We start from the raw sequence: 107153 nt of genomic DNA on the forward strand, positions 1-107153 counted from the left end.
CGGTCGCCCTTCGCCGCCCGTACCAGCGCGAAATCGGTCCGGATCCCGCGCTCCAGCACGTACTCGGTGCCGTCGAACTCCCGCACCTCCTTCACAGGCGACGCGAGCGCGACCCCGCCGGAGCCGTCGTAGCGCCACGGCAGCCCGCCCTCGGCGACCTGCGTGCCCACCCCGGCCGGCGTGTAGAAGGCGGGAATGCCGGCCCCGCCGGCCCGCAGCCGCTCGGCCAGCGTGCCCTGCGGAATCAGCTCCACCTCCAGCTCACCGGCCAGATACTGCCGCGCGAACTCCTTGTTCGCCCCGATGTACGAGCCCGTCACCCGCGCGATCCGCCCCGCCGCCAGCAACACCGCAAGACCCGACTCCATCGCCCCGCAGTTGTTCGACACCACCGACAGACCGCGCACCCCCCGCTCGTACAACGCCTGGATCAGCACATTCGGCACACCGCTCAGCCCGAACCCGCCCACCGCCAACGACGCCCAGTCCGGCACGTCCGCCACCGCCTCCAGGGCCGAGGCAACCACCTTGTCCATTCGAGAAGCCTCATTTCTTCCTGGCGCCCTACCGAGTGAATTAATCAGGGCACTGAGTATTTCGGTGAGGAGTTCCTCACGCTGCCATCGCTGCCCTGCAGCGTCAAGACCCGAGAGAATGATGGCGGGCACGGCCGCAGACAGGGGGATGAGCGGCGGGTATCCTTCAGTGCACGAACTAATTTGCCAACCCATTCGACCACGGGAGCGCACATGGCCGCGGTGGACCTCACCACCCACCCCGGGCACCTGGCCCGGCGGCTCCAGCAGGCGCACTACCTGCTGTGGAACACGATGGTCTCGGAGGAGATCACCTCGCCGCAGTTCGCGGTCCTGAACGCGCTCGTCGCCGAGCCGGGGCTCGACCAGCGCACGGTGGGGGAACGGGTGGGCCTCGACCGGTCGACCGTGGCCGAGGTGATCAGCAGGCTCGGCCGCCGCGAGCTCCTGGACAAGGTGCGCGATCCGCAGGACGGCCGGCGCTTCCTGCTGCGCCTCACGGACGACGGGCTGCGCACCCACCGCAAGCTGACCGTGCGCACCGCGCGCATGAACCAGGTCTTCCTTGCCCCGCTCTCCGCCGAGGAGCAGACCCTGTTCTTCGATCTCATCCGCCGGGTCGCGGACGCCGCGGAGGGGCTCCGCAACCCCGCGGAGCCCCTCGTCGCACAGCCCTGACGCGTCGCACGGCACGGACGCTCAGGACGCGGCCCGCGCGAACACCACCCACACCTGGCCCTTCGCGAAGTTCACCGGTGTGCCGTCCGTGCCGGTGAACTCCGTGCCGTCGGTCGCCCCCTGCCGGTTCCAGGTGGCATCGAAGACCTTGCCGTTGCGCAGCACCTCGGCCTTCCCCGAGCCCACGGTCTCGGTGTACGGCGTGTTGTTGCCGAGCACGTCGTGGTACGCGGACTCGTGGATCTTCACGTACTGCACCACGACCGTCGCCGGGGCGATCCGCTTGCCGTCGCTGGTCTCGGCGGGGGTGCCATCCATGGAGACCAGCCAGCGGCTGCGGTCCGCGGACCAGGTGAAGGTGAAGCGGGCCGAGGGATAGCGCACGGTGCGCGTGGTCTCGGTCCGGCCACCCGAGGGGGCCGGACCGTAGTGGAAGCCGGTGGTCAGGGCCGCCGCGCCGGGCGGGTCCGGCAGCAGCCGGTCGGGACGGAGGTAGAGGTTGTGCGGCGCGGGCTTGTCGGTGCCGCGGTAGAAGGCGTCGGAGCCCTCGCCCGGTGTCTCGGGCGTCAGCGGCGCCTTGTCGATCAGCGGCAACAGCTTGCGCTGGGCGCCGGAGAAGGCGAGCGTCGGATCGTGGAACTGACGCAGCAGTTCCAGGTCGGACTCGCGTGCGCTGCGCACCGGCCCGACGGACTTCGGCAGCTTGGTGGCGTACACCGCCATCAGACGGCTCAGCCCGCCCTCGACCTGCTCCGCGTAGACGACGTCCGCCGCGTTCAGCCCGGTCTGCGGCCGGGCCGCGCCCACGTTGTCGATCTTCACCGCCAGCACCGGTCCGGTGCTGCGGGGGGTCTCCTGGCTCCTGGTCGGGGTGGGTGCCTGGTGGTTGCCGCGGCCGTCGTCGACCGGGCGGTGTGTCGTCGTACAACCCGCCGCCAGGACGGTCGTGATCGCGGCGGCCAGCGCGGCCGCCGTCAATGTGGCGCGTCGTGTGCGCGCCCTCTCACCCATGCCCACAGTTACCACCCAGTCTGTCCCATCGATTGTGCGCTTATATGCTCATCGATGGCCATACCAGATCAGTCCCGATCGCGCGCGCTGCATGAGCCCATCGGCTCAGCCGGAGGGCGGAGTGGGCCCCAGGATCTCAGCGAGATCGTAGGTGACCGGCTCCTCCAGTTGGTCGTACGTGCAGCTCTCGGGCGTACGGTCCGGGCGCCAGCGGCGGAAGCGGGCCGTGTGCCGGAAGCGGACCCCGTTCTCCATGTGGTCGTAAGCCACCTCGGCCACCCGCTCCGGCCTGAGCGGCACCCACGACAGGTCCTTCTTGCCCGACCAGCGGCTCGGCGCCCCGGGCAGCCGCGCCGACTCATGGGCCGCCTCGTCCGACCAGGCCGCCCACGGATGCCCGGACACGTCGTCCAGTCGCAGCGGCTCGAGCTCCTCGACGAGCTCGGCGCGCCGCTTCATCGCGAACGCGGCGGACACGCCGACGTGCTGGAGGGCGCCCTGGTCGTCGTAGAGCCCGAGCAGCAGCGAGCCCACCACCGGGCCGCTCTTGTGGAAGCGGTAGCCCGCGACGACGACGTCCGCCGTCCGCTCGTGCTTGATCTTGAACATGGCGCGCTCGTCCGGCAGATAGCGCAGCGTGGGCGGCTTGGCGATGACACCGTCCAGGCCGGCCCCTTCATACTGCTCGAACCACCGCTGGGCCACCTCGACATCGGTGGTCGCCGGTGCCAGGTGCACGGGTGCCGTCACCCCGGTCAGGGCCCCGGCGAGCAGGGCCCGCCGGTCCGTCAGCGGGACGTCCAGGAGCGACTCGTCGGCCAGCGCCAGCAGGTCGAAGGCGACGAAGGAGGCGGGGGTCTTCTCGGCCAGCATGCGGACCCGGGAGTCCGCCGGATGGATCCGCTCGGTCAGCGCGTCGAAGTCGAGCCGCCCCTCCCGGGCGATCACGATCTCGCCGTCCAGCACACAGCGCTCGGGCAGCCGTTCCTTCAGCGCCGCCACCAGCTCGGGGAAGTACCTGGTCAGGGGCTTTCCGGTACGGCTGCCGAGCTCGACCTCGGCGCCGTCGCGGAACACGATCGCCCGGAAGCCGTCCCACTTCGCCTCGTAGTGCATGTCCGGCGGGATCTTCACCACCGACTTGGCGAGCATCGGCTTCACGGGTGGCATCACCGGGAGATCCATGCTCCGATTCTGCTCGCAATCTCCGGGCGCCGCCCGGTGTGCACGGGATGCTGGCGGCACCTACGGTATCCGCATGGGTGCAGCGGTGGAACTGGAGGCGGGCGGCCGGACCGTGAGGCTGTCCAGCCCGGACAAGGTCTTCTTTCCGGAACGCGGTTTCACCAAGCTGGACCTCGCCCGGTACTACATCGCCGTCGGCCCCGGAATCCTGCGCGCCCTGCGCGACCGTCCGACCACCCTGGAGCGCTATCCGGACGGCGTGACCGGCGAGTCCTTCTTCCAGAAGCGGGCGCCCAAGAACATGCCCGACTGGATCCCCACCGCGCACATCACCTTCCCCAGCGGCCGCAGCGCGGACGAGATGTGCCCCACGGAGGAGGCGGCCGTGCTGTGGGCGGCGCAGTTCGGCACGCTCACCTTCCACCCCTGGCCGGTGCGCCGCACCGACGTCGACCGCCCCGACGAACTCCGCATCGACCTCGACCCGCAGCCCGGCACCGACTTCGCCGACGCCGTCCGCGCCGCCCACGAACTGCGCGCCGTCCTCGACGAATTCGGCGGACTGCGGGGCTTTCCCAAGACCTCCGGCGGCCGCGGACTGCACGTCTTCGTGCCCATCGAACCGCGCTGGACCTTCACCCAGGTACGGCGCGCCGCGATCGCCGTGGGCCGGGAGCTGGAGAGGCGGATGCCGGACCGGGTGACGATCAAGTGGTGGAAGGAGGAGCGCGGCGAGCGCATCTTCGTCGACTACAACCAGACCGCCCGGGACCGCACCATCGCCTCTGCGTACTCGGTACGGCCGCGCCCGCACGCCCCCGTCTCGGCGCCCCTGCGCTGGGACGAGGTGGACGACGTCCACCCCCAGGACTTCGACCTCGCGACGATGCCCGCGCGCTTCGCCGAACTCGGCGACGTCCACGCGGACATGGACGACCACGCCTTCTCCCTGGAGGCCCTGCTCGAACTCGCCCGCCGCGACGAGCACGACCACGGCCTCGGCGACCTGCCGTACCCGCCCGAGTACCCGAAGATGCCGGGCGAACCCAAGCGGGTACAGCCGAGCCGGGCGAAGAAGGAGACGTAGCGCGGGCCGCTCGCCCCGCTGGGTCCGAGGGAGCAGCATGGAGGTGAGCCACGAAGGGAGGCCCACCATGAAGACCTCAGGCTCGGACTACGACGCCGGCCTGTACTCGCACACCCCCTCCCAGGCGGAGGGCGAACGCGAGGAGCAGCCCGGGCGTACGACCATGGAGGAGCACCCGGACGTCCCCCGGACCGAACCGTCCCAGGCGGAGGGCGAACGGACGGACGACATCGGCCCCGCGTGACGGCCGAGAGAGGCGGAGCCCCGGCCCACTGAACGTCCGGACGGCGGTGGCGGGGCTGCTGGGGTTGTGGAGGCAGGCGCCGGCTGGCCGTGCCCGGTGCCTGCCTCCGGCAGCGGAACGGGGCATCGGGCGGCTGGCCCGAGCGGTCGTGGGGCCCTGCGAAAACGCTCTCACCGGCTGTTCGACCCGGGGTTATCCTGATCGGCAACCGCCGAGGAGGAGTCCCGAAGTGACCGAGACAGCGCCACGCCCCACGCTGGAGGCCGTGGCCGCGCGGGCCGGGGTGTCCCGGGCGACCGTGTCGCGGGTCGTGAACGGCGGGGACGGGGTCAGGGAAACCCTCGTCGAGCGTGTCCGGCAGGCCGTCGAGGAACTCGGTTACGTCCCCAACCAGGCGGCGCGCAGCCTGGTGACGAAGCGGCACGAGGCGGTTGCCGTCGTCATCGCCGAACCGGAGACCCGCGTCTTCACCGACCCCTTCTTCGCCCTCCAACTCCGGGGCATCAGCAAGGAGTTGACCGCGCACGACAACCAGCTCGTATTGCTCCTGACCGAAGGCCGTGCCGACCACGCGCGCGTGGCCCGCTATCTCGCCGGCGGCCACGTCGACGGCGCGCTCGTCTTCTCCCTGCACCTCGACGACCCGCTGCCCGGGCTCATCCAGGGCGCCGGTGTGCCCACGGTGTTCGGCGGCCGGCCGGACTGGAAGGACGGCACCCCGGTGTATGTGGACAGCGACAACCGGGGCGGCGCCCGCGAGGCCGTACGGCACCTCGTCTCCCTCGGCCGGACCCGGATCGCGCACATCACCGGCGCCCTCGACCAGACCTCCGCGGTGGACCGGCTCGACGGATACCGGGGCGTCATGGGGGACGTGGATCCACAGCTGATCGTGGAGAGCGACTTCACCCCGGCCGGCGGCGAACGGGCCATGCGGGAACTCCTCGACCGCTGCCCGGACGTGGACGCCGTGTTCGCCGCCAACGACCTCACCGCCGCCGGTGCCCTGGGCGTGCTGCGTGAAAGCGGGCGGCGGGTGCCCGAGGACGTCGCCGTGATCGGCTTCGACGACATGCTGCTCGTCGCGGAACGCAGCGACCCGCCCCTGACGACGGTCCGTCAGGACATAGAGGAGATGGGCCGGTTGATGGCCCGCCTGCTGCTGCGCGGCCTCGACCCCCGTGGCCGCGACGAGAACACCGAAGGCGCGCCGTCCAGCGTCATTCTGCCGACGACGCTGGTACGACGCGCATCCGCCTAGCCCCGCTCTTCCAGTCCGCCGCCGCTCACTCCTGCGGAGGCGCGCTCCTGATCACCGCGAAGCGGGCGCCGTACGGGTCGGCGAGCTTGGCGATGCGGCCCACACCGTCCATGGTCGTCGCGGGCATCCGGACCGTGCCGCCCAGTTCCTGTGCCTTGGCGACCACCGCGTCCGGGTCCTCCACCTCGAAGTACGGCAGCCAGTACGGACCGGCCGCCGCCTCCGTCGGGTCGATGGCCAGCGGGACGATGCCGCCGAACATGTCCTCGTCGCCGCCGTCGGCCGGATTGATCGAGGTGTAGGTGCCGCCGGGGAACGGCACGGCTGAGGTCTCCAGGCCGAGCGCGCTGTGGTAGAAGGCGGCGGCTGCCGCCTCGTCCGGTGTGTACAGCTCGATCCAGCACAGCGAACCCGGCTCGCCGGCCACGTCCACACCCTTGTTGCTGCCGGGCTGCCAGATCCCGAACGGCACGCCCGCCGGGTCGGCGAGGACCGCCATGTGGCCCTGGCCCATCACGTCCATGGGCTGGAACAGCACGCTGCCGTGCGCCTGCTCGGCGGCCTTGGCCGTGGCCTGCGCGTCCTCGCTCTGGAAGTACACGGTCCAGGCGGGCGGGCCCTGTTCGGCGGTGGTCTGCATACCACCGGCGACGGTCCGGCCGCCCAGCTGGAAGAAGCCGTAGCCACCGGCGTCGGGTCCCCCCGACTGGAACTGCCAGCCGAAGAGCGAGCCATAGAAGGAGATGGCGCCGTCGATGTCGGACGTGCCGACGTCGATCCAGTTCGGAGCGCCGTTGACGAAACGGGTGGTGAGCATTGTCGCCCTCCTCGGAAGGGTCCCGTTCTTTGCACCGCCGAGTCTGGCACCGCCCACTGACAATCGGTGTGCCAACGCCGCGGCCCGCCGGACCGAAATGCACGATCACCTTGGGTGACCAGCCGGATTCCCCTTGTTTTCGTTCGGCTTCCGCGCGCCGCCGTGCGCCGCGGCCCTCCGGAGGAGCATCATCGGGGCGGCCGGGGGCCATGGACACGCCGTTGACCGGACGTTGATCGAACGTTTTTCGCCGCTCGGCACGATCCTGGCCATGCACATCGAAACGATCACCTCGCCCGACCTCGCCTGGCAGGAGGGGGCGTTGTGCGCGCAGACCGGGGCGGACTTCTTCTTCCCCGAGCCCGGCAGCTCCGTACGCGATGCCAAACGGATCTGCGGCATGTGCCCCATCCGCTCCGCATGCCTGGAGTTCGCGCTCGACAACGACGAACGCTTCGGCGTCTGGGGCGGCCTGTCCGAGAAGGAGCGGCTGGAGCTCCGGCGCACCTCGCGCTGACGTCACCCGGTGCGCACATCCTTGCGACCGCGGCCGCGGTGTGCGGTTAGGATCCGGGGGCGCGTCCGGGCGTAGCGCAGAGGCAGGCGCATCGCCTGGCATGGCGACCACGCCGGTTCGAATCCGGTCGTCCGGATGCGCGTCGTACGGTCCCGTAGCGCAGAGGCAGGCGCGCCGCCTTCTCAGGGCGGTCACGCCGGTTCGAATCCGGCCGGGACCACGGCAGGGCGGACACGGGGCGGGACGGATGGGCGAGGCGATCACCGAGGCGGAACTGGCCGCCTTCCACCAGGTCGTGGGGAAGCTGCGGGAGCTGCCCTTCGACGATCCGCAGCGGCTGCGGGCAGAACAGGTCGCCGCGTCCTTCGCGCGCGACGGCCGGCTGCGCCGCCGCAAGGCGCGGGGCGCCGACATCTCGGCAGCCGACGCCGCCGCGATGGCCGCCACCGCCACCGGCGCCCTCGACCGGCGCGAGGACGCACCACTGGCCGTGCCCGGCGCCGGGGGCGTCTTCCACAAGCCGCGCACCTGCTATGTCTGCAAGTCGGCCTATCGCCAGGTCGACTCCTTCTATCACCGGCTCTGCCCGGACTGCGCCGCCGACAACACCGCCCGCCGCGCCCTGCGCACCGACCTCGGCGGGCGCCGCGCACTGCTCACCGGCGGCCGGGTGAAGATCGGTTTCCAGCTCGCGCTGATGATGCTCCGGGACGGCGCCGAACTCCTCGTCACCTCCCGCTTCCCGCACGACACCGTGCGCCGCTTCCGGGAGGCGCCCGGCAGCGCGGACTGGCTGGACCGGCTCACCGTCCTCGCCGTCGACCTGCGCGACCCGCGCCAGGTGCTGGGCCTGTGCGAGGAACTGCGGGACGAGGGACGGCCGTTGGACATCCTCGTCAACAACGCCGCCCAGACCGTGCGCCGGCCACCCGAGTCGTACGCGCTGCTCGCCGCCGGTGAGAGCGCCGCGCTGCCGCCGGGGGCGCGGCGGGCCCCCGGGTTCACGCCGCTGCGGGTGCTGACGGGCTCCGCCGCGGCCCTGCCGGCCGCGCTGCGGGAGGCCGACGAGGCCGGGCTGCTGCCCGACCCCTCCCCGGAGAACTCCTGGTCGGCCCGGCTCGGCGCGCTCGACCCGGCGGAGGTCCTGGAGACCCAGCTGGTCAACGCCCTCGCCCCGGCGCTCCTGTGCGACCGGCTGCTGCCGCTGCTGCTCGCCTCCCCGCACCCGCGCCGCTACGTCGTCAACGTGACCGCTGTCGAGGGCCGCTTCGCCGTCCGCAACAAGATGGCGGGCCATCCCCACACCAACATGGCCAAGGCCGCCCTCAACATGCTCACCCGCACCAGCGCCGCCGAACTCGCCGAGCGGGGCGTGCACATGTGCGCCGTCGACACCGGCTGGATCACCGACGAGAACCCGGCACCGAAGAAGGCCCGGATGGCGGGCGCCGGTTTCCGCACCCCGCTGGACATCGTGGACGGGGCGGCCCGGGTGTACGACCCGATCGTGCGCGGCGAAGCCGGGGACCCGGTGTCCGGGGTGTTCCTGAAGGACTACCGGGAGGCGGAGTGGTGAGCGAGGACCCGAGGGAAGATGCCGGCTTCGCGGGAGTGCCGTACGTCGCGCCGCGACCGCTCGCCGAACTCACCCCGCTCCTGGACTGGTTGCGCGCCGGACGCCCGGCAGGTCAGCGGCTGGACTTCGCCGCCGGAACCGCCCTGCCCGACGGCCGGCTCGACCTGTGCAAGCAGGGCGTCGGCGCGGAGGGCGCCGCACTGATCGCCGACGCCCTCGCTGAAGGGCCCTCCCCGGTACGGCACTTGCTGCTCGGCACCGACGCGCTCGGCGACGACGGTGCCGACGCCGTCTCCGAGGCGACCGGGGACGTCGAGACGCTGTACCTCGGCTGCAACGGGATCACCGCGGGCGGTGCCTGCCGGATCGCCGACAACCTGCGCGCCTCGCCGCAGGTCGTCACCGGCGTCTGGCTGAAACGCAACCCCCTCGGCAGCGGGGGCGGGCACGCGGCGGCCGAACTCATAGAGTCCGCACGGTCGTTGCGCACCCTCGACCTCGTCCAGACAGGACTCGACCCGGCGGGCGCCGCCGTCCTGGCCGACGCCCTGCTGGCCGCGGCGGCGGGCGGGCGCCGGATCGAGCGCCTCTTCGTCGGCGGCAACCCGCTCGGGGAGGCGGGCGCGCGGGCCCTCGCCGCCGTGCTCGCCGAGGGCACGGTCGACGAACTGTACGTGTCCGCGGCCCGGTTGGGCGACGCGGGCGCGCTCCGGCTCGCCGAAGCCCTGGAACGGGCGTCGTACGGCCGGCTCACCCGGCTGTCCGTCGCCAGCAACGCCATCGGACCGCGGGCCGCCGCCCGGCTGGTGACGGCGGCGACCGCGGCCGGGGTCACCCTGCTCGACCTCGGCCGGGTGCGGGCGGCTGCGGTCCTCGCGGCCGAGGACAACCGGCTCGACCTGGCCGCCGCCGACACCATCGGCGCGGCACTCGCGGGCACCGGGCACCGCCTCGCCCACCTCGTACTGACCCACACCGGGCTCCGCAGTCGCGAGGCCCACCGCCTCCTCGACCACGCGCACCGCGCCACCACGGCCACCCGCTTCCGGCTCGGCACCGGCATCGCCACCAGCGTCAAACGCCGCCTGGACACCCTCAGCGCACACGTTCCCGCACCCGCGCTCCCCGCCGACGTGGCGGCCGTACGCAGCGTGCACCGCACGGCACCAACCCCGCAGCCGGAGCCCTGACCGCACCGCTCAGCCGCGGCGCATCCCCGTGAACACCTCCGTCCAGAAACGCTGTTGTTTCTCCGACGCGCCCACCAGATACGTCGCCCGCAGCTTCGCCGGGAGCAGCGCCACCAGCCGGGCCACCACCGCCCGGTGCTTCTTCAGCTGGGACAGCTCCGCGTTGGCCAGGATCTGGTGGACCACATCGCTGTCGTCGCCGCCCTCCTCGGACCGCTCGGCCGCCCGGCGCAGCCGCGCCTCCCACGCGTCCACGTCCCGGGCCAGCTCGCGCAGCCCCGTCACCGGCCGGCCGCGCAGCCGGTCAAGCAGCGCCGTGAGCGGCACCGGCGCGTACTCGCCGTCGCCCAGGTAGACGGTGCCCATCTCCAGCGGCAGCCCACGCCGGTGCAGCTTGATGAGCCGCTCCAGGGTGCGCTTGGTGATCCAGGCGCGGCCGTCGTCGTCGATGTCGTGCTTCCACCACTCCAGGACCGTCTCGGCGTCCGAGCCGTACCGGGCGAGCAGCCACTCGTTGGCCGGGATGTCCTCCGGCGCCACCTCCAGCGAGGCCGTGAAGCGGGTGGCCTGCGCGATGTTGTTCCGGGACACCAGCAGCTTGCGGCCCAGGTGGTACGGCGGGTTCTGCACGGCTATCTGGGCGCGCAGGTTCTCGATCGGCCGACCCGCCAGGGACCACTCCTGGGTGACCTCCATCAGCTTGGCGAACGCCGCCCTGTCCTTCGGCCGGTTGTACTCGTCCCAGATGATCGCCTTCGGCTCCGGACCCGTGAAGTGCGCAGCGAGCAGATTGTCCAACGTGCCGTCCGGCGAGGGGATCGGCGCGCACAGGTCCTCGACGTTCGTCACCGGCAGGGAGAAGTACAGCGCCTCGCGGCCCAGGCCCTCGCGCAGGGTCTGCCGCACCAGCTCCGTCTTGCCGCAGCCCGGCGGGCCCTGCAACAGCACCGTCCAGCGGCCCCGCAGCGCCGCCCGCACGACCTGCCGTACCGGATCGGGGATCGTCGCCGGGTTGGGCACGCCCACCGCCTCGGCGATCCGGTCGAGGATCTCCGCCGTGCGGTTCTGCCCCGGGCGGCCGTCCGATCCTGGCTCCGCCAGCCGCAGCCGCTCGCCGTCCACCAGCGGCAGACCCCAGCGCAGCGGGAAGCCCTCCCGGGCGTTGGCCAGGACGTGGTCGAGCGTGCGTGGGGACAGCAGCTCGCGCAGCGCGGGGGAGAGCGACGCCCATACGGAGAACACCGGACGCAGGTCCCACGGGCGGTACTTGGCCGCCAGATGGCGCCGCCAGGACGTGTCGTTGGCGGTGATCCGGATCGTGACCATGCGGTCGAGCAGGGCGAGGTCGCCGCGCCGGGCGGACGTCTCGGACAGCGACTCGTTGTCGGTGAGGAAGACACCGACACAGCCCAATGCCCGCAGATCGTGCTCGCCCAGCGTCCAGTCGCAGGCGATCTGCATCAGCTGCGACTGGATCGTGTCGCCCGCCTGGAGCGAGTCGTCGATCAAGAGCACGAACGGCCGGCCCGGTTTGAGCTGGCTCATCACCAGCTGGCGCAGGACGAGTTCACCGGTGTCCGGGTCGCGCACCGGCGCGTTGACGAGCAGGTCGTCCGGGGTGAGGTTCGCCGCCGGGACATAAACCAGCGTGGTGTCCGGACGGGCGCGGGCGATGTGGGAGAAGAACGTCGCCGTCTTGCCGATGCCGTGCTCACCGAAGACCTGGCCCGTCTGCCCCATGTCGATCATCGCGTCGATGAACGACTCGAGCCGGGACGTCGTCGACTGCTGTGTGTCCGTGGTCATTTACCGCGATCCTGTGGTGACGCGATGGCAGTCCATCGCGGGGGTGTGCGTCTCGGGCCACTCGCTGCCGCCCTCGGTGATCAACCAGATCCATTTGTCAGGCTCGGCGGGTGTGATCGGCGGGGCGTACCCGTCCGTCAGGACGACGACAGCGTCCGGCTTCACGTCGAAACGGCGCCCGTTCACCTCCGTACGGCCCTCCACGTAGTCGGCGACCACCTGGAAGCTCGTGCCGCCCCCGCCGAACACCCTCTCGCCCGGTCGGAACGGCATCACCACCGCGTCGAACGACAGCCAGTGCGCCTCCACCCCGTCGATCCGGCCCACGAGTTCGGTCAGCCACCGGATCACGTGGTCCGGCATCGAACCCGACGTGTCGAAGGCGATGACCAGCACCTTGTCCCGCACCGGGCCGCGCCGCGCGAGCATCGGGTCCTGGCCCAGGGCCGCGAGCAGCGCGCCCCGCTTCTTCGGATACACCAACCGCTCACCGTCGCGCAGCTTCGAGCCGAGCACGTCGACCAGCCAGCGCTGCCACCAGTGGACCGTACGGGTGCGCGTGGTCTCGCCGCGCAGCACTCCCGCGCCCAGGTTCCCCCAGATCCGGGCGGCCCGCGCCGAGCCGTCCTCGGTACGGCCCATCAGGTCGAGCAGCTCACGCTCCGCGCCCGTGTGCCCTCGCCGGGCCGCCAGCAGGGAGTTGAGCAGCGCGGAGGACGTCACCGCGTCCACGGTCTCCTGGTCGGCGGGCACCGACCCGTCCACCAGATGCACGCACATCCGCCGCTCCGGGACGAGCGGGTGCCGCATGCGCTTCAGCTCGCCGTACACTCGCATGTCCGTCTCGGTGAACGTCTCGTACGGCACCGGCTCCAGGCCGTGCGCCATCAGGTCCTGGCGGTAGGCGTCGTACACCTTCCGTGGATCGACGCCCGTCGGACTGCCGTCCAGAAGGGGCAGTTCCTCGCGGCCGAGACGGACCAGGGCCACGTGATTGATGGAGACCTCCGCCGCCAGTTCGAAGACCGGGTCGTCGCGCAGCTCCGGCTCGGCGAACAGATGCCGGTGCACCAGGTGCCGCGCCTCGTGGAACAGCACGAACTTCACGCCGTCCAGGCCGAGTCCGACGAAAAAGTCCGGGTTGTAGAGCAGCAGACAGGAGCCGTCGCCAGAGGCCACCACGGCCGCCGTGTCTATCGCGGTCGTGGCGAGCTGGTGGTGGCATTTGGCGAACAGCCACGACGCGACCGCCGACTCGGTCAGCCCGAAGTCCAGCAGCGCGGCCTCCTTCAGCCGCCGCGCCTCCTCGACCACCGCCGCGTCCGCCGGGCGGTACCGCTCGAGCGCCCTGCGGTCGGCGAGGTCGACCACGGCAGGACGCCCCCGCCCCCGCTCTCCGTACGCCATGTGCCGCCCCCCGTACCGGATTTCCCCCTGGATCATTGGTACCAGGCCCCACTGACAACGGGCCAAGGCATTACGCTCGGCGGCAAGGGCGGGGTCGTAGCGCAGAGGCAGGCGCACCGGTCTCCAAAACCAGAACACGCTGGTTCGAATCCAGCCGCCCCGCCCCCCTCGCCTGCCGGTTCAGGCGATGGCGCCCGCGGTCACCACGAGTTCCGGGACGTTCCCGTGGAACGTCTCGACCAGCTGCGCCAGCACCGCCCACGCCTCCTCGCGCCCGCCCAAGTGGTCGTGGACCAGGGCGCGGAGGCAGTCGGCGGCCTCATGGACCCGGGCCGGGAACAGCACATGGCCCAGGGTCAGGACCTGCAGGACGTACGCGGCGGGGCCGTACTCCGAGGCGTACTCGGCGGGGCCCTCCAGCACGCCCGCCTGCCGCACCCGGTGGGTGAACTTGGGATGCGCGCCGAACTGGGCTCGTACCGTGGGCGGGCAGTCCGGGCGCACGGCCAGCGCCCAGCGGGCGTAGCCGGGCAGCGGGTGTTCGCGGTCCGCGTCGGCGACCGTCAGCCAGTCGGCGCGCGTGACGACCATGGACGCGGCCGCACGCGCCGGAGCCATGGCGGTGGCGGTGCGCAGGGCGCCGACCAGGCCGTGGCGGACGTAGTTCTCGGGGGGTTCGGGCTCCTCGGCCCACAGGGTCCTGTCCACCGCAACGGCCTCGGTGCGGCCGGGCCCGAACGGCACTCCGCGGGCGATGGCCCGCCCCAGGCCGGACTCGGACGGCAGCAGCCGCCACACCAGGGCGTTGAGGTTCGGGTCGTCCTCCTGCAGCATCCACAGCAGCACCGAGGAGGGCAGGTCGCCCGCCCATGTCCACGTCTGGCGCAGCAACCGGCGGGCGGCCTCGGGATGCTCGGGCCCGGGATGCCCGATCCGCGCCCGGACCCGCTCGGCGGTCTCCTCGTCGATCAGGCCGAGCAGGAAGCCGACGGCCCGTTCCGCCCTGGTGTGGTCACGCATGGCGGCATGATGCCCCAGCGCACTGACAGGGCGCACCGGGAAATCGATGCGCCCCGAGTGCCGCCGCTCAGGCTCCGGCGCGCGCCGCCATCCGGGCCTTGCGCGCGGCCAGCTTCTCGTCGAACTTGAGCGCCTCCGCGTCGAGTCCGCCCATGAACAGCCCGAGTTCCTCCTGCGCGCGGCGCCCCTCGGGGCCGAGCCCGTCGATCTCCATGATCTTCAGGAAGCGCAGCACGGGCTGGAGGACGTCGTCGTGGTGGATGCGCAGGTTGTAGACCTCGCCGATCGCCATCTGCGCCGCGGCCCGCTCGAAGCCGGGGATGCCGTGGCCGGGCATGCGGAAGTCGACGACGACGTCGCGCACGGCCTGCATGGTCGGGTCGGGGGCGATCTCGAAGGCCGCATTGAGGAGGTTGCGGTAGAAGACCATGTGGAGGTTCTCGTCGGTCGCGATGCGGGCCAGCATGCGGTCGCAGACCGGATCGCCGGACTGGTGCCCGGTGTTGCGGTGCGAGATCCGGGTCGCGAGCTCCTGGAAGGCGACGTAGGCGACCGAGTGCAGCATGGAGTGCCGGTTGTCGGACTCGAAGCCCTCGCTCATGTGGGCCATGCGGTACTGCTCCAGCTTGTCCGGGTCCACCGCGCGCGAGGCGAGCAGATAGTCGCGCATCACGATGCCGTGCCGGCCCTCCTCGGCCGTCCAGCGGTGCACCCAGGTGCCCCAGGCGCCGTCCCGGCCGAAGAGCGTGGCGATCTCGTGGTGGTAGCTGGGGAGGTTGTCCTCCGTCAGCAGGTTCACCACGAGGGCGACACGGCCGACCTCAGTGACCTTGGAGTGCTCCTTTTCCCAGGCCTCGCCGTCCTCGAAGAAGCCGGGGAAGTTACGGCCGTCGCTCCACGGGACGTACTCGTGCGGCATCCAGTCCTTGGCGACCTGCAGATGCCGGTTCAGCTCCTTCTCGACCACTTCCTCCAGCGCGTAGAGCAGCCGCGCGTCGGTCCACACGGACGGGCTGTCGAGTCGGGGGGAGGCGATCGTCACGGGAACTCCAGGGGGACGCCGAACAAAGGGAAATGAACAAGGGGCGTACCGGCGAGCGGTGCCGGAAACCTACGTGATCGTAGGCTACGAAACCGTAGGTTACGAGACCGTAGGTTAAGTGTCGTGTAAGGCCCGCTGCTCAGACGGCGTTCGCATGTCGAAACCGGACATGCGAACGGCCCCGGAACACGCAGGTCCAGGGCCGTCGGGCGAAAGGATCAACGGGTCAGACGTACAACTCCCGCAGCCGCACCGAGAGGCACGTCACACAGCCCTCGAGCTTCTCGAACTCACCGATGTCCACGGTGACTACCTCGTGGCCGAGGTCGGTGAGCAACTCCGCAGTCTTCGGCGCGCTGTCCGCCATCAGCAGCTTGCCGCCGCCGAGCAGCACCACGTGGGCGCCGGACTCCTCGGGCACCGACAGGAAACCCGGGAACAGCGACGGCCGGTCCACGTTCGGGATGTGCCCGAGCACGGTTCCGTCGGGCAGCGCGGTGACCGCCGACTTCAGGTGCAGCACCTTGCTCACCGGCACGGCCACCACCCGTGCGCCCAGCGGCTCGAATGCGGCCCGGACCTGCTGTACGCCATCCGCGTTGGTGCGTCCGCCCCGGCCGACGTAGATCGTGTCGCCGACCTTCAGGACGTCACCGCCGTCCAAGGTGCCCGGCTCCCAGATCCAGTTGACCGAGCAGCCGAGGCGGGCCACGACCTCCTCGACGCCGGCGGTCTCCTCGCGCCGGGACTCGGCGCCGGGCCGGGTGATCAGCGCGACGTTCTTGTACATCACCACCGTGTCCTCGACGAACACGGAGTCGGGGCAGTCGTCGGCCGCCTCCACCTCGATGGTCTCCCAGCCGTGTGTGCGCAACGCCTCGACGTAGACCTCCCACTGCTCGACGGCGAGGTCCACATCGACCTTCTCCCGCTGGATGTGCGTCACCAGGCCTTCGGCGAGGCGCGGGCTGGGGCGGCGGACGAGGGCCTTCTTGCTGGGCACAGCGGGTCTCCGTATCGGCGGGGCGTTCCGGCGCCCGAGTTGCGGCGCCGGTTCGCCATCATGCAGGGCGGGCCCGTGCCGGCAAAACCCTTCGTTGTCAGGCTGTGGCCCTCCTGAGATGCTCCGTCGCGCCTGCTAGGCGGGATCGGCGAGCTCTTCCGGTGTCGTTTCCCTGAGTTCGCCCTCCTCGAGGAGGAGCCAGCGGGTGATGTCGAGCGACTCCAGGAACGGCAGGTCGTGGCTCGCAACGATCAGTGCTCCCTCGTACGACTCCAGGGCCGTGGTCAGCTGGCGCACGCTGGCCATGTCGAGGTTGTTCGTCGGCTCGTCGAGCATGAGGAGCTGCGGTGCCGGCTCGGCCAGCATCAGCGCGGCCAGGGCGGCCCGGAAGCGTTCGCCGCCGGACAGGGTCGCCGCCTTCTGGTCGGCCCGGGCGCCCCGGAACAGGAAGCGGGCCAGCCGGGCCCGGATCCGGTTCTTGGTGGCGCCCGGCGCGAACCGGGCCACGTTCTCCGCCACGGTCCGTTCCCCGTCGAGGACGTCGAGGCGCTGCGGCAGGAAGCGCAGCGGGACATGCGCCCTCGCCTCGCCCGCCACCGGCGCCAGCTCCCCGGCGATCGTGCGCAGCAGCGTCGTCTTGCCCGCGCCGTTGCGCCCGATCAGCGCGATCCGCTCAGGGCCGCGCAGCTCGAGGACACCGTCGACGCGCGCTCCGTACGTCAGCTCCAGGTTCCGGAGCGTGAGGACGTCACGGCCCGGTGGGACGGCCGTGTAGGGCAGGTCGACGCGGATCTCGTCGTCGTCCCGTACGGCCTCCACCGCCTCGTCGAGCCGCTCCCTGGCCCCGGCGAGCCGCTCCTCGTGCATGATGCGGTGCTTGCCCGCGGACTCCTGCGCCGCCCGTTTGCGCGCCCCCATGACGATCTTCGGCTCGCGCTTCTGCTCGGCCATCTTCTGGCCGTACCGCTTACGGCGGGCCAGTTTGACCTGGGCATCGGCCAGTTCGCGCTTCTGCTTGCGCAGGTCGGCCTCGGCGACGCGCACCATGCGCTCGGCCGCCTCCTGTTCGCCGGCGAGTGCCTCCTCGTACGCGGAGAAGTTGCCCCCGTACCAGGTGACTTCCCCGGAGCGCAGATCGGCGATCTGGTCGACCAGCTCGAGCAGCTCGCGGTCGTGGCTGACCACGACCAGGACGCCCGACCAGGACGCGACGGCCGCGTACAGCCGCCGGCGCGCGTACAGGTCGAGATTGTTGGTGGGTTCGTCTAGCAGCAGTACGTCCGGGCGGCGCAGCAGCAGCGCGGCCAGCCGCAGCAGAACCGACTCGCCGCCCGACAGCTCGCCGACGGTGCGGTCCAGGTCGATGTGGCCGAGGCCGAGTTCGCCGAGGGTGGCGAGCGCGCGCTCCTCGACGTCCCAGTCGTCGCCGACCGTCTCGAAGTGCTCCTCGGACACGTCGCCCGCCTCGATGGCGTGCAGCGCGGCGCGCAGTGCGGCGATGCCGAGTGCCTCGTCGACGCGGAGCACGGTGTCGAGGGTGACGTTCTGCGGGAGATACCCGACCTCGCCCGTCACCCGGACGGTGCCGTCGGACGGGGTCAGCTCACCGGCGATCAGCTTCAGCAGCGTGGATTTTCCCGAGCCGTTGACGCCGACGAGTCCGGTGCGGCCGGGACCGAACGCGACGTCGAGGCCGTCGAGGACGGGGGTGCCGTCGGGCCAGGAGAAGGTGAGGGACGTACAGGTGAGGGAAGGGGACATGGGGGCCTCGCGGTTGCTGGGTGCGGAAGGGGGCAAACGCGTGTCGAGACACCGCGAGGCGGCAACCAGGAGGCGGTCGGGCCATGAAAAAAGGCCCAGTGCCAAGGGACGGCTCGGAGGCCGAGGTCGCACGCGACGGACACACCACACAGGTGTGACGCGGTGACTCAGGACCTCAGACGAGCAACGTCCTTCTCCGATCGACGGCAACAGAACCGCTGAACACGCTACGAAGGGCGCCGGAGGGCTGTCAACGCATTAACGGGCGATGCGGGCCGGGCACCTCGATGTCGGATTCCTGCCAGCTCCCGCCCCCGGACGGCTGGTTGAGTGAGTCGTATGACGCATCACAGCACCCTGCGGGACCGTGCCCTCGCCTTCCGCGCCCTGCACATCCCGGGGCGTCCGCTCGTCCTCGCGAACGCCTGGGACGCGCTGAGCGCGCGGCTCGCCGAGGACGCGGGAGGCGCCGCCGTGGCGACCACCAGCGCCGGCCTCGCCTGGGCGCTCGGCGCCCCGGACGGCGACCGGCTGGAGCGCGATGCCGCGCTGGACGCCGTCGCCCGGATCGCCGCCGCCGTGCGGGTCCCCGTCAGCGCCGACATCGAGAGCGGGTACGCGAAGGACCCGGCGGGCGTCGCCGACACCGTGCGCGCGGTGCTCGCGACCGGGGCGGTGGGCGTCAACATCGAGGACGCCTCGTACCAGGAGGGCACCGGGCCGCTGCGCCCGGTCGCCGAGCAGGCCGAGCGGATTGCCGCCGCGCGTGAGGCGGCCGACGCCGCCGGTGTGCCGCTCTTCGTCAACGCCAGAATCGACACCTTCCTGCGCGGCGCCGGGGGAGTGGACGCCACCCTGGAGCGGGCCGCCGCCTACCGGGCCGCGGGCGCCGACGGGATCTTCGCCCCGGGGGCCGTCGACCCGGAGACGGTGAAGGCGCTCGCCGACGGCATCGACGGTCCGCTCAACGTGATGGTGGGGCCGGGCGCGCCCGCGGTCGCCGAACTCGCCGCGCTCGGCGTTGCCAGGGTCAGCGCCGGCTCCGGCCTCGCCCAGGCCGCGTACGCCGTGGTCCGCCGAGCCGCGCGGGAGCTGCTGGACGGCGGGACGTACGACGCGCTCGCGGGCGGGCTCGACTACGGCGAGCTCAACTCGCTGCTGACGCCGGGGCGTTGAGTCAGGCGTCGCGCATCAGCTCGGCCAGGCGGTGGTCGAGGTCGCGCTGGAGATGCTCGAGACCGACGTCGACGAGGTCGTCGGTCGCCTTCAGGAACCGGCGTATCTCGCCCGTGCGGACATGCACGACGGCGGTGCCCTCGGGGGCGTGGAACTCCAGGACGGTGCGGTCGTAGCCGTACGGCCGCACCCGTACGTCGCCGTGCCCCTCGGGGCCGTGCAGACCGGCCGCGAGAAGCTCACGCGCGAAGGTCCAGCGCACCTCCACCCCTTCCAGGGTGGCCGGGGCGGGGAAGCTCATCTGGACGGCGAACGGATCGTGCCGGTCGTAGCGCAGCGTGGCGGGAATGCTCGGCATGCGCGGCGCGGCAGCGACGAGGCGGGCCTCTACGGGCTGCTCGATGACGGTGGACAACGCCTTGCTCCCTTGTGACGGCTGGACGAACTTCCGGGCGGATGGGTCCTCGCACAGGAGGAGACGACGGATCCGGCGTATCCGTGCACACGAATACCGAGTGACGTCGGTCACCGCAAGGCCCAACGGCGGGCCCCGGGCCCCCTGGACGGCCGCGGGGGAGTGGACTAGCTTCGCCCGCCATGAGGCGCTTGGGAAGCACGCGACGCAGGGGACGTACGAGCCGAGTAGTGGCCGCGGGGGTGGCGTGCGGGGCGGCGCTGGCCGCGCTGACGGTCGGCCCCGCCGAGGCCGGGACACCGGACCACCGCGGCCCGCACTGGGAACTCAAGGACAGCGGCACCCCCGAGGTGCGCTACCGCGGACTGGCCGCCGTCGACCGGCACACCGCCTGGCTGGCCGGCACCGCCGGCACCGTCCTGCGCACCACGGACGGCGGGGCGAGCTGGCGGAACGTCTCCCCGCCGGGCGCCGCCGACCTCCAGTTCCGGGACGTCGAGGCGTTCGACGCGCGCCGCGCGGTAGTGCTGGCCATAGGCGAGGGCGAGGCCTCCCGCGTGTATCGCACCGACGACGGCGGAGCGACCTGGACCGAGTCCTTCCGCAACACCGACGCGAAGGCCTTCTACGACTGCCTCGCCTTCTTCGACCCCCGCCACGGCCTCGCCATGAGCGACCCCGTGGACGGAAAGTTCCGCATCCTGTCCACCAGCGACGGCGGCCGGTCCTGGCGGGTGCTGCCGAACGAGGGCATGCCGGCCGCCCTGGACGGCGAGGCGGGCTTCGCGGCGAGCGGCCAGTGCCTGGTCACGTCCGGTCCGAAGGACGTCTGGCTGGCCACCGGCGGCGCCGCCCACGCGCGCGTGCTGCACTCGGCCGACCGCGGCCTGACCTGGACAGCGGCCGACACCCCGATCCCGGCCGGCGACCCGGCCCGCGGCGTCTTCGCCCTCGCCTTCCGCGACCGCGCCCACGGCCTCGCCGTCGGCGGCGACTACCGAGCCGACCAGCCCTCGCCGCAGTCCGCGGCCGTCACCCCCGACGGCGGCCGCACCTGGCGGCCCGCCGAGACGCCCCCGCCCGCCTACCGCTCCGGCGCCGCCTGGCTCCCGCACAGCCGCACCGGCGCGCTCGCCGTGGGCCCCACGGGCACCGACGTGACGACCGACGGCGGCCGCACCTGGCGCACGATCGACACCGGGTCGTACGACACCGTGGACTGCACCTCCGATCTGAGCTGCTGGGCGGCGGGGGAGAAGGGGCGCGTGGCCCGGCTGGAGAACTGAGGTAACACGCCGGAACCCCGGGTACTCGGACACCGCACGCGACACGGAAGGAAGTGAGCGGTGGTGCCACGGGGTTCCAGTTCCAAGCGGGAGCGTCAGTACGAGCACATTAGGGAGAGCGCGCTGGAGCGGGGCGAGAGCACGCGGCGCGCGGAGGAGATCGCCGCCCGGACGGTCAACAAGGAGCGCGCCCGCGCCGGCGAGTCGCAGGAGGCCAGTCGCACCTCGATCCAGGACATGTCGTCCGGCGAACGCGGCGGCCGGCGGTCGCACAGCGGTGCCCAGGGGCCGACCTACGACCAGCTGTACGAGGAGGCCAGGCAGCGGGGTATCCATGGCCGTTCGGACATGAACAAGGAGCAGTTGCGGCACGCGCTGGACGAGAAGAAGAGCTGACCCGCCGCCCGGGCCTCGCAACCGCCGTCCCGGCCCGTACTGTTGGCCCACCATGACGACCGTACGCGTCCCCGAGGGGCGGCCCGCGACCGAGGAGCAGGCCCGTGCCGTGCAGGACGAGCTGCGCGGGCGGTTGGTCCTGGACGAGGTCGGACCGCCGCCGGGGACGGGCCGGGTGACGGGGGTCGACGTCGCCTACGACGACGCGCGCGACCTCGTCGCGGCGGCGGCCGTCGTGCTGGACGCGGCTTCCCTGGAGGTCGTCGCCGAGGCGACCGCCATCGGCCGGGTCTCCTTCCCGTACGTGCCCGGACTACTGGCCTTCCGCGAGATCCCCACCGTGCTCGCGGCCCTCGACGCGCTGCCCTGCCCGCCCGGCCTGGTCGTCTGCGACGGCTACGGCCTGGCGCACCCGCGCCGCTTCGGACTCGCCAGCCACCTGGGCGTCCTCACCGGCCTGCCCACGATCGGCGTCGCCAAGAACCCGTTCACGTTCGGGTACGACGACCCGGGCCCGGGGCGCGGCAGCGTCTCCCCGCTGCTTGCGGGCGCCGAGGAGGTCGGCCGCGCCCTGCGCACCCGGGACGCCGTCAAACCGGTCTTCGTGTCCGTCGGCCACCGGGTGAGCCTGGACAACGCCTGCGCGCACACGCTCGCGCTCACCCCGCGCTACCGGCTCCCGGAGACGACGCGCAGGGCGGACGCGTTGTGCCGCCAGGCGCTTCGGGAGGCCTCCGAGTAGGCCTCTGAGTACGTCGTCTGAGTACCCGTACGGATGTCAGTGTGCGGCCCGCCCGGAAGGCTGGGCCGCATGACGACGCACCGTTCCCCGAAGTCCGCCCGCCCTGTCCACCCCGCCCAGCCCGTCGAGCGCGCCGTGACGGCGTCACTGATCGTCGCCGTGCTGGCGGGGATCGCCTGGATAGGCGGGATGCTCTACGCCGTGACCACGGGCCTCTAGAAACACCGTTCGGGCTTCTAGAACGCGGCCGCCACCCGGAACGTGATCCCCGCCCGGCGCAGCCGCTCCGTGAGCGCGTCGCCCATCGCCACCGCCGTCGTGACCTGGCCGGCGGTCGGCGGCAGGTCGTCGAAGGCCAGGGACAGGGCCGCCTCGGCGAACATCTTCGCCGTCTCGTCGTAGCCGGGATCGCCGCCGGAGACCTCTGTGAACACGCGCCGGCCGCCGCCCTCGCCGACGAAGCGGACCGAGAACCAGCTCTTCGCGCGCTTCTGCTCACTGGGTCCGTCGCCGGGCTTGAGCCGGTCGGACAGCCAGCTGCGAGCGGGCGGCAGCTGGGCCGCGGCGGCGATCGCACCCACGGCCGCGATCCCGCCCAGCGCGACGGGCAGCCGGCGCACCGCCGCGTAGTGCCGGTAGCGGAAGTCGGGGCCGTACCGCCCCAGGGCCTTCGCCGAGCGGCGCACGATCTGCGGGTCGATGGTCGGCAGGGGCAGCGCCCAGGCACCCACCTCCTTGGCGAACCGCGGCGCACCCGTCGGCGCGCTCGCCCGGCGCGTCACCAGCCGGGGCTCGTGACGGCCGCGGTCACGTGCGGCCGCCGCCATCTGCCGCGCGCGGGCGAACTGGTTGAGAGCCGAGGCGAGGGTGCCGCCCGAGAACGTCGCGTCGACGCTCACATAGCCGTCCACGGTCAGCGGTACGCCCTTCGGCAGCTGCTGGACGGTGAAGTACGCCCCGAGGTCGTGCGGGACCGAGTCGAAACCGCAGGCGTGCAGCAGCCGGGCGCCGGTCTCACGCGCGCGTGCCTCATGACGGACGTACATCAGGTCCACGAACTCGGGCTCACCCGTGAGGTCGAGATAGTCGGTCCCCGTGTCCGCGCAGGCGGCGACGAGTTCCTCGCCGTAGCGGATGTACGGCCCGACGGTCGAGGCCACCACGCGCGCGTGCTCGGCGAGTGCGCGCAGGGTGGCGGGTTCGGCCACGTCGGCCCGCAGCACCCCGATCCCGGCGCCGCCCGGCAGCCGCTCGCGCAGCGCCTCGAGTCTGCCCTCGTCGCGGCCGGCGATCGCCCAGCGCAGGTCCTCGGGCGCGTGCGTGGCGAGGTACTGCGCGGTGAGTGTGCCGACGAAGCCCGTGGCTCCGAAGAGGACGATGTCGTAGGGGCGATCCGCCCTGTTCAGCCTGCTCATGACACCCCTTGATCCCGCGGCGCGCGCCGCTGTCCGTGGCTGAGGCTAGCGTGGGGAGGCAGAGGCCCGACGACCAGCCCACAAGGCGGCGGGGCCCAGCTCCGGGTAAGTTGGCTAAGCGCTTGCTCGCCAGGCCTTGTGCCCGGTGGAACACGTTCTTAGCATCAGTGGTGTTACAGCAGTAGTGTCACATCAACTGGGGGCGGCATGACGACGGCAGGGACGCCGAAGCCGGGACACGGCCCGCTCACGGGCGTGCGCGTGGTCGAGCTGGCCGGTATCGGGCCCGGCCCGTTCGCCGCCATGCTCCTGGCCGACCTGGGCGCCGACGTCGTCCGCGTGGACCGGCCGGGCGGCCAGGGACTGGCGATCGACCCGGCGTACGACATCACCAACCGCAACAAGCGCTCCGTGGTCGTCGACCTCAAGGCCGCCGGTGGCCCGGCCCGCGTCCTCGACCTGGCCGAACGCGCCGACATCCTGATCGAGGGCTACCGCCCAGGCGTCGCCGAGCGCCTCGGCGTAGGCCCCGAGGACTGCCATGCCCGCAACCCCCGGCTCGTCTTCGGCCGGATGACCGGCTGGGGCCAGGACGGCCCCCTCGCCCAGCGCGCCGGCCACGACGTCGCGTACATCGCCGTCACCGGCACCCTCGGCATGATCGGCAACCCCGGCGAGCCCCCGGCCGTCCCCGCCAACCTGGTCGGCGACTACGCGGGCGGCTCCCTCTATCTGGTCGTCGGCGTCCTCGCCGCGCTCACCCATGCACGCGTGACCGGCACCGGACAGGTCGTCGACGCCGCCATCGTGGACGGCACCGCCCACCTCTCCTCGATGATCCACGGCATGCTCGCCGCCGGCGGCTGGCAGGACCGGCGCGGCGCCAACCTCCTGGACGGCGGCTGCCCCTACTACGGGACGTACGGGACGGCCGACGGGCAGTACATGGCCGTCGGCGCCCTGGAGCGGCAGTTCTACGAGGAGTTCCTGCGCCTGCTCGACCTGGACGACCTCGCCGGGGCCCACCGGGACTGGACCCGCTGGGGCGAGCTGCGCGAGCGGGTCGCCGCCCGCTTCAAGTCGCGCACCCGCGACGAGTGGACGGCCCTCTTCGAGGGCTCCGACGCGTGCGTGGCCCCTGTCCTGACCCTGCGCGAGGCCCCGCACCACCCGCACCTCGCGGCCCGCGGCACCTTCACCGACCACGGCGGCATCACCCAGCCCGCCCCGGCACCGAGGTTCTCCGCCACCCCGGCCGCCGTCCGCACCGGCCCCGCCCTGCCCGGCGCCGCCACCGAGGAGGTGGCCCACGACTGGGACGTACCCCGGCTGCTCGCCGAGGACGAAGACCCCCGAAAGGACGGCAATCCATGAAGCCCGCTCCGTCCCCGGGGTATCCATGCTGAACGCCGGCCCCCGCACCCGGGCCCTCCGCTGAGAAAACCCTCGTTGAAAGGCCTCCCAGTGAGCACCGAAGCGTACGTGTACGACGCGATCCGCACCCCGCGCGGCCGCGGCAAGGCGAACGGCGCCCTGCACGGCACGAAGCCCATCGACCTGGTCGTCGGACTCATCCACGAGATCCGCGACCGCTTCCCCGGCCTCGACCCGGCCGCGATCGACGACATCGTGCTCGGCGTCGTCGGCCCGGTCGGCGACCAGGGCTCCGACATCGCCCGCATCGCCGCGATCGCCGCCGGCCTGCCCGACACGGTCGCCGGCGTCCAGGAGAACCGCTTCTGTGCCTCCGGCCTGGAAGCGGTCAACCAGGCCGCCGCCCGGGTCCGTTCCGGCTGGGAGGACCTGATCCTCGCCGGTGGCGTCGAGTCCATGTCCCGGGTGCCGATGGCCTCGGACGGCGGCGCCTGGTTCAACGACCCGATGACCAACCTCGCCACGAACTTCGTGCCGCAGGGCATCGGCGCCGACCTCATCGCCACCATCGGGGGCTTCTCCCGCCGGGACGTCGACGAGTACGCGGCGCTCTCGCAGGAGCGCGCGGCGGGCGCCGCGAAGGACGGCCGCTTCGAGCGCTCCGTCGTCCCGGTCACAGACCGCAGCGGCCTCGTCGTCCTCGACCACGACGAGCACCCGCGCCCCGGCACCACCGCCGACTCCCTCGCCAAGCTCAAGCCCTCCTTCGCCGACATCGGCGAGCTGGGCGGCTTCGACGCCGTCGCGCTGCAGAAGTACCACTGGGTGGAGAAGATCGACCACGTCCACCACGCGGGCAACTCCTCCGGCATCGTGGACGGCGCCTCGCTGGTCGCCATCGGCTCGAAGGAGGTCGGCGAGCGCCACGGACTCACCCCGCGCGCGCGGATCGTCTCCGCCGCCGTCTCCGGCTCCGAGCCCACCATCATGCTCACCGGACCCGCACCGGCCAGCCGCAAGGCGCTCGCCAAGGCCGGGCTGACCATCGACGACATGGACCTCGTCGAGATCAACGAGGCGTTCGCGGCCGTCGTGCTGCGCTTCGCCAGGGACATGGGCCTGTCCCTGGACAAGATCAACGTCAACGGCGGTGCGATCGCGCTGGGCCACCCGCTCGGCGCGACCGGCGCCATGATCCTCGGCACGCTCGTCGACGAACTGGAGCGCCAGGACAAGCGCTACGGCCTCGCGACCCTCTGCGTCGGCGGCGGCATGGGCGTCGCCACCATCGTCGAGCGCATCTGAACTCCCCGCGGAATCACGACACTTCAACGGAGACGACTGTCATGACCGAGAGCACCACCATCCGCTGGGAGCAGGACGACACCGGTGTTGTCACCCTCGTCCTCGACGATCCCAACCAGTCCGCGAACACCATGAACCAGGCGTTCCGCGACTCCCTCACGGTGATCACCGACCGCCTGGAGGCCGAGAAGGACAGCATCCGGGGCGTCATCTTCACCTCCGCCAAGAAGACCTTCTTCGCGGGCGGCGACCTGCGCGACCTGATCCGGGTCACGCCCGAGACCGCACAGGACTTGTTGGACGGCGGCCTCGCCATCAAGCGCAACCTGCGCCGCATCGAGACCCTGGGCAAGCCGGTCGTCGCCGCGATCAACGGCGCCGCCCTGGGCGGCGGTTACGAACTCGCCCTCGCCTGCCACCACCGCGTCGCGCTCGACACCTCCGGCACCAAGATCGGCTGCCCCGAGGTCACGCTCGGCCTGCTCCCCGGCGGCGGCGGGGTCGTCCGTACCGTACGCCTGCTGGGCATCGCCGACGCCCTGCTGAAGGTCCTCCTCCAGGGCACCCAGTACAACGCGCGGCGCGCCCAGGAGAACGGCCTCGTCCACGAAGTGGCCGAGACGCCTGAGGAACTGCTGGCCAAGGCCCGCGCCTTCATCGACGCCAACCCCGAGTCGCAGCAGCCCTGGGACAAGCCGGGCTACCGCATCCCGGGCGGCACCCCGGCCAACCCCAAGTTCGCGGCCAACCTGCCGGCCTTCCCGGCCAACCTGCGCAAGCAGACGAACGGCGCGCCCTACCCGGCGCCCCGCAACATCCTCGCCGCCGCCGTCGAGGGTTCCCAGGTCGACTTCGAGACCGCCCAGGTCATCGAGGCCCGCTACTTCGTCGAGCTGGCCGCCGGCCAGACCTCGAAGAACATGATCCAGGCGTTCTTCTTCGACCTCCAGGCCGTCAACTCCGGCGCCAACCGTCCGCAGGGCATCGAGCCCCGCAAGGTCCGCAAGGTCGCCGTCCTCGGCGCCGGCATGATGGGCGCGGGCATCGCCTACTCGTGCGCCCGCGCGGGCATCGACGTCGTCCTCAAGGACGTCTCCCCGGAGGCCGCCCTCAAGGGCAAGGCCTACTCCGAGAAGCTGTGCGCCAAGGCCGTCTCCCGGGGCCGTACCACCCAGGAGAAGGCGGGCGCGCTGCTCGCCCGCATCACGCCCACCGCCGAGGCGGCCGCCCTCGCGGGCTGTGACGCGGTCATCGAGGCCGTCTTCGAGGACCCGGCGCTCAAGCACAAGGTGTTCCAGGAGATCGAGCACGTCGTCGACGCCGACGCCCTGCTGTGCTCCAACACCTCCACCCTCCCGATCACCGTCCTCGCCGAAGGCGTCGAGCGGCAGGCCGACTTCATCGGACTCCACTTCTTCTCGCCCGTCGACAAGATGCCCCTCGTCGAGATCATCAAGGGCGAGCGCACCGGCGACGAGGCCCTCGCCCGCGCCTTCGACCTGGTCCGACAGATCAACAAGACGCCGATCGTCGTCAACGACTCGCGCGGCTTCTTCACCTCGCGCGTCATCGGCCACTTCATCAACGAGGGCGTCGCCATGGTCGGCGAGGGCATCGAGCCCGCCTCCGTCGAGCAGGCGGCCGCCCAGGCGGGCTACCCGGCCAAGGTGCTGTCCCTCATGGACGAGCTGACCCTCACCCTCCCGCGCAAGATCCGCAACGAGTCGAAGCGGGCCGTCGAGGAGGCGGGCGGCACCTGGCCCGCGCACCCCGCCGAGGCCGTCATCGACCGCATGGTCGACGAGTTCGGGCGCACGGGCCGCAGCGGCGGCGCGGGCTTCTACGAGTACGGCGAGGACGGCAAGCGCGCCGGGCTGTGGCCGGGCCTGCGCGAGCACTTCACGAAGCCGGGCTACGAGATCCCGTTCGAGGACATGCAGGAGCGCATGCTCTTCTCCGAGGCGCTGGACACCGTCAAGCTCCTCGAAGAGGGCGTGCTGACGTCCGTCGCCGACGCCAACATCGGCTCGATCTTCGGCATCGGCTTCCCGGGCTGGACCGGCGGTGTGCTGCAGTACATCAACGGTTACGACGGTGGCCTGCCGGGCTTCGTGGCACGCGCGCGTGAGCTCGCCGAGCGCTACGGCGACCGCTTCACCCCGCCCGCCCTGCTGGTCGAGAAGGCGGAGAAGGGCGAGACCTTCACCGACGGCCGCTGACAGGCCGCAGCCGAGTGGCTCACCCCCCTTCCGGGGTGAGCCACTCCTGCAGTTCCTCCCGCAGCGACCGCTGGAAGGTCGTCAGCAGGGCCTGCACCACCAGCGGATGCATGTGCGCGGACAGCGACTTCACATCCCGCGCGTCACGTTCGGCGACCGCGTCACGCAGCAGCGCCGACAGCTCCCGGGCCGCCGCCCGCGAGTGCTCGATCAGGGCGGTGCGGGCCGCCAGGATCGTCTCCTGGGAGAACGGCACGTCGAGCAGTTCGACACCGAGCCGCAGCAGCCCGACGTCGACCCGGAACGCGTCGCCGGCCCGCTCGACCACGTTCATCGCGGCGAGCCGGTCCAGGTCCTCCGCGTCCAGCGGCCGACCCGAGCGCCGCTCCAGCTCAGCGTGCGAAAGCGTCTCCGTGGTGTCCGGGGCCCACGAGGACACCACGGCCCGGTGCACCGCGAGATCCCGCGCGCTCAGGTCCGGCGGCAGTTGCCGCAGATACCGCTCGATCGCGGCCAGCGTCATGCCCTGGTGCTGCAACTCCTCGATCAACGCGAGACGCGCCAGATGCTCACGTCCGTAGTGGCCCACCCGGCGCGCACCGATCACCGGCGGCGGCAGCAGACCCTTGGTGCCGTAGAAGCGGACCGTACGGACGGTCACGCCCGCACGCGCGGCCAGCTCATCGATGGTGAGGGCCTGCTCCGTCGGCTCCTCGGTCTCGGTCGTCATGTGCAGCAGTATCGCTGTCACACCAGTGCTGTGAAACCTCCGAGCTGCGCGGACTCGGTCCGGGACCCGCGTGTCCTGCTCGCCCTGCTGCTGCCCGGCTCGGTCTACTCGGCCGACCAGAGCCCGTTCGTGACCGTCCTGTCGAAGATCGGCGTCTCCGGCGCCGGCGACGTGATGAACCTGGTCGTCCTCACAGCCGCCATGTCGTCCCTGAACTCCGGCCTCTACTCCACCGGCCGCATCCTGCGCTCCACGGCCATGGCGGGCTCGGCTCCGAAGTTCACGGCCCGCATGAACCGCAGCCAGGTGCCCTACGGCGGCATCCCGCTGACCTGCGCGGTGTGCGTGCTCGGTGTCGGCCTCAACTACCTGATGCCCAGCCAGGCCTTCGAGATCGTACTGAACGTCGCCTCCCTCGGCATCATCAGCACCTGGGTGATCATCATGGTCTGCCACCTGGTCTTCGTCCGGCGCGCCCGGGCGGGCCTGCTCACCCGGCCGTCCTTCCGCCTCAAGGGCAGCCCCGTCACGGAGATCGCCACGGTCGCGTTCCTGCTGGTCTGCCTCGGCATGATGTGGAACGACCCCGAGGTCGGCCGCAAGACGCTCCTGCTCATCCCGGTGATCGCCCTCCTGCTCGTCGCGGGCTGGTTCGGGTGCGCCGCCGGGTGTCGAAGGCCGCCGACCAGGAGCTGGGCGAGCTCACGAAGTAGCACGTCACGGCCACTGTCAGTGGCAGCGCCTACGGTGGCGCCATGTCGGAGATCGCGTATGTCCGGGGTGACGCCACCGTGCCGTTGGGCAAGGGCGTGAAGGTGATCGCGCATGTCTGCAACGACCTCGGGGGCTGGGGCAGGGGCTTCGTCCTCGCGCTGTCGCGGCGCTGGCCGCAGCCGGAGGCGGAGTACCGCGCCTGGCACCGTGACCGCGCGGTGGGCGACTTCGGCCTGGGCGCGGTCCAACTGGTCCAGGTAGAGCGGTATGTGTGGGTGGCCAACATGATCGGCCAGCGGGGGATCAGGACCGGCAGCAAGGGCGTCCCCGTCCGGTACGACGCGATCGACACGGCGCTCGGCCGGCTCTCCGACGAAGTGATCGAACTCGGTGCCGCCGTGCACATGCCCCGCATAGGCTGCGGTCTCGCGGGCGGAAAGTGGTCCCGGATCGAGCCGCTGATCACCGAGCGGCTGGTGCAGCGGGGCATCGCCGTGACGGTGTACGACCATGGAGAGGGCGGGGGATGAGCGGCGAGTTCGATGTCCTGGTGCTTGGGGGCGCCGGCGTGGACACCATCGTGTACGTGCCGGAGCTGCCCCTCCCGTACGCCGACAGCTACATGATCGACTCCGGAATCCGCACCCGCGCCGGCCAGACCGGCGACTTCGTCGCGCTGGGCCTCGCCGCCCTCGGCCTGCGCACCCACCACCTCGACCTGCTCGGCGACGATCCCGAGGGCGACATGGTCCGCGCCCTGCACCGGGAGCGCGGCATCGCGCTCACCGCACTCCCGCAGCCCGCCGGCACCAAGCGTGCCGTGAACCTGGTCGGCCCGGACGGACGACGGCTGTCCCTGTACGACACGAGCCGCGCCCATGCCGACGACCGCTTCCCGGAGCCGGTCGTCCGGGCCCTGGCGGCGTCGAGCAGGCACGCGCACGTGGCCATCACCCACCCCTGCGCCCACGCCCTGCCCGCCCTGCGCGCGTCTGGCGTGACCGTCTCCACAGACCTGCACGACTGGGACGGCGAGAACCCCTACCACGAGCCGTTCGCCCACGCCGCGGACATCGTCTTCCTGTCGGCGACGGCCCTGACCGACCCCGAGCGGACCATGCACCGTATCGCCGAGCGGGGCACGGCACAGATCGTCGTCGCCACGGCCGGCGCCCAGGGCGCCCATCTGCTCGCCGACGGCCGGCTGACCCGCATACCGGCCGTCGTCCCGCCCGCGCCCGTGGTGGACTCCAACGGCGCGGGCGACGCGTTCGCCGCCGCCTTCCTCTTCGGCCACCTCACCGGCGAGCCGCCCCGGCGGTCCGCCCTGTACGGGGCGCTGGCCGGGGCATACGCCTGCACGGTGCCGTCGACGCAGACGGCGGGGATAGGCCGGGACGAACTCCTGGACCGCGCCGCCGCATTGGCCCCCGCCACGCGGTGAGGGGCCAAGGACGCAGCCTCGGCCCCGTGTCCCGGACCGTCAGTGCCGGTGCAGGTCGTGCGTGGCCTCGATCTTCTTCCACGACTTCGGCTGCACCGGAGCCGTCGCCGCCTTGGCGATCGCCGCCGTGCGGGCCGCAGGCGCCGCGGGCTTGACCGGCTGGAACAGCCACGTGTCGAACAGTGCGGCCAGCGGCTTTCCGGACACCTGCTCGGCGTACCGCGGGAAGTCGGCGACCGACGCGTTGCCGTACGCGTGCTCCTTCGGCCAGCCCTTCAAGATGGCGAAGAACGCGTCGTCGCCGATCTCGTTGCGCAGCGCCTGCAGGGCCAGCGCGCCCCGGTCGTAGACGGCGGCGTCGAACTGGTCGTCCGGACCCGGGTCACCTGGCTTGACGGTCCAGAACGGGTCGTCGGCCGGGTGCGAGGCGTACACGTAGTCCGCCAGCTCCTGGGCCGTGCCTTCGCCCTCGTGCTCGGACCACAGCCACTGCGCGTACGACGCGAAGCCCTCGTTGAGCCAGATGTCCTTCCAACCCTTCACCGACACGGAGTCGCCGTACCACTGGTGGGCGAGCTCGTGCACGACGACCGAGGTGTTGGAGCCCCGCGAGAACTGCCGCGGGCTGTAGAACACCCGGGTCTGCGTCTCCAGCGCGTACCCCGTGGTGGTGTTGGGCACGTACCCGCCCGCCGAGCTGAAGGGGTACGGCCCGAAGTACCCGCTCAGCCAGTCGACGAGCTCCCCGGTCCGCTCCACGCTCGCCCGCGCCGCCCCGTCGTTGTCGCCGAGGTCCTTGCTGTAGGCGTTGACGACCGGAACACCGCCGTCGGAGACACCGGTGGTGATGTCGAACTTCCCGACCGCGAGCGTGGTGAGATACGTGGCCTGCGGCTTGTTCTCACGCCAGTTCCAGCGGGTCCAGCCCAGCCGTGAACTCGTCGACTGGAGCGTGCCGTTGGAGATGACCTGGGTGTCGTCCGGCACCGCCACCGACACATCGTAGGTGGCCTTGTCCAGCGGGTGGTCGTTGCTCGGGTACCACCACCAGGCCGCCTCGGGCTCGTCCGCCGCGACCGCGCCGTCCGGCGTGCGGTGCCAGGTCGAGAAGCCGTACGCGCTCTTCGTCGACGGCACCCCGCTGTAGCGCACGACCACCGTGATCGACGTGCCCTTGGCCAGCGGCTTCTTCGGGGTGACCACCAACTCGTGGTCACCGGACGTGCTGAACGCGGCCTTGGCGCCGTTGACCCGGACCTCGCTCACGTCCAGCAGGAAGTCCAGGTCGAAGCCGGACAGGTCCTGCGTGGTCTTCGCCAGGATCGTGGTCGTCCCCTCCAACTCGTCCGTCGCGGGCTGGTACTGCAGCCGGACGTCGTAGTGGGAGACGTCGTACCCGCCGTTGCCGTAGTACGGGTAGTAGGGGTCGCCGATGCCCGGTGTGCCGGGGGAGTAGCTTGCGGCCGACGCCGGGATCGTCAGCAGGAGAGAGGCCGCCGCCAGTGCGCCCGGCGCAAGGATTCTGCGGTGCACGAGAACTCCAAGTCGTAGAGCCGAGAAGTCGGTTCGGAGCCTATTCAGACCCTGTGGGCTCTGACGTGTCCACGGCCGCCGCTGTCACACGATCGCCATTCGGCCGACATGAGCGAACCCGGCCCAGGGGTTCGGAACTGCTGCCGCGTGACGGAACCCGAGCGAGTTCTGGCGACCATGAGTGAGCGTTACTGCTGCGGTTCATTGCGAGGGCGGGTGTCCCCATGGGGCGAACGGGAGTTTGTGTGCCGAACGCGTGACCTTTCTCGTGGTCGGCTCGTTGCGGGTGGTGACGGATGACCGGGGCGGGGATCGGGGGCGGGGACCGTGGGCGGGTTGCGGGAGTTGGCGGAACCCTTTGTGGTGCCCGGCCCTGCGGGGGTGGCGATCAGGGCCCGGCTGCGGGTGTCGGACACGGACGCGGCGGCGCTGCGGGAGGTCGGGGCGTTTGTGGGTGGGCTGGCCGCCGGTGACCTCGCACGGAGGTGCGGGCAGCGGCTGGGCACGATGCCGGGTCGTGGGCGGTGCGCAAGCGGGAGCTGACCGGTCTCTCGTCGGCGCGGTGGGCGGGCAGTGTCACGAAGGCCACGCATGATCAGTGGGCGCTGGCCCGGCGCGGTCAGACGGCGGAGCTGGCCTGGCTGCGCGGGCAGATCACGCAGATCGAGGCGCGGCTGGCCCGCCCGCTGGGCGCGAAGGCGGACAAGCGGGCCGGGTTGCCGCGGGGGTACGGGTCGCGGGCGCAGTGGCATGCCAAGTCCCGGCGCCTGCACGCTCTGCGGGATCGGCTGGTGCGGCTGGAGGCGGACTGGTCGGTGGGCCGGGTGCACGTGGTGCGCGGCGGCAAACAGCTCGCCCGCCTGCGCCACCACCTCGACCAGGCCGGGCTGGACGTGAGCGGCTGGCGCCGGCGGTGGGAGGCGGCGCGGATGTTCCTGTCGGCGGACGGGGAGTCCGGCAAACGCTTCGGGAACGAGACCATCCGCATCACCGACACCGGACACATCCTGATCAGACTTCCCGCCGCCCTCGCCCACCTGGCCAACGCCCCGCACGGCCGCTACCGGCTCGACGCGACCGTCCGCTTCGCGCACCGGGGCGGGGAATGGTGCGACCGGATCACCGCGAACCGGGCGGTGGCCTACCGCATCCACCACGACCCGGTACGCGGCCGCTGGTATGTGACCGCGTCCTGGCAGCGCAGCCCCGCCCCCGTGCTGCCGCTGGAGACGGCCCTGGCCCGGGGTGTGGTCGCGGTCGACATGAACGACGACCACCTCGCCGCCTGGCAGTTGGATGTGCACGGCAACCCGGTCGGCGAGCCCCGGCGGTTCTTCTACGACCTGTCCGGCACCACCGCGCACCGGGATGCGCAGATCCGGCACGCCCTGACCCGGCTGCTGCATTACACCCGTGTCACCGGCGCGGCGGCGATCGCCATCGAGGACCTCGACTTCACCGCCGGCACGTCCCGCGAACGGTACGGCCGCAACAAGCGTTTCCGCCGGCTCCTCTCCCGCTTCCCCACCGCCCGGCTGAAGGCACGGCTGACGGCGATGGCCGCCGAGCAGGACATCGCGGTCGTCGCGGTCGATCCGGCGTACACCTCCCGGTGGGGCGCCCAGCACTGGCAGCAGCCCCTGACCAGCCAGACTCGCAAGGTTTCCCGGCACGATGCAGCCTGCATCGCGATCGGGCGACGCGCCCTCGGGCACCCGATCCGGCGACGGACGGCACCGCCCCCGCACGACCAGAGCGATCGTGCGGGGCATCGGACCGTCCAGGCCGGACCGGACACCCGCAGGCGCGAGGGAACCCGCCACCCCGTCACGGACCGTGCACACGATGCACGCGCCCGGACAGGGACACCCGAAAGAACGCGGGCGACCAGCGCATCCACAACCGTTCGGGATGCGCGCAGTACCAGGATGTGGGTCCAGGACTCACTCCTGCGCACTGATTAGGAACGGTGCTTACCGGCCACTGCGGACCCTCATGTGCCCTCTTCTGCACGGGAGTTGACCGGGGTACCGTCCGCGCATGCCGATACGCACGCGCTTCACGATCTGGAGAACGCTCGCGGCCGCAGCCGTCGCCGCCCTGCTGGCCGCCTTCCTGACCCCGGCGGCGGCCCAGGCGGCCACCCGGGAGAGCCGGCCCGTCTACTCGTACGCGAACGCCGTCCGCGAGGCCGTCTGGGTGGACACGGGCCTGGACGGCGACGGCGACGGCAGGAGCGATCGGGTCGCCGCCGACATCGTCCGGCCCCGCGAACCCGCCCAGCAGGGCCGCAAGGTGCCCGTCATCATGGATGCCAGCCCCTACTACTCCTGCTGCGGACGCGGCAACGAGAGCCAGCTGAAGACGTACGACGCGCAGGGGAACGTCGTCCAGATGCCGCTCTTCTACGACAACTACTTCGTGCCCCGCGGCTACGCCTTCGTCGGCGTCGACCTCGCCGGCACCAACCGCTCCGACGGGTGCATCGACATCGGCGGACGCTCCGACATCCAGTCCGCGAAGGCCGTGATCGACTGGCTGAACGGGCGCGCCAAGGCCTACACCAGCCGCACCGGCACCACCACGGTCAGGGCGAACTGGACCAACGGCAGTACCGGGATGATCGGCAAGAGCTGGGACGGCACCATCGCCAACGGCGTCGCCGCCACCGGCGTCAAGGGACTGAAGACCATCGTCCCGATCAGCGCCATCTCCTCCTGGTACGACTACTACTTCGCCAAGGGCGCCCCGCTCTACGACTCCGGTCCCAACTGGCTGGCCGACGCCGTCGAGAGCGACGACGCCCACGCCCACTGCGCCGCCGTACAGCAGAAGCTCGTCGACGGCGCGCCGCGCACCGGCGACTGGACCGGACTGTGGACCGAGCGTGACTACGTCAAGGACGCGGGCAAGGTGCGCGCGAGCGTGTTCCTCACCCACGGTCTGCAGGACCTCAACGTCCGCACCAAGCACTTCGGGCAGTGGTGGAACGCCCTCGCGAAGAACGGCGTCGAGCGCAAGATCTGGCTCTCCCAGACCGGCCATGTCGACCCCTTCGACTACCGCCGCGGCGCGTGGGTCGACACCCTGCACCGCTGGTTCGACCACGAACTCCTCGGCTACGACAACGGCATCGACCGTGAGCCGATGGCCGACATCGAACGCCACCCCGACCAGTGGGTCACCTCGAAGGTCTGGCCGCCGAGCGGTACCCGCGCCACCACCCTGCGCCCCGCGACCGGTGCCCAGCCCGGTGTGGGCACCCTCGGCCTGCTCCCCGGAACCGGCACCGAGACCTTCACCGACGACCCGAAGCTGAGCGAGACGGACTGGGCCGCGAAGACCGGTACGCCGACCCTCGAGAAGGCCGGCTTCGTCACCGGGCAGCTCACCCGCGACCTGCGTCTGTCGGGGTCCTCGAAGGTCACGGTCACCGCCACCCCGACCACCGCGACGGCCCACCTCTCCGCCGTCCTCGTGGACCTCGGCCCCGACACCATCCGTGACTACGCCGACGCCGCCGAGGGCATCAACACCCTCACCGACCGCACCTGCTGGGGCGAGAGCACCGCCGGGGACAGCGCCTGCTTCAAGGTGACGAAGGCGAAGACGACGTCCGTCGGCGCCACCGTGTTCAGCCGCGGCTGGGCGGACCTCGGCAACTACGCCTCCGACCGCAAGGGCGTCCCGCTCACCCCGGGCAGGGCGTACACGATCACCCTCGACCTGGCCGCGACCGACCACGTCGTCCCCAAGGGCCACCGCCTCGCCCTGATCGTCGCGGGCACCGACCGGGACCTGATCGACCCACCGTCCACCACACCCACACTCACCCTGGACCTGTCCCGTACGGCGGCCAGGGTCCCGCTGGTCGGTGGCGCGGCTGCGTTCACCCACGCCACGTCCGGCACGACTTCGGTCGCTCCTGGGGCAACGACCCTCGACGGCGTACGGGCCCCGCGCACCGTCCACCGCGTCCCCATGGGCTGACCGACCCGTCAGGACCCGTCAGGAGGCGGCCGAAATGGCCAGGCCGGCCGCCTCCCTGGCGCAGCCCCATGCCACCGTGACCCCGGCCCCACCGTGTCCGTAGTTGTGCACCAGCACCCGTCCGCCCGGCAGCACCTGCCGCTCCAGCCGTACCGCGTCCCGTGCCGGACGCAGACCCACCCGGTGCTCGAGCACCCGCGCCCCGGCGATCTCCGGCCGCACCGCCGCGCACCGGGCGACGATCTCGGCGGCGACCCGTGGATCGGGCTCCAGGGACCACGCGTCCTCCTCCGCCGTACCGCCGAGGACCAGCCCGCAGGGCTGCGGGAAGAAGTAGGTGGACTCGGCGGCGTGCTCGTCGGCCGAGGTGAGCCAGGTCGTGATTCCCGGGTTCTCCACGACCACCAGTTGACCGCGCACCGGACGCACCGTCGGATCAGGGACCAGCGAACGGGCGCCCAGACCGGTGCAGTTGACGACCACGGCGGCCGGCACCTGGTTCAGATCCGTCACCTCCCGCACCTCCAGCAGCCCGCCCGCCTTGAGTACGCGCTCCCGCAGCCACCGCAGATGGACCGGCATGTCGATCAGCGGCAGCCGCGCCGCAAGCCCCGCGCCGGCCGCCGTCTCGGACAGGCCCGGCACCTGCGCCGCCCACGTGCCCAGCTCGTCCATCCGGACCCCGAGGTGAACGCCCTCGACCATCCGTACGCCCGTCTCGCGGGCCTGCTCCGCCAGCCCCTCGTACACCGCGAGGGTCGCGAGGGCCCACTGGCCCACCAGTTGCTCCGGTTGGATGCGGTACGGCCACCACAGGGCACCGGCGACCGCCGAGGTCGTGCGCTCGGCCGGCTCCCGCGCCCACACCCGCACCCGTCTGCCGCTCCTGGCCAGCACCAGGGCCGTCGTCAGCCCGATGACCCCGCCGCCGACCACGATCACTTCGCCACTCAGCTCACGTTCCACGCGGGGACGTTAGCGGAATATGTCATGCAGCGCTCACATCCGTCCCGCTCTGGGAATACTCACAGCATGTCTGGCGTACACGCGACCTTCGGCCTGGCACCGGCGATGCGGGCCGGCGGCGTCCTCGCCGACGGCGGCTACGAGGTTCACCGGGACTTCGTGGACTTCATCGTCGACGGACGCCCGCTCCTCTTCCAGCTCTCCGACCTCGATGCCGTCTCCCCACTCGCCTCCGACGTCCCGCCCGCGATCTTCGCCGCCCAGGTCCGCAGCCTGCTCCTGGAGACCGATGCCCCGCTCCCCGGCGGCCGTTACGTCATCTACGGCTGCCCGGAGTGCGAGGACCTGGCCTGCGGAGCGGTCACCGCCGTCATCGAGCGCGCCGGCGACGGCGGTGACGACTACGTATGGCGGGACTTCGCCTGGCAGACCGAAGAACAGGCCGACCTGGAGCTCAATGGCTACCACGGCATAGGCCCCTTCCTCTTCCATGGCCCCGAGTACCGCGCCGCCCTGGGCGACCTCATCGACGGCGCCGCCGCCCCGGCCGCGCCCCGCCGCCGCGTCCTGCTGATCGGCGCCCGCGTCGGCCTCCTCGCCAAGCTCGCCGCCGCCCTGCGCACCATCGGCATCGGTGCCGACATCATCGACGACGCGACCGGCGCCTCCGCCGAGGAACTGCGCTCCTACGGCGCGGTCGCCTACGGCAGCACGGTCGGTGAGAGGGAGCGCGCGGCCATACGCCGGGCGTTCGACCGGGCCGGAGCCGACGTCGCCCACGTGGCGGGCCTCGCCCCCATCGTCCCGCTCCTCGTCGCGCAGATCGAACACGCCCTGGACCGCAGCCCCGTGGCACAGCGCCGCCTCACACGCCTCGTCGCCGCCGACGGCGAGGCGGGCATCGAGGTCAGCTCCCCGTGCCGGGTGCGCGTCACGGCGTACCGCCTCGACCGCCTCTCCCGCGCCCACGCCCAGGAGGTCTTCGACGGCGTCCTGGAACCCGGCCGCCATCGCATCGCCCTGGACGCCAAGGCGGTCAAGGGGCAGTCCTTCGTCGTCGCCCGCACCTCGGGCAGCGTGCTGGTGGAGGCGATGGCCCGGTGAACGGCCGTTAGGATCGGCCTTCTGATGACTGCCACCCTCGTCGCCAAGAACCTCGCCGCCGGGCACGGCGACCGCTCCCTCTTCTCCGGGCTCGACCTCGTCGTCGCGCCCGGGGACGTGATCGGACTGGTCGGCGCCAACGGCGCGGGCAAGTCCACCCTCCTCAGGATGCTCGCCGGGCTCCTCAGGCCCGAGGAGGGCGAGCTGCGGCTCTCTCCGCCGACCGCGACCGTCGGCCATCTGCCGCAGGAGCCGGAGCGCAGGCCGGGCGAGACCGTACGGGAGTTCCTGGCCCGCCGCACCGGCGTCGCCGAGGCGCAGCGGGTGATGGACGAGGCGACCCAGGCACTGGTCGACGGGGCACCAGGCGCCGACGACGCCTACGCGAGCAGCCTGGAGCGCTGGCTTGACCTGGGCGGCGCCGACCTGGACGAGCGGGCCGAGGAGGTCGCCGACACCCTCGGCCTGGCCGTCGGGCTGGACCAGCCGATGACCTCCCTCTCCGGCGGCCAGGCGGCCCGCGCAGGACTCGCCTCGCTGCTCCTGTCCCGCTACGACGTCTTCCTGCTCGACGAGCCCACCAACGATCTCGACTTGGACGGCCTGGAGCGGCTCGAACGCTTCGTCACCGGCCTGCGCGCGGGCACCGTCGTCGTCAGCCACGACCGCGAGTTCCTCACCCGCACGGTCACCAAGGTCCTCGAACTCGACCTCGCCCAGGGCCGGATCAACCTCTACGGCGGCGGTTACGCGGCCTACCTGGAGGAACGCGACGTCGCCCGGCGGCACGCCCGGGACGAGTACGAGGAGTACGCCGACAAGAGGGCCGCCCTCCAGGACCGCGCGCAGATGCAGCGCTCCTGGATGGACAAGGGCGTGAAGAACGCCCGGCGCAAGGCGAGCAACGACAACGACAAGATCGGCCGCAAGTTCCGCAGCGAGGCCAGCGAGAAGCAGGCCGCGAAGGCCCGCCAGACCCAGCGCATGATCGAACGCCTCGACGTCGTCGAGGAGCCCCGCAAGGAGTGGGAGCTGCACATGGAGATCGCGGCCGCGCCCCGCTCGGGCGCCGTCGTCGCGACGCTCCGGGACGCGGAGGTACGGCGCGGGGACTTCACGTTCGGCCCGGTGTCCCTGCAACTCGACTGGGCGGACCGGGTCGCGGTGACCGGCGCGAACGGCGCCGGCAAGTCGACGCTCCTCGGTGCCCTGCTGGGCCGGGTCCCGCTGGACGCGGGGCACGCGGCCCTCGGCTCCGGCGTCCTGGTCGGCGAGGTCGATCAGGCCCGCAAGGTGTTCCACGGCACCGAGTCGCTGCTGGACGCCTTCTGCGCGGCCGTCCCGGACACGGAGCCGGTGGAGGTCCGCACTCTGCTGGCCAAGTTCGGCCTGAAGTCGGACCACGTCCTGCGCCCCGCCGCCACCCTCTCCCCGGGCGAACGCACCCGCGCCGCGCTGGCGCTGCTCCAGGGCAAGGGCGTCAACCTGCTGGTCCTGGACGAGCCGACCAACCACCTTGACCTGCCGGCCATCGAACAACTGGAGACGGCCCTCGACTCCTACACGGGCACGCTTGTGCTGGTCACCCACGACCGCCGCATGCTGGACGCGGTGCAGGTGACTCGCCGCCTGGAGGTCGCGGACGGCAAGGTGACCGAACGCTAGGGCCGTCCGGCCGCTGCCGCGGGGGCCGATCCGTCGGACAGGCTCTGGCGGCTCACATCCAGGCGTCGGGGCCCGGGTCGCCGCCCGCCGCGACGGTGGCGAGCCGCTCGGTGTAGTGCTTCCAGCCCTCCTCGTGCGCCGCGCAGGCCTCCGGCGACGGCAGGTCCCGGTGGACCAGGCGCAGGAAAGTGCCCTCGGCCACCGGTTCCAGGGTGATCTCGACCGTGGTGGAGCCGGGCGGCACGGGCATCTCGTCTTCGGCCCAGCCCCAGGTGAAGACCAGCCGCTTGGGCGGGTCGATCTCGACGAACCGGCCCTCCGCGACGTGCTCACCGGTGACGTTCGTCCGGTAGGTGCCGCCGGGGGTGAAGCTGAACTCGCCGTCCCTGCCCATCCAGGACAGCCACTTCTCCCGGTCGGTGAAGAAGGAGAACACCGTCTCCGGGCGGGCCGCGATGAGCCGTTCCACGGTGACCGCGTTGGTGTTCACGAGTTCGTCCCTTCGGGGGCTCCGGCCTCTTCGGGCCGCTCCGTCCGCTCCGCCGCCTCCGCCAGCTCGGCCAGCGTGTCCAGCTTGGCGGCCCACATGGACTGCAGGTACGCGGCCAGCGGGCCCAGCGCCTCACGGTCGGCCCGGTAGAAGCGCTTCTTGCCGTCCTGCCGCAGCGTAACCAGGCCGGAGTCCCTCAGCACCTTGAGGTGCTGTGAGACCGCCCCGAAGGTGACGTCGAACCGCTCGGCGATCTCGCCCGCGGACAGCTCGGCGTCCCACACCAGGCGCAGGATCTCGCGCCGTCGGGGTTCGGCGACCGCCCGTACCGCATCCATGCACGTCATTTTAGTCTCCACTGCAATTTGCCACGACGCGAGATACGTTTTAGTCTCCACTAAAATGTTGCCTCACGAAGGAGCACACGACATGCCAGACATCGCGATGCGGCTGGCCATCGAGGCCGACCCGGACACCGTCTACACGGCGATCTCCACGGCCGACGGCGTCCACGGCTGGTTCACCACGACGGCCACCGCCGGCGAAGGCGTGGGCGGCGTGCACGAGCTGGCGTTCCCGGGCGTGCCCGAGCCGTGGCGGCTGCGCGTCACCGAGGCGGAGCCCGGAAAGCGGCTCGTCCTGGCGGGCGAGAACGGTCCCTGGACCGGCACCGCGCAGACGTACGAAATCCTGGCCCGCCAGGAGGGCGGCGTCACTCTGAGCTTCACCCACAGCGGCTTCGCCGCCGTCGACGACGTCTACCGCGACTTCACCTACGGCTGGGCGACGAAGTTCGTCCACCTCAAGCAGTACGCCGAGACCGGCGAGCCCGCGCCCTTCTTCGCCGGCTGAGCCCTGCCGAACCCCACCGGACTCCCACCTGACCCCAGGGAAGGAACCCATGAACACCCAGCACGACACGCTCGAGCCCGCCATCCGCGAGTGCGCCGACGCCGTCGCGGCGCTGGCCACCGGCATCCGCGACGAGCAGCTGCAGGACCCCACTCCGTGCGAGAAGTTCACCGTCGCCGACCTCGTCGAGCACCTCGGCGGGACCCTGCTGTCCTCGGCGCGGGCCGCCCGCAAGGAGGCGCAGCCCGGCGAGAGCGCCACCGCTCCAGGCATGACACCGCAGGCGCTGGCCGACGCCGCGAACCGGGCCTCGGCGGCCTGGTCCGACCCCGCCGCCTACGACGGCGCCACGGAGTTCGGTCCGGGGGAGTTGCCTGCCGTCGTCGCCGCCTCGATCACCCTGCAGGAACTCGCCCTGCACGGCTGGGACCTGGCGCGCGCCACCGGCCGGCCGTTCGCTCTGAGCGAGGAGACCGAACGGATCGCGCTCGGCGCGGTCGAGCAGCTCGCCGAAGCGGCACGCGGCAACGGCGCCTACGGCCCGCCCGTGCCCGTGTCCGCCGACGCCCCCGCTTTCCAGCGGGCGCTCGGCGTCAGCGGACGCAATCATGTGTGGAACGGCTGACCGCGGTGGAAGCGGTGCCCCGCGAGAAGGGCGAGGGGAAGGCATCACGATCGACGAGACGGCGGAACGCGTCATCGGGCTACCGCCCGATCGCGTGGCCGCGTATGCCATGGACTGGCGCCACGACGCGGAGTGGACCCAGGGCATCCGCAGCGCGGCACTGACCAGGGAGGCGGCCACGGGCGGCTTCGGCGTCGGCGCCGAGGTCACCCGGACCGCCCACTTCCTGGGCAGGCGGATCGACTACGTCCTGCGCGTCGCCGCGTACGATCCGCCGGGCCTGCTGGACATGGTGTCGGTCGCCGGCCCCATGCCCATGCGCGTCAGGTACACCTTCGCCGCGCACCCGCGGGGCACCCTTGCCGGCATCCGGGTGCGGGGCGACGCGGGCTCCCTGTACCGCCTGGCCGCCCCCGTCATGGCCAGGAAGGTCCGCTCGTCCATCGGCAAGGACCTGCGGGACCTGGAGCGCAGGCTGACCGAGCGGGCGTCGGGGGCGACCGCCTGAGCAGACCGGCCCCGGTGCGCCGGGGCCGGGCAACTCGCCCCGAGGCCATGCGCCCCGCCCAGCCTCCTTGGCCGCGCGCTCGACGCGGTCCCGCCGGCGTCCGGGTGCCGTGCGCGGACTCGGCCGTGACGCGCAGCCGGCGGGTCAGGACGCCGTCGGCCGAGTCGAGCTCGTACGTGATCCAGTACGGCTCCGGGCGGGCGCCGACCGCGCGGCCGTGCGCACGCGCCACTCGCTCGCCGAACTCGATCCAGGAAGTCTCGTACCCCTGGATCGCCCGCACTTCCCAGGTGATGACACGCGAGGCCGTCATGCCGTCACCTCAAGGGCGCATCGGGCCCGGACCCACCCGCCGTACCGGAAGGCCGTACCGAAGGATCCGGGCCCGGATGTCTCAGCGGCGGCCGTTCTTCGGGTCGAGGAGACCCGCGCGCCGCAGCGCGTCCGCCATCGCGCTGTTGGCCGGCGGCGGCGCCTGGCGGCCGCCCCGGTCACCGCCGCGGGCCTGCGCCTGCCCCTGGCTCTGCCGCGGCTGGCGCTGGCGCTGCTGGGGCGGACGGCCGCCACCGCCGCGCTGTTGCCGCTCCTGCGGCGCCGCCTCGTCCTCCAGCCGCAGCGTGAGTGAGATCCGCTTGCGCGGGATGTCCACGTCGAGGACCTTCACCTTGACGATGTCGCCGGGCTTGACCACGTCCCGCGGGTCCTTGACGAACGTCCGTGACATCGCGGACACGTGCACCAGACCGTCCTGGTGGACACCGACGTCCACGAACGCCCCGAACGCCGCCACGTTCGTGACGACGCCCTCCAGGATCATCCCGGACGACAGGTCGGAGATCTTCTCCACGCCCTCCTTGAAGGTGGCCGTCTTGAAGGCGGGTCGCGGGTCGCGGCCGGGCTTCTCCAGTTCCTTGAGGATGTCGGTGACGGTCGGCAGACCGAACGTCTCGTCCACGAACTCGGACGGCTTCAGCGACCGCAGCACACCGGTGTTGCCGATGAGCGCGGCCACCTCCTGGCCCGACGTCTTCACCATGCGCCGCACCACCGGGTACGCCTCCGGGTGCACGCTGGAGGAGTCCAGCGGGTCCGAGCCGCCGCGGATCCGCAGGAAGCCCGCGCACTGCTCGTACGCCTTGGGGCCGAGCCGGGCCACCTTCTTCAGCTCCACACGGGAGTTGAACGGCCCGTTCGCGTCGCGGTGCGCCACGATGTTCTCGGCGAGCCCGGAGGTGATGCCGGAGACCCGGGCGAGCAGCGGGGCCGACGCCGTGTTCACGTCCACGCCCACGCCGTTCACACAGTCCTCGACGACCGCGTCGAGGGAACGCGACAGCTTCACCTCGGACAGGTCGTGCTGGTACTGCCCGACGCCGATGGACTTCGGGTCGATCTTCACCAGCTCGGCCAGCGGATCCTGGAGACGGCGGGCGATGGACACGGCGCCACGCAGTGACACGTCCATGTCCGGCAGCTCCTGCGAGGCGAAAGCGGACGCCGAGTACACGGACGCGCCCGCCTCGGACACCATCACCTTGGTGAGCTTCAACTCCGGGTGCTTGCCGATCAGTTCACCGGCGAGCTTGTCGGTCTCCCGGGACGCCGTGCCGTTGCCGATGGCGACCAGATCGACCGCGTGCTCCTTGGCAAGCCGCGCCAGCTTGGCGATCGCCTCGTCCCACTTGTTCGCCGGGACGTGCGGGTAGATGACGTCGGTGGCCACGACCTTGCCGGTCGCGTCGACCACGGCCACCTTGACGCCTGTACGGAAGCCGGGGTCCAGGCCGAGCGTCGCGCGCGTGCCGGCCGGGGCGGCGAGCAGCAGGTCGCGCAGGTTGGCGGCGAACACGTTCACCGCCTCGTCCTCCGCGGCCGTACGCAGCCTCAGGCGCAGGTCGATGCCGAGGTGCACGAGGATCCGGGTGCGCCAGGCCCAGCGGACCGTGTCCGTGAGCCACTTGTCGGCGGGACGGCCCCGGTCGGTGATCGCGAAGCGGTGCGCGACCATCCCCTCGTACGAGGACGGGCCCTCCGTGGGCTCCTCCGGCTCCAGGACGAGGTCCAGGACCTCCTCCTTCTCACCGCGCAGCATCGCGAGGATGCGGTGCGAGGGCAGCTCGGTGAAGGGCTCGGCGAAGTCGAAGTAGTCGGCGAACTTGGCGCCCGCCTCCTCCTTGCCCTCGCGCACCTTCGCGGCGAGGCGCCCGCGCACCCACATGCGCTCGCGCAGCTCGCCGATCAGATCGGCGTCCTCCGAGAACCGCTCGGTGAGGATCGCCCGTGCGCCGTCCAGGGCGGCCTGCGGATCGGCGACGCCCTTGTCGCCGTCGACGAAGGCGGCCGCAGCGGCCAGCGGCTCGACCGTGGGATCACCGAGCAGGCCCTCGGCGAGCGGCTCCAGACCCGCCTCGCGCGCGATCTGCGCCTTGGTGCGCCGCTTCGGCTTGTACGGCAGGTAGATGTCCTCGAGCCGGGCCTTGGTCTCGGCGCCCCGGATCTGCGCCTCCAGCTCCTCGGTGAGCTTGCCCTGCTCGCGCACCGACTCCAGGATCGCCGTCCGGCGCTCCTCCAGCTCCCGCAGGTAGCGCAGCCGCTCCTCGAGCGTGCGCAGCTGCGCGTCGTCGAGCATCTCGGTCGCTTCCTTGCGGTAGCGGGCGATGAAGGGCACCGTCGAACCGCCGTCGAGCAGCTCGACCGCGGCCTTCACCTGCCGCTCCCGTACGCCGAGCTCCTCGGCGATCCTGCCTTCGATGGTCCCTACTTCTAGGGACCCGGGTGTCGTCACGATCCCGTACCGCCTTCTCACTGAGGTTGCGCGGCAATTGTGGCAGGTGGCACCGACAACCGGGGCTCAGGGCACCCCTTCGCCATCGGCACGTCGCGCGCCGTGATGGCAGGAAAGGTGGGAATCACGTCATTGCGGCCATCGCCGGACCCGCGAAGAATCGGTGGCATGGCCCAGCGCACTCTCCTCGTCGTCCTCTTCGACGACGTACAGAGCCTCGACGTCACCGGTCCGGTGGAGGTCTTCGCCGGCGCCGAGGCGTGTTCACCGGGGACGTATCGCATCCGTACCGCGTCCCTTGACGGGGCGCCCGTGCGCACCTCGAGCGGGCTCACGGTCGTACCGGACGCGGCCCTCACCGGTGAGCCGGTGCCGCACACCCTGCTCGTCCCCGGCGGAGCCGGCAGCCGCAGTCCCGACCCGCGCCTGATCGACTGGCTGCGCGTCCACGGCCCGCGCGCCGAACGGCTCGTCTCCGTCTGCACAGGCGCGATCCTGCTCGCGCGAGCGGGACTCCTGGACGGACGCCGGGTCACGACCCACTGGGCGTACTGCGAGAAGCTGGCCCGCGACCACCCGGCCGTCGAGGTCGACGCCGACCCCATCTATGTGCGCGACGGGCATGTCGCCACCTCGGCGGGCGTCACTGCCGGCATCGACCTGGCCCTCGCCCTCGTCGAGGAGGACCTGGGCCGGGACATCGCCCTCACGGTCGCCCGCTATCTGGTCGTCTTCCTGCGGCGGCCGGGAAACCAGGCGCAGTTCAGCGCCCAGCTCGCCGCGCAGACGGCCCGGCGCGAGCCGCTCCGCGAGGTCCAGCAGTGGATCACCGAGCACGTCGCCGACGACCTGAGCGTCGAGACCCTGGCCACCCGCGCGCGTCTGTCTCCACGGCACTTCGCCCGCGCCTTCCAGACCGAGACCGGCATGTCTCCCGGCCGCTACGTCGACCGCGTCCGCCTCGAACACGCCCGCCGCCTCCTGGAGGACACGCTCGACGGCATCGAGGAGATATCCCGCGCCAGCGGCTACGGCACCCCCGAGGCGATGCGCCGCGCGTTCATGAGGTCTCTGGGCACGTCACCGGCCGAGTACCGCCGCCGCTTCCGCCTCGCACCCGTCGCACCCGTCAACTGACCCACCCCGAAAGGGACATCAGATGCAGATCGCCATCGTGCTGTACGACCGCTTCACCGCCCTCGACGCCGTCGGCCCCTACGAAACCCTCGGCCGGCTTCCCGACGCGGACACCGTCTTCGTCGCCGAGCGCACCGGACCCGTCCGCACCGACACCGGGAACCTCGCGCTCACGGCCGACCGGACCCTCGCCGACCTCCCGCACCCGGACATCGTGGTCGTCCCGGGCGGGCCGGGGCAGACCCCGCAGATGGAGAACGAGGTTCTCCTGGACTGGCTGCGCACGGCCGACGCCACCAGCACGTGGACCACGTCCGTGTGCACCGGCTCGCTGCTGCTGGCCGCCGCCGGTCTCCTCGACGGCAGGCGCGCGACCTCCCACTGGCTGGCGCTCGACTTCCTGAAGCAGTTCGGCGCCGAACCGACGGGCGAGCGGGTCGTGTTCGACGGCAAGTACGTCACCGCGGCCGGCGTCTCCTCCGGCATCGACATGGGTCTCACCCTGCTCGGCCGGATCGCGGGCGACGAACACGCCCAGGCCGTGCAACTGCTCACCGAGTACGACCCGCAGCCGCCCTACGACGCCGGGTCCCCGCAGAAGGCGCCGGCGCACCTCGTGGAGGAGTTCCGCAGCAACAGCCGCTTCATCCTGACGTAGGCACGCTCCAGCTGAAGCGCGGCTGCCGGCGCTCCAGGAACGCGGCGACACCCTCGGCGGTGTCGCCGCTGCCGCGTGCCTGCTCCGTCCAGTGGTCGTCCCGGTCGGTGCGCCCGTCGGCGAACTCCTTGGCCGAGGCCTGCGTCAGCCCTGACCGGGAGGCCAGGATCCGGGTGAACTCGCCCACCCGCTTGCCCAGTTCGCCCGCCGGAAGCACCTCGTCGACCAGACCCGTGCGCAGCGCCCGCACGGAGTCGATCAACTCACCCGAGAACAGCAGGTACTTGGCCGTGGCCGGACCCACCAGCGACACCAGCCGCCGGGTGGAGGACGCCGGATAGACGATGCCGAGCTTCGCCGGAGTCACCCCGAACAGCGCGCCCTCCTCGGCGAACCGCAGATCGCAGGCCGCCGCGAGCTGCGAGCCGCCGCCCACACAGTGACCGCGGACGGCGGCCAGCGTCGGCTTCGGGAACGCCGCGAGAGCCTCCTCGGCCGCGACCGCGAGCTGCTGCGCCTCCTCCGGCGAGCCCTGGAGGGTCGAGATGTCGGCCCCCGCACAGAAGGTCCGGCCCTCACCGGTGAGCACCAGCGCCCGGACGCCCGGGTCAGCGGCCAGTGTGTCCAGCAGCGGGGGCAGCGACCGCCACATCACGGCCGTCATGGCGTTGCGCTTGGCCGGGTGGTGGATCACGACGGTGGCGACGGAGTCGGTGACCGAGTGCAGCAGCTGGGGCTCCATGCGCCGGATGCTATCCGGCGCCGCCGGACGGGAGATCGCCAAGGTCGAGAGCGAGAGAAGCACCACCGGGGAGTTACGGCATTGAGGACAAAGGGGATCAAAAGGGAGGGGGTGGGGTGCGGGGGGAGCTCAGGAGGTCCGACGGCCAGATTCGGCAGGCACCAGCGCAAAGCGGCGAAACTGCACCGCCGCTTCGAACTGTTCACCGTCCTGGGCGTGACCCTGGCACTGGCGGGGCTCGTCGGCCTCGTCTGGACCGGCGTGGCCACGCTCACCTCCATGCTCCTGTTCGGCCGGCTGCTGCTGATCGGCGGGATCGTGGGCCTGCTGCACGCGATCCAGGCACGCGGCACCAACACCTTCTGGCTCAGAGTGATCGTCGCCGCATTGAACATCGAGGCCGGCGTGGTGATCATGCGCAGGCCCGAGGCGACCGCCGTCGCGCTCACCATGTTCGCCGCCCTGCTGTTCCTCGCCGGCGGCCTCTTCCGGCTGGTCGGCGGCCTCGTGGTGTGCGGCCCCCAGTTCGGCTGGACCCTGCTGCTGGGCGTCTTCCATCTGCTGCTGGGCATCCTCGTCCTGGCATCCTGGCCGAGCAGCAGCCAGCACGTCATCGGCGGCTTCTTCTCGCTCGCCCTGCTCTTCGACGGTCTCGGCCTCATCGCCGCCGGTTTCGGCGGGCGCCGCGTCGTCGGTATGGTCGCCGAGGACCGCGTCAAACCCGTACAACCGTAATAGTTCGCGAAATCGGTGTTGCGGGGACAGGAGCAGTCCCACAAGTGACCATGTCATACGCCAACGGTCAAATCTGTTCGATACCAGCTGAGTTGTGTTCAGTCATCCGGAGCGGAGCGGTTCGTTACCAACACTCGACATGTGGTGACAATCGAGCGCAAGGGCGGCGACCGGACGATGGACAATCCAGGGCGTGGGTACGGCCCGCGCCCAACGGGTGGCGGAGAGCACTTTGACGGCGCGCCCCTTTACGACGTACCCCCCGAAGGCCGGCCCGGGGACCTACGGCCACCGGACCCACTGCCCGGTCCACTGCCGTACGAGGGAGTCTGGCGGTTCACCGCGGCCGCCGTCGACGCCTCGGTCCCGCAGGCCCGGCACGCCGTACGCGACCTGCTGCTGCGCCAGGGCGTGCCCGTCTCGGACGACACGGTCCACGGGCTGCTGCTGATCGTCTCCGAACTGGTCACCAACGCGGTCAAGCACGCGGCGCTGCTGTCGCCCATGCTCGCCGTCGAGGTCGCCGTCGGCGCCGAGTGGGTGCGGGTCTCCGTGGAGGACAACCATCCCTACCGCCCGATCGCTCTGGAGGCCGACCACGGTCAGACCGGCGGCCGGGGTCTGCTCCTGGTCCGTGAGGTGGCCCGGGAGGCGGGCGGGGTAGTCGACGTGGAACACACGGCGAGCGGCGGCAAGGTGATCTGGGCCGCCCTGCCGCTCAAGCTCGCGCGACTGCCCTGAGGGGCGTCACCACCCCGCGGACGCGCCCGTCAGCTCCCTGATCGCCGGACGGGCCGCGTCCAGCACCGTCATGAACCAGGACGAGAAGGGGTCCTTCGCGTGTCGCTCCGCCAGCTCGGCGGGGGTCACGAAGGCGGTCGCCGCGACCTCCTCAGGGTCCGGTCCGAGCGGGGTCTGCACCAGGCCGACGAACAGATGGTTGTACTCCTGCTCGACCAGTCCCGAGGCCGGGTCGGGGTGGTTGTAGCGGACCGTGCCCGCCTCGGCCAGCAGCGACGGGGAGACCCCCAGCTCCTCGAACGTCCGCCGGGCGGCCGCCGCGAACGGCGCCTCACCGGGGTAGGGGTGGCCGCAGCAGGTGTTGGACCACACACCTGGGGAGTGGTACTTGCCGAGGGCCCGCTGCTGGAGCAGCAGTCGGCCGTGATCGTCGAAGAGGAACACCGAGAACGCGCGGTGCAGCTGCCCCGGCGGCTGATGGGCGGAGAGCTTCTCCGCGGTGCCGATCGTCACACCCTTCTCGTCGACGAGTTCCAGCAAAATCGCGTCTGCGGTGCCGTTCGACGAGCTGTGCGTCGCGGTGGCAGGTGTGATCGGCATACCCATCCTTCGCCTCGGTCTTCGCACCCCAAGTCTGCCGTACGAATCCGGCACTCCCCGCACTTACCGGCACGTCCGCATGTCCCGTGCACAGCACGGACCACGGCCGCCCCGGCCCCTCGCCGGAAGGGGGACCCGGAAGGAGATCGTGCCCGGCGCCCGTGACGGGGAACCGTCCGGGGCCTCCGATCGGAAGGACGCCAAGGCGCACCCGGACGGCTGCGTTCCACCCGGCGCGGAAGCCGGGGCGCGTACTCAGTGGCACAGACCCGCCTCGTGCTCCGCGTGCCCGCCGGGCTCCAGCTGGAAGGTGCAGTGCTCCACGTCGAAGTGCTGGCCGATGCAGCCCTGCAGCTCGTGCAGCATCTTCTCGTTGCCGGTGGCGCTCAGGACCTCCGAGCGGACGACCACGTGCGCGGACAGCACCGGCAGGCCCGAGGTGATCGTCCAGGCGTGCAGATCGTGTACGTCCTCCACCCCGTCAAGCGCCAGGATGTGCGTCCGTACCTCCGCCATGTCGACGCCCCTCGGCGCCGCCTCCAGCAGCACGTCGAGGGTCTCGCGCAGCAGCTTGACCGTGCGCGGCACGATCATCAGGCCGATGACCAGCGAGGCGATCGGGTCGGCGGCCTGCCAGCCGGTGGTCAGGATCACCGCCGCAGAGATGATCACCGCGACCGAGCCCAGCGCGTCCGCGGCCACCTCAAGGAACGCGGCGCGCACGTTCAGGCTGTCCTTCTGGCCCCGCATCAGCAGCGTGAGCGAGATCATGTTCGCGACCAGGCCGACCGCACCGAAGACGATCATCAGCCCGCCCGCGGTGTCGGCGGGCGTGAAGAACCGCTGGACCGCCTCGTACAGGACATAACCGCCGACACCGAGCAGCAGCAGACAGTTGGCGAGCGCCGCGAGGATCTCCGCGCGCGCGAAGCCGAAGGTGCGGTTCGTGCTCGCCGGACGGGCCGCGAAGCGGATGGCGAGCAGGGCCATACCCAGACCCAGCGCGTCCGTCGCCATGTGCGCCGCGTCCGCGATCAGCGCGAGCGAATCGGCGAGCACACCGCCGGCGATCTCGACGACCATGACGGCGAGCGTGATCCCCAGCGCGGCGCGCAGCCGGCCCCGGTACGCCGCTGCCGCCGTACCGGTGGTGGGCGCATGCGTGTGCGCGCGCCCGTGATCATGCCCAGCCCCCATGCGGACCGCCTTCCCGTGTACGTGCCCGGGATCACAGTGAACTACGGGCGGGGGGTACCCGGCAACGTGGCACTGAACACCGTTGTCGTATGCCCTGACCTGCGGAAACGAACCGCAGGTCAGGGCACCTCAGCTCACTTGCCGTGATGGAGCAGCCAGCCCCGCCAGGCCGACTCCACCATCTCGTGCACCCCGCGCCGCGCGCGCCAGCCCAGCACCTCGGCGGCCCGTTCGGCCGAGGCGACCGCGCGCGGCGCGTCCCCGGGACGGCGGCCCTCGACGAGCGGTGCCCGGCGGTCGCCGGTGACCTCACCGATGACCGAGATCAGTTCACGGACCGAAACGCCCTCGCCGCGGCCGATGTTCACGGTCAGGTCGCCCGTCAGGTTCTTCTCGTCGAGCTCGCGGGCCGCCGCCAGGTGCGCCTCGGCGAGGTCGGCGACATGGATGTAGTCGCGCACGCAGGTGCCGTCCGGCGTCGGATGGTCGGCGCCGAAGATCCGCGGGGCCTCGTCCCGGGTGAGCCGGTCGAAGACCATGGGGACGATGTTGAACACGCCCGTGTCCGCCAGCTCCGGCGCACCCGCGCCCGCCACGTTGAAATAGCGCAAGCACACGGTCGTGATGCCGTGCGCCCGACCCGCCGCCCGCACCAGCCACTCCCCGGCGAGCTTGGTCTCGCCGTAGGGGTTCACCGGCGCGCACGGGGTGTCCTCCGTGATGAGGTCCACATCCGGATTGCCGTAGACCGCCGCCGACGAGGAGAAGAGGAACCGCTCGATCCCGGCGCCGGCGACCGCCTCCAGGAGCGTGGTGAGACCGCCCACGTTCTCCCGGTAGTAACGGGTGGGCTGCGCGACCGACTCGGCGACCTGCTTGCGCGCCGCGAGATGGACGACGCCCGTCACGCCGTACTCCTTCAGCACCCGCGTGAGCAGCGCCGCGTCCAGCGTGGAGCCCTCGATCAGCGGGACGTCCGCCGGGAGCCGCGCAGGCACCCCGGCCGACAGGTCGTCGAGCGCCACGACGCGCTCCCCGGCGCCTGCCATGCCCCGCGCCACATGGGCCCCGATGTATCCGGCCCCGCCGGTGATCAGCCAAGTCATGGTCGCCCACCCTATGACGACGCCCACGGGCCGTCCCCAATGTCCAGGATGCCCGGTCCTCAGGCCGCCTGTGCAGGACGCGGTTTGTGGGGCGGGCACCCGATCATCGATGATGATCGCGGCAAAGGCCGGGCCAGACCGCGTCGACCTGCCCGTGAACGGGCGGTGAACAAGTCCCTCCGCTCATCCGATAACCTCTGCCGACATGCCGCCCGGGCGCCAGAGGAAAAACGGCGCCCCACCATGCAGACGACCGGCGCTGGCGCGTCGGCACCCAGGGAGTGAGTTCGGTTGTCGACCGCCATCGTCACCGGTCAGCCGGTGCCCGGATCCTCGCTCGAGAACGATCTGCGGTCCCTCGGCTTCGACGTGCGGACGGCCGCGGACGCCTCCGACGCCGAGACGCTCCTCGCGGCGGTCCCGGCTGACGAGCGCGTGGCCGTCGTCGACGCCCGCTTCGTGGGCCACCCGCACGCGCTGCGCCTCGGCCTGACCGACCCCCGCTTCCCCCTCGCCGCCGTCGACGGCGCCGTGACCGCCCAGCCGGCCGGCCGCCAGGCACTGACCCGCGCGGTGGCCCGGGAGACCTCGGCGGGCGGCGGCACGTCCCTCGCCGTGGACAGCCTCGCCGACCGCATCGTCACCGCCCTGGACGCCGACGGCGCCGACGTGCACCGCCCCGAGCTCGGCAGCCTGGTCGCCGCAGTCCCGGTCGACCCCCAGTCCCGCAACGAGGCACGCCAGGCCGTCGCCGCCGTCGACGACGAGGCCGTACGCCTGAAGTCGGCCGTGAAGGCCCGCGACGGCTTCTTCACCACGTTCTTCATCAGCCCCTACTCCCGCCACATCGCCCGCTGGTGCGCCCGCCGCGGCCTCACCCCGAATCAGGTCACCACCGCCTCCCTGCTCACCGCCCTGATCGCGGCGAGCTGCGCGGCCACCGGCACCCGGGTCGGCTTCGTCGCGGCAGGCATCCTGCTGATCTGCTCGTTCGTCCTGGACTGCACCGACGGCCAGCTTGCCCGCTACTCGCTCCAGTACTCGACGCTCGGCGCCTGGCTGGACGCCACCTTCGACCGGGCCAAGGAGTACGCCTACTACGCCGGCCTCGCGCTGGGAGCGGCCCGAGGCGGCGGCCATGACGATGTATGGGCCCTCGCTCTCGGCGCGATGATCCTGCAGACCTGCCGGCACGTCGTGGACTTCTCCTTCAACGAGGCCAACCACGACGCCACCGCCAACACCAGCCCCGCCGCCGCCCTCTCCGGCAAGCTCGACAGCGTCGGCTGGACGGTCTGGGTGCGGCGGATGATAGTGCTGCCCATCGGCGAACGATGGGCCATGATCGCCGTCCTGACGGCTCTGACCACCCCCCGCATCACCTTCTACGTCCTGCTCATCGGCTGCGCCTTCGCCGCCACGTACACCACGGCGGGCCGCGTGCTCCGCTCGGTGACCCGCAAGGCGCGGCGCACCGACCGGGCGGCCCAGGCGCTGGCGGACCTCGCCGACAACGGCCCGCTCGCCGCACTCGTGGCGCGCACCAAGCGAGTCCGTCTCGGCTCGCCGCTCCTGATCGCGCTGTGCGGCACGGCGGTCCTCGCGGTCTCCCTGTTCTCCGGTGTGACATGGGCCCCAGTCGCGGGCGCCGTCGTCTACACCGCCGCCGCCAGTGAGGCCCTCAGCAAGCCCCTCAAGGGCGCCCTCGACTGGCTGGTCCCCCCGCTGTTCCGCGCCGCCGAATACGGCACCGTCCTGATCCTCGCGGCCAAATCGGAGGTGAACGGAGCCCTTCCTGCAGCTTTCGGGCTGGTGGCCGCCGTCGCCTACCATCACTACGACACGGTGTACCGCATCCGCGGCAACGCCGGGGCGCCCCCGGCCTGGCTGGTGCGCGCCATCGGGGGGCAGGAGGGGCGGACGCTGCTCGTCACCGTCCTGGCGGCGCTGCTCACCGGTTCGCAGTTCACGGTCGCGGTCACGGTCCTCGCCGTGTACGTGGCCCTGGTGGTGCTCGTCGAGAGCATCCGCTTCTGGGTGTCCGCAGGGGCGCCCGCAGTACACGACGAAGGAGAACCCGCATGATCGGCCTCGTGCTGGCGGCCGGCGCCGGACGGCGTCTTCGCCCCTACACCGACAGCCTTCCGAAGGCTCTGGTGCCGGTGGGCCCCGCGGGCATAGAGGACTCGATCACGGTGCTCGACCTCACCCTCGGCAACTTCGCAGAGATCGGGCTCACCGAGGTCGCGATCATCGTCGGCTACCGCAAGGAGGCCGTATACGAGCGCAAGACCGCGCTGGAGCGGAAGTACGGCCTCAAGCTCACCCTGATCGACAACGACAAGGCCGAGGAGTGGAACAACGCCTACTCCCTGTGGTGCGGCCGTGACGCCCTCAAGGACGGTGTGATCCTCGCCAACGGCGACACCGTCCACCCGATCTCCGTCGAGCACACCCTGCTCGCCTCCCGCGGCGACGGCAAGAAGATCATCCTCGCCCTGGACACGGTGAAGCACCTGGCCGACGAGGAGATGAAGGTCGTCGTCGACGCCGGCAAGGGTGTCACGAGGATCACCAAGCGGATGGACCCCGCCGAGGCCAGCGGCGAGTACATCGGCGTCACTCTCATCGAGGGCGACGCCGCCCCCGAACTGGCCGACGCGCTGAAGGCCGTGTGGGAGACCGACCCGCAGCAGTTCTACGAGCACGGCTACCAGGAGCTCGTCAACCGCGGCTTCCGGATCGACGTGGCGCCGATCGGCGACGTCCAGTGGGTCGAGATCGACAACCACGACGATCTCGCCAGGGGACGGGAGATCGCGTGCCAGTACTGACCCGGCTCATTCCCTCGCCCCTCGTCGTGGACATCCGCCCGGGTGCCCTCGACGACCTGGCGTGTGTGCTCGCCGACGAGCGCATCTCGCACTCCGGCCGCCTTGCCGTCGCCGTCAGCGGCGGCTCCGGCGCCACGCTGCGCGAGCGCATCGCGCCCACCCTGCCCGGCGCGACCTGGTACGAGGTCGGCGGCGGCACCCTCGACGACGCGATCCGGCTGGCCGGCGACATGAAGGCCGGTCACTACGACGCGGTCGTCGGCCTCGGCGGCGGCAAGATCATCGACTGCGCCAAGTTCGCGGCGGCCCGCGTGGGCCTGCCCCTGGTCGCCGTACCGACGAACCTCGCCCACGACGGCCTGTGCTCGCCGGTCGCGACCCTCGACAACGACGCCGGGCGCGGCTCGTACGGCGTGCCGAACCCGATCGCGGCGGTCGTCGACCTGGACGTCATCCGCGAGGCACCGGCCCGTTTCGTCCGCGCGGGCATCGGCGACGCCGTCTCCAACATCAACGCGATCGCCGACTGGGAGCTGGCGAACCGGGTCAACGGCGAGAAGATCGACGGGCTCGCCGCCGCCATGGCCCGCCAGGCCGGTGAGGCGGTGCTGCGGCACCCGGGCGGCATCGGCGACAACGGCTTCCTTCAGGTGCTGGCCGAGGCGCTGGTCCTCACCGGCATCGCGATGTCGATCTCGGGCGACTCCCGGCCCGCCTCGGGCTCCTGCCACGAGATCAACCACGCCTTCGACCTGCTGTACCCGAAGCGTGCCGCCAGCCATGGCGAGCAGTGCGGGCTCGGCGCGGCCTTCGCGATGTATCTGCGCGGAGCCCACGACGAGGCGGCGTACATGGCCGAGGTACTGCGCAGGCACGGGCTGCCGGTGCTGCCGGAGGAGATCGGCTTCACCACGGACGAGTTCGTCCGGGTCGTGGAGTTCGCCCCGGAGACCCGGCCCGGCCGCTACACGATCCTCGAGCACCTCGACCTGAAAACCGACCAGATCAAGGACACCTACGTCGACTATGTCAAGGCCATCGGTAGCTGAACTCCGCCCTGTCGTCCACCCCGCAGGGGTGAAGGACCGGCGCAGCGGTGAGCACTGGATGGGACGCCTCTACATGCGTGAGGTGTCCCTGCGGGTCGACCGCTACCTGGTGAACACCAGGGTCACGCCCAACCAGCTCACGTACCTGATGACCGTCTTCGGCGTGCTCGCGGCCCCGGCCCTGCTGGTGCCGGGGATCGCGGGCGCCGTGCTCGGCGTGGTGTGCGTCCAGATGTATCTGCTGCTGGACTGCGTCGACGGCGAGATCGCGCGCTGGAAGAAGCAGTACTCGCTCGGCGGTGTGTATCTGGACCGGGTCGGTGCCTATCTGACCGACGCCGCCGTGTTGGTGGGCTTCGGGCTGCGCGCCGCCGATCCGTGGGGCAGCGGGCGGATCGACTGGCTGTGGGCGTTCCTCGGCACGCTGGCCGCCCTCGGCGCGATCCTCATCAAGGCCGAGACCGACCTCGTCGGCGTCGCCCGTCACCAGGGCGGGCTGCCCCCGGTCAAGGAGGCGGCGTCCGAGCCGCGCTCGTCCGGCATGGCCCTGGCCCGCCGGGCCGCTGCGGCGCTGAAGTTCCACCGCCTGGTGCTCGGGATCGAGGCCTCCCTGCTGATCCTGGTCCTGGCGATCGCCGACCAGATGCGGGGCGACCTGTTCTTCTCCCGGCTCGGCGTCGCGGTGCTGGCCGGCATCGCGCTCCTGCAGACCCTGCTGCACCTCGTGTCCATCCTCGCCTCCAGCAGGCTGCGGTGAGCGCCGGCATGAGGGTCGGTGCCGTGATCATCACCATGGGCAACCGTCCCGACGAACTGCGCGCGCTGCTCGACTCGGTCGCCAAGCAGGACGGCGACCCGGTCGACGTGGTCGTCGTCGGCAACGGCTCGCCCGTCCCGGACGTCCCCGAGGGCGTACGGACCGTCGAGCTGCCCGAGAACCTGGGCATCCCCGGCGGCCGCAACATCGGCATACAGGCCTTCGGCCCAAGCGGCCGGGACGTCGACATATTGCTCTTCCTCGACGACGACGGGCTCCTCGCCCAGCACGACACCGCCGAGCTGTGCCGCCGGGCCTTCGCCGCGGACCCGCACCTCGGCATCATCAGCTTCCGCATCGCCGACCCGGACACCGGCGAGACCCAGCGCCGGCACGTGCCGCGCCTCAGGGCCGCCGACCCGATGCGCTCCTCCCGGGTCACCACCTTCCTCGGCGGCGCCAACGCCGTCCGCACCCGGGTCTTCGCCGACGTCGGCGGACTGCCGGACGAATTCTTCTACGCCCATGAGGAGACCGACCTGGCCTGGCGCGCCCTCGACGCCGGCTGGATGATCGACTACCGCTCCGACATGGTGCTCTACCACCCGACCACCGCCCCCTCCCGGCACGCGGTCTACCACCGCATGGTCGCCCGCAACCGCGTCTGGCTGGCCCGCCGCAATCTGCCCGCCGCGCTGGTCCCGGTCTATCTCGGGGTCTGGCTGCTGCTGACCCTGCTGCGCCGCCCCTCACGCCCGGCTCTGCAGGCCTGGTTCGGCGGATTCAGGGAGGGCTGGGCCGCTTCCTGCGGACCTCGCCGTCCCATGAAGTGGCGTACGGTGTGGCGGCTGACTCGACTGGGCCGACCCCCGGTGATCTGACAAGCTCGACCATGAGAGGTCGTGCATTTCGAAGAACTAGAAGGCATCTCGAAGACGAATTCGATGACGAAAGATTCACCCGTGAGTGAGACAACGCATGACGCCGGAGTCGCGGTGACCGCGGCCCCGTCGCCCGACGTGGGACTGACGGCCGTACAGCTCGCCGCCAAGTACGGGCTCACCGTGAGCGGCGCCCGGCCCTCGCTCGTCGAGTACGTCCGTCAGCTCTGGGGGCGGCGCCACTTCATCCTCGCCTTCTCCCAGGCGAAGCTGACGGCGCAGTACAGCCAGGCCAAGCTCGGCCAGCTGTGGCAGGTGGCGACCCCCCTGCTGAACGCGGCTGTCTACTACTTCATCTTCGGCGTCATCCTGCACGCCAGTCGGGGCATGTCCCAGGACGTCTACATCCCGTTCCTGGTCACGGGCGTGTTCGTCTTCACCTTCACCCAGAGCTCGATCATGTCGGGTGTGCGGGCCATCTCGGGCAACCTCGGGCTGGTCCGGGCGCTGCACTTCCCGCGCGCCTCACTGCCGATGTCCTTCGCGCTCCAGCAGCTCCAGCAGTTGCTGTTCTCGATGATCGTGATGTTCCTCGTGGTGGTCGGCTTCGGCAGCTACCCCGGGGTGTCCTGGCTGCTGATCGTGCCGATCCTGCTGCTGCAGTTCTTCTTCAACACCGGGCTCGCGCTGATCGTGGCGCGCATGGGCGCCAAGACGCCGGACCTCGCCCAGCTGATGCCCTTCATCCTGCGTACCTGGATGTACACGTCCGGCGTGATGTTCTCCATCAACAAGATGATGGAGAACCGCCCCGAGTGGGCCGTCCGCCTGCTGCAGGTCAATCCGGCCGCCGTCTACATGAACCTGATGCGCTTCGCCCTCATCGACGGCTACGGCGCCTCGAACCTCCCGCCGCACGTCTGGGCCATCGCCCTGTTCTGGGCCGTGGTCGTCTTCTTCGGCGGCTTCGTGTACTTCTGGAAGGCGGAGGAGCGGTACGGCCGTGGCTGAGCAGAACCCCGGGGCGCTCGCCCCCACCGTCATCGCGGACAACCTGCACATCGTCTACCGGGTCAACGGCGCCAGGACCGGCAAGGGCAGTGCCACCGCCGCCCTCAGCCGCATCCTCAAGCGCGATTCCGGCGACACGGCGCGCGGTGTGCGCAAGGTGCACGCCGTACGAGGCGTGTCCTTCGTCGCGTACAAGGGCGAGGCCATCGGGCTGATCGGCTCCAACGGCTCCGGCAAGTCGACGCTCCTGCGGGCCATCGCCGGCCTGCTGCCCGCCGAGAGCGGCAAGGTCTACACCGACGGTCAGCCCTCCCTGCTCGGCGTCAACGCGGCCCTGATGAACGACCTCACGGGCGAACGCAACGTCATCCTGGGCGGCCTCGCCATGGGCATGTCCCGCGAGGAGGTCAGGGAGCGCTACCAGCAGATAGTCGACTTCTCCGGCATCAACGAGAAGGGCGACTTCATCACCCTGCCGATGCGCACCTACTCCTCCGGCATGGCGGCCCGGCTCCGTTTCTCCATCGCCGCGGCCAAGGACCACGACGTCCTCATGATCGACGAAGCACTGGCCACCGGTGACCGCCAGTTCCACAAGCGCTCCGAGGAACGCATCCGTGAGCTGCGCAAGGAGGCCGGCACGGTGTTTCTCGTCAGTCACAACAACAAGTCCATCCGCGACACCTGCAACCGCGTCCTGTGGCTGGAACGCGGCGAACTGCGCATGGACGGACCGACCGAAGAGGTCCTCAAGGAGTACGAGAAGTTCACGGGCAAGTAGCCGTCCGTACCCCAGGGCCCCGCCGGAACCTTTCCGGCGGGGCCCTGCGTCTGCAAAGGAAACGTCAACTCCGCCTTCACTTAGGAATCTTGACGGCAATCGGTGTGTTGTTGTGATGCGCAGGACACCCCGACGGACCTTGCAGCGTTGTACAACGTAAGCTGTACCGGTCCCGGAAAGCGGCAAGTGGGGCGATAATGCGCGACACCCTCCGCCGGTGCCACCCCACGGGCGGCCGGGCGGCGTGTCCGAAATACTGTGTCTTGGATCGGCAGTGTAGAACGGGAGATGTGACGGCAATGGCTACGGAAACTCCCCAGCTCAACGCAGCATGTGCCGTCCTCGCTGCGGGCAGCGCACGGTGACGGGAACCGACACGCCGCGCACCACTGACCCAGAGCGCGGCACGCTCGAGAAGGCCGCGCACGAGAACTTCCCCGTGGCCCCGTTCTTCCTGCCCAAAGCCTGGCGCAACGACCTGATGGCCGTGTACGGCTTCGCGCGCCTCGTCGACGACATCGGCGACGGCGATCTGGCCCCCGGCGGCACCGACGCACGTCTGCTCGGCGTGTCGCCCGAGGAGGCCGAGGACCGGCTGCTCCTGCTCGACGCCTTCGAGGCCGACCTGAACCGGGTCTTCGACGCCACCCCGCACCACCCGATCCTGCGCCGCCTCCAGCCCGTCGTGCGCCGCCGCTCCCTCACCCCCGAGCCCTTCCTCGGCCTGATCGCCGCCAACCGCCAGGACCAGCTCGTCAAGCGCTACGAGACCTACGACGACCTCCTCGCGTACTGCGAACTCTCCGCGAACCCCGTCGGCCGCCTCGTCCTCGCCGTCACCGGCACCTCGACCCCTGAGCGGATCCGCCACTCCGACTCGATCTGCACAGCCCTCCAGATCGTCGAACACCTCCAGGACGTCGCCGAGGACCTCGGCCGCGACCGGATCTATCTGCCCGCCGCGGACATGAAACGCTTTCACGTCCAGGAAACGGATCTCGCCACGAAAACCGCGAGCGCATCGGTGCGCGCCCTGGTTGCATACGAAGCGCAACGCGCCCGCGATCTCCTGAATGAAGGCGCCCCCCTGGTGGGTAGCGTCCACGGCAGGTTGAAGCTGCTGCTTGCGGGGTTCGTGGCAGGGGGAAGGGCGGCGATCCGCGCGATCGCCGCCGCCGAATACGACGTACTTCCCGGCCCGCCCAAGCCCGGCAAGGTCCAGCTGCTGCGCGAGGTGGGCGTGTCCCTGCGAGGAGAGGGGTGATCCGGACCGTGGAGTCGGAACCACACGTGTCCGCACCGGTACTCGCCGCCTACAGCTACTGCGAGGCCGTCACCGGGCAGCAGGCCCGTAACTTCGCGTACGGCATCAGATTGCTGCCGACGCCCAAGCGCCGCGCCATGTCGGCGCTCTACGCCTTCTCCCGGCGCGTCGACGACATCGGCGACGGCACGCTGGCCGACGACGTCAAGCTCACGCGGCTCGAGGACACCCGGGCGCTGCTCACCCGGGTCCGCGACGGCGCGGTCGAGGAGGACGACACCGACCCGGTCGCCGTCGCCCTCGACCACGCCGCCCGGGCGTTCCCGATCCCGCTCGACGGCCTGGACGAGCTCATCGACGGCGTGCAGATGGACGTCCGGGGCGAGACCTACGAGACCTGGGACGACCTGAAGGTCTACTGCCGGTGCGTGGCCGGTGCCATCGGGCGCCTCTCGCTCGGTGTGTTCGGTACGGAAGCGGGAGCTCGCGGCGCCGAGCGCGCGTCCGAGTACGCCGACACCTTGGGCCTCGCGCTGCAGCTCACCAACATCCTCAGGGACGTCCGCGAGGACGCCGAGGGCGGCCGTACCTATCTGCCCGCCGACGATCTCGCCAAGTTCGGCTGCTCGGCCGGGTTCAACGGCCCCACTCCACCGGAGGGCTCCGACTTCGCGGGCCTCGTGCACTTCGAAGTGCGTCGGGCCCGCGCCCTTTTCGCCGAGGGCTACCGGCTCCTTCCCATGCTCGACCGGCGCAGCGGCGCCTGCGTCGCTGCGATGGCCGGCATCTACCGCCGGCTGCTCGACCGCATCGAGCGCGAGCCGGAGGCGGTGCTGCACGGCCGGGTCTCTCTGCCCGGACGCGAGAAGGCGTACGTTGCCGTGCGCGGGCTGTCCGGTCTTGACGCCCGGCATGTGTCCCGGCGGACCGTCAGGAGGCGCGCCTGATGGAGAAGATGGGCCAAGGTGACTCCGCCGGTGAAATGCGGCACGCAACCCTCCGCTCCATGGGGGCGTCCCTGACTGCGACAGCCTGCCGTGCAGCGTTCAACCAGCACGGCCGGCGCGCAGGGGAGGGTGCACGATGACCGACGGCACGCGGCCCGAGCAGTCGCAGCCCGACGCTCCCGGACACACCGGGCGCAGTGCCGTCGTGGTCGGCGGCGGACTGGCCGGGATCACGGCGGCGCTCGCGCTCGCCGACGCGGGCGTCCGTGTCACCCTGCTCGAGGGCAGGCCGAGACTGGGCGGCCTCGCCTTCTCCTTCCAGCGCGGCGAACTGACCGTCGACAACGGCCAGCACGTCTACCTGCGTTGCTGCACCGCCTACCGCTGGTTCCTCGACCGCATCGAGGGCACAGCACTGGCACCGCTGCAGGATCGTCTCGACGTGCCCGTCCTCGACGCCATGAAGCCCGAAGGACGGCGGCTCGGCAGGCTGCGGCGCGACCCGCTGCCCGTACCCCTCCACCTGGGCCGGAGCCTGGCCACGTACCCGCATCTCTCGCTCGCCGAGCGGGCCAGGGTCGGGCGTGCCGCGCTCGCGCTCCAGGGACTCGACCTCGCCGATCCGACCCTGGACTCCCAGGACTTCGGCAGCTGGCTGGCCATGCACGGCCAGTCGGCGCGTGCCGTCGAAGCCCTGTGGGACCTGGTCGGGGTCGCCACCCTCAACGCGGTCGCAGGCGACGCCTCGCTGGGGCTCGCCGCGATGGTGTTCAAGACCGGTCTGCTGTCCGACCCGGGCGCGGCCGACATCGGCTGGGCGCACGTCCCGCTGGGGGAACTGCATGACCGGCTGGCCCGCAAGGCGCTCGACTCCGCGGGCGTCCGTACCGAGGTCCGTACACGCGCCACCTCCGTCTCTATGAACGAGAACGGCCGCTGGAGCGTTCAGGTTCCCGGAGAGACACTCGAAACCGACGCGGTCGTCCTCGCCGTACCCCAGCGCGAGACGCACGACCTGCTGCCGGCCGGCGCCCTGGACGCCCCCGAGCGGCTGCTGGAGATCGGCACCGCGCCGATCCTCAACGTCCATGTCGTCTACGACCGCCAGGTGCTCACCAAACCGTTCTTCGCTGCCCTGGGAACCCCGGTGCAGTGGGTCTTCGACCGCACCGATGCCTCGGGGCTGAAGGACGGCCAGTACCTCGCCCTGTCCCAGTCGGCCGCTCAGGACGACATCGACGCACCGGTCGCCGAGCTGCGCGAGCGCTATCTGCCCGAGCTGGAACGGCTGCTGCCCGCCTCGCGCGACGCCGAGGTGCGGGACTTCTTCGTGACCCGGGAGCGCACGGCGACGTTCGCCCCCACCCCCGGCGTCGGGCGGCTGCGGCCCGGCGCCCGCACCAAGTCACCCGGCCTGTACCTGGCCGGAGCGTGGACCGCCACCGGGTGGCCCGCGACCATGGAGAGTGCGGTCCGCAGTGGAGTGAGCGCGGCCGACGCCGCGCTCGCCGCCCTGGGCCGGCCCCGCCCCCGCCACCTCTTCGAGTTCGAGGAGGCGGCGTGACGCTCGATCAGCAGGCGGCAGGCCCCCGCACCCCCGGTACCGCAACAAGAGGAGAGACTGTGCCCCCTGTGCCCCCGGCCCCCACGGCTTCCGACGCGGTGGACGTGACCGCGCTCCTGGAGCGCGGCCGGACCCTGGCCACACCGGTACTGCGGGCCGCGATCGACCGCCTGGCCCCTCCCATGGACACCGTCGCCGCCTACCACTTCGGCTGGATCGACGCCCAGGGCAACCCGGCGGACGGCGACGGCGGCAAGGCCGTGCGCCCCGCCCTCGCCGTGCTCTCCGCCGAGGTCACCGGCGGCGCCCCCGAGACCGGCATCCCCGGCGCGGTCGCCGTCGAACTGGTCCACAACTTCTCGCTCCTGCACGACGACCTGATGGACGGCGACGAGCAGCGTCGGCACCGCGACACCGTCTGGAAGGTGCACGGCCCCGCCCAGGCGATCCTGGTCGGCGACGCCCTGTTCGCGCTGGCCAACGAGATCCTCCTGGAACTCGGCACCGTCGAGGCCGGCCGGGCCACCCGTCGGCTGACCACCGCCACCCGCGCCCTGATCGACGGTCAGGCGCAGGACATCTCCTACGAGCACCGCGACCGCGTCAGCGTCGCCGAGTGCCTGGAGATGGAGGGCAACAAGACCGGCGCCCTGCTGGCCTGCGCCTCCTCCATCGGCGCGGTGCTCGGCGGCGCGAACGACCGCACCGCCGACACGCTGGAGAAGTACGGCTACCACCTCGGCCTGTCCTTCCAGGCCGTCGACGACCTCCTCGGCATCTGGGGCGACCCGGAGGCCACCGGCAAGCAGACCTGGAGCGATCTGCGCCAGCGCAAGAAGTCCCTGCCGGTCGTGGCCGCGCTCGCGGCGGGCGGCCCCGCCTCCCAGCGGCTCGGCGAGATGCTCGCCGCCGACGCCAAGAGCAGCGACTTCGAGAGCTTCTCCGAGGAGGAGTTCGCGGCCCGCGCCGCCCTCATCGAAGAGGCCGGCGGCCGTGAGTGGACCGCCGAGGAGGCGCGCCGCCAGTACACCCTCGCCATCGGAGCCCTCGACGCCATCGACATGCCCGACCAGGTCCGGGCCTCCTTCACGGCGCTCGCCGACTTCGTCGTCGTAAGAAAGAGATGATCACTATCGGTCGAATAGCCCTCGCGTAGTCGCCGGTCGGTGTCGAGGGATGACGGACACCGGCCGACGGCGGACCCACAGCAGCACGACTCGCACGACTGCACGAAGGGGAAGCCATGACAGCGACGACCGACGGAAGCACCGGGGCCACCCTGCCGCCCCGCGCTGCCTCGGCCACCCGAACCGACCTCACGATCCCCGCGGCGGCCGGGGTGCACGAAGCCGCCGCCCGCGCCGTACAGCGCGCCACCGACTTCCTGCTCTCGAAGCAGGACGCCGAGGGCTGGTGGAAGGGCGACCTCGAGACGAACGTCACGATGGACGCCGAGGACCTGCTCCTGCGTCAGTTCCTGGGCATCCAGGACGAGGCCACGACCCGTGCCTCCGCGCTCTTCGTCCGCGGCGAGCAGCGGGAGGACGGCACCTGGGCCACGTTCTACGGCGGCCCCGGCGAACTCTCCACCACCATCGAGGCGTACGTCGCCCTCCGGCTGGCCGGCGACGAACCCGACGCCCCGCACATGGCGAAGGCCTCCGCCTGGATCCGCGAGCACGGCGGCATCGCCGCCTCCCGTGTGTTCACGCGGATCTGGCTGGCGCTGTTCGGCTGGTGGAAGTGGGAGGACCTGCCCGAACTCCCGCCGGAGCTCATCTACTTCCCGAAGTGGATGCCGCTCAACATCTACGACTTCGGGTGCTGGGCCCGGCAGACCATCGTGCCGCTGACCATCGTCTCGGCGAAGCGGCCGGTGCGTCCCGCGCCCTTCCCGCTCGACGAGCTGCACACCGACCCGGACCGGCCCAACCCGCCCAGGCCCCTTGCGCCCGCGGCCAGTTGGGACGGCGTCTTCCAGCGCCTCGACAAGGCCATGCACCAGGCGCGCAAGGTCATTCCGCGCAAGCTGCGCCGGGCCGCCATGAACTCGGCCGCCCGCTGGATCATCGAGCGGCAGGAGAACGACGGCTGCTGGGGCGGTATCCAGCCGCCGGCCGTGTACTCGGTCATCGCCCTGTACCTGCTCGGCTACGACCTCGAACACCCGGTGATGCGTGAAGGCATGGCGTCGCTGGACCGGTTCGCCGTGTGGCGCGAGGACGGGACCCGGATGATCGAGGCCTGCCAGTCGCCCGTGTGGGACACCTGCCTCGCCACCATCGCGCTCGCCGACGCGGGTGTGCCCGCCGACCATCCGCAACTCGTCAAGGCCGCCGACTGGATGCTGGGCGAGGAGATCGTCCGGCCCGGCGACTGGGCCGTACAACGCCCGCAACTCCCGCCAGGCGGCTGGGCGTTCGAGTTCCACAACGACAACTACCCCGACATCGACGACACCGCCGAGGTGGCCCTCGCGCTGCGTCGCGTCCGGCACCACGACCCGGAGCGGGTGGACCGGGCGATCGGGCGCGGGGTGCGCTGGAACCTCGGGATGCAGTCGAAGAACGGGGGGTGGGGCGCCTTCGACGTCGACAACACCAGCTCGTTCCCCAACCGGCTGCCGTTCTGCGACTTCGGCGAGGTCATCGACCCGCCCTCCGCCGACGTCACCGCGCACGTCGTCGAGATGCTCGCGATCGAGGGACTCTCCCGCGACCCGCGCACCCGGCGCGGCATCACCTGGCTGCTGGCCGAACAGGAGCCGGACGGCTCGTGGTTCGGGCGCTGGGGCGTCAACTACGTCTACGGCACCGGGTCCGTGGTCCCCGCGCTGACCGCCGCAGGGCTGCCCGGCTCGCACCCCGCGATCCGCCGGGCCGTCACCTGGCTGGAGTCCGTGCAGAACGACGACGGCGGCTGGGGCGAGGATCTGCGCTCCTACGACGACGTCAAGGGATGGAGCGGACGCGGCGCCTCCACCGCCTCGCAGACCGCGTGGGCGCTGATGGCGCTGATCGCGGCGGGGGAGAAGGACTCGAAGGCCGTGGAGCGCGGCATCGAGTGGCTCGCCGCCACCCAGCGGGAGGACGGTTCCTGGGACGAGCCCTACTTCACGGGCACCGGTTTCCCCTGGGACTTCTCCATCAACTACCACCTCTACCGGCAGGTCTTCCCGCTGACCGCGCTCGGCCGGTACGTGCACGGCGAACCCTTCACCGAGAAGCCGCGCGCCGAGGCCGAGGGGAGCTGATGAGTACCCAGCCCACCCCGGCCCCGCTGCTGATCGCCTGCGCGCTCGGCATCGAGCACCTCGCCCTGCGCGCGGGCGATCGCGGCGGTGCGCCGGTCACCGTCCAGCGGACCGGTATGGGACCCAAGGCGGCCGACCGCGCCGTCACCCGGCTGCTGGCCGACCCGGCGCTCGCCGGTGCCGCCGTGCTTGCCACCGGCTTCTGCGCGGGACTCGCCCCCGGCATGCACCCCGGCGACCTGGTCGTCGCCGAGGAGACCCGGGACCCGCGCGGCACCGTGCCGTGCGTGGGCACCGAACTGCTCGTCAAGGAGCTCGTGCGCACCTTCCCCGGCCGCACCGTCCACACCGGTCCCCTTACCGGCTCCGACCACGTCGTCCGCGGTCCTGAACGGTCCGACCTGTTCGCGACCGGTGCGATCGCCGTCGACATGGAGTCGGCGGCCACGCTCCTGAGCGCCGTACGGGCGGGCGAGCGCCCTGTTGCGGCCGTACGGGTGGTCGTCGACGCTCCAGAACATGAACTCGTCCGGATCGGCACGGTGCGCGGTGGAATATCGGCCTTCCGCGTCCTTCGGTCCGTCCTTCCCGCCTTTTTCGAATGGCACCGTTCTTTGCTGCTCCCCCGGAGGTGAGCCAGATGGCCATGCCGCTGCGCCAGTCCATCAAGGTCGCTACATACCTGGCTGAACAGAAGATCCGCAGGCGTGACAAGTTCCCGCTCATCGTCGAGCTGGAACCGCTCTTCGCCTGCAACCTCAAGTGCGAGGGCTGCGGCAAGATCCAGCACCCGGCCGGAGTGCTCAAGCAGCGCATGCCGGTCGCCCAGGCCGTGGGGGCGGTGCTCGAATCCGGTGCGCCGATGGTCTCCATCGCCGGCGGCGAGCCCCTGATGCACCCTCAGATCGACGAGATTGTGCGGCAGTTGGTGGCGAAGCGGAAGTACGTCTTCCTGTGCACCAACGCCATGCTGCTGCGCAAGAAGATGGACAAGTTCACGCCCTCCCCCTATTTCGCTTTCGCGGTGCACATCGACGGGCTGCGCGAGCGGCACGACGAGTCCGTTGCGAAGGAGGGTGTGTTCGACGAGGCCGTGGCGGCCATCAAGGAGGCCAAGCGGCGCGGCTTCCGGGTGACCACCAACTCGACCTTCTTCAACACGGACACTCCGCAGACCATCATCGAGGTGCTCAACTTCCTCAACGACGACCTCCAGGTCGACGAGATGATGATCTCGCCCGCCTACGCCTACGAGAAGGCGCCCGACCAGGAGCACTTCCTGGGCGTGGAGCAGACCCGCGAGCTGTTCAAGAAGGCCTTCGGCGGCGGCAACAGGGCGCGCTGGCGGCTCAACCACTCCCCGCTGTTCCTCGACTTCCTCGAGGGCAAGGTCGACTTCCCGTGCACCGCCTGGGCGATCCCGAACTACTCGCTCTTCGGCTGGCAGCGCCCCTGCTACCTGATGAGCGACGGCTATGTGCCGACGTACCGCGAACTCATCGAGGAGACCGACTGGGACAAGTACGGCCGAGGCAAGGACCCGCGCTGCGCCAACTGCATGGCGCACTGCGGCTACGAGCCCACCGCCGTCCTCGCCACCATGGGTTCCCTCAAGGAGTCGCTGCGCGCCATGCGCGAGACCGTCGCTGGAAACCGGGAGTGACGTCATGACCGCCATTCCCTTGGGTGTCCCCGAGGTACCGGCCCGGCCGATCGCGGAGCGGCGTATGTCGCGGCAGATCAACGTCGGGCCGGTGGCGGTCGGGGGCGGGGCGCCGGTGTCGGTGCAGTCGATGACGACGACGCGTACGTCCGACATCGGGGCCACGCTCCAGCAGATCGCCGAACTCACCGCGTCCGGCTGCCAGATCGTGCGCGTGGCCTGCCCCACCCAGGACGACGCCGACGCGCTTGCGACCATCGCCAGGAAGTCGCAGATCCCGGTGATCGCGGACATCCACTTCCAGCCCAAGTACGTGTTCGCGGCCATCGAGGCCGGGTGCGCGGCCGTACGCGTGAATCCCGGCAACATCAAGAAGTTCGACGACCAGGTGAAGGAGATCGCGCGCGCCGCCAAGGACCACGGCACGCCGATCCGGATCGGGGTCAACGCCGGTTCCCTGGACCGCCGTCTGCTGCAGAAGTACGGCAAGGCCACCCCGGAAGCGCTGGTGGAGAGCGCGTTGTGGGAGGCGTCCCTCTTCGAGGAGCACGACTTCCGGGACATCAAGATCTCGGTCAAGCACAACGACCCGGTCGTGATGATCGAGGCGTACCGGCAGCTGGCCGCCCAGTGCGAGTACCCGCTGCACCTGGGGGTGACGGAGGCGGGCCCGGCGTTCCAGGGCACGATCAAGTCGGCCGTCGCCTTCGGCGCGCTGCTCTCGCAGGGCATCGGCGACACGATCAGGGTCTCGCTCAGTGCCCCGCCCGCCGAGGAGGTCAAGGTCGGCATCCAGATCCTGGAGTCGCTGAACCTCAGGCAGCGTCGGCTGGAGATCGTGTCGTGCCCGTCCTGCGGGCGCGCCCAGGTCGACGTGTACAAGCTGGCCGACGAGGTCACGGCCGGGCTCGAGGGCATGGAAGTGCCCCTGCGCGTCGCGGTGATGGGGTGTGTGGTCAACGGCCCCGGTGAGGCGCGGGAGGCCGACCTGGGGGTCGCCTCCGGCAACGGGAAGGGCCAGATCTTCGTGAAGGGCGAGGTCATCAAGACCGTCCCCGAGTCGAAGATCGTGGAGACCCTCATCGAGGAGGCGATGAAGATCGCCGAGCAGATGGAGCAGGACGGCGTCGGGTCGGGAGAGCCGGCCGTCACCGTGAGTTGAGCAGCACGGACCGAGAGGGGGCCCGAAGTGACCATTCTGGAGAACATCCGGGGACCACGCGACCTGAAGGCGCTGTCCGAGTCGGAACTCGGTGAACTGTCCGAAGAAATCCGCGAGTTCCTGGTGCACGCGGTGGCCAGGACCGGCGGTCACCTCGGGCCCAATCTGGGCGTGGTGGAACTCACCGTCGCGCTCCATCGGGTCTTCGAGTCACCGGTCGACCGCATCCTGTGGGACACCGGCCACCAGAGCTATGTGCACAAGCTGCTGACGGGCCGTCAGGATTTCTCCAAGCTGCGCGGCAAGGGCGGCCTGTCCGGCTACCCCTCGCGCGAGGAGTCCGAGCACGACGTCATCGAGAACAGCCACGCCTCCACCGCGCTCGGCTGGGCCGACGGCCTGGCCAAGGCCCGCCAGGTACAGGGGGAGAAGGGCCATGTGGTCGCGGTCATCGGCGACGGCGCGCTCACCGGCGGCATGGCCTGGGAGGCGCTGAACAACATCGCCGCCGCCAAGGACCGGCCGCTGATCATCGTCGTCAACGACAACGAGCGCTCCTACGCGCCGACCATAGGGGGCCTCGCCAACCACCTGGCCACCCTGCGCACGACCGACGGCTACGAGAAGGTCCTGGCGTGGGGCAAGGAGGTCCTGCAGCGCACGCCGGTCGTAGGCAACACCCTCTACGAGTCCCTGCACGGAGCGAAGAAGGGCTTCAAGGACGCGTTCGCCCCGCAGGGCATGTTCGAGGACCTGGGCCTGAAGTACGTCGGCCCGATCGACGGACACGACATCCGGGCCGTCGAGTCGGCGCTGCGCCGCGCGAAACGCTTTCACGGGCCGGTCCTCGTCCACTGCCTCACGGAGAAGGGCCGCGGCTACGAACCCGCCCTCGCCCACGAGGAGGACCACTTCCACACCGTCGGCGTGATGGACCCCCTCACCTGCGAGCCCCTCGCGCCGGCCGGGGCGCCGTCCTGGACGTCGGTTTTCGGCGAGGAGATCGTCCGCATCGGGGAGGAGCGGGACGACATCGTCGCGATCACCGCGGCCATGCTGCACCCGGTGGGTCTCGGCAAGTTCGCCGAGCGCTTCCCCGACCGTGTGTGGGACGTCGGCATCGCCGAGCAGCACGCGGCGGTGTCGGCGGCAGGCCTGGCCACCGGCGGCCTCCATCCGGTCGTCGCCGTCTACGCCACCTTCCTCAACCGCGCCTTCGACCAGCTCCTGATGGACGTGGCCCTGCACCGCTGCGGAGTCACCTTCGTCCTGGACCGGGCGGGCGTCACCGGCGTCGACGGCGCCTCCCACAACGGCATGTGGGACATGTCCGTCCTCCAGGTCGTGCCCGGCCTCAGGATCGCCGCACCGCGCGACGCCGACCAGCTGCGCGCCCAGCTGCGCGAGGCCGTCGCCGTCGACGACGCGCCCACGCTGATCCGCTTCCCCAAGGAGTCGGTCGGCCCGGAGATCCCGGCCATCGACCACGTCGGCGGCATGGACGTGCTGCACCGGGCCGAGCGCCCCGAGGTCCTGCTGGTCGCCGTCGGCGTGATGGCACCGGTATGCCTCCAGGCTGCTGACCTTCTTGAGGCCCGCGGCATCAACTGCACGATCGTCGACCCCCGTTGGGTCAAACCCGTCGATGCGGCGCTGCCCGGCCTCGCCGCCGAACACCGCCTGGTGGCCGTCGTCGAGGACAACAGCCGCGCGTCCGGGGTCGGCGCCGCCGTGGCCCTCGCCCTCGGTGACGCCGACGTCGACGTGCCCGTACGGCGCTTCGGCATCCCGGAGCAGTTCCTCGCCCACGCCAAGCGCGACGAGGTGTTGGCCGACATCGGCCTCACGCCCGTCGAGGTCGCCGGACGGATCGGCGCGAGCCTGGCCGTCCAGGACGCGGGCGGCACAGTCAAGGAGAAAGAATGAGCACGGAGTTCGACCTCGGCGCCCTCCTCGCCGAGCGCGGAGCCGAGCGCTACGAGCTGCACGCGAAACACCTGAACCACCAGCTCCCGCGCATGCTGCACACCATCGGCTTCGACAAGGTCTACGAGCGGGCCGAGGGCGCCCACTTCTGGGACGCGGACGGCAACGACTACCTGGACATGCTCGCCGGGTTCGGGGTGATGGGCCTGGGCCGCCACCACCCCGTCGTCCGCAAAGCGCTGCACGACGTCCTCGACGCCCAGCTCGCCGACCTCACCCGCTTCGACTGCCAGCCGCTGCCCGGGCTGCTGGCCGAGAAGCTGCTCACGCACAGCCCGCACCTGGACCGGGTGTTCTTCGGCAACAGTGGTACGGAGGCCGTGGAGACTGCGCTCAAGTTCGCCCGGTTCGCCACCGGCCGGCCGCGGATCCTGTACTGCGAGCACGCGTTCCACGGCCTGACCACCGGCTCCCTCTCGGTGAACGGCGAGAGCGGCTTCCGGGACGGCTTCGCCCCGCTGCTGCCCGACACGGCCGTACCGCTCGGTGATCTCGACGCCCTGGCCCGGGAGTTGAAGAAGGGCGACGTGGCCGCCCTGGTCGTCGAGCCGATCCAGGGCAAGGGCGTGCACGAGACACCGCCCGGCTATCTGCGCGCCGCCCAGGAGCTGCTGCACCAGAACAAGGCGCTGCTCATCGCGGACGAGGTACAGACGGGTCTCGGCCGGACCGGCGACTTCTACGCCTACCAGCACGAGGACGGCGTCGAACCGGACCTCGTGTGCGTGGCCAAGGCCCTGTCCGGCGGCTATGTCCCGGTCGGTGCGACCCTCGGCAAGGACTGGATCTTCAAGAAGGTCTACTCGTCCATGGACCGGGTCCTGGTCCACTCGGCGAGCTTCGGCTCCAATGCGCAGGCGATGGCCGCCGGTCTCGCCGTGCTGTCGGTCATGGAGAACGAGCAGACCGTCGCCCATGTCCGGGCCACGGGCGACCTGCTGAAGTCCCGGCTCACGGCACTGATCGACAAGTACGAGCTGCTCGCCGACGTCCGTGGCCGGGGCCTGATGATCGGCATCGAGTTCGGCAGGCCCAGCTCGCTGAAACTGCGCAGCCGCTGGACCATGCTCCAGGCGGCCCGCAAGGGACTGTTCGCGCAGATGGTGGTCGTGCCCCTGCTGCAGCGGCACCGGATCCTCACCCAGGTCTCCGGCGACCATCTGGAAGTGATCAAGCTGATCCCGCCGCTGGTCGTCGATGAGGCCGACGTGGACCGGTTCGTGGACGCCTTCACCGATGTGATGGACGACGCGCACCACGGCGGCGGGCTGATGTGGGACTTCGGCAAGACGCTGATCAAGCAAGCGGTCGCCAACCGGTGATCAGCAGCCGAGAGCTTTGCCTCTGAGGCAAGAAAATTGCCCCAGGGGCAAATCTGGGGCTGAATGGAGGCATGAGCTCCTCCGAAGCCAGGGCCCTGCCCGGCCCCGGCGACGACCTGCCCGCCGTGGCCCCGCAGCTCCGTTCGCTGCGCCGCCGCGCCGGCCTCACCCTCGAGGCGGCGGCCCGCTCCGCCGGCCTGTCGCCCGCCCACCTCTCCCGGCTGGAGACGGGGCAGCGCCAGCCCTCACTGCCGATGCTGCTCGCGCTCGCCCGTATCTACGGTACGACCGTCTCGGAGCTGCTCGGCGAGACGGTCGCCGACCGGGACGCCATCGTGCGCGCCGCCGACATGGAGCCGACCCGGGCGGGCGGCTGGACGTACTGGCAGGCCGGCGCGCCCGGCCGCGGGATGCAGGCCTTGCGCGTCCGCGTGCCTCACGGCTCGCAGGGCGACATCGTGCGCGTACACCCCGGCGAGGAATGGCTGTACGTCCTCACAGGGCGGCTGCGACTGCGCCTCGGGGACGCGGTGCACCTGCTCGCGCCCGGCGACAGCGCGCACTTCGACTCGCTGACCCCGCACCGCCTCGCCGCCGAGGACCACGACGGGGTCGAGCTCCTGTTCGTCCACACCCTGCTGCAGAGTCCCACGGCCGCGCTGTGCCTGGGCCCCATCACTGGAGAGCTGCCATGACCGACATGGAGGAGAAGTTCCCGCGGTCCCTGTGGATCCGGCTGATCATCTACATCGCCGTCGGCCACGTCTTCGCGGCCTTCCTCTATCTGCTGTTCGCGCTGGGCGGCAAGGGGTGAGGGCGGTCAGTCGAGCAGACGCGCGCGCAGCTGCTCCCGAGTCCCCGGGGTGAGCCCGAGGCCCCGCTCCAGATAGCCGTCGACACCGCCCCACGCCTCGTCCACGGTCTCCAGCGCTGCCGTCAGATACTCGGCGCGGGCGTCGAAGAGGGGACTGAGCAGCTCCATGACCTCGGGGGAGTAGCCCGCGGTCGAGGTGCTGCTGCGGTGCACCTTGTAGCGGCGGTGCGTGGCGTTCGACTCCAGGTAGTCCGCGAGGATGGCGTCCCGCTCCACGCCGAGGGCGAGGAGGGTCACGGCTATGGACACACCCGCGCGGTCCTTGCCCGCCGCGCAGTGCATCAGCGCCGGGACGCTGTCCTCGGCGAGCGCGTGCAGCACCCGGGAGTGCTCGGCGGTGCGCTGACTGAGGATCGTCCGGTAGGAGGTGATCATCCGGCTCGCGGCCTTGCCCTCGCCGAGGATCTCGCGCAGCTGGTCGATCTCGCCGTCGCGGACCATCTTCCAGAACTCGGCGCCGTCCGCCGGGTCGCTCAGCGGCAGGTTCACGTTCCGCACGCCGGGCAGCTCGACGTCCGGGCCCTCCAGCTTCTGGTCTGCCGCGTTGCGGAAGTCGAAGATCGTGTGCAGGCCCAGACCCGACAGGAACGCGGCGTCCTCATCGGTCGCGTGTGCCAGATGGCCGCTGCGGAACAGCACGCCGTACCGCACCCGCCGGCCGTCCACGGTCGGCAGGCCGCCCACGTCACGGAAGTTGCGCACACCGGCCAGCTCGGGCTCGGTCGACGGGACCTGCTGCGTCACGGGGGCTCCTCCCGATAGGGACCCGCCGACGTTGCTCGTCGACGGGCACGCTGTCGACGATACGACATGGGTTTCCCCGGGCAATGAGTTGTCCACAGGCGTTGCCACCAGGCCCCGCCGCCCTTGATGATGTTGGTGATTGAGCGGATCTGTTGGCACCTGTGAGGGCTTGATGGTGGATATCGCCGAGAACGGCCGGACCTGGCTCCTGAGCGGGCCCACGAGTAGTTACGCGCTGCACCTCACGGACGGCGACGAGCTGCTCCACCTCCACTGGGGCCCGCGCATCGCGCTCGCCGACGCCGAGGCCCTCGCGGTGGACCCGCTGCCGGGCTACTGGCCCTTCGAGTCCCCGCTCGACGGACGCGAGGAGTATCCCGTCGAGGGCGGCCCCCGCTTCGTCCGGCCCGCCCTGTCCGTGCGCACCGACGAACGGCGCGGCACCGAGTGGACCTTCGAGGCGTACGACACCGAGGGCGACGAACTGCGGCTGCGTTTCCGTGACGCGGGGCTGGCCGTCACGCTGCACTATCGGATGCGCGGCGACATCGTGGAGCGCTGGGTCACCCTGGACAACGAGGGCCCCGCGCGCGTCGAGCTGCTCCGAGCCGACGCGGCGACCTGGACCCTGCCCGACCGCGACGGCTGGCGGCTCTCCCAGCTGCACGGCCGCTGGGCCGCCGAGTCCCGGCTGGTGACCGCGCCGCTCACCTACGGCGACAAGGTCATCGGCAGCCGCCGCGGCCACACCGGACACCAGCACCTACCCTGGGTCGCGCTCGACACGGACGCCACCGAGGAGCACGGCGAGGTGTACGGCTGCGCGCTGGGCTGGTCGGGGTCCTGGCGGATCGCGGTCGCCCAACTCCCGGACGCGCGCGTGCAGATCACCGGCGGCGCCGGCTACGACGACTCGGGCCTGCTGATGCTGGCGGCGGGGGAGTCGTACACCACCCCCGTCTTCGCCGGCCTGTGGAGCGACGGTGGCTTCGGCGGCGCGAGCCGCGCCTGGCACGCCTACCAGATGGCGTACGTCATCCCGGACGCGGACCGGGACCGGCCCGTGCTGTTCAACTCCTGGGAGGCCACGAACTTCGACATCTCCGAGGAGCAGCAGACCGCGCTCGCCCGGCGCGCGGCGGCGATCGGCATCGAGCTGTTCGTCGTGGACGACGGCTGGTTCGGCGCCCGCACCAGCGACCGGGCCGGACTCGGCGACTGGACGCCCAACCCCGACCGCTTCCCGCAGGGCCTCAAGCCGCTCGCCGACCAGGTGCACGGCCTCGGGATGCAGTTCGGCATCTGGGTAGAGCCCGAGATGGTCAACCCGGACAGCGAGCTGTACCGGGCGCACCCCGACTGGGTGCAGTACCAAGTCGGGCGAAAGCGGACGGAAATGCGCAATCAGCTCGTCCTCAATCTCGCCCGCGAGGACGTCCAGGAGTACCTCTGGGAGCAGCTCGACGCGCTGCTTTCCAGCGCCCCGATCGACTATGTGAAGTGGGATTTCAACCGCTGCTTCACCGACGCGGGCTGGCCCGGCGAGGCGTACCCGCAGCGCCTGTGGGTCGATCACGTCCGCGCTCTGTATGCCCTGTTGGACCGGTTGAGGGTGGCCCACCCCGGAGTCGCGTTCGAGTCCTGCTCGGGTGGCGGCGGCCGGATCGACCTCGGCGTGACGAGCCGTACGGACCAGGTGTGGACCTCGGACAACACCGATCCGCTTGACCGGCTCGCCATCCAGCACGGCTTCAGCCAGATCCATCCCGCACGGATCATGGCCGCCTGGGTCACCGACAGCCCGAACACCCAGCTCAACGGGCGGGTCAGCTCCCTGCGCTTCCGCTTCGTGAGCGCCATGGCCGGTGTCCTCGGAGTCGGCGGCGACCTCATGGAGTGGACCGAGGAGGAGCTGGCCGAGGCCCGTGAGTGGGTGGAGCTCTACAAGGAGATCCGGCCGGTCGTCCAGCACGGCGAGCTGTACCGGCTGCGGCCCCCGGAGGGCGGGCTGAGCGCGGTGCAGTACGTGCGCGGGGACGAGACGGTCGTCCTCGCCTGGCTCCAGGCCCAGCGCTACGGCGAGCCGGTCCCGGTGCTGCGTCTGCGCGGACTCGATCCCACCGCGTCGTACGAATGCCGCGAAACGGGCGAAGTGCACCGAGGTGCCGTACTTCTGCATCACGGACTCCGTGTCGGACTGCGTGGTGACCTGGATGCGGCAGTCATCCGCCTATGCCGCATCTGAGGTATATGTCCGAATTTCAGCCTTTGTTCAAACTCGCTCCGGAATGTCGGGACGTGGATAAGGTGCGCGTGAGGAGGGTCATATCAGTGACCGTGCGTCGCTGGTCATGCTCACGTAATCGGATTGCGTTTCCCGGGAATTGACGTGGGAAATGCGAGGGGAATTCACGGAGGGTGACCGGGAATTCCCGTAACGGATCAAGCGAAACACGGACAGAGGGAATTTTCTGCTTGTCCCGTCGCGTGCCGCTCGTTTACGTTCGCCACCAATCCGGTCGGATCGCCGAATCCTGCCGCCGCCCGGAGTCCCCACACACTCACCCGTGCTCGGCAGGAGCGGGGGACCCACCAGGTACGACTGCCTGTTCCGGTCTCCGGGACGGCTCGGGGTGAAGTCGCGCTCCCCCGCGCGGCCGGGCAGCTCCAGCCCGAACCCGACAGCTCACCTCGCAGGCGCCGGAGAGGAATTCGCCATGCCCGCGAAGGGTAAGCACCGCCGTCCCAAGACCCAGCGCTTCACCCGATCGATCGCCGTCGCCGGAACCGGCGGCGCCGCCGCGCTGGCACTGCCGCTCATAGGGGCCACGGGAGCCCACGCGGCGACCCCGCAGTCAGTTTCCGGAAAGACCGTCAAGACCGTCCAGTCGGCCCCGGTGGTCCAGAAGAAGGCCGCGGCGACGAATTCCGGCGCCCGCACCTACACCGTGCGGCCCGGCGACTACCTCTCCAAGGTCGCCGAGGAGCAGAGCGTCCGCGGCGGGTGGCCCCGGCTCTACCAGGACAACCGCGCGGTCATCGGCGACGACCCCTCGCTGATCCACCCCGGCCTCAAGCTCACGCTCGGCCACAAGGCCGCGGCGACCCCCGAGCCGGCCGCTCCGGCGCCCTCGCAGTCGTCGAAGCCGTCCCAGACCTCGCAGCCCTCCCAGTCCGCGAAGCCCGCCCCGAAGCAGGCCTCATCGTCCGCGCCGTCGGCCGCGTCGAATGTCTCGGCCCAGGGCACCACCACGAACACGGCCACCGGTGACGTCCTGCCCGTCGCCGGCGCCACCATCGGCACCGGCTACCACGTGGCGGGCAGCATGTGGTCCAGCGGCTACCACACCGGCGTCGACTTCGTCGTCCCGACCGGCACCTCGCTGAAGGCCGTGGGCGCGGGCACCGTCGTCTCGGCGGGCTGGGGCGGTGCGTACGGCAACCAGGTCGTCATCAAGCTGGCCGACGGCTACTACGCGCAGTACGCCCACCTGTCCCAGCTCTCCGTGTCGGCCGGCCAGACCGTGACCGCCGGACAGCAGGTCGGCCTCTCCGGTGCGACCGGCAACGTGACGGGCCCGCACCTGCACTTCGAGATCCGCACCACGCCGAACTACGGCTCGGACGTGGACCCGGTCGCCTACCTCCGCTCGCACGGCGTCGCCGTCTGACCGTCCCGTCCCGCAAGCTGTCGAAGGCCGGACCCGGGTCCCCGGGTCCGGCCTTCGAGGTGTGTGTCTCCGGGCTCAGTCGAAGCGTCAACACGCCTGATCGACCGCCTATTCCCGCGTTGGCAAAGTCTTTAGGAGTGGCTTATCTCACCGTTCGTCAACCCCTTCCTACGATCGCGTAGGTCACATCCGAAGGTGAATCATGGGCCGATGTGGCAGACGATTCGAAGAGTGACAACAGATCAGTGATCGGGTCGTACGTGGCGGTGGGGGACAGCTTCACCGAGGGCGTCGGCGACCCCGGCCCCGACGGGGCGTTCGTGGGCTGGGCGGACCGATTCGCGGTCCTGCTCGCGGACCGGCGGCCCGAGGACGACTTCAAGTACACCAACCTGGCCGTGCGCGGAAAGCTGCTCGACCAGATCGTGGCGGACCAGATTCCGCAGGCCGTGGACCTCGCACCGGACCTGGTGTCCTTCTGCGCGGGCGGCAACGACATCATCCGGCCCGGCACCGACCCCGACGAGGTGGCCGAGCGTTTCGAACGGGCCGTGGCCGAGCTGACGTCCGTCGCCGGCAAGGTCATGGTGACGACAGGATTCGACACCCGCGGTGTGCCCGTGCTCAGGCATCTGCGCGGCAAGATCGCGACGTACAACGGGCATGTCCGGGCCATCGCCGACCGATACGGCTGCCCCGTGCTCGACCTCTGGTCCCTGAAGACCGTCCAGGACCGGCGGGCCTGGGACGACGACCGGCTCCACCTCTCGCCCGAGGGCCACACGCGCGTGGCACTGCGCGCCGGCCAGGTCCTCGGCGTCGAGGTCCCGGCCGACCCCGACCAGCCCTGGCCCCCGCTCCCACCGCGTGGCACGCTGGAGGTCCGGCGCGACGACGTGCACTGGGCCCGCGAGTACCTGGTCCCCTGGATCGGCCGGCGCCTGCGCGGCGAATCCTCGGGCGACCATGTGACGGCCAAGGGTGCCCTGTCCCCGGACGACATCAAGATGCGGATCGCCTCGGTGGCTTGACGGCCTCGCGGGGCTGCGGTGCCGACAAGCGCACCCCGGCCCCGCGGGGGATCCGTCACCGCTCCTGAGCGGTCAACGCCTCCAGCCGCAGCCCGAGTTCCCGGGCGAGCGCCTCGTCCACCCACTCCTGTGCCCGTGAGCGCGGCACCGCGCCCGCGTACGACGTGAGTTGTACGGCGAGTCCGTCGAGGAGGGCGGTCAGACGCAGGGCTGCACCGGCCGGGTCGGGGCAGTCGAAATCGCCCGCCGCCACGCCTTCCGCGATGACCTCGGTGATCGCCGCCTTCCACCGTCGGTCCAGGTCTCGCGCAACCTCCCGCAGAGCGGGTTCGCGCAGCGCCACCGCCCAGCCCTCGATCCACAGCCGCCAGCCCTTGGCCTGACCGGTCGGCGCGTACCAGCGCACGGCCGTCCGCAGCCGCCGCAGCGCACTCGTGCGCCGGCCCAGCAGCTTGCGCAGGTGCGCGAGGTCGTCCTCGGCCGCGTAGGTGAAGGCGGCGGCGACCAGCTTCTCCTTCGTCGAGAAGTGGTAGAGCACCAGCGCGTTGCTCACACCGAGCGCCGAAGCCACGTCCGCGATCCTGACGGCCGCCACGCCTCGCGCCTCGATCTGCCCGATGGCGGCCCGCAGCAGTTCCTCCCGCCGCTCGGCCACACTCAACCGCACTCTCGCCACGCGGTCACCCTATACGGCGACCAGGACATGGCCTGTTACGTCTTGACCTGCTGATGGTCGGTCCAGTAGCGGGGGCCGCCTCTACCGTCGGCCCCCTTCATGCGTCCCGGGTCGGGCTGGTCAGTCCACGAACTGGTAGTCGAGCCTGATGCGGCCGTCCTCGTCCAGGACCAGGAACTCCCGGCCCCCGCCGGTCGCGCGGCCCTCTTCGCGGTGGAAGGACTCCCAGCGGAACGTGATCACGTCCCGCAGGAGCGTGGGGGGCTCCTGGATCCGGAAGACGTACGTCCCCGGCGCAACGAACTCCTCGTACGCACGCGTCACGCGTGCGTGCAGCTCGTCGTGTCCGCGCGCCTCCAGGACGGCGGTGGGGAAGCCGAGGCCCACCGCCGTGTCGTGCATCGCCTGGGGCGGGCGCAGGATGTGCAGGCCGTCCTCCGTCCAGAGGCCGTGCACGGTCTTGCGGCGGGCCTCGGAGTCCGGTTCGTTCCAGACGCCGATGTAGCGCTCGGTCAGGGACTGCGGGTCGATGGCGGGCACGATGCTCCTCGCGTGGATCAGCGGTTTGCCGTGTGGTGCGTGCCGTCGACTCTGCTGCGGTCGTGCTCGTGCCTCAATTCCCGGCAGGGTATGACCCGTCACCGGTACCAGGACCGTCACCGGTACCAACCGAAGCGTTCCTCGATCAGCGGCAGTCGGTCGGCCACGACGGCATGGGCTGCGGCTCGCGGTGTTGTGCCGTCGGTCTCCGCGCGGGCCAGCACGAGGTCGATCAGGGCGCGCATCGAGCGCCGGGTGCGGGCGAACGCCTCCTCGGCGTCGGGGCCGATGTCACCGAACAGGGTCCACCACCACCAGGCGTTCGTACCGGAGTTGACCACCACGTCCGGCAGCACGGTCACCCCGCGCCGCGCGAGCAGCTGCTCCGCCGCCGGGAGCACCGGCATGTTGGCCGCCTCGATGATCCAACGGGCACCTATCCGCTGCTGGTTGGCGGTGTCGACGGCGTACGACACCGCTGCGGGCACCAGCACCTCCGCGTCGGCGGACAGCCAGGCGTCACGAGGCAGTTCGCGGTCACCGGGACGCAGCACGGAGCGGTCCACGGTGCCGTACGCGTCCCGCGCTGCCAGCAGCGCCTCGATGTCGAGCCCGGCCGGGTTGGTGATCGTGCCCTTGACGTCGGCCACGGCGACGACGGTCAGCCCCGCGCGCGTGAGGAAGCGGGCCGTGGCGCCTCCCATGGTGCCCAGGCCCTGCACGGCGACGCGCGTGCCCGTGTACGGCTCTCCGGCGCGGTCCAGGGCCGCGAGCACCGACTCGGCGACCCCGCAGCCGCCGACCAACTCGTCCAGGCCGATCCCGTCCACCTCCACGGCGAACGCGTCGGCGAGCCGCTTGCGGGCCGTCGCCTCGTCGTCGAGCAGCGGATACACGGCCTGGACGGACGACACAAGTCCTGCCTCGGCGGCGGCGCGGTCGACCAGGTCCTGGGTGAGGCCGAGGTCCTCGCCGGTGGTCCACATGGTCTCGATGTACGGCCGCATGGCGCGCAGGTAGCGCACGAGCAGCCCGTACGCCTCCGGGTCCCGTGGATCGCAGTCGATGCCGCCCTTGGCGCCGCCGAGGGGGACGTAGCGGCTCTGCGGGTCGTAGTGCAGGGCCTCCTTCATCGTCATGCCGCGGGCCAGCCCGGTCACCTCGTCCAACGTGCAGCCCGGCCGCATCCGCAGCCCGCCGCTGGAGACACCCCGCACCAGCCGGTCGACGACCAGGAAGCCCCGGCGTCCGGTGACGTGGTCGGTCCAGGTGAGCGACAACAAGGGGGCGGTCATGGTGTCTCCGGACGCTGGATACCGACGATTACTGAATGATGAGTCAGTATCGAAAGCGGGTCGAACCCTGTCAACGTCCGTTCGTCGGGGCGGGACGCGGGACTGTCGGAGGGGCCGACCATAATGGATGGCCTGACCGACTCGACCAGGAGGTACCGTGACCGGTTTGCGTTCCCTGAGCTCCGGGCTCCGCGCGCTGCAACCCGCGGCCTTCGGCGCCGACCCGGGCGGTGAACGCCTGGCGCGGATCCGCAGATCGCCCCACTTCAAGGACGGTGTCTTCCAGAACCCCGGGGGCACCGCCCGCACCCGGCCCTCCGGTTCGATGCTGGACATCGCGAAGGTCTACTTCGACAAGGACCTGCGCCCGCGCCGCGCCCCGCAGGGCACGGTGCCCGTGCACGCCACCACCCTCGCCGACCTGGCCAAGCCGCCCGCCACCGGGCTACGGCTGACCTGGATGGGCCACTCCAGCGTGCTCGCGGAGATCGACGGACAGCGCGTTCTTTTCGACCCCGTCTGGGGCGAGCGCTGCTCTCCGTTCCCCTTCGCCGGACCCAAGCGGCTGCACCCGGCGCCGCTGCCGCTGGCCGCGCTGGGCCCGGTCGACGTGGTGGTCATCTCGCACGACCACTACGACCACCTCGACATGCCCACGATCAAGGAGCTGGCCGGCACGGACACCGTGTTCGCCGTGCCGCTGGGCGTCGGCGCCCACCTGGAGCACTGGGGTGTGTCCGCGGACCGGCTGCGCGAGCTGGACTGGCACGAGACGACCAAGGTGGGCGGACTCACCCTGACCACCGGCCCCGCCCGCCACTTCTGCGGCCGGGGTCTGCGCAACACCCAGCACACGCTCTGGGCCTCGTGGGCCGTCGCCGGCGAGGAGCACCGGATCTACCACAGCGGCGACACCGGCTACTTCGAGGGCTTCAAGGACATAGGCGCCGAGCACGGCCCCTTCGACGCCACGATGATCCAGATCGGCGCGTACAGCGAGTTCTGGCCCAAGAACCACACGGACTGTACCCCACTCCCCGGTGGGTGGCCCGACATACATATGACGCCCGCTCAGGGGATCCAGGCGCACCTTGACCTGCAAGGGGGCAAGCCGCACGGCGTCATGATGCCTATCCACTGGGGCACCTTCACCCTCTCCGTGCACCCGTGGGCAGAGCCCGGCGAGTGGACTAAGGATGCCGCCGAGGAAGCCGAGCAGCCAGCCGCATTTCCCCGGCCGGGCGAACCCTTCGAACCCGCGGGAACACTTCCCGTCGATTCTTGGTGGCGGGCCGTGGCTGCCCCGATCGCACACCCCTGGCGCCGCAGCGAGGCAACGGACGTTGCTCAGGGCCAGGACAATCGCGATCTCGATCTCGCAGGTGAGCGGTGACTCGGGGCAGGAATGAAAGCCTGAACGCAATGACGCAGTCGTTCGCCAAGTTGACGGAGGCCGAACAAAAACAGGCGATCCAGGCGCTCGACGGTCCCCCTCGACGGGGGAGGACTACTGAGGCACGGCAGTACATCCCACTGCCCACTTCACGAAATCCATCCGGCATCCAAGTCGAGACGCGGATCGTCAAGTCCTGACACCGAGGCCCCACCCTTCCGGCCAAAACGGCGGGGTGGGGCTTCCGTATTTCTCACTTGATCTTTAACCTGTGCGGCGTGGACGCGGGGTGGTTGACTTCTTCGTCCGTCGTTTTGCGGGGCCCGGTTTGCCGACTGTGTGCACGTCATGGCGTGGTGTGGGCCGGGTGTTCTTGCGACCGGATGGCCGGCCTGGGCCGGGGCGGGAGGATTTCGGTGCTCCGGTAGGACAGGCCGCCTTCGGGCGGAGGTGCCGGAAATCGCGGCGGACTCGGGCGGGAGTGAGCTTGTCGGACGGGCTCGGTCTCTCCCACGGCCCGCACGGCCCGGTCACTGCGACGCCGCCCACGTCAGGAGGCCGGAACGAGGTCCCGTGCCGGACGGCCGTCCGCGTCGTCGGCTAGGGTCGCGGCATCGGCGGTACCGCCCCCACCAGTCGCTCCACCAACGACCTCCCCAAGCCGCGGAGACCGGCCGGGGAGCCCCCGTAGCCCCGCTCGGCAACCACGTCCTGCGCACCCAACAGCCGGGAGGGTGGCACTCCGCGGCTTCCTCGGCGTTGCGGTCGATCGACGCAGTGGATTCGAGTTCGATCGCGTAGCTACGCGCTACTGGTTCGCTCAGCGGCACCACCCGGTCCCATACCCGATGTGAGCCGCCGAGTCCTCGGATCACATGACCGGGGGTGCGTCGGATCGACAGGCGATCGCGGCTCCGGCGCGCATGACGCCACCGGTGCGGGCGTCGGCTGACGGTGCAGCAGGTCTTCGGTCGGGTCGAAGTGCAGTGTTTGTCCGCCTTTGCCTGCGGTCCATTACGGACACCGCAGAAACTCTCCTGACTCCAGGCGTACTGCTACCCGCCGCCGCAGTGAAACAACGAAGACTTCGCTGTGGGATTCGTTTCGCTGAATGGAATCCACTGTTTGCCCACTTAAAGTAACCCACCGGGTTACGCCCCTTCAAATCCCCCCGGGGGCGTAACCCGGTCGCCTATCTGCCTGAAACAGGCCGATCCCGGATCGGTCTCGGATCACACCCGCCCGTGCGGCGGGAAATGCGTAGAAGGAACGATCACCATGAATGCGAACTCCTCTGTGCTGGTCCGGCGGTCACGCACGTGCCTGGCCGCTGTCGCCGTTGCCGGAGCACTGGGACTGCTCAGTGCGTGCGGCGGATCGTCACACCCAAAACCATCGGGTGCACTGAGTCCCGGCACTGGCCAGACCCTGCCTGGAACGCCCGGTGCCTCCGGAACGGGCGGTACGGTCAGCCCACCACCAATCACGCCCTCGACCTCACCTACCGCCAGCCAATCGTCCGCTCCGGCGGCCGCCAACGCGGTGACGATCAAGAACCTTGCGTTCTCCCCGGCCAAACTGACGGTCAAGGCGGGCACGAAGGTGACCTGGACCAACACCGACCCCGACACTCACACCGTCACCAGCAAACAAGGATCGGGCGGGCCGCTGAAGTCGGCAGGCCTAGCCACCAACGCCACCTACAGCTACACCTTCACCAAACCCGGCACCTACGCCTACGACTGCACCATCCACCCGTTCATGACCGCCACCGTGGAGGTGACCCCATGACCGGACCCCCCACGACTCCAACGGCGACGGCGAGCACGGCATGTCCCGCCGTCAGCTCATGCGGCACTCCGCCTGGTTCGGTGACGCCGTCATCCTGACAGTCACCGGGGGAGAGGTGATCAGCCATATCCCCGGTTCGACGGACCCCATCCCGGCGGGCAGCGCAGACCTGCGATTCGTGCAGATTTCCGACAGCCGCATCGGCTTCCATGGCCCGGCCAACCTGAATGTCGCCGGAACGTTCACCGCAGCGATCAACCAGGTCAACTTCCTCGGATTCCGCCCCGACTTCGTCATGCACAGCGGCGACCTGACACGCCTTTCCACCCCCGCCCAGTTCGACCAGGTCAAGCAGATGCTGTCGCAGCTGCGCACGGACCGGATCTTCACCGTGCCGGGCTAGCACGACTCGATCGGAGACAACGGACGCGCATACCGACAAACTTTCGCCAAAAACACCCTCGGCGACGGCTGGTACAGCTTCGACATCCACGGTGTGCACTTCATCGCGCTGGTCAACACTCTGCACCTTGAGGAACTCGGCCACCTGGGCAGCGATCAGATCGATTTCGTCCGCAAGGACATCGTCGGCCTGTCATCGGACACCCCAATCGCCGTCTTCAGCCACATCCCGTTGTTCGCGATGTATCCGAAGTGGGGCTGGGGCACCGACGATGCGGTGAAGGTGCTGTCGATGCTGCGCCGTTTCTCCTCAGTCACGTGCCTCAACGGGCACGTCCACCAGCTCTTCACCAAGACCGAGGGCAACATCATCTGCCACTCGGCCGCCCCCACCTGCTACCCGTTTCCCAAACCCGGCCAGGGCCCCGCCCCCATTCCGCAGGTGCTGCCCGCCGGACGCCTCAAGGACGCACTCGGCATCCGCACCGTCAACTACCGGCAGGGCAGCCACGCACTGGCGGTCAAGGACGAGAAACTCACATGAACCCCCCGGAGCCTGCCCGCCTTCGCACTGCGCTTGGTGCTCGCAGCAAGCGGATACATCCACGCCCAGCTCTACATCGACGGATACCGCTTCATCCACGTCATCGGCCCGTTGTTCCTGCTGCAGGCCAGCGCCGCCTTCGCAGTTGCCGCACTTCTCCTGTTGGCGGCACCCCTGCTACTCCGAATCGCCGCCGCAATCGCCATTGGCGCGCTCGCCGGGTTCGCCACATCCCGCACCATCGGGTTGTTCGGGTTCACCGAACGCGGCCTGCAAGCCCGCCCCGCAGGCCCTGCTCAGCCTCATCGCCGAGACGCTCACCCTGCTGACTGCCGTGGCCTGGCAGGCATTCGAGGTCCGGCGACACCGTCGCACCCGGCCGCACCGCGACGAGACCAGCCGAGTGCGGCCCGACCTCCGCACCATGGCACCGGACAGATGAACCAGACACCGACGCGCCTCCCACACAGCGGACACCACCCGGCGCGGCGGCCCACCCGCCGGTCGACAGGTGGCAGGCTGGCTATCGAAGAGGGAGCATGGACAGGAAGCGTGCGCTTCATGCGCTGGCCGCGTGTCCGCGCGAACGGCAAAAATTTTTCAGAAAGCGCACCGGACTGAGTTACTGGGCTCGAATTTCTTGCACGGGCCACGGGATGCGCGCAGTCTTGGGATGACGTGATTTTGTTGCCCTGAGACGCGCCCTGACGGTTCGCGACGCCGACACAATAGGTGGTCACGAGCGGGACCGATGCGCGATCGACCGTGCGTGTCGGTCTAAAACCAGAGCGGTTATCGGGGTTTTGTTTTCGAGCGACGGGCGGACACGTCGATCCCAGGGCACCCCTCGGGGCTTGAGTGCCGTCTGCCGCACTTCGCCACTCCACCTGTAGGAATATCCCGAACATTCGATCGGAAACGGGGCCTGCGCATGGGATGGCTCACCTTCGGTTACTTCATATCGTATGTTCCGTACGCCATGCTGGTGAAGGCACTTGCCAGTGGAGTGACTCCGCTGTCGGGGAAGCCTGTCAACGGCTTTGAGTTGCTGCCCGCAGCCGTCCTCGGACAGCTCGTGGTGATGCCTGTGTTCGTAGCCCTGTCGGGCTGGTGGCGGCATATGCGGCGGGGTGGAATCGGGGGGCGTCGGATTCCGGTGGCGGGTCGGGAAACGTTGGCATCCGGCTTCTTCGCTTCACTTATTATCGGCGCTACCACGATGAACTACACCTTTTCCGGCGTCTCGATCCTCTTCATGCTGTTGTTGATGCGAGGGGGAGTTCTGGTTGTTTCTCCGTTGGTCGACAAGGCGCGTGGGCGGCGGGTGACGGCATCTTCCTGGGTGGGGTTGTGCCTCAGCCTGATCGCGGTTTCAGTGGCACTCGGTGATGTGAACAGCTACCACCTCACGCTGGCTGCCGTGCTGAGCGTCCTGATCTATCTCGTCGGCTACATGGGCCGGTTCGAAATCATGAGCCGGGTGGCCAAGTCGGGGGTTCTCGCGACAGACCGCCGCTTCTTCGTGGAGGAGCATGTTGCCGCACCGGTTTGGCTGGCTCTGCTGCTGGCGGCAGGGGCACTGGCCGGGCAAGCGCAGTTGCGTGCGGGCTTCACCACATTCCTCGGTACCCCTGTCGCGTTGGCGGCGGCGGGCATAGGCGTGGCGTACGAGGTGCTGTTCGTCTTCGCTTCGCTAATCTACCTGGACTGGCGCGAGTACACCTGGGGCGTGCCGGCATGGGCGTTCGCCAGCCTGATGTCTGGTCTGGCCGCCTCCTTCTCGCTGGCGTGGGTGGCCGGGCTCCAGGCTCCGGGGGACGCTCAGCTCCTCGCGCTCGTCTTCGGCGTCGGTGCGGCGGCGGCGCTGTCCTACCCGTCGGCCGTCACCTGGTGGCGGGTACGCGCCACCGGGGCGGTGTGCCGCGTGCTGTTCGTCTGCGGCGGGAACACCTCCCGTTCGCCCATGGCCGAGGTCATCGCGTGGGCCCAGGCCGCAGAGGAGGGAGTCGCGTACGCCTTCCGGTTCTCCAGCGCGGGTGTTGCGACGACGCGGCCTGGGGACCCGATGGCTCCCGACGCCCGGTCCGCGCTCGCTGAGCTCGGACTGGACCGAGTGCCGGGTCCAGGGAATCCCTGGCTTCACCGATCGCGCCCGGTCACCCCTGAGCTCTGCCGGGACAGCTCCGTCATCTACTGCATGACCCGGGCCCATCGCCACGGGGTGATCGCCATGGCACCCGAGGCCGAGGGCCGCACCCTGTGTCTGGATCCGCGCTGTGACATCCCCAATCCGGAGGGGCAGTCCCCGGAGGTGTACGGCCGGTGCGCCAGGCACATCCAGCGGTCCGTCCGCGCCCGCCTGGGCGAACTCCTTCGCTCCGACCTCCTCGCGGCGCACCGTCGAGCCGCAACACCCGGATGTGGCAGGTGATCGCGGTGATCGGCAGCATCCCGGAGGCGTTGGTGGACGCCCGGTGCGAGGCGTTCGACCGCGGTGATCGGCCCACGCCTGATTACGCCAACCGGCCGCCGTCGCTGGACGACGTCGTCGAACGCCGTGCCCGCGCCGCCAGGTCGGGAGCGCTGCTGGCCATGGGGGAAGCCGCCGCGGACACCGCCGCCGCACGGGCCCACTTCCGCGACAACCTGCGCTTCTACGGGCCGCCGACCGCCAGCTACGCGGATGTCCTGTGCCTGCTGCTGGGCATCGACTCTGACCGTCCCATCGTGTGCACCCCGGCTGTCAATCGGTTCGTCCTGCCGCAGGCCCCTCTGGAGGAGTACGTCCAATGGAGCGGCTGATGAGTGGGTGCGATGCCGCCGTCACGCGGCGGGCTCACATAGTCGCAGTGGTCACCCAACCTGAGGATCTCACCGCGCCTCGCCTGCGCGGCCTCGCAGGGGTGGCCGACGCGCTGGAGGTGCGTGCCGACCTGGTCGGCGACCCCGATCCGCACTGGCTGCGTCGACACTTCACCGGGCCAGTGACCTACAGCCTGCGCTCCCCGCGCCACGGCGGTCGCTCGGCTGCCGGCCCGGTCGAACGCCGCACCCGGCTCCTCCGCGCGGCGGGCCACTATGACATGGTCGATCTGGAGGCCGTGGACGACCTGGTCCCGGAACTGCTGGCGGGCATCCCCGCCCGGCAGCGGCGCGTCTCCTGGCACCAGCCCGAACCCGCACGCCCCGAGCGGAGCGCCGACCGCGGGGCCGGCGTGCTGGAGGCATCCGCGGAACTGCGGGAGCGGTTCGCCGCGATGGCCACCACACCTGCGCTGCTGTACCTCCTCGTGCCGCAGTCGGGAATCCAGTACGGGTCGGCCTCGCCGCTGCTGCTCACCGGGCTCGGGCGCTCCGACGTGACGGCGTTCGCGTCCGGTCCGGCCGGCACCTGGACCCGGGTGCTGGCGCCGTGGCTGGGCGCGCCCCTTGCCTTCGGCCGGGCCGGTGCCCCGGGGGCGGACGGAATGCCGAGCGTGGGCCAACTCCTTACTGACTACGGACTGCCCGCTCTGCCACCGCTCAGCGCCCTGTTCGGCATTGCCGGCCATGCCTCGGGACGCTCGCTGTCACCCCGGCTGCACAATGCGGCGTTGCGGGAGCTGCAGCTGCCCGCGCTCTACCTGTCCTTCCAGGTGGACACGTTCCCCCGCTTCTGGCACTGGGCCAACGGCTTTGGGGCGCTGGCCCGGCTGCCGCTACGCGGGCTGACCGTGACCGCTCCCCACAAGCAGAGCGCGGTCGAAGTGGCCGACATCGTCGGCCCGCAGGCGCTGCGGTGCGGCGCGGCCAACGTTCTGTGGCTCGACGCCGGGCGCTGGCGGGCGGCCACCACCGACACCGCCGCTGTCCTGCACATCCTTGCCCGGGCCGGGGTCGATCCCAGCGGCCGCAGGGCCGCCGTCATCGGTTGCGGCAGCACCGGGCAGGCCGTCGCGCTGGCCCTGCTCCAGGCCGGAGCCCGGGTGACCCTGGTCAATCGGGGGCATGCGCGCGGCCGGGAAGCCTCCTCGCGCCTCGGGGCTCCCTACGTACCGCTCTCCCGGTTCTCCCCGGCAGGACACGCTGTGCTCGTCCACGCCACGCCCCTGGCGGAAAGGCAACCGTTTCCGGTTGCCGCCGTCGACCCGGACGCGGCGGTGTTGGAAATGGTCTACCGCGATCCTCCGACCGCGCTCATGAGCGCCACCCGCGCCCGCGGACTGATCGGCATCGACGGCTGGGACGTCCTGCTCGTCGAAGTGAGCGAACAATTCCAGCTGTTGACAGGCCATCCGTTCCCGGATGCGCTGCCACTGCGCTCCCTCTGCTTCAGCCAGGTCGAGTGCGCCGACGTCCACGACCTCACGGAGCCGGGGGAATCGCCCCCGGCGCAGTCCCCGATGCAACCCACGAGCGGAGAGGCGCCATGACAACCCGTTCGGCCTCCCCCGCCGGACCGGCCGCACCGCGGCCGCCGGACACCCCCGACGTCTCGGCGTTGCTGGGCGACTGGGTCAACACCGACCAGGGCAGTTCGAAGGGCGCCCTACGGCTGAACGTGACGTGGCACGAGAAGGGCCTGTTCGTCAGGGCTTTCGGCACCGGCAGCCCGCAGCCGCGCGACTGGGGTGAGGTGTCGGCGGTCGTGTACACCGCGCCAGGAACCCCATCGGCCGCCTGGTCGTTCTCGGCGATCTACAACTTCGGCTCGCTGCGCACCGTCCTGTGCGCCTACCACAAGACGGGCATCCTGGTGGCCACCACGAGCAGCATCTTCAGCGATGGCGGCGGGGGGGCCGACCACTGGGCCCGCTCGTTCTTCCACAGGGCGGAGGGGCGGGCATGACGGCACGCACGGTCGATCCGGCGCCGCTGGCCGGTGGCTGGGTCAACTTCGACACCACCGCCACAGGTATCCACCTGGTCGATGCCGCGGTCGACGGCAGCCAGCTCATGCTGCGGATCACCGAGCGCGGTGACCCGGACCCGTCACAAGAGACGCTCGTGCCGACGGCAACGCCCGTCACCGGCGCCACCCTGCCCGCCGTCCCGCTGGCCGACGACATGGACGCCCCCGAGGCCGTGGCCTTCCTCGCCGAAGGTCCGCTCGGCTCCCGCCAGGTCATCCTCTGCGGCTACCTCAACCGCGGCCTGCTGACCATCGATGTCCATACCGTCCATACCGTCCATACCGTCGATCCGCAGATACCGAACGTGATGTACCGCGCCCACTTCTACCGTTCGGAAGGGGCCGTCCTCCTATGACCGACGACCTGGGCCACGGTCCGGCTCGCGATCCGGTGGCCGAGGTCGACCGGGTCGTTCTCGACGCCGTGGCGAAGCTGGCCGCGGACAACTTCGCCCCCCGCGCCGAGGAATACGACCGCAGGGCCGTCTTCCCCGCCGAGGACTTCGATGATCTGTTCTCCGGCGGGTTCCTGGCCGCCCCTTTGCCGCGGGAGCACGGCGGCCTGGGCTACGGCCCCCAGCAGCGCAACACCCTGCCCCTGTGGGAGATGACCACCACGCTGGCCAAGGCCGATCTGTCACTGGCCCGCTGCTGGGAGGGGCACGCCAATGCGCTCGTCCTCATCGACGCCCTGGCCGACCCGGAGCAGAAGCGACACTGGTTCACCGGCGTGGTCGAACACGGAGAGAAATGGGCCGCCTGGAGCGGCGAACCCCAGGCCCCCAAGCCGGGCGAGAGCGGTCGCTTCGGCACCGTGCTGACACCCGTCCGCAGCGGCTGGACCCTCCGTGGCAGCAAGGCGTTCGCCACCAGCGCCACCGGAGCCCAGTGGGCGATCCTGCTCGTCGATCCGGCCGGCCCCGGCGGAGCCCGGCACAGCCGAGAGGCCCACGGAAAACTCCTGCTGCTCGCCTGCGACCTGTCCGACCCGACTGTGACTGTGGACAGTTCGTGGTGGGACCCGATCGGCATGCGCGCGACGGTCAGCCATGTGGTGCGGTTCCACGACACCTTCGTACCGCGCGAGCATCTCATCGGCCGCCCCGGCGGCTACTTCGAAGGGCACTGGCAGACCGCTTTCATCCCGCACTACGCTGCCAGCTTCCTCGGTGGCGCTCTGGCCGCGAACGAATACGGGCTGGCGTATCTGATGCGGCAGGGCAAGGGCGGTGATCCCCATGTGCAGCAGCGGGTGGGCAGCATGGCGGTCAACATCGACACCGCCCGCCTCTGGTTGCGCTACGTCGCCGGTCTGTGGGACGAAGGCAGGGTCGAGGAGGCACGGATCGCCGGCAGCAGGGCCTGGCATGTGATCGAGCATTTGGCGGAAGAGACAGTGCACCACGTCATCCGCGCGTGCGGTGCCCGCAGCCTGATCCGCCCGAGCCCCGTGGAGCGGATCCTGCGCGACCTGACCTTCTATGAGCTCCATGACAACGACGACGACGTCCTGGCGACCATCGGGCAGGCCGTACTCGGCGAGCAGCACGACGCGTCGTTCCACAGACCATGACTCCGAACCCTCAAGCCAGGTAAGGGAACGCGTCATCGCAGAGAATCCATCGGCGACGATGCATGGACATGCGAGACCAGCGACCTACGAGTGCTTGGGCGCGCAGCCGTCGCGCCTGAGGCCGGCTCGGCGCGCGGGGCACGTATGGCTCGCGACGGCCTGCGTGCCGGTCGGGAGGCTGCGGGCGACGAGCATGGCCGCGTCGGCAGGGGCGTCCGGCGGCGCACCTGAAGGTGCCCGATCGTCCACGTCGGGGGCCCGCTTCGAACGCGGCTGCCTCCCCATCCTGTCAAAACTGGGCACGTCCCAGTTTCCAGGTGACGACACATGAAAGATGTGACTCAACGCAGAGTCCGCCTGGTCTCACACGGCGAGACCTCACTTTGATTCACGTTTGTCGCAGCCTTGATGACTGCACATCGCCACACGCGAGGGCTATCTCCGCTGCGGGCTCCAGCCCGCACAACGCGCTCCGATCACCGTCGTGCACCTGCGAAGGGCCGCACTTCGGCGATGTCCGCCCGCTCGCCCTCGTCGTCCCGGCCGGTGCCGTAGGCGGTCCGACGACTGGGGCACCTATGGCTCTACGAACACGGCCCCTCCTTCACCTGTGTCGGCATGTCGCTCTCATCGGCCGTCCGGTCCGACCGCTCTCCTTGATCCGCGTACCTGCTGGCGCGCCGACTGGACCCGGACGGGACTCTTCGGACGTACTGGCGAGATCGGCCCGCGACGCCTGGAGAACCTGTTGAGAAACCCTCGCCTCGCGGCCGCCTCGGTCGCCGCTGGCGCCATGCGTGCCACGGTGCACAGCGGTTGCTCCGGCGGCAGAAGGGCGACGATCGGCGTGAGCCCGCAGCCCGCACCGGCGGCGGTCGCATCCGCCCGCACCGATCCTCGCTTTGTCTCCGGGCCGTCGGTCCGCACCACCGGCACTCCCAGCGCCGCGCTCGGCACCACGTGGTGTGCCGTCCAGCTCCAGGGCGGCAAAATCGAGAGCGGGGGCGGCTGATCACGTGGACGGCCTCGCTCACCCTGCCAACCACCGACGGCTCTACGGCGTCCTGTGGATGCTCCTGCCAGTGGCGGTCACGGTCGGCCTCTACTGGTACGGCCGTGGTCTTCGTGCCGCTGCGAGTGCTGTCCGACGGGTCCTACCTGTCCATCATGGGCACGCCCGCGGAGAACATCCGCCACGGTCAGGCCCGCGCGGCCGGACGCACCCTCCCCGAGCCGCCCCAGGGGCATCTGGTGCGGATCATCGAGTACACCGTGACCATCCGCCCGCACGCCGGCCTACCTCGCACCGAGGCATTCCGGCTGGTCACCAGCCTCCTGGATCACCGCCTCGCCCCAGCCCACCAACTGGCGACGGCATATCACCAGCGGTGGGAGATCGAAAACGGGTTCGCGGAACTGAAGAACCGCCTGCGCGGCGCCGGATTCATCCTGCGCTCCAAGGCGCCCGAGCTGATCTGCCAGGAGATCTACGCCCTCCTCACCGTCTACCAGGCACTGTGCGCACTGCAGACGCGCGCGGCAGAACACGACGGGACCGATCCCGACCGGATCTCCTTCACCGTCACCGTGCAGCTCGCCCGGTTAGCCGTCGCCGCCCAGGCCGCAGCCGACGTGACCGCACTGGGCACCGCACGCCGCGAGGCCGTGACTGAGCTCCTGGCCGCTCTCCTCCCAGCCCGGCGCAACCGGCAGTGCCAACGCGTCAAGAAGCCGTCCAAGAACACCTTCGAGGTCAGAAAACGGGACCAGCCCCGCACTCCCAGTAACGTCCACTACACACTGAGAGTCACCAAGCACCCCATCTGACCTGCACTGATGCCCTAACTCACCGGCATTGCAGGTCAACGGCACCTTTCTGCTATCGGGGCGTCAGACAGCCCAATTCCGCTGAATACCCAGGGTCAACAGTGGCTTGTCGCCCGACATCCACATGACACCCGAGGAGGGCATGCGCGCCCACCTCGACCTCCAGGGCGGGCAGCCGCACGGCGTGATGATGCCCATCCACTGGGGCACGTTCAATCTCGCGCCGCACGCCTGGGCGGAGCCGGGGGAGTGGACGAAGGACGCGGCCGAGGAAGCGGGTCAGGCTGCGGCGCTTCCCCGGCCGGGCGAGCCCTTCGAGCCGGGCGGGAAGCTGCCCGTCGATCCGTGGTGGCAGGGGGTGTCCGCACCGCTGCCCACCCCGTGGCGCCGTGGCTCGGAGTCCGTGCCGGCGCCTGCTGCCCATGAGGATCTCGACCTTGCGGGTGAGCGGTGAGCGGTGTGCCCGGACGGCCGGACGACGCTCGACACGGCCGGTGACCTTGCCGGTGGCACGGCCGAGGGTGGGGAAGGGCCCGGAGACCGTCGCGGCGGGCTGACCGCGGACGGGTGAGGAAGAAAAAACGGACGGCCGGGGAGGATCGGGGAGCGGAGGCCTCCCCGTCCTCCCCGTCTCTTCATGACCGCTTCCGACCAGGTCGGATCGTTCGGTTTTCGTTCGGAGTCGCGTATCTCGCAGGGTTATCGGTCTGTCGTACGACGCCTCATACCAGAGCGGGACTGTCCGCGGGGGAGTTTGTCAACTGCCCATCGCACTTGATGCGCAGCCGACTACTGTGAGTGGCCGCCGGGCGACGCAGGGCCGAATTTCATCGGCTCTCCCGACCGGCACGCGATGGCGCATGCCCATATCGCGCACCCGCGCGAGGAATCAGGCCCGACGGACCCGTACGAGGACACCGATGTCTCAGCTCCGTGTACCGGCCGCACGCGCCGACCGCCGTGAGGGCGGCCGGCACGGACGACCGGTCGCCCGCCCCGTTCCCGCGCTGCCCGAGACGCACATGCGGCCGCAACTCCTGCGCCTGGCCGTGCTGCCGCCCGTCGCGGTCGCGCTCAGCGGGACCGCGGCCGTCCTGTTCACCGTCCGCTCCACCGGCGTCCGGCCCGGCATCACGCTGTGGGCCGTGCTCGCCGGGGCCCTCTCGGTGACCGTCGCGGGCATCGTGATCGCCGCCGTGGCCGCCGGCCGCGCCGCCCGCTCGGTGGGCGACCGCGTCGGCACCTTGCGCCGCAACACCGCGCGCCGCGAGGCCGACCTGCGCTCCCTCGTCGAGGCGCTGCGCCGGGGCGACGGACCGCCGACGCAGCGCAAGCCGCGCGGCTTGCCCCCGCAGGACGCCGACGACTTCGAACTCCTCGCCGCCGACCTGACCCGCGCGCACGACGGCGCCGTCACCGCCGTCGTACACGCGGCCCAGCTCTCCAGCCAGGCCGGCAGCGAACAGAAGCTCGAAGTCTTCGTCAACCTCGCCCGGCGGCTGCAGTCCCTCGTGCACCGGGAGATCTCCATCCTCGACGAGCTGGAGAACGAGATCGAGGACCCGGACCTGCTCAAGGGCCTGTTCCACGTCGACCACCTCGCCACCCGCATCCGGCGCCACGCCGAGAACCTCGCCGTGCTCGGCGGCGCCGTCTCGCGCCGGCAGTGGAGCAACCCCGTCTCCATGACCGAGGTGCTCCGCTCGGCCATCGCCGAGGTCGAGCAGTATTCCCGGGTCAAGCTCGTCCCGCCCATCGACGGCGAACTGCGCGGCCACGCCGTCGCCGACGTCATCCATCTGCTCGCCGAACTCGTCGAGAACGCCACGTTGTTCTCCGCCCCGCACACCCAGGTGCTGATGCGCGCCAACCTCGTCACCGCCGGGCTGGCCGTGGAGGTCGAGGACCGCGGCCTGGGCATGCCGGTCGGCGAGCAGAACAAGATGAACGCCTTGCTCGCAGATCCCGACCAGGTCAACGTCGCCAGGCTGCTGGCCGACGGCCGCATCGGCCTGTTCGTGGTCTCCCAGCTCGCGCGGCGGCACGGCATCAACGTCCGGCTGCAGAGCAACATCTACGGCGGCGTCCAGGCCGTACTCATCCTCCCGCAGGCGCTGCTGGGTACGGTGCCGAGCGCGCCCGGAGCCGTACCGCAGCCGCGGGACGGGGAGGGGCGTTCCGCGGCAACGCCTCGCGTGCACGGGGGAGTTGTGCCCGGCGCTCGGGGCGGTTCCTTCGACGGAGCAGGCCTGGACGGCAATCAGGGTGCGGGCCGCAGGGCGCCCGTCGGGTCCCAGGACTGGTCGTCGGCGGGTCAGCAGCCGACGCCGCCTTCTGGCCCGACGGTGTCGTCCGGGCAGACGTCCGGAGGGACGTCCGGGCAGACGTCCGGTGGTCGACGGCGGCCGCTCGTGCAGCCCGAGTCCGTACGGCAGTCCGGCGCCACGGCGGACAGCGGAGCCCCCGCACCTCTGCCGCTGCGCGGTCCGCGCGAGACACGGCCCAACCCCGCGGAAGCCGTACCCGGCATCCGGACCGGCGTCGAGGACGCCACGGTCGTCGCGCCCGCCCCGCGCGGTGGCACCGTGCGCGGCACCATGGGCAAGCCCCAACTGCCGCGCCGCCGCGCCCAGGAACACATCGCGCCCCAGCTCAGGGGTGGCCGCGCACCACGCCAGGAAAGCGGGGCCCCCGTCGGACACGACCCCGGCCTCATGGCCGCCTTCCAACGCGGCATCGGTCTCGCCGAGACACAGCAGCACATGGAGGCGACACACACGGAGCCGACGCCTGTGGGCCCGGCACATGGGGAGGCGCCCAATTCGGGGCTGACGGACCCGGGGCAGGCCGAGATGCACCCCGTGGGACTGGGGGCGACCGATACCGGTGCGGCGCACATGGGCTCTGCCCACATGGACGCATCCCACAGGGACGCACCTCGTATGGACCCCACGCCCACCCCGCGCTCAACCGACCTCCCGCTCATGGAGGTCCCGCACGTGGACGTCCCGCACATCGGTGTCCCGCCCCGAGGGGTCCCCCACACCGACGTCCCCCACACCGACGTCCCCCACACCGACACCCCCCACACCGACTCCCCCCACACCGACTCCCCCCACACCGACACCCCCCACCGCGACGCGGCCCCCCTCGCAGAGGCCCGCGCCCATGCCCCGGAACCCGACACCATCGCCCGGCCCGACGGGAGCACACCGGCCGGATGACCACCCCAGTGAAGACTCCCACCCTCGCCCTCACACCCTCCGTCCCCACACCCCCCGCTCCCGCAGACCTTCGTACCCCAAGGAGTCGATCCACCATGGCGAGCGATGCGCCGACCGCCCAGGTATCCGACCTCGACTGGCTGATGAGCGGCCTCGTCCAGCGCGTACCGCACACCGCCAGCGCGGTGCTCCTGTCCTGCGACGGACTCGTGAAGTCCGTCCATGGCCTCGACCCCGACAGCGCCGACCACATGGCGGCCCTGGCCTCCGGTCTGTACTCCCTCGGCCGCAGCGCGGGCGTCCGGTTCGGCGACGGCGGGGACGTCCGGCAGGTCGTGGTCGAGCTCGACTCGACCCTGCTGTTCGTCACGACCGCCGGCTCCGGCACCTGCCTCGCCGTGCTGGCCGGCCGTGAGGCCGACGCCGCCGTGCTCGGCTACGAGATGGCGATGCTCGTCAAGAGCGTCCGCCCGTACCTGGTGACCGCGCCCCGCCGGCACTCCGTCGAACCCCCGGCGATGAGGCCTTGAGCGTGACGGCCGGCGACGGGCCTTGGCTGGATGACGCGGCCGGACGCCTGGTGCGCCCCTTCACGGTAAGCAACGGCCGCACCCGGCCCACCATCGCGCTCGACCTCATCTCGCACGTGATGGCCACCGGGGCCACCTCGCTCGGCTACCTCGGCCCGGAGCACGCCCAGGTGCTCGACCTGTGCCGTGCGCCCGTCTCGGTCGCCGAGATCGCCGCGCATCTGCGGCTGCCGGCGGCGGTCACCAAGGTGCTGCTCTCGGACCTGGTCGACTGCGGGGCGCTCACCGCCAAGCCCCCCGCCTTTTTCCACAACCCTACGGACCGGTCCCTTCTGGAGGCAGTACTCGATGGACTACGACGACAGCTCTGACCCGTTCCCCACCGCTCTGAAGATCCTGGTGGCCGGCGGGTTCGGGGTCGGCAAGACGACCTTCGTGGGCGCGGTCAGCGAGATCGCGCCGCTCAGCACGGAGGAGTTGCTCACCACGGTCAGCGCCGCGACCGACGATCTCGACGGCATCGAGAACAAGGTCGAGACGACGGTCGCGATGGACTTCGGCCGGATCACCCTGGACGCGCAGCACGTGCTGTATCTCTTCGGCACACCAGGCCAGGAGCGGTTCTGGTTCATGTGGGACGAGCTGTCCGAGGGAGCGCTGGGCGCGGTCATCCTCGCCGACACCCGCCGGCTGGAGGACTGCTTCGCCGCCGTCGACTTCTTCGAGGAACGCGGGCTCGGCTTCATCGTCGCCGTCAACCAGTTCGACGGGTCCTACCACTACGACCCCGAGGAAGTACGCGCCGCCATAGACCTCGATCCCGCCATTCCCATTGTCCGTTGCGACGCACGCATCTCCAGTTCCGGTGTCCAGACCCTGCTCACCCTCGTACGCCACCTCATCGCCTACGCGTCGGCCCCCGCGCCGAGCCACGGCGCCCACATGTGACGGAGCCCGGCCATGAGTTACCAACCGCCACGGCCGGCCAGGGGGCTGCTGGTCACCCCCGAGGACAAGGAAGCCCCCGCCCGCATCCGGCGACTGCGCCGACTCGGTCTGGGAGAGCACCCCGATCCCGCTCTGGACGCCTTCGTGCACCACCTCGCCGGGGTCACCGGCACGCCGTACGCCATGGTCAACTTCATCGGTGAGGAACGGCAGTTCTTCGCGGGCCTGCGCACCCTGGGCGCCGCGCCGGTGGTGAAGGCGGACGGCAGCAGGCCCGAGCTCGGCCGGTTCCTCCCGCGCGACCATGGGTTCTGCCCCCATGTGCTGGCCCGACGCAAGGCGCTGGTCCTGGACGACGTGTGCGACTACCCGCGGTTCGCGGGCAACCCGGTCGTCGACGAGTACGGCATCCGCTCCTATCTCGGCGCCCCGCTCATCGACAGCACGGGGATGGTGCTGGGCACGGTGTGCGTGGCCGACGTCGAGCCCCGGCCGTGGGGGAAGACCGGCCTGGAGACCATCAAGTCGACGGCCGCCGACCTCGCCGTACGGCTCGAACGGCGTGAGCACGACGGGCTGCCCCTCTGAGCCGGACCACCGGCCGCTCTCGCGCGGGGGAGGCGTGAAGGAAAGCTGAGGCCGTGGTTAAGAAATCCTCGATGGACCCGGCCTCGCGCGTACGGCAGATTGCTGGGAGATTCCACCCCTCTTCCCCGGTGCGGGCTCCTTCTGCATGCCTGGAACCGGGACCTCACCCACAGGAGCCGTAGCGTTGAAGGCGCTGGTCAAGGAGAAGGCGGAGCCCGGGCTCTGGCTCGCGGACGTGCCCGAGCCCGTCGTCGGACCCGGTGACGTGCTGATCAAGGTCCTGCGGACCGGGATCTGCGGCACCGACCTGCACATCCGGTCCTGGGACGGCTGGGCGCAGCAGGCGATCCGCACCCCGCTCGTGGTCGGTCACGAGTTCGTCGGCGAGGTCGTCGAGACCGGCCGGGACATCACCGACATCAAGGCCGGCGACCGGGTCAGCGGCGAGGGCCACCTGGTGTGCGGCAAGTGCCGCAACTGCCTTGCCGGGCGCCGCCATCTGTGCCGGGCCACGGTCGGACTCGGCGTCGGCCGCGACGGTGCCTTCGCGGAGTACGTCGCGCTGCCCGCCGCCAACGTCTGGGTGCACCGCGTGCCCGTGGACCTGGACATCGCCGCGATCTTCGACCCGTTCGGCAACGCCGTGCACACCGCGCTGTCCTTCCCGCTCGTCGGCGAGGACGTCCTGATCACCGGCGCCGGCCCGATCGGTCTGATGGCCGCGGCCGTCGCCCGGCACGCGGGCGCCCGCAACGTCGTGATCACCGACGTGAGCGAGGAGCGCCTGGACCTGGCCCGCAAGATCGGCGTGAGCCTCGCGCTGAACGTCGCCACGGCCACCATCGCCGACGGCCAGCGCGAACTCGGCCTGCGCGAGGGCTTCGACATCGGCCTCGAGATGTCCGGCCGCCCCGAGGCCATGCGGGACATGATCGCCAACATGACGCACGGCGGCCGTATCGCCATGCTCGGCTTGCCGGCGCAGGAGTTCCCGGTCGACTGGGCCCGGATCGTCACCTCGATGATCACCATCAAGGGCATCTACGGCCGTGAGATGTTCGAGACCTGGTACGCGATGTCGGTCCTCCTGGAGGGCGGCCTCGACCTCGCCCCCGTGATCACCGGCCGGTACGGCTACCGCGACTTCGAGGCGGCGTTCGCCGAAGCGGCGAGCGGCAAGGGCGGCAAGGTGATCCTCGACTGGACTGTTTGATTTGTGGCTCGGATCGCCTCCGGGGCGCTGGAGTCGGTGTCGAGAGACCGACCGTGCTCAGCCCTGCGGGCCTCCGCGCTCCCCCACTCTCGGCTTCGCTCGAGCGGGGGGACCCCATGGCCCCTCGACACCGACGCGCCCCTTCGGCTCACTCGCCCTTGCACTTGATGGAGCTTCCCATGTTCAACTCGGTTCGAGACGACCTCCGCGCCACCCTCGACGAGATCCGCGCCGCCGGTCTGCACAAGCCCGAGCGCGTCATCGGCACCCCGCAGTCCGCGACCGTGAACGTCACCGCGGGCGGCCGTCCCGGTGAGGTCCTCAACTTCTGTGCCAACAACTACCTCGGTCTCGCCGACCACCCCGACGTGATCGCCGCCGCGCACGAGGCCCTGGACCGGTGGGGCTACGGCATGGCGTCCGTGCGCTTCATCTGCGGTACGCAGGAGGTGCACAAGGAGTTGGAGGCGCGCCTGTCGGCGTTCCTCGGCCAGGAGGACACGATCCTGTACTCCTCCTGCTTCGACGCCAACGGCGGTGTCTTCGAGACCCTCCTCGGCGAGGAGGACGCGGTGATCTCCGACGCGCTCAACCACGCGTCGATCATCGACGGCATCCGGCTGTCCAAGGCCCGCCGCTTCCGCTACGCCAACCGCGATATGGCGGACCTGGAGCGGCAGTTGAAGGAGGCGCAGTCCGCGAGGCGCCGGCTGATCGTCACCGACGGCGTCTTCTCCATGGACGGCTACGTCGCCCCGCTGAGCGAGATCTGCGACCTCGCCGACCGCTACGACGCGATGGTCATGGTCGACGACTCGCACGCCGTCGGCTTCGTCGGACCGACCGGCCGCGGCACCCCCGAACTGCACGGCGTCATGGACCGCGTCGACATCATCACCGGCACCCTCGGCAAGGCCCTCGGCGGCGCCTCCGGCGGCTACGTCGCCGCCCGTGCCGAGATCGTCGCCCTGCTGCGCCAGCGCTCGCGCCCGTACCTTTTCTCGAACACCCTCGCCCCGGTGATCGCGGCGGCCTCGCTCAAGGTCCTCGACCTGCTGGAGTCGGCGGACGACCTGCGGGTGCGGCTCGCCGAGAACACCGCGCTCTTCCGCCGCCGTATGACCGAGGAGGGCTTCGACATCCTCCCCGGCGACCACGCGATCGCGCCGGTGATGATCGGCGACGCGGCGCGGGCGGCCCGGATGGCGGAGCTGCTGCTCGAGCGCGGCGTGTACGTGATCGGGTTCTCGTACCCCGTCGTGCCGCAGGGCCAGGCCCGGATCCGCGTCCAGCTGTCCGCGGCGCACTCCATCGAGGACGTCAACCGGGCCGTGGACGCGTTCGTCGCGGCGCGGGCGGAGCTGGAGGCCTGAGGGAGCCGGAGGCCTGAGGCCGAGCACTCCGGACACCTTGCGATAATCGTCCGCATGATCGAAGCGCGGCGGCTCCACATCCTCCGTGCGGTGGCCGACCACCGCACGGTGACGGCGGCTGCCGCCGCGCTGTACCTCACCCCCTCCGCCGTCTCCCAGCAGCTCGCTGCCCTGGAACAGGAGACAGGCCACCGACTGGTCGAGCGGAGCGCCAAGGGCGTACGGCTCACTCCGGCCGGCGAGATACTGCTAGGCCACACCAACGCGGTGCTCGCCCAGCTGGAGCGGGCGGAGGCGGAGCTGGCCGCCTACAGTTCGGGCGCGGCCGGCACCGTCACCGTCGCCGCCTTCGCGACCGGCATCGCCGAGGTCGTCGCCCCGGCGGTGGCCCGGCTCGCCGAGTCGGCGCCCGGCATCCGCATCCGCGTCCAGGACGCCGAGGGCGACGCCAGCCTGCCCATGGTCCTGGACCGGCAGGTGGACGTCGCGGTCGCCGTCGAGTACCGCGGCGCCCCGCCCGCCGACGACCCCCGGCTCACCCATGTGCCGCTGTACGCCGAGCCGTTCGACGCGGTAGTCCCGGTGCGCCACCGCCTGGCCGGTGCCGACGAGGTGCCGCTGGCCGAGCTGGCGAAGGATTCATGGATCGGCCCGTACCCCGGCAACCCCTGCCACGACGTGGTCGTCCTGGCCTGCGAGAGCGCCGGCTTCCAGCCCCGCCTGGAACACTCCTCGGACGACTTCCGCGCGGTCGTCGCCCTCGCCTCGGCCGGCGCCGGCGTGGCCCTCGTCCCGCGCTCGGCGCTGCGCGGCATGGACCTGAGCGGCGTCGTGGTCCACCCGGTCGACGGCGTGGCCCCGACCCGCCGGGTCTTCGCCGCCGTACGTCGCGGCGCGGAGGCGCATCCGCTCATCCGCCCGGTGCTCGACGCCCTGGCCGAAGCGGCGCAGGCATGAGCCCGGCTGAGGGTGTGGGGACCGACACGGTTCCGGTGCCCGGGACCACAGGACGCGCCCTACGCGTCGGCGGTGGTGCTGCCGTGACCGTGACACGCCTGGACGCCGCCCAAGTGCTCGACCACGTGGTTGAGTTGGCCGAGTTGCTGACCTCCGTCGTGGCGGGAGGGGCGTCCGTCGGGTTTCTCGCGCCGCTCGGCCGGGAGGAGGCTGTCGCGTGGTGGCGGGAGCGGGCGGACGCCGTTGCTGCCGGGCAGGTCGCCGTATGGGTGGCGCGGGACGGCGCGGACCGGGTGACCGGTACCGTCGGCCTGGCCTTCCCCGGCAAGCCCAACAGCCGGCACCGCGCCGAAGTCGTCAAGCTGATGGTCCACCGGGACAGCCGCGGACAGGGCCTCGGGCGCCGGCTCCTGACCGCCGCCGAGGAGGCGGCCGCCGCGGCCGGGGTGACCCTGCTGCACCTGGACACCGAGACCGGCAGCCCGGCCGAACACCTTTACCGCGCGGCGGGCTGGACCCCCGTGGGCGCCATCCCGGACTACGCGGCCAGTGCCACCGGGGTGCTGCGGCCGACGACGATCTACTACAAGCGGGTGGGTACCGCCGCGACCGGGTGACTGTCAGTGGGACGGGTTACGGTGCGTTGCATGCCGGATGCCGAAGACGTACGCCGTATCGCCCTGTCCCTGCCGGACACGACCGAGAAGATCGCCTGGAGCATGCCCACGTTCCGGGTGGCCGGGAAGATGTTCGCCACGCTGCCCGAGGACGAGACGTCCATCGCCGTCCGCTGTCCGAAGGAGGAGCGCGACGAACTGGTCCTCGCCGAGCCGGACAAGTTCTGGATCGCAGGTCACGAGGCTCAGTTCGCCTGGGTCAGGGTCCGGCTCTCCGCGTTGGAGGACGAGGGCGAGTTGCGTGACATCCTCGCCGACTCCTGGCGGCAGGCGGCACCGCCCCGACTGCTCGAGTTCCACCGCGAGTTGGGACTGCCGGGCGGGGCGTGAAAAATCTGGGGCGTCGTCGGTGCGGCGTGGCATGATCCGACGGCGGAAGCGGCTGGGGAGGGGAGCAGGCGGGGATGACCGGGACATCGGCACGGCATGACATCGTTGCCAGGGTTGGGTACGGCGGGCAGGGCGCCGAACCGGCCGTCTGGTCGCGGGACTTCGCGCTGTTCTTCGTGGCGCGGGCCGTTGCCCGCCTCGGGGACACCATGCTGCCCGTGGCACTCGCCGCCGGACTGCTGCAACACGGGTATGGCGCGGGCGCGGTGGGCCTCGCCATGGCCTCGACGGCCGCCGCCTTCGCCGGACTCGTCGTCTTCGGCGGGGTCATCGCCGACCGGTTCAGCACCCGCAGACTGATGATCGGCGCCGACCTGGTGCGGCTCGTCACCCAGTCCCTCGCCGCCGCGCTGTTCTTCGCCGGGCACGTGGTCCTCTGGCAGATCTGCGTGATCGGCTTCGTCAACGGCGTGGCGAGCGCGGTCTTCCAGCCCGGGGTCGCGAGCACCGTGCCCCGGCTCGCCTCCGACATCCAGGGCGCGAACGGCGCGATACGCATTGCCGAGTCCGCCGCCCAGCTCGCCGGGCCCGCCCTCGCCGGACTGTTGGTCGGCTTCGCCTCGCCCGGCGGGGTGTTCGCGGGCCACGCGGCGACGTACGCGGTGAGCGCCCTGTGCCTCCTGCTGCTCCGGCTGCCCCCGCTCCCCGAGGGCGCCCGCTCCGCCGGGCCGGGGCTGCGCGCCTTCAAGGCCGATCTGGTCGAGGGCTGGCGGGAGTTCAGGGCGCGCACCTGGCTGTGGGGCGTGATCGCCGTCTGGTGCGTCTACATGATCGCCGTCTGGGGTCCCACCGTTCCGCTGGTCGCGACGGAGGTCGTTCAGCAGCACGGGGCACGCGCCTACGGTCTGATCAACTCGGCCCTCGGCGCGGGCACCGTCGTCGGCGGCCTGCTCGCCCTACGGCTGCGCCCCCGCCGGATGCTCCGGGCCGGGGCGATCGCCCTGTTCGCCTTCACAGGGTTCCCCGCGACCGTCGGCGCGGGTCTCGGCGTATCCGCGATGGCGGCCGGGGCGGCCGTCGCCGGGGCCGGGATGTCGTTCTGGGGCGTGATGTGGGCGACCAGCGTGCAGACCCAGGTCCCCGCCGACGTACTCAACCGCATCCACGCCTACGACGTCGCCGGGTCCCTCGCGATGATGCCCGTCGGTCAGGCCCTCGCCGGCCCGGCGGCCGGCGCCCTCGGCGCCGGCCGCGTGCTGCTGGTCGCCGGGGTGATGAGCGTCGTCGTCGCCGTCGCGCTGCTCGCCGTACCCGCGATACGCGGATTGGTCCGCGCCGACCCGGTCACGAGCGGAGGCTGATCAGGAGGTCGGGCAACCTCGACCAAACTTCACGTCAGGCATCGGCTCCAGGTGCCCTACGCCGGCCCCGAAAAAACGAGTGCGCGACCACCGACCCGAGTGCGGTATTGTTTCCCTGCGCGTTTCGACCGGGGAAACCCCAGGTCAAACGGCACCGGGACGTGGCGCAGCTTGGTAGCGCACTTGACTGGGGGTCAAGGGGTCGCAGGTTCAAATCCTGTCGTCCCGACGGTGCAGTTTCGCATTATCGCAGGTTAGGGGCCATCTTCGGATGGCCGTGCTTGGGAGCGAACGGGGAGCGCTCGTCCGCTCCCCGGGCTCCCATCGCTCCCAGAACGTGCGGTCCGCGTCAATTTGGGTTGATCGTGAGTCGCCCGATCGGGTCGAGTTCGGGATGCTCCCCTGGTATGGGTCCGCTGGTCGGCGGATTTTTCCAGTCAAGGGGGCCTGATGCTCCCATCCGGTCAAGTGGGGTCGTCGGGAAGTCCCCTTTCGTGGTCCGGTAAATGTCCCCTTGGCCGCGAGGGCTCCCTGGTGTGGAGGGCGTCGGGTAAAGGTCTTGAACGCTCACCGAGGGGTCTGTGCAGCTCAGCGGGGTGTATGGCGGGTGCGTCCGGTCGTATGCGTCCCCATGTCCGGGGGTGAGGAGCGGTATGGGGCCGTTGGGCGCACTAGTGGGCCGGCCGGACATCGGAGGCAGGAGTGCGATCAGCATGGTCGGCGTGGGCGAGCGGGGCCGGCTCCTGACTGTGGTGCCGTGTATGCACGTTGCGTTAGCGTTGTGTCTGCCTGCGGTGCGCTCTTGAGGATTTCGATTCCGTCTGCAGTGACGACCGCGTGGAAGGCGTGGGTGTATTTGCTGTCGCGTTCACGGAGCAAGTAGCGGAAGTCTGCGGCTCGTTGGCCGACGTCGGTCAACAGATTGCGGGCGAGTTGGGTGACCCGGGCTGCGGTGGCGTGGGCGGTGACACCGACGATGTAGACGGTGCGGGTGCCGATCTCCATGGCGTGGAACACGTACAGCCGTCTGAGGGTGACGGTGTCGATGTGGGAGAAGTCGGTGGCGAGCAGTCCGGATGCCTGGGCGCGTAGGAACTCGCGCCACGTCGGGGTGCTGCGGCTGCGTCGGGGAGCGGGGGTGAAGCGGGCACTGCTCAGGGTGCGTCGGATGGTTGAGGGTCCGACGCGGTGGCCGAGGCGTTGCAGTTCGCCCTGGACGGGGGTGTAGCCCCAGGTCGGGTTCTCGTGGGCGAGGCGCAGGATGAGTGCGGTGAGTTCTTCGGAGATCGGTGGGCGTCCGGTCCGGGCGGGTTTTTTGTTTCCATTTCCAGCGCAGGAGTCAATGCCGTTGCTTGAGGATGGCAAGCAGTTCCCCGTGACGCCGGGGCAGTGCGGTCGTTGGACCCGGTATGCATCCGTGGGTGGGGTTATCCGA

At 70.9% G+C, this 107153-nt stretch carries 100 protein-coding genes, 4 tRNA genes, 5 pseudogenes and 1 riboswitch; of the genes and pseudogenes, 81 read left to right on the forward strand and 28 right to left on the reverse strand.

Annotated features, from left to right (window positions below):
- On the reverse strand, positions 1-536 hold a 536-nt coding region (locus ACFYXB_RS31310; RefSeq protein WP_389588038.1), incomplete at its 3' end, for a CoA transferase subunit A.
- 213 nt (positions 537-749) lie between these two features.
- Between ACFYXB_RS31310 and ACFYXB_RS31315 the strand changes: the two genes are divergently transcribed.
- Entirely contained in the window at positions 750-1214 is a 465-nt protein-coding gene (locus ACFYXB_RS31315) for a MarR family transcriptional regulator (RefSeq protein ID WP_351359136.1), read from the forward strand.
- Positions 1215-1235: 21 nt separating this feature from the next.
- Here ACFYXB_RS31315 and ACFYXB_RS31320 read toward each other — a convergent pair whose 3' ends face one another.
- The gene (locus ACFYXB_RS31320; protein ID WP_389588040.1) at positions 1236-2225 is read right to left on the reverse strand and encodes a DUF3048 domain-containing protein; all 990 of its coding nucleotides are present in this window, start codon (positions 2223-2225) and stop codon (positions 1236-1238) included.
- 105 nt (positions 2226-2330) lie between these two features.
- Complete coding sequence (locus tag ACFYXB_RS31325) at positions 2331-3410, reverse strand: ATP-dependent DNA ligase (protein WP_389588041.1); 1080 nt, start codon at positions 3408-3410, stop codon at positions 2331-2333.
- Positions 3411-3483: 73 nt separating this feature from the next.
- Here ACFYXB_RS31325 and ligD point away from each other — a divergent pair, with 73 nt between their 5' ends.
- The 3 genes from ligD (at position 3484) to ACFYXB_RS31340 (ending at position 6002) form a co-directional block, all read left to right on the forward strand.
- Positions 3484-4497 carry a non-homologous end-joining DNA ligase gene (gene ligD / locus ACFYXB_RS31330; RefSeq protein WP_389588043.1) on the forward strand — a complete coding sequence of 338 codons (1014 nt, stop codon included), beginning with the start codon at positions 3484-3486 and terminating at the stop codon, positions 4495-4497.
- A gap of 67 nt (positions 4498-4564) precedes the next feature.
- The gene (locus ACFYXB_RS31335; RefSeq protein WP_351359147.1) at positions 4565-4741 is read left to right on the forward strand and encodes a hypothetical protein; all 177 of its coding nucleotides are present in this window, start codon (positions 4565-4567) and stop codon (positions 4739-4741) included.
- Positions 4742-4970: 229 nt separating this feature from the next.
- The gene (locus tag ACFYXB_RS31340) at positions 4971-6002 is read left to right on the forward strand and encodes a LacI family DNA-binding transcriptional regulator (RefSeq protein ID WP_389588045.1); all 1032 of its coding nucleotides are present in this window, start codon (positions 4971-4973) and stop codon (positions 6000-6002) included.
- Positions 6003-6027: 25 nt separating this feature from the next.
- Here ACFYXB_RS31340 and ACFYXB_RS31345 read toward each other — a convergent pair whose 3' ends face one another.
- The gene (locus ACFYXB_RS31345; RefSeq protein WP_351359153.1) at positions 6028-6819 is read right to left on the reverse strand and encodes a VOC family protein; all 792 of its coding nucleotides are present in this window, start codon (positions 6817-6819) and stop codon (positions 6028-6030) included.
- 271 nt (positions 6820-7090) lie between these two features.
- Between ACFYXB_RS31345 and ACFYXB_RS31350 the strand changes: the two genes are divergently transcribed.
- From ACFYXB_RS31350 to ACFYXB_RS31370, 5 genes are all read left to right on the forward strand, one after another.
- The gene (locus ACFYXB_RS31350) at positions 7091-7336 is read left to right on the forward strand and encodes a WhiB family transcriptional regulator (RefSeq protein WP_351359156.1); all 246 of its coding nucleotides are present in this window, start codon (positions 7091-7093) and stop codon (positions 7334-7336) included.
- A 65-nt stretch (positions 7337-7401) separates the two neighbouring features.
- Positions 7402-7472 (forward strand) — tRNA-OTHER (locus ACFYXB_RS31355).
- Between the two features lie 12 nt (positions 7473-7484).
- Positions 7485-7556 (forward strand) — tRNA-Glu (locus tag ACFYXB_RS31360).
- A gap of 27 nt (positions 7557-7583) precedes the next feature.
- Positions 7584-8912: an SDR family NAD(P)-dependent oxidoreductase gene (locus ACFYXB_RS31365; RefSeq protein WP_389588048.1), complete on the forward strand. Its 1329-nt coding sequence runs from the start codon at positions 7584-7586 to the stop codon at positions 8910-8912.
- The gene (locus ACFYXB_RS31370) at positions 8909-10102 is read left to right on the forward strand and encodes a ribonuclease inhibitor (protein ID WP_389588050.1); all 1194 of its coding nucleotides are present in this window, start codon (positions 8909-8911) and stop codon (positions 10100-10102) included. Before ACFYXB_RS31365 ends, ACFYXB_RS31370 begins: the two co-directional genes overlap by 4 nt.
- Positions 10103-10111: 9 nt before the next feature.
- On the opposite strand, the gene ACFYXB_RS31375 is transcribed toward ACFYXB_RS31370, so the two are convergent.
- The gene (locus ACFYXB_RS31375; protein WP_389588052.1) at positions 10112-11908 is read right to left on the reverse strand and encodes an AAA family ATPase; all 1797 of its coding nucleotides are present in this window, start codon (positions 11906-11908) and stop codon (positions 10112-10114) included.
- A complete protein-coding gene (locus ACFYXB_RS31380) occupies positions 11909-13315 on the reverse strand; it encodes a hypothetical protein (RefSeq protein WP_389588054.1) in 1407 nt (468 codons plus the stop codon).
- Between the two features lie 88 nt (positions 13316-13403).
- Here ACFYXB_RS31380 and ACFYXB_RS31385 point away from each other — a divergent pair.
- A tRNA-Trp gene (locus ACFYXB_RS31385) sits at positions 13404-13479 on the forward strand.
- Positions 13480-13495: 16 nt separating this feature from the next.
- On the opposite strand, the gene ACFYXB_RS31390 is transcribed toward ACFYXB_RS31385, so the two are convergent.
- The 4 genes from ACFYXB_RS31390 to ACFYXB_RS31405 all read right to left on the reverse strand — a co-directional run bounded on the left by ACFYXB_RS31390 (position 13496) and on the right by ACFYXB_RS31405 (position 18141).
- Complete coding sequence (locus ACFYXB_RS31390) at positions 13496-14335, reverse strand: hypothetical protein (RefSeq protein ID WP_389588055.1); 840 nt, start codon at positions 14333-14335, stop codon at positions 13496-13498.
- Positions 14336-14402: 67 nt separating this feature from the next.
- Entirely contained in the window at positions 14403-15377 is a 975-nt protein-coding gene (locus ACFYXB_RS31395; protein ID WP_389588057.1) for an acyl-ACP desaturase, read from the reverse strand.
- A gap of 226 nt (positions 15378-15603) precedes the next feature.
- Positions 15604-16380: a dimethylargininase gene (ddaH, locus tag ACFYXB_RS31400; protein WP_389588059.1), complete on the reverse strand. Its 777-nt coding sequence runs from the start codon at positions 16378-16380 to the stop codon at positions 15604-15606.
- A 135-nt stretch (positions 16381-16515) separates the two neighbouring features.
- Positions 16516-18141, reverse strand: coding sequence for an ABC-F family ATP-binding cassette domain-containing protein (locus ACFYXB_RS31405; RefSeq protein WP_389588061.1), 1626 nt, complete (start codon positions 18139-18141; stop codon positions 16516-16518).
- A 339-nt stretch (positions 18142-18480) separates the two neighbouring features.
- Between ACFYXB_RS31405 and ACFYXB_RS31410 the strand changes: the two genes are divergently transcribed.
- Positions 18481-19317: an isocitrate lyase/phosphoenolpyruvate mutase family protein gene (locus ACFYXB_RS31410; RefSeq protein WP_389588063.1), complete on the forward strand. Its 837-nt coding sequence runs from the start codon at positions 18481-18483 to the stop codon at positions 19315-19317.
- Position 19318: 1 nt separating this feature from the next.
- Here ACFYXB_RS31410 and ACFYXB_RS31415 read toward each other — a convergent pair whose 3' ends face one another.
- Positions 19319-19732 (reverse strand): SsgA family sporulation/cell division regulator, encoded by a 414-nt coding sequence (locus ACFYXB_RS31415; RefSeq protein ID WP_389588064.1) that lies wholly within the window; start codon positions 19730-19732, stop codon positions 19319-19321.
- A gap of 182 nt (positions 19733-19914) precedes the next feature.
- On the opposite strand from ACFYXB_RS31415, the gene ACFYXB_RS31420 reads away from it, so the two are divergent.
- The 4 genes from ACFYXB_RS31420 (at position 19915) to mmpA (ending at position 22375) form a co-directional block, all read left to right on the forward strand.
- Positions 19915-21018: a WD40/YVTN/BNR-like repeat-containing protein gene (locus ACFYXB_RS31420; RefSeq protein WP_389588066.1), complete on the forward strand. Its 1104-nt coding sequence runs from the start codon at positions 19915-19917 to the stop codon at positions 21016-21018.
- A 63-nt stretch (positions 21019-21081) separates the two neighbouring features.
- Positions 21082-21414 carry a plasmid stabilization protein gene (locus ACFYXB_RS31425; RefSeq protein ID WP_389588068.1) on the forward strand — a complete coding sequence of 111 codons (333 nt, stop codon included), beginning with the start codon at positions 21082-21084 and terminating at the stop codon, positions 21412-21414.
- Between the two features lie 52 nt (positions 21415-21466).
- Entirely contained in the window at positions 21467-22156 is a 690-nt protein-coding gene (locus ACFYXB_RS31430) for an endonuclease V (RefSeq protein ID WP_351359194.1), read from the forward strand.
- Positions 22157-22225: 69 nt separating this feature from the next.
- The gene (gene mmpA, locus ACFYXB_RS31435; RefSeq protein WP_389588070.1) at positions 22226-22375 is read left to right on the forward strand and encodes a morphogenic membrane protein MmpA; all 150 of its coding nucleotides are present in this window, start codon (positions 22226-22228) and stop codon (positions 22373-22375) included.
- 17 nt (positions 22376-22392) lie between these two features.
- Here mmpA and ACFYXB_RS31440 read toward each other — a convergent pair whose 3' ends face one another.
- A complete protein-coding gene (locus ACFYXB_RS31440) occupies positions 22393-23571 on the reverse strand; it encodes a saccharopine dehydrogenase family protein (protein WP_389588072.1) in 1179 nt (392 codons plus the stop codon).
- A gap of 207 nt (positions 23572-23778) precedes the next feature.
- Here ACFYXB_RS31440 and ACFYXB_RS31445 point away from each other — a divergent pair, with 207 nt between their 5' ends.
- From ACFYXB_RS31445 to ACFYXB_RS31455, 3 genes are all read left to right on the forward strand, one after another.
- The gene (locus ACFYXB_RS31445) at positions 23779-24945 is read left to right on the forward strand and encodes a CaiB/BaiF CoA-transferase family protein (RefSeq protein WP_351359203.1); all 1167 of its coding nucleotides are present in this window, start codon (positions 23779-23781) and stop codon (positions 24943-24945) included.
- Between the two features lie 90 nt (positions 24946-25035).
- Positions 25036-26250 (forward strand): acetyl-CoA C-acetyltransferase, encoded by a 1215-nt coding sequence (locus ACFYXB_RS31450; protein ID WP_389588075.1) that lies wholly within the window; start codon positions 25036-25038, stop codon positions 26248-26250.
- Between the two features lie 41 nt (positions 26251-26291).
- Positions 26292-28469, forward strand: coding sequence for a 3-hydroxyacyl-CoA dehydrogenase NAD-binding domain-containing protein (locus ACFYXB_RS31455; RefSeq protein ID WP_389588077.1), 2178 nt, complete (start codon positions 26292-26294; stop codon positions 28467-28469).
- A 19-nt stretch (positions 28470-28488) separates the two neighbouring features.
- Here ACFYXB_RS31455 and ACFYXB_RS31460 read toward each other — a convergent pair whose 3' ends face one another.
- Positions 28489-29199 carry a MerR family transcriptional regulator gene (locus ACFYXB_RS31460; RefSeq protein WP_389588079.1) on the reverse strand — a complete coding sequence of 237 codons (711 nt, stop codon included), beginning with the start codon at positions 29197-29199 and terminating at the stop codon, positions 28489-28491.
- 72 nt (positions 29200-29271) lie between these two features.
- On the opposite strand from ACFYXB_RS31460, the pseudogene ACFYXB_RS31465 reads away from it, so the two are divergent.
- The 3 genes and pseudogenes from ACFYXB_RS31465 to ACFYXB_RS31475 form a co-directional block, all read left to right on the forward strand.
- Positions 29272-29912, forward strand: a pseudogene (locus ACFYXB_RS31465) (amino acid permease); the annotation flags it as partial.
- A gap of 42 nt (positions 29913-29954) precedes the next feature.
- Positions 29955-30443 (forward strand): macro domain-containing protein, encoded by a 489-nt coding sequence (locus ACFYXB_RS31470; protein WP_389588081.1) that lies wholly within the window; start codon positions 29955-29957, stop codon positions 30441-30443.
- The gene (locus tag ACFYXB_RS31475; RefSeq protein WP_389588083.1) at positions 30440-31357 is read left to right on the forward strand and encodes a PfkB family carbohydrate kinase; all 918 of its coding nucleotides are present in this window, start codon (positions 30440-30442) and stop codon (positions 31355-31357) included. The genes ACFYXB_RS31470 and ACFYXB_RS31475 overlap by 4 nt, the downstream gene beginning before the upstream one ends.
- A gap of 39 nt (positions 31358-31396) precedes the next feature.
- On the opposite strand, the gene ACFYXB_RS31480 is transcribed toward ACFYXB_RS31475, so the two are convergent.
- Complete coding sequence (locus tag ACFYXB_RS31480) at positions 31397-32890, reverse strand: M1 family metallopeptidase (protein WP_389588085.1); 1494 nt, start codon at positions 32888-32890, stop codon at positions 31397-31399.
- A 327-nt stretch (positions 32891-33217) separates the two neighbouring features.
- Here ACFYXB_RS31480 and ACFYXB_RS31485 point away from each other — a divergent pair.
- Positions 33218-34854: pseudogene (locus ACFYXB_RS31485) on the forward strand (IS200/IS605 family accessory protein TnpB-related protein).
- Positions 34855-34930: 76 nt separating this feature from the next.
- Positions 34931-36880: a Xaa-Pro dipeptidyl-peptidase gene (locus ACFYXB_RS31490; RefSeq protein WP_389588087.1), complete on the forward strand. Its 1950-nt coding sequence runs from the start codon at positions 34931-34933 to the stop codon at positions 36878-36880.
- An 18-nt stretch (positions 36881-36898) separates the two neighbouring features.
- Here ACFYXB_RS31490 and ACFYXB_RS31495 read toward each other — a convergent pair whose 3' ends face one another.
- On the reverse strand, positions 36899-37846 hold the full coding sequence (locus ACFYXB_RS31495) for an FAD-dependent oxidoreductase (protein ID WP_389588089.1): 948 nt from the start codon (positions 37844-37846) through the stop codon (positions 36899-36901).
- Between the two features lie 66 nt (positions 37847-37912).
- On the opposite strand from ACFYXB_RS31495, the gene ACFYXB_RS31500 reads away from it, so the two are divergent.
- Positions 37913-38950 (forward strand): oxidoreductase, encoded by a 1038-nt coding sequence (locus ACFYXB_RS31500; RefSeq protein ID WP_389588091.1) that lies wholly within the window; start codon positions 37913-37915, stop codon positions 38948-38950.
- A gap of 24 nt (positions 38951-38974) precedes the next feature.
- Positions 38975-40615: an ABC-F family ATP-binding cassette domain-containing protein gene (locus ACFYXB_RS31505; protein ID WP_389588093.1), complete on the forward strand. Its 1641-nt coding sequence runs from the start codon at positions 38975-38977 to the stop codon at positions 40613-40615.
- 52 nt (positions 40616-40667) lie between these two features.
- Here the strand turns inward: ACFYXB_RS31505 and ACFYXB_RS31510 are convergent, their stop codons facing one another.
- Positions 40668-41105 (reverse strand): SRPBCC domain-containing protein, encoded by a 438-nt coding sequence (locus ACFYXB_RS31510; RefSeq protein ID WP_351354295.1) that lies wholly within the window; start codon positions 41103-41105, stop codon positions 40668-40670.
- Positions 41102-41443, reverse strand: a complete 342-nt coding sequence (locus ACFYXB_RS31515; protein WP_351354298.1) for a metalloregulator ArsR/SmtB family transcription factor — start codon at positions 41441-41443, stop codon at positions 41102-41104. The genes ACFYXB_RS31510 and ACFYXB_RS31515 overlap by 4 nt, the downstream gene beginning before the upstream one ends.
- Before the next feature lie 91 nt (positions 41444-41534).
- Here ACFYXB_RS31515 and ACFYXB_RS31520 point away from each other — a divergent pair, with 91 nt between their 5' ends.
- The 3 genes from ACFYXB_RS31520 to ACFYXB_RS31530 are packed head-to-tail and all read left to right on the forward strand — an operon-like array spanning position 41535 to position 43090.
- Positions 41535-41957, forward strand: a complete 423-nt coding sequence (locus ACFYXB_RS31520; RefSeq protein ID WP_351354301.1) for an SRPBCC domain-containing protein — start codon at positions 41535-41537, stop codon at positions 41955-41957.
- A gap of 49 nt (positions 41958-42006) precedes the next feature.
- Complete coding sequence (locus tag ACFYXB_RS31525) at positions 42007-42582, forward strand: TIGR03086 family metal-binding protein (RefSeq protein WP_389588096.1); 576 nt, start codon at positions 42007-42009, stop codon at positions 42580-42582.
- Between the two features lie 43 nt (positions 42583-42625).
- Positions 42626-43090, forward strand: a complete 465-nt coding sequence (locus ACFYXB_RS31530; RefSeq protein WP_389588195.1) for an SRPBCC family protein — start codon at positions 42626-42628, stop codon at positions 43088-43090.
- A gap of 394 nt (positions 43091-43484) precedes the next feature.
- On the opposite strand, the gene ACFYXB_RS31535 is transcribed toward ACFYXB_RS31530, so the two are convergent.
- Entirely contained in the window at positions 43485-45875 is a 2391-nt protein-coding gene (locus ACFYXB_RS31535; RefSeq protein WP_389588097.1) for a Tex family protein, read from the reverse strand.
- Positions 45876-46043: 168 nt separating this feature from the next.
- Here ACFYXB_RS31535 and ACFYXB_RS31540 point away from each other — a divergent pair, with 168 nt between their 5' ends.
- A complete protein-coding gene (locus ACFYXB_RS31540; protein ID WP_389588099.1) occupies positions 46044-47012 on the forward strand; it encodes a GlxA family transcriptional regulator in 969 nt (322 codons plus the stop codon).
- Positions 47013-47034: 22 nt separating this feature from the next.
- On the forward strand, positions 47035-47670 hold the full coding sequence (locus tag ACFYXB_RS31545) for a DJ-1/PfpI family protein (RefSeq protein ID WP_389588101.1): 636 nt from the start codon (positions 47035-47037) through the stop codon (positions 47668-47670).
- Here ACFYXB_RS31545 and ACFYXB_RS31550 read toward each other — a convergent pair.
- On the reverse strand, positions 47657-48412 hold the full coding sequence (locus ACFYXB_RS31550) for an enoyl-CoA hydratase/isomerase family protein (protein WP_389588103.1): 756 nt from the start codon (positions 48410-48412) through the stop codon (positions 47657-47659). The two genes, ACFYXB_RS31545 and ACFYXB_RS31550, sit on opposite strands and share 14 nt — an antisense overlap.
- Positions 48413-48592: 180 nt before the next feature.
- Between ACFYXB_RS31550 and ACFYXB_RS31555 the strand changes: the two genes are divergently transcribed.
- Complete coding sequence (locus ACFYXB_RS31555) at positions 48593-49147, forward strand: HdeD family acid-resistance protein (protein ID WP_389588197.1); 555 nt, start codon at positions 48593-48595, stop codon at positions 49145-49147.
- A gap of 177 nt (positions 49148-49324) precedes the next feature.
- A complete protein-coding gene (locus ACFYXB_RS31560; RefSeq protein WP_389588199.1) occupies positions 49325-49888 on the forward strand; it encodes an ATP-binding protein in 564 nt (187 codons plus the stop codon).
- Between the two features lie 6 nt (positions 49889-49894).
- Here the strand turns inward: ACFYXB_RS31560 and idi are convergent, their stop codons facing one another.
- The 3 genes from idi to galE form a co-directional block, all read right to left on the reverse strand.
- Entirely contained in the window at positions 49895-50488 is a 594-nt protein-coding gene (gene idi / locus ACFYXB_RS31565) for an isopentenyl-diphosphate Delta-isomerase (RefSeq protein ID WP_389588105.1), read from the reverse strand.
- A gap of 255 nt (positions 50489-50743) precedes the next feature.
- Positions 50744-51685 (reverse strand): cation diffusion facilitator family transporter, encoded by a 942-nt coding sequence (locus ACFYXB_RS31570; RefSeq protein ID WP_389588107.1) that lies wholly within the window; start codon positions 51683-51685, stop codon positions 50744-50746.
- Positions 51686-51819: 134 nt separating this feature from the next.
- Positions 51820-52791, reverse strand: a complete 972-nt coding sequence (galE, locus tag ACFYXB_RS31575; protein ID WP_389588109.1) for a UDP-glucose 4-epimerase GalE — start codon at positions 52789-52791, stop codon at positions 51820-51822.
- A 291-nt stretch (positions 52792-53082) separates the two neighbouring features.
- Here galE and ACFYXB_RS31580 point away from each other — a divergent pair, with 291 nt between their 5' ends.
- The 20 genes from ACFYXB_RS31580 (at position 53083) to ACFYXB_RS31675 (ending at position 74079) form a co-directional block, all read left to right on the forward strand.
- The gene (locus tag ACFYXB_RS31580) at positions 53083-54876 is read left to right on the forward strand and encodes a DUF5941 domain-containing protein (protein ID WP_389588111.1); all 1794 of its coding nucleotides are present in this window, start codon (positions 53083-53085) and stop codon (positions 54874-54876) included.
- The gene (locus ACFYXB_RS31585) at positions 54873-55625 is read left to right on the forward strand and encodes a sugar phosphate nucleotidyltransferase (protein ID WP_389588113.1); all 753 of its coding nucleotides are present in this window, start codon (positions 54873-54875) and stop codon (positions 55623-55625) included. Before ACFYXB_RS31580 ends, ACFYXB_RS31585 begins: the two co-directional genes overlap by 4 nt.
- Positions 55613-56674 (forward strand): iron-containing alcohol dehydrogenase family protein, encoded by a 1062-nt coding sequence (locus ACFYXB_RS31590; RefSeq protein ID WP_351354335.1) that lies wholly within the window; start codon positions 55613-55615, stop codon positions 56672-56674. The genes ACFYXB_RS31585 and ACFYXB_RS31590 overlap by 13 nt, the downstream gene beginning before the upstream one ends.
- Positions 56652-57431 (forward strand): CDP-alcohol phosphatidyltransferase family protein, encoded by a 780-nt coding sequence (locus ACFYXB_RS31595; RefSeq protein ID WP_389588115.1) that lies wholly within the window; start codon positions 56652-56654, stop codon positions 57429-57431. The genes ACFYXB_RS31590 and ACFYXB_RS31595 overlap by 23 nt, the downstream gene beginning before the upstream one ends.
- A gap of 8 nt (positions 57432-57439) precedes the next feature.
- Entirely contained in the window at positions 57440-58312 is an 873-nt protein-coding gene (locus tag ACFYXB_RS31600) for a glycosyltransferase family 2 protein (RefSeq protein ID WP_389588117.1), read from the forward strand.
- An 81-nt stretch (positions 58313-58393) separates the two neighbouring features.
- The gene (locus tag ACFYXB_RS31605; RefSeq protein ID WP_389588119.1) at positions 58394-59323 is read left to right on the forward strand and encodes an ABC transporter permease; all 930 of its coding nucleotides are present in this window, start codon (positions 58394-58396) and stop codon (positions 59321-59323) included.
- Positions 59316-60104, forward strand: a complete 789-nt coding sequence (locus ACFYXB_RS31610; RefSeq protein ID WP_389588121.1) for an ABC transporter ATP-binding protein — start codon at positions 59316-59318, stop codon at positions 60102-60104. Before ACFYXB_RS31605 ends, ACFYXB_RS31610 begins: the two co-directional genes overlap by 8 nt.
- A gap of 361 nt (positions 60105-60465) precedes the next feature.
- Positions 60466-61368 carry a squalene synthase HpnC gene (hpnC, locus tag ACFYXB_RS31615; RefSeq protein ID WP_389588123.1) on the forward strand — a complete coding sequence of 301 codons (903 nt, stop codon included), beginning with the start codon at positions 60466-60468 and terminating at the stop codon, positions 61366-61368.
- Entirely contained in the window at positions 61365-62315 is a 951-nt protein-coding gene (gene hpnD / locus ACFYXB_RS31620; protein ID WP_389588125.1) for a presqualene diphosphate synthase HpnD, read from the forward strand. Before hpnC ends, hpnD begins: the two co-directional genes overlap by 4 nt.
- Positions 62316-62374: 59 nt before the next feature.
- Positions 62375-62455: a DUF6380 family protein gene (locus ACFYXB_RS31625; RefSeq protein WP_389588201.1), complete on the forward strand. Its 81-nt coding sequence runs from the start codon at positions 62375-62377 to the stop codon at positions 62453-62455.
- On the forward strand, positions 62452-63879 hold the full coding sequence (gene hpnE, locus ACFYXB_RS31630; RefSeq protein ID WP_389588127.1) for a hydroxysqualene dehydroxylase HpnE: 1428 nt from the start codon (positions 62452-62454) through the stop codon (positions 63877-63879). Before ACFYXB_RS31625 ends, hpnE begins: the two co-directional genes overlap by 4 nt.
- Positions 63876-65006: a polyprenyl synthetase family protein gene (locus ACFYXB_RS31635; protein ID WP_389588129.1), complete on the forward strand. Its 1131-nt coding sequence runs from the start codon at positions 63876-63878 to the stop codon at positions 65004-65006. The genes hpnE and ACFYXB_RS31635 overlap by 4 nt, the downstream gene beginning before the upstream one ends.
- Positions 65007-65122: 116 nt before the next feature.
- Complete coding sequence (shc, locus tag ACFYXB_RS31640) at positions 65123-67132, forward strand: squalene--hopene cyclase (RefSeq protein ID WP_389588131.1); 2010 nt, start codon at positions 65123-65125, stop codon at positions 67130-67132.
- Positions 67132-67767 carry a 1-hydroxy-2-methyl-2-butenyl 4-diphosphate reductase gene (locus ACFYXB_RS31645; RefSeq protein WP_389588133.1) on the forward strand — a complete coding sequence of 212 codons (636 nt, stop codon included), beginning with the start codon at positions 67132-67134 and terminating at the stop codon, positions 67765-67767. Before shc ends, ACFYXB_RS31645 begins: the two co-directional genes overlap by 1 nt.
- Positions 67768-67772: 5 nt before the next feature.
- Entirely contained in the window at positions 67773-68795 is a 1023-nt protein-coding gene (hpnH, locus tag ACFYXB_RS31650; protein WP_351354368.1) for an adenosyl-hopene transferase HpnH, read from the forward strand.
- A 4-nt stretch (positions 68796-68799) separates the two neighbouring features.
- Positions 68800-69957, forward strand: coding sequence for a flavodoxin-dependent (E)-4-hydroxy-3-methylbut-2-enyl-diphosphate synthase (gene ispG, locus ACFYXB_RS31655; protein WP_389588134.1), 1158 nt, complete (start codon positions 68800-68802; stop codon positions 69955-69957).
- A 27-nt stretch (positions 69958-69984) separates the two neighbouring features.
- Positions 69985-71883, forward strand: a complete 1899-nt coding sequence (gene dxs / locus ACFYXB_RS31660; protein ID WP_389588136.1) for a 1-deoxy-D-xylulose-5-phosphate synthase — start codon at positions 69985-69987, stop codon at positions 71881-71883.
- Positions 71880-73265, forward strand: a complete 1386-nt coding sequence (locus ACFYXB_RS31665) for an aspartate aminotransferase family protein (protein ID WP_389588138.1) — start codon at positions 71880-71882, stop codon at positions 73263-73265. The genes dxs and ACFYXB_RS31665 overlap by 4 nt, the downstream gene beginning before the upstream one ends.
- Before the next feature lie 71 nt (positions 73266-73336).
- Positions 73337-73960, forward strand: a complete 624-nt coding sequence (locus ACFYXB_RS31670) for a helix-turn-helix domain-containing protein (protein WP_388503473.1) — start codon at positions 73337-73339, stop codon at positions 73958-73960.
- Positions 73957-74079, forward strand: coding sequence for a DUF6126 family protein (locus tag ACFYXB_RS31675; protein WP_351354383.1), 123 nt, complete (start codon positions 73957-73959; stop codon positions 74077-74079). Before ACFYXB_RS31670 ends, ACFYXB_RS31675 begins: the two co-directional genes overlap by 4 nt.
- A 6-nt stretch (positions 74080-74085) precedes the next feature.
- Here the strand turns inward: ACFYXB_RS31675 and ACFYXB_RS31680 are convergent, their stop codons facing one another.
- On the reverse strand, positions 74086-74883 hold the full coding sequence (locus ACFYXB_RS31680) for a tyrosine-protein phosphatase (protein ID WP_389588141.1): 798 nt from the start codon (positions 74881-74883) through the stop codon (positions 74086-74088).
- Positions 74884-75055: 172 nt separating this feature from the next.
- Between ACFYXB_RS31680 and ACFYXB_RS31685 the strand changes: the two genes are divergently transcribed.
- The 3 genes from ACFYXB_RS31685 to ACFYXB_RS31695 all read left to right on the forward strand — a co-directional run bounded on the left by ACFYXB_RS31685 (position 75056) and on the right by ACFYXB_RS31695 (position 79585).
- Complete coding sequence (locus ACFYXB_RS31685) at positions 75056-77128, forward strand: alpha-galactosidase (RefSeq protein WP_389588142.1); 2073 nt, start codon at positions 75056-75058, stop codon at positions 77126-77128.
- 307 nt (positions 77129-77435) lie between these two features.
- A riboswitch (cyclic di-AMP (ydaO/yuaA leader) is annotated at positions 77436-77596 on the forward strand.
- A 4-nt stretch (positions 77597-77600) separates the two neighbouring features.
- Positions 77601-78554, forward strand: coding sequence for a peptidoglycan DD-metalloendopeptidase family protein (locus ACFYXB_RS31690; protein WP_389588144.1), 954 nt, complete (start codon positions 77601-77603; stop codon positions 78552-78554).
- 245 nt (positions 78555-78799) lie between these two features.
- Entirely contained in the window at positions 78800-79585 is a 786-nt protein-coding gene (locus ACFYXB_RS31695) for an SGNH/GDSL hydrolase family protein (protein WP_351366750.1), read from the forward strand.
- A 55-nt stretch (positions 79586-79640) separates the two neighbouring features.
- Here the strand turns inward: ACFYXB_RS31695 and ACFYXB_RS31700 are convergent, their stop codons facing one another.
- The 3 genes from ACFYXB_RS31700 to ACFYXB_RS31710 all read right to left on the reverse strand — a co-directional run bounded on the left by ACFYXB_RS31700 (position 79641) and on the right by ACFYXB_RS31710 (position 82096).
- Positions 79641-80261: a TetR/AcrR family transcriptional regulator gene (locus ACFYXB_RS31700; protein ID WP_389588146.1), complete on the reverse strand. Its 621-nt coding sequence runs from the start codon at positions 80259-80261 to the stop codon at positions 79641-79643.
- 120 nt (positions 80262-80381) lie between these two features.
- Positions 80382-80801, reverse strand: coding sequence for a hypothetical protein (locus ACFYXB_RS31705; protein WP_389588147.1), 420 nt, complete (start codon positions 80799-80801; stop codon positions 80382-80384).
- Between the two features lie 116 nt (positions 80802-80917).
- A complete protein-coding gene (locus tag ACFYXB_RS31710; protein ID WP_389588149.1) occupies positions 80918-82096 on the reverse strand; it encodes a Glu/Leu/Phe/Val dehydrogenase dimerization domain-containing protein in 1179 nt (392 codons plus the stop codon).
- A gap of 157 nt (positions 82097-82253) precedes the next feature.
- Here ACFYXB_RS31710 and ACFYXB_RS31715 point away from each other — a divergent pair, with 157 nt between their 5' ends.
- Positions 82254-83489: an MBL fold metallo-hydrolase gene (locus ACFYXB_RS31715; RefSeq protein WP_389588151.1), complete on the forward strand. Its 1236-nt coding sequence runs from the start codon at positions 82254-82256 to the stop codon at positions 83487-83489.
- A gap of 264 nt (positions 83490-83753) precedes the next feature.
- On the opposite strand, the pseudogene ACFYXB_RS31720 reads toward ACFYXB_RS31715, so the two are convergent.
- Positions 83754-84005, reverse strand: a pseudogene (locus ACFYXB_RS31720) (transposase); the annotation flags it as partial.
- 966 nt (positions 84006-84971) lie between these two features.
- Here ACFYXB_RS31720 and ACFYXB_RS31725 point away from each other — a divergent pair.
- The 25 genes and pseudogenes from ACFYXB_RS31725 to ACFYXB_RS31845 all read left to right on the forward strand — a co-directional run bounded on the left by ACFYXB_RS31725 (position 84972) and on the right by ACFYXB_RS31845 (position 105947).
- Positions 84972-85280: a cupredoxin domain-containing protein gene (locus tag ACFYXB_RS31725; RefSeq protein ID WP_389588203.1), complete on the forward strand. Its 309-nt coding sequence runs from the start codon at positions 84972-84974 to the stop codon at positions 85278-85280.
- 40 nt (positions 85281-85320) lie between these two features.
- Positions 85321-85683: a metallophosphoesterase family protein gene (locus ACFYXB_RS31730; protein WP_389588153.1), complete on the forward strand. Its 363-nt coding sequence runs from the start codon at positions 85321-85323 to the stop codon at positions 85681-85683.
- 93 nt (positions 85684-85776) lie between these two features.
- Entirely contained in the window at positions 85777-86226 is a 450-nt protein-coding gene (locus ACFYXB_RS31735) for a metallophosphoesterase family protein (protein WP_389588155.1), read from the forward strand.
- A 931-nt stretch (positions 86227-87157) separates the two neighbouring features.
- A complete protein-coding gene (locus ACFYXB_RS31740; protein WP_389588157.1) occupies positions 87158-88657 on the forward strand; it encodes a hypothetical protein in 1500 nt (499 codons plus the stop codon).
- A gap of 5 nt (positions 88658-88662) precedes the next feature.
- Entirely contained in the window at positions 88663-89028 is a 366-nt protein-coding gene (locus tag ACFYXB_RS31745) for a hypothetical protein (protein ID WP_389588159.1), read from the forward strand.
- 47 nt (positions 89029-89075) lie between these two features.
- Positions 89076-90638, forward strand: coding sequence for a hypothetical protein (locus ACFYXB_RS31750; RefSeq protein WP_389588161.1), 1563 nt, complete (start codon positions 89076-89078; stop codon positions 90636-90638).
- A complete protein-coding gene (locus ACFYXB_RS31755) occupies positions 90635-91054 on the forward strand; it encodes a hypothetical protein (protein WP_389588163.1) in 420 nt (139 codons plus the stop codon). Before ACFYXB_RS31750 ends, ACFYXB_RS31755 begins: the two co-directional genes overlap by 4 nt.
- Complete coding sequence (locus ACFYXB_RS31760; RefSeq protein ID WP_389588165.1) at positions 91051-91473, forward strand: hypothetical protein; 423 nt, start codon at positions 91051-91053, stop codon at positions 91471-91473. The genes ACFYXB_RS31755 and ACFYXB_RS31760 overlap by 4 nt, the downstream gene beginning before the upstream one ends.
- Complete coding sequence (locus ACFYXB_RS31765; protein WP_389588166.1) at positions 91470-92690, forward strand: acyl-CoA dehydrogenase family protein; 1221 nt, start codon at positions 91470-91472, stop codon at positions 92688-92690. Before ACFYXB_RS31760 ends, ACFYXB_RS31765 begins: the two co-directional genes overlap by 4 nt.
- Before the next feature lie 748 nt (positions 92691-93438).
- Positions 93439-93702, forward strand: coding sequence for a hypothetical protein (locus ACFYXB_RS31770; RefSeq protein WP_389588168.1), 264 nt, complete (start codon positions 93439-93441; stop codon positions 93700-93702).
- Between the two features lie 104 nt (positions 93703-93806).
- Positions 93807-94517 carry a transposase gene (locus ACFYXB_RS31775; protein ID WP_389588170.1) on the forward strand — a complete coding sequence of 237 codons (711 nt, stop codon included), beginning with the start codon at positions 93807-93809 and terminating at the stop codon, positions 94515-94517.
- 112 nt (positions 94518-94629) lie between these two features.
- Positions 94630-94971, forward strand: a pseudogene (locus tag ACFYXB_RS31780) (MBL fold metallo-hydrolase); the annotation flags it as partial.
- A gap of 466 nt (positions 94972-95437) precedes the next feature.
- Positions 95438-97741: an ATP-binding protein gene (locus ACFYXB_RS31785; protein ID WP_389588172.1), complete on the forward strand. Its 2304-nt coding sequence runs from the start codon at positions 95438-95440 to the stop codon at positions 97739-97741.
- A 95-nt stretch (positions 97742-97836) separates the two neighbouring features.
- Positions 97837-98271 carry a roadblock/LC7 domain-containing protein gene (locus ACFYXB_RS31790; protein WP_389588174.1) on the forward strand — a complete coding sequence of 145 codons (435 nt, stop codon included), beginning with the start codon at positions 97837-97839 and terminating at the stop codon, positions 98269-98271.
- Positions 98268-98642 (forward strand): DUF742 domain-containing protein, encoded by a 375-nt coding sequence (locus ACFYXB_RS31795; protein ID WP_389588176.1) that lies wholly within the window; start codon positions 98268-98270, stop codon positions 98640-98642. The genes ACFYXB_RS31790 and ACFYXB_RS31795 overlap by 4 nt, the downstream gene beginning before the upstream one ends.
- Positions 98620-99219, forward strand: coding sequence for an ATP/GTP-binding protein (locus tag ACFYXB_RS31800; protein ID WP_389588178.1), 600 nt, complete (start codon positions 98620-98622; stop codon positions 99217-99219). The genes ACFYXB_RS31795 and ACFYXB_RS31800 overlap by 23 nt, the downstream gene beginning before the upstream one ends.
- A gap of 12 nt (positions 99220-99231) precedes the next feature.
- The gene (locus ACFYXB_RS31805) at positions 99232-99807 is read left to right on the forward strand and encodes a GAF domain-containing protein (RefSeq protein ID WP_389588180.1); all 576 of its coding nucleotides are present in this window, start codon (positions 99232-99234) and stop codon (positions 99805-99807) included.
- Positions 99808-99991: 184 nt separating this feature from the next.
- Positions 99992-101020: an L-threonine 3-dehydrogenase gene (gene tdh / locus ACFYXB_RS31810; protein ID WP_389588182.1), complete on the forward strand. Its 1029-nt coding sequence runs from the start codon at positions 99992-99994 to the stop codon at positions 101018-101020.
- Between the two features lie 179 nt (positions 101021-101199).
- Entirely contained in the window at positions 101200-102393 is a 1194-nt protein-coding gene (locus ACFYXB_RS31815; protein ID WP_351358186.1) for a glycine C-acetyltransferase, read from the forward strand.
- Positions 102394-102447: 54 nt separating this feature from the next.
- Entirely contained in the window at positions 102448-103350 is a 903-nt protein-coding gene (locus tag ACFYXB_RS31820; RefSeq protein WP_389588185.1) for a LysR family transcriptional regulator, read from the forward strand.
- Between the two features lie 3 nt (positions 103351-103353).
- A pseudogene (locus tag ACFYXB_RS31825) lies at positions 103354-103437 on the forward strand (transcriptional regulator); the annotation flags it as partial.
- Positions 103434-103967 (forward strand): GNAT family N-acetyltransferase, encoded by a 534-nt coding sequence (locus ACFYXB_RS31830; RefSeq protein WP_389588187.1) that lies wholly within the window; start codon positions 103434-103436, stop codon positions 103965-103967. The pseudogene ACFYXB_RS31825 and the gene ACFYXB_RS31830, both read left to right, overlap by 4 nt.
- A 30-nt stretch (positions 103968-103997) precedes the next feature.
- Positions 103998-104357 carry an MmcQ/YjbR family DNA-binding protein gene (locus tag ACFYXB_RS31835; protein WP_389588189.1) on the forward strand — a complete coding sequence of 120 codons (360 nt, stop codon included), beginning with the start codon at positions 103998-104000 and terminating at the stop codon, positions 104355-104357.
- A 74-nt stretch (positions 104358-104431) separates the two neighbouring features.
- Entirely contained in the window at positions 104432-105718 is a 1287-nt protein-coding gene (locus ACFYXB_RS31840) for an MFS transporter (RefSeq protein ID WP_389588191.1), read from the forward strand.
- A 155-nt stretch (positions 105719-105873) separates the two neighbouring features.
- Positions 105874-105947: transfer RNA gene (locus ACFYXB_RS31845), tRNA-Pro, on the forward strand.
- Positions 105948-106426: 479 nt separating this feature from the next.
- Here ACFYXB_RS31845 and ACFYXB_RS31850 read toward each other — a convergent pair.
- Positions 106427-107083: a helix-turn-helix domain-containing protein gene (locus tag ACFYXB_RS31850; RefSeq protein ID WP_389588193.1), complete on the reverse strand. Its 657-nt coding sequence runs from the start codon at positions 107081-107083 to the stop codon at positions 106427-106429.
- Between the last annotated feature and the right edge of the window lie 70 nt (positions 107084-107153).

The sequence above is a fragment of the Streptomyces sp. NPDC002619 genome (genome assembly GCF_042889305.1).
GTDB lineage: Bacteria > Actinomycetota > Actinomycetes > Streptomycetales > Streptomycetaceae > Streptomyces.

Bases quoted from the DNA above. Each gene is read 5' to 3' on its own strand.
- ACFYXB_RS31455 (WP_389588077.1), top strand. From the start codon at position 26,292: ATGACCGAGAGCACCACCATCCGCTGGGAGCAGGACGACACCGGTGTT.
- ACFYXB_RS31525 (WP_389588096.1), top strand. From the start codon at position 42,007: ATGAACACCCAGCACGACACGCTCGAGCCCGCCATCCGCGAGTGCGCC.
- ACFYXB_RS31645 (WP_389588133.1), top strand. From the start codon at position 67,132: ATGAGTACCCAGCCCACCCCGGCCCCGCTGCTGATCGCCTGCGCGCTC.
- ACFYXB_RS31835 (WP_389588189.1), top strand. From the start codon at position 103,998: ATGCCGGATGCCGAAGACGTACGCCGTATCGCCCTGTCCCTGCCGGAC.
- ACFYXB_RS31805 (WP_389588180.1), top strand. From the start codon at position 99,232: ATGAGTTACCAACCGCCACGGCCGGCCAGGGGGCTGCTGGTCACCCCC.
- hpnH (WP_351354368.1), top strand. From the start codon at position 67,773: ATGGCCATGCCGCTGCGCCAGTCCATCAAGGTCGCTACATACCTGGCT.
- idi (WP_389588105.1), bottom strand. From the start codon at position 50,488: ATGCCGATCACACCTGCCACCGCGACGCACAGCTCGTCGAACGGCACC.
- ACFYXB_RS31390 (WP_389588055.1), bottom strand. From the start codon at position 14,335: ATGCGTGACCACACCAGGGCGGAACGGGCCGTCGGCTTCCTGCTCGGC.
- ACFYXB_RS31505 (WP_389588093.1), top strand. From the start codon at position 38,975: ATGACTGCCACCCTCGTCGCCAAGAACCTCGCCGCCGGGCACGGCGAC.
- ACFYXB_RS31335 (WP_351359147.1), top strand. From the start codon at position 4,565: ATGAAGACCTCAGGCTCGGACTACGACGCCGGCCTGTACTCGCACACC.
- ACFYXB_RS31540 (WP_389588099.1), top strand. From the start codon at position 46,044: ATGGCCCAGCGCACTCTCCTCGTCGTCCTCTTCGACGACGTACAGAGC.
- ACFYXB_RS31595 (WP_389588115.1), top strand. From the start codon at position 56,652: ATGTCAAGGCCATCGGTAGCTGAACTCCGCCCTGTCGTCCACCCCGCA.
- ACFYXB_RS31740 (WP_389588157.1), top strand. From the start codon at position 87,158: ATGGGATGGCTCACCTTCGGTTACTTCATATCGTATGTTCCGTACGCC.
- mmpA (WP_389588070.1), top strand. From the start codon at position 22,226: ATGACGACGCACCGTTCCCCGAAGTCCGCCCGCCCTGTCCACCCCGCC.
- ACFYXB_RS31600 (WP_389588117.1), top strand. From the start codon at position 57,440: ATGAGGGTCGGTGCCGTGATCATCACCATGGGCAACCGTCCCGACGAA.
- ACFYXB_RS31665 (WP_389588138.1), top strand. From the start codon at position 71,880: ATGAGCACGGAGTTCGACCTCGGCGCCCTCCTCGCCGAGCGCGGAGCC.
- ACFYXB_RS31500 (WP_389588091.1), top strand. From the start codon at position 37,913: ATGTCTGGCGTACACGCGACCTTCGGCCTGGCACCGGCGATGCGGGCC.
- ACFYXB_RS31685 (WP_389588142.1), top strand. From the start codon at position 75,056: ATGGTGGATATCGCCGAGAACGGCCGGACCTGGCTCCTGAGCGGGCCC.
- hpnE (WP_389588127.1), top strand. From the start codon at position 62,452: ATGACCGACGGCACGCGGCCCGAGCAGTCGCAGCCCGACGCTCCCGGA.
- ACFYXB_RS31515 (WP_351354298.1), bottom strand. From the start codon at position 41,443: ATGGATGCGGTACGGGCGGTCGCCGAACCCCGACGGCGCGAGATCCTG.
- ACFYXB_RS31785 (WP_389588172.1), top strand. From the start codon at position 95,438: ATGTCTCAGCTCCGTGTACCGGCCGCACGCGCCGACCGCCGTGAGGGC.
- ACFYXB_RS31520 (WP_351354301.1), top strand. From the start codon at position 41,535: ATGCCAGACATCGCGATGCGGCTGGCCATCGAGGCCGACCCGGACACC.
- ACFYXB_RS31670 (WP_388503473.1), top strand. From the start codon at position 73,337: ATGAGCTCCTCCGAAGCCAGGGCCCTGCCCGGCCCCGGCGACGACCTG.
- ACFYXB_RS31570 (WP_389588107.1), bottom strand. From the start codon at position 51,685: ATGGGGGCTGGGCATGATCACGGGCGCGCGCACACGCATGCGCCCACC.
- ACFYXB_RS31345 (WP_351359153.1), bottom strand. From the start codon at position 6,819: ATGCTCACCACCCGTTTCGTCAACGGCGCTCCGAACTGGATCGACGTC.
- ACFYXB_RS31440 (WP_389588072.1), bottom strand. From the start codon at position 23,571: ATGAGCAGGCTGAACAGGGCGGATCGCCCCTACGACATCGTCCTCTTC.
- ispG (WP_389588134.1), top strand. From the start codon at position 68,800: ATGACCGCCATTCCCTTGGGTGTCCCCGAGGTACCGGCCCGGCCGATC.
- ACFYXB_RS31585 (WP_389588113.1), top strand. From the start codon at position 54,873: ATGATCGGCCTCGTGCTGGCGGCCGGCGCCGGACGGCGTCTTCGCCCC.
- ACFYXB_RS31840 (WP_389588191.1), top strand. From the start codon at position 104,432: ATGACCGGGACATCGGCACGGCATGACATCGTTGCCAGGGTTGGGTAC.
- ACFYXB_RS31365 (WP_389588048.1), top strand. From the start codon at position 7,584: ATGGGCGAGGCGATCACCGAGGCGGAACTGGCCGCCTTCCACCAGGTC.
- ACFYXB_RS31420 (WP_389588066.1), top strand. From the start codon at position 19,915: ATGAGGCGCTTGGGAAGCACGCGACGCAGGGGACGTACGAGCCGAGTA.
- ACFYXB_RS31380 (WP_389588054.1), bottom strand. From the start codon at position 13,315: ATGGCGTACGGAGAGCGGGGGCGGGGGCGTCCTGCCGTGGTCGACCTC.
- ACFYXB_RS31625 (WP_389588201.1), top strand. From the start codon at position 62,375: ATGGGGGCGTCCCTGACTGCGACAGCCTGCCGTGCAGCGTTCAACCAG.
- ACFYXB_RS31790 (WP_389588174.1), top strand. From the start codon at position 97,837: ATGGCGAGCGATGCGCCGACCGCCCAGGTATCCGACCTCGACTGGCTG.
- ligD (WP_389588043.1), top strand. From the start codon at position 3,484: ATGGGTGCAGCGGTGGAACTGGAGGCGGGCGGCCGGACCGTGAGGCTG.
- ACFYXB_RS31470 (WP_389588081.1), top strand. From the start codon at position 29,955: ATGTCGGAGATCGCGTATGTCCGGGGTGACGCCACCGTGCCGTTGGGC.
- ACFYXB_RS31820 (WP_389588185.1), top strand. From the start codon at position 102,448: ATGATCGAAGCGCGGCGGCTCCACATCCTCCGTGCGGTGGCCGACCAC.
- ACFYXB_RS31560 (WP_389588199.1), top strand. From the start codon at position 49,325: ATGGACAATCCAGGGCGTGGGTACGGCCCGCGCCCAACGGGTGGCGGA.
- ACFYXB_RS31375 (WP_389588052.1), bottom strand. From the start codon at position 11,908: ATGACCACGGACACACAGCAGTCGACGACGTCCCGGCTCGAGTCGTTC.
- ACFYXB_RS31815 (WP_351358186.1), top strand. From the start codon at position 101,200: ATGTTCAACTCGGTTCGAGACGACCTCCGCGCCACCCTCGACGAGATC.
- ACFYXB_RS31460 (WP_389588079.1), bottom strand. From the start codon at position 29,199: ATGACGACCGAGACCGAGGAGCCGACGGAGCAGGCCCTCACCATCGAT.
- ACFYXB_RS31410 (WP_389588063.1), top strand. From the start codon at position 18,481: ATGACGCATCACAGCACCCTGCGGGACCGTGCCCTCGCCTTCCGCGCC.
- ACFYXB_RS31800 (WP_389588178.1), top strand. From the start codon at position 98,620: ATGGACTACGACGACAGCTCTGACCCGTTCCCCACCGCTCTGAAGATC.
- ACFYXB_RS31690 (WP_389588144.1), top strand. From the start codon at position 77,601: ATGCCCGCGAAGGGTAAGCACCGCCGTCCCAAGACCCAGCGCTTCACC.
- ACFYXB_RS31755 (WP_389588163.1), top strand. From the start codon at position 90,635: ATGACAACCCGTTCGGCCTCCCCCGCCGGACCGGCCGCACCGCGGCCG.
- ACFYXB_RS31475 (WP_389588083.1), top strand. From the start codon at position 30,440: ATGAGCGGCGAGTTCGATGTCCTGGTGCTTGGGGGCGCCGGCGTGGAC.
- ACFYXB_RS31445 (WP_351359203.1), top strand. From the start codon at position 23,779: ATGACGACGGCAGGGACGCCGAAGCCGGGACACGGCCCGCTCACGGGC.
- ACFYXB_RS31675 (WP_351354383.1), top strand. From the start codon at position 73,957: ATGACCGACATGGAGGAGAAGTTCCCGCGGTCCCTGTGGATCCGGCTG.
- ACFYXB_RS31760 (WP_389588165.1), top strand. From the start codon at position 91,051: ATGACGGCACGCACGGTCGATCCGGCGCCGCTGGCCGGTGGCTGGGTC.
- ACFYXB_RS31765 (WP_389588166.1), top strand. From the start codon at position 91,470: ATGACCGACGACCTGGGCCACGGTCCGGCTCGCGATCCGGTGGCCGAG.
- ACFYXB_RS31490 (WP_389588087.1), top strand. From the start codon at position 34,931: ATGCCGATACGCACGCGCTTCACGATCTGGAGAACGCTCGCGGCCGCA.
- ACFYXB_RS31430 (WP_351359194.1), top strand. From the start codon at position 21,467: ATGACGACCGTACGCGTCCCCGAGGGGCGGCCCGCGACCGAGGAGCAG.
- ACFYXB_RS31710 (WP_389588149.1), bottom strand. From the start codon at position 82,096: ATGACCGCCCCCTTGTTGTCGCTCACCTGGACCGACCACGTCACCGGA.
- ACFYXB_RS31320 (WP_389588040.1), bottom strand. From the start codon at position 2,225: ATGGGTGAGAGGGCGCGCACACGACGCGCCACATTGACGGCGGCCGCG.
- ACFYXB_RS31550 (WP_389588103.1), bottom strand. From the start codon at position 48,412: ATGGAGCCCCAGCTGCTGCACTCGGTCACCGACTCCGTCGCCACCGTC.
- galE (WP_389588109.1), bottom strand. From the start codon at position 52,791: ATGACTTGGCTGATCACCGGCGGGGCCGGATACATCGGGGCCCATGTG.
- ACFYXB_RS31405 (WP_389588061.1), bottom strand. From the start codon at position 18,141: ATGTCCCCTTCCCTCACCTGTACGTCCCTCACCTTCTCCTGGCCCGAC.
- ACFYXB_RS31325 (WP_389588041.1), bottom strand. From the start codon at position 3,410: ATGGATCTCCCGGTGATGCCACCCGTGAAGCCGATGCTCGCCAAGTCG.
- ACFYXB_RS31315 (WP_351359136.1), top strand. From the start codon at position 750: ATGGCCGCGGTGGACCTCACCACCCACCCCGGGCACCTGGCCCGGCGG.
- ACFYXB_RS31545 (WP_389588101.1), top strand. From the start codon at position 47,035: ATGCAGATCGCCATCGTGCTGTACGACCGCTTCACCGCCCTCGACGCC.
- ACFYXB_RS31350 (WP_351359156.1), top strand. From the start codon at position 7,091: ATGCACATCGAAACGATCACCTCGCCCGACCTCGCCTGGCAGGAGGGG.
- shc (WP_389588131.1), top strand. From the start codon at position 65,123: ATGACAGCGACGACCGACGGAAGCACCGGGGCCACCCTGCCGCCCCGC.
- ACFYXB_RS31730 (WP_389588153.1), top strand. From the start codon at position 85,321: ATGTCCCGCCGTCAGCTCATGCGGCACTCCGCCTGGTTCGGTGACGCC.